We start from the raw sequence: 114328 nt of genomic DNA, 5'->3' as shown, positions 1-114328 counted from the left end.
ATCGGCGAGTTGGTCATCACCTGGTAGCGCCGGTCATGATGGATCACCTGGCGACCGCCGATGTATTCGACGATCGCGCTGTCGCCGCTGGCATCGGACAGCGACAGGTGCAGCGTCGCTTGGCGGTCTTCGCCGGGCACCTTGTCGGTGACGATCGAGTACGGCTCGCGCTCCAACGCCGTGACCGCCTCTTCGACGGTAGCGAAATTGTCCAGCACGTACTGCGCCCACAGCGAAATCGCCAGGCCCGGCTTGCCGCCGCGCTGCTGCGGATACTCCGATTCAACCAGCCACAGCAGGTTGGCTACGAGCCCCTTCTCGTTCATGCCGTCGGTGGTCGACACGTCGTAGCCGGTGGCCACCACGCTGCCGTAGTGCGCGGTCCACGCCAGCGACTTCGGGCCGGCCTGGCCGGTGCGCGCAATGCCGCGCGGCAGTATGTAGAGGTTGGTCGCCACATCGACCTTCCAGTCCATCGAGCGCGCGGTGATCACATCGCCGTTGTCACCCAGGTACACCGCACGCGTGCAGGCCAGTGCCGGCGTGGTCGCGGACGCCAACGCCACGGCCAGCATCACCTTTCCTTTCCAGTTCATCCGTGCCATGCACTACGCTCCTTTCCCCGTGATGCATGATCTGATCCGATCCAGGGTGACACCGGAGTGAAGCCTCAGCGCACGAACCGATCGTGCGCCCAGAAGCCCAGGACCATGGCAGGCACGAACCACAGCGCCTCGCGCGATGCCGCCGCCAGCCCCGCGATGGCCGGGCCCGGGCAGTAGCCGGCCCATCCCCAGCCGATACCGAACAGTGCGGCACCCAGCAGTAGACGCGTATCGACATCGCGCGCGGTGGGCAACTGGAAGCGCATCGCGAACCACGGCCGCGCGCGCCGCAGCGCCCAGCGCTGGCCGGCCGCACTGACCAGCAGCGCCGACCCCAGCACCCATAGCAGGGTGGGATCGAAATCCCCGGTGACATCAAGGAAGCCGAGCACGCGACGCGCATCGGTCATGCCGGAAAGAGCCAGGCCTGCGCCGAACAGCGCACCCGCTACAGCGGCAGCAGCCCTCGGACGACTCATGCCATGGCTCCACCGTGCCGGGCCAGGAAGGTCGTCAGCATCGCGAACGCCATGAATAACAGCACCGCCAGCGACGATCGCTTCGAACCGCGCGCCAGGCCACACACGCCGTGGCCACTGGTACAGCCGCTGCCCAAGCGGGTGCCGAAGCCGACCAGCAGGCCGGCGCCGACCAACTGCCAGGCCGGCAATGCATCACGCAGCAGTGCGCGTGGCGATGCCGCGGGCACCGACTGCCACCACAGCACCAGCCCCGCCGATGCCAGCAGGCCGGCCAGGAATGCCCAGCGCCAGCCACGCTCGCCTTCGGCTGCCCGCAGGCTGCCCGCGGCGATGCCGCTGATGCCCGCCACGCGCCCGATGCTGGCCAGCAACAGCACCGCAGCGGCACCGATCAAGGCGCCGCCGGTGACCGCACCCCAGGGGAGGTTCATGCCCCACCCTCTTCGCCACCGCACATGGAATTGCTCCTTAATTTAGACTACTCTAAATTAGATCATCCTAAACAAAGGAGTCAACATGGTCCGGTCCCTGCCCGACGGCGCAGCCATGGCCGAACACGCTTCAGAGGCAGCCACGCTGCTCAAAGGCCTGGCCCACCCCGCCCGGCTGCGGGTGTTGTGCCGCCTGGTCGAAGGCGAGGCGGCAGTAGCGGAGCTGCAGGCGCTTACCGGGCTGAGCGCGTCGGCGCTGTCCCAGCACCTGGCGGTACTGCGCGCGATGAAGATCGTGGCAACCCGGCGCGAGGCACAGGCGATCCACTATCGGGTGGTCGAAGGGCCTGCGCTGGGTGTGCTGCAGGCCCTGCACGCTGCCTACTGCGGCCGGGCGTGAGGTTGAATGTCAGCCGGCATGCAGCGCCGGCTGCACCACCGTGTCCAGCAGGTCGACCGGTGTCGGCGCCGCGCGATCCCCCTCCAGCGCCCGGCTGAAACCGGCCCAGTCGCTGGATGACAACTGGCGCAGCAGCGCTGCCTCCACCGGCAACGCGCGCATCGACCAGTAGGGAAACTGGCGCTGGCCGAGGCGGCCTCGCGCCAGCTCGATGATGTCGATGTGACTGCCGGCCTGGAGAATGCGCTCATACACCGAGTCGATGCCATCCGGCGGCCCCTCGATGTACTGCAGGAAACGATTGCCATCGTGCAGCAGCACTCCGGTCACCCCCGCCATCTTGTTGAAACGCGCAGCGTCTTCGACCAGCGCCTGCAGGCGTTGGCTGGAGAGCTCCGGCAGCGCCCGGCTGATGTAGGCGATGGCGCGCAATGGCATGGTGCTTCCTTGGCTGGGTGTGAACGCACGGTAGCAGTTGCGGACGAGTCCGTCTCAATACGCCCGCCCGTTCCCTGAAGAATTCAGGTTGCGATGGCGCCCGCCCCGTCCCACCGCCGCGGCAGCACGGCCTCGAACACGACCTGGCCTGCCTCGTTGCGCGCCCCGATCCGGCCGCCGTGCGCGCGCACGAACTGATCCACGATGTACAGGCCCAGCCCCAGTCCCTTGCTCTGGTGGAAACTGGCCTTGAACGGCTCGAACAAGCGCGGCAACAGCGCGTCATCGATATGGCCGGCATTGCTCACCCGCAGCACCACCGCGCGGGCATCGTTGCCATCCAGCTGCACGTGTGCCTCGCTGCCATGCGTCAACGCATTGCCCACCAGGTTTGCTGCGATCTGGCCCAGGCGGTCCATGTCGCCCTGCAGGCGCGTGTCGCCGACGGCGTCGAAATGAATGCGCTCCTGACCGTGGGCACTGCCCGCTTCGGCGATCACCGCACGGGTGACCTCACGCAGGTCGCAGGCGGTAGCCTGCAGCCGCAGGCCACCACTGCGGATCCGCGAAAAGTCCAGCAACTGCTCGACCATCCGCGCCATGCGCAGGGTACTGGCCTCCAGATGCGCCAGTGTCTGCTGCGCGCTGCTGTTGTTCGCCGGAAGCTCCAGCGCCAGCTTGTCGGCACACAACAGGATCGCCGACAGCGGCGTGCGCAGGTCGTGGGTCAACACGGCGGCCATCGTCTCGTTGAGCTTCAGCGCCCGCTCGAGCGCCTCGTTGCGGGCCTTCAGCAGCTGGCGCTGCTGGTACAGCTCGATGAAGACGTTGACCTTGCTCAGGATCACCTGTGGTGCCACCGGCTTGTGCAGGAAATCCACCGCACCGGTTTCGTAGCCCTTGAACGCACGCAGCGGATCGTCCGGCGAGGCGGTCAGGAAGATGATCGGCACCGTGCGGCTGCGATGCGAGCCGCGCATCAGTTCGGCCAGGGTGAAGCCATCGATCTCGGGCATGTGCACATCGAGCAACGCCAGCGCCACCTCGTGCTCCAGCAGCAGCTCCAGCGCCTCCGCGCCCGAACCGGCCAGCAGCAGGTTCACGCCCTCGCGCTGCAACAGCGCCTGCATGGCCACCAGATTCTGCGGCACGTCGTCGACGATCAGCAGGTTGACCGGGGACTGCGACTGCGCAGGGTCCGGCGGCAACAGGTTCATGCAAACAGCTCCTTCAGGCGACGACACATCAGTTCAAGGGGCAGCACGGCATCGGCACCAGCGTGCTGCAGGGCGGAGGCCGGCATCATCGATGCCTCGGCCTCCTCGGGACATTGCAGCCAGGCTCGACCACCGGCGCCGCGCACTGCGGCCACCCCTTCACTGCCATCGCTGCTGGCGCCGGTCAGCAGCAGGGCCAGCACTTGGTCGCCGAATACGGCCGCTGCCGATTCGAACAGCGGATCGATGGCCGGGCGCGAGAACAGCACCGGCGCGTCCACCGACAGCGCCAGCGAGCCGGCGTCTTCCACCAGCAGGTGGTAATCCGGCGGCGCGAAGGTCACCGTGCCACGCAGCAACGGCTGCTTGTCTTCGGCCTCGCGCACCGGCAGCGCGCAGTACGGTGCCAGCACTTCGGCGATGCGGCTGCTGCGATCGCGTGGCAGGTGCAGCACCGCCAGCACCGGCACCGGCAGCGTCGCGGGCAGCGCGCCGAGCACCGCCTGCAGGGCCGCGACGCCACCGGCCGAAGCCCCGATCACCAGTACGGCCGGGGGTGTCGGCGTGGCCATCAGGCCACCTTCCGGTACAGGCGATGCTCGCGCGAACAGACCTCGAACGCATCGTGGTGGCACCCGAACTGCAGCGACTCCTTGCTGCCCAGGCCCAGGAAGCCGCGGTGCACCAGCGCTTCACGGAACAGGCCCACCGCGCGGTCCTGCAGGTCGCGGTTGAAATAGATCAGCACGTTGCGGCACGACACCAGGTGTACTTCGGAGAACACCGTGTCGGTGGCCAGGCTGTGGTCGGCAAACACCACGTTGCGGCGCAGCTGCCGGTCGAACACCGCGCCATCGTAAGCCGTGGCGTAGTAATCGGACAGCGACGCGGCGCCACCGGCCGCCAGATAGTTGCGGCTGAACTGCGCCATCCGGTCGATGCCATAGGCCCCGGCTTCCGCGGTGGCCAGCGCCGCTGGATTGATGTCGGTGGCGTAGACGATGCTGCGCTCGAGCAGGCCTTCCTCGTGCAACAGGATCGCCAGCGACCAGACTTCTTCGCCCGTGCTGCAACCGGCCACCCACAGCTTCACCGACGGATAGGTGCGCAGTACCGGCACTACCTGCTCGCGCAGCTCACGGAAATAGGCCGGGTCACGGAACATCTCCGAGACCTGCACGGTGAAGAACTGCATCGCCTGCGCGAACAGGTCCGGCTCGTGCAGCAGGCGGTGCTGCAGATCGGCCAGCCGCCCGCACTCATAACGCTGCATGGCCTGGCGGATCCGTCGGCGCAGCGACGACACCGCGTAACTGCGGAAATCGTAGTGGTAGCGCTGGTACAACGCTTCCAGCAGCACCTTCAGCTCCAGGTCGAACAGGGCCTGCTCGTTCATTGCCGCGAGCACCAGACCCGGCACAGCGATACCAGCTTGTCGACGTCGATGGGCTTGGCGATGTAGTCGTTGGCACCGGCCTGCAGGCAGCGCTCACGATCGTCCGGCATGGCCTTGGCGGTCAGCGCGATGATCGGCAGGTCCTGCAGGTGGCGTTGCGCGCGGATCTCGCGCATTGCGGCCAGCCCATCCTTCTCCGGCATCATGATGTCCATCAGCACCAGGTCGACCTCGCGCTCGGCCAGGCGATCCACCGCTTCCTGGCCATTGCGCGCGATCTCCAGGGTCACGCCCAGCGGTTCAAGCACACTGGACAGTGCGAAGATGTTGCGCACGTCGTCCTCGGCCAGCAGCACCGTCCGACCGTCGAGCACAGTATCGCGACGGCGCGCCTCGCGCAGCAGGCGCTGCTGGTCGGTTGGCAGGCTGGCCTCCACGCTGTGCAGGAACAGGGTCACCTCGTCCAGCAGGCGCTCGGGCGAACGTGCGCCCTTGATGATGATGCTCTTGGAATAGCGACGCAGGCGCTGCTCTTCCTCGCGGCTGAGCGCGCGACCGGTGTAGACGATCACCGGCGGGAAACCGACATCGTCGTTGCCGGCCATGTGCTCGAGCAGGTCGTAGCCACTGCCGTCGGGCAGCGACAGGTCCATGACCATGCAGTCGAACGTGACCGTGCTGAGCTGTTCCAGTGCGCCGGCCAAGGTGCCCACCGCGACGATCTGCAGCTGGTCGCGGCCCAGCAACAGTTCCAGGTTGCGGCGCAGCTCGCTGTCGTCCTCGACGATCAGCAGCCGCCGCATGTCGCGTTGGCTGGTCTGTTCCAGCTGCTCGATGGCCGTCACCAGCCGCTCGCGCGTGGTCGGCTTGATCGCAAACCCGATCGCGCCCAGCTCGCGCGCCACCTGGCTGCGATCCGTGGCCGAGACCACATGCACCGGGATATGGCGGGTATCCGGGTTGCGCTTCAGGCGCTCCAGCACGCTCAGCCCCGACACGTCCGGCAGGCCGATATCGAGCAGGATGCCATTCGGGCGCAGTTCGCTGGCCAGGGCCAGCGCCTCTTCCGCCGTGCCCGCCACCACACAGTCGAAGTCCAGTTCATGGGCCAGCGCCACCAGCGCTTCGGCGAACGTGGCATCGTCCTCCACCGCCAGGATCAGGCGACCGGCGCGCTGCCGGCGACCACGGTCGTCGGCCACGCCGGCCGTCGCAGTGACCGGCGCTGCCGCGCCCGCAACGCGCACGGGCGCGGCTGGCAGCACGGCCGGTGCCGCCGGCGGCGCTGCCAAGGGACCCTCGGCAGCGTCAGCCGCGCTCGCGGCGGGCGCACCCTGCAACGGCAGCTCCAGGATGAAGCAGCTGCCGCGTCCGGGCTCACTGTCGACCTGGATGCCACCGCCCATGCGCTCGGCCAGATCGCGCGAGATCGACAGGCCCAGCCCGGTACCGCCGTAGCGACGGCGGGTGCTGCCGTCGGCCTGGCGGAAGGCTTCAAAGATGACGTCCAGCTGCTCGCGGGCAATGCCGATGCCGGTGTCGCAGACCTCGAACCGGATGCGGCCGTTGCCGCCGGCACGCACGTGCAGGCTGACCTTTCCATGCTCGGTGAACTTCACTGCGTTGGCCAGCAGGTTCTTCAGGATCTGCTGCAGCCGCTGGCTGTCGACCACCAGCTGGGTCGGTGCCAGCGCGTCGGCTTCGATCTGCAACGCCAGGCCCTTCTGCCGCGCCATCGGTTCGAAGGTCTCGCGCAGGCGCTGCAGCGCGCTCTCGACCACCACCACTTCATCGGACAGTTCGACGTGGCCGGCCTCGATGCGCGACAGGTCCAGGATGTCGTTGATCAGCGCCAGCAGGTCGTTGTTGGACGAGAGGATCGCACGCGCGTACTTCACCTGCTCCTCGGTGAGCGTGCCATCCTTGTTGTCGGCCAGCAGCTTGGCCAGGATCAGCGAGCTGTTCAGCGGCGTGCGCAGCTCATGCGACATGTTGGCCAGGAACTCGGACTTGTAGCGCGAGGTCGCGGCCAGCTCGTTGCTGTTGCGCACCAGCTGGCTCTGCGCCACCAGCAGCGCCTGCTTCTGCGCCTCCAGCTCGTGGGTGCGCTCTTCCAGCTGCACGTTGCTCTGTTCCAGCTCGGCCTGCTGTTCTTCCAGGTGGCTCTGCGACTGCAGCAGGCTGCGGCTCTGCTCTTCCAGTTCTTCGTTGGCCACGCGCAGCTCTTCCTGCTGGGCCTGCAGCTCTTCACCCTGGCGCTGCGACTCTTCCAGCAGCACCACCAGCTGCGCACGCAGCAGCGATGCGCGCAGCGCCATGCCGACGGTCTCCGCACAGCGCTCCAGAAGTTCGCGATCCAGATCACGCAGTTCGCCCACCTTGGCGCGACCCAGCTCGATGACCCCGACCACCGCGCCATCGCTGCTGATCGGCGCCAGGATGCGCTCGCGCACCGGCAACCGGCCGAGGCTGGTCTGCAGTTCAAGCACGGCGGCATCATCGCCGTGCAGGTGGCGGATGCGTTCATCACGGGCGACCTGCCCGGCCAGCCCTTCGTGAAGGGCCAGCGACGCTGGCGTTCCCGCAGGCAAGGCGATGCCACCGGTCAGCTGCAACCGCCCGCCTTCCAGTCGGTAGACCGCACCTACCTCCGCGCCGAGCTGCGCGGCCAGGCTTGTCGCTGCAGCCTCGGCGATCTGTTCCGGCCCCAGGTCACCGCGAAGGCTCATCGCCACCGCGTTCTCGGCTTCCTGCAGCCAGAGCGAGCGCATTGCCTGGCGCCGGGCCTGGATCGCGCGCGAGACGATCAGTGCGATCATCAGGAAGGCACAGCCGCCAATGGTCCGGTTGACGAAGGAGAACGCCGAGTTGGAACTGGCGGGCGCGACGTTGAAGCCGATGACCAGCAGGAGGCAGGACAGCAGGGCCACCACGAACGGCGCCCGCGCGCTGCGCTGGAACACCGTGACGCCAACAGCCAGGAAGTAGGCCAGCCATACGGCATAGCCGAGCGGGACGACCAGTTCCAACGCGATGGTCGCGGCCAGCAGCACAGCGGACGTCATCCAGATCCAGCGGTCACGCGTAGTCGCACCAGGACGCATGCAGGTCGGTTCCAGAAGGCAAAGGGTGGAAGATGGTACTCCGTGTCGCATTCAGCCGCACAGGACAAATGGCACGTGTCAGGTGTGCACGCATCCTTCACACTTGAATGCCTAGCTTCACGTCCCTCACAGGGGTAACACTTATTTACACGTGGACGCAGCTGCCTCTACGACGTCCGTGCTGACGGACCCTTCCCGACAACTGCGACTGCTGATCGACAGCGTGCGCGATCATGCGCTGTACCTGCTTGATCCTGAAGGCATCGTCTGCAGCTGGAACCCCGGCGCCGAACGCATCAAAGGCTATTCAGCCGACGAAGTGGTGGGAACCCACTTCAGCCGCTTCTATCTGGCCGCCGACCGCGAGGCCGGCGAACCGCAGCGCCTGCTCCGCGTCGCAGCGCAACAAGGGCATGTCGCCAGCGAGGGCTGGCGGGTACGCCGTGATGGCTCGTCGTTCCGCGCCAGCGTGGTCATCGAGCCGGTCGTCGAAGCGGGCGAACTGCTCGGCTTCGTCAAGATCACCCGTGACATCACCGAGCAGTGGCAGGCGCAACGGCTGCTGCGTGATGCCCAGCGTGCGCTGCGCAATACCCAGCAGTTCGAAACGGTCGGCCGGCTCAGCCGCGGCCTGTCGCACGAGTTCAACAACCTGCTGACCACCATCGGCAACGCGCTGGACCTGCTGTCGCTGCGCGTCAGCGGTGACGATGCACGCGCCGCCGAGCTGCTGGATGCCGCGCAGGCGGCCACTGACCGTGGCGCGCTGCTGACCCGCCAGCTGCTGGCCTTCAGCACCGGCCAGACCCTGATCCGCGAACCGGTGGACATCAATACGCTGGTGCGGCAGTGGCTGCCGGACCTGCAACGCGCCTGCCCGCCCACGGTGACGCTGGATGCCCATCTCACCCCCGGCCTACCGCAGGTGAGCACCGATGCGATGCAATTGCAGACCGCCCTGGCAAACCTGGTGGCCAATGCCGTGGAGGCCACCGCCGATGGCGGCCGCATCCTGATCGGCACCGCACTGGAACATCGCCTCGACCCGGATGCGGACACCACGCTGCAACGCGGCTATGTCACCCTCAGCGTCTGCGACGAAGGCCACGGCATGGCCGCCGACATCGCCGAGCGGGCCAGCGAGCCCTTCTTCACCACCAAGGACATCGGCAAGGGCAGCGGCCTGGGCCTGAGCCAGGTGTTCGGATTCACTACCCAGAGCGGCGGCTTCGTCGATGTGTCCACCACCCCCGGTGTCGGCACCACGGTCAGCCTGCTACTCCCCGCAACAGAGGATGCAACCGATGACCGATGAACCGATCCGCGTACTGATGGTGGAGGACCAGAACGATCTGCGCGAGATGATCGGCATGGCCCTGCGCGATTTCGGCATCGAGGTATCCACCACCGCCGACGGCCATGAAGCCGCCGCGTTGCTGAAAGGCGACGCACGCTTCGACGTGGTGTTCAGCGATGTCAGCATGCCCAACGGCATGTCCGGTATCGAGCTGAGCGAGCATGTGGCGCGCGAACAGCCGCAGGCGCGGATGATCCTCTCATCCGGATATGCGCGCTCGCAGCTGCCGCCACTGCCCGATCAGGTGGAATTCCTGCCCAAGCCATATCGTTTGCGCCAGCTGGTGGAGCTGCTGAAGCAGGCGTAAGCCACGGCGCCCCGGCCGGGCGCCCCTACGGTCAACCTTTCATCGCCCCCCGCTGGAACGACGCCAGCAGCGTAGAGGCTGCCGCCGCCGGCGCCAGCCGACCGCGTGCCAGTGACCAGGTAATGCCGTAGAAGCAGGTCCAGTAGAAATCGGCCAGCCACACCGCACTGAACTCGACGTTGAACACGCCGGCCTTCTGGCCGCGCAGGAAAAAGGCCTCGAAACGCTCGCCGATCGGCGCCCAGCGCTCGGGCAGCAGGTGCAGGTCCCCCTGTCGCTGCTGCTCTTCCATCATCCGCGCGAACAGCAGCGTCACCAGTTCCCAGTCCGCCAACAGCGTGGCGGTGACCTGCTCCAGAACGTGACGTGCATCACCGCGCTCATCGAACCAGACCGCCGCCGCTTCCAGACGCTCGAAACCGGCTGCGAACAGGGCCACGTCGATCGCCTCCCGGGTCGGCGCAAACCGGTACAGGGTCGCGCGGCTGATGCCCGCCCCGCGCGCGAGTTCGCTGAGGGTGCAGCGCGGATGGCTGACCAGAGTGGCTGCCAAGGCGTGGTGCAGGTCGCGGCGGGTGCGTGCTGCGGCAGGTCGCATGAAAGCACTGAGGCGTGGGCTCGCCCTCACGTTAGCATGAATCATAAATTAATAAACTGAGTCAAATATGATTCACCCGAATCAAGGATGCGCTACAACGGTGATGTGTGCACCCGGGTCGGTGCACGGCAGGGAACGCGTCACAGGCATCGAAGGAGCCAACGCCATGCTGCATCCACTACGTGATATCGCCGTGCTGTTCGACGCCGGCGACACCGGGCACCGCGTTCTCAACATCGCCGCCCTTCTGGCGCAGGCGCAGCAGGCGCATCTGGTCGCAGTCTCCACGGCCCTGCATCCCACCGACATCGCCAACCGCTTCGAGCGCGGCGCCGGCATCGCCGCCGCGCTCGACCATGAGGCGCGCGCGGATGCCGCCTGCACCGCACAGCTGATGCAGAACCTGCGAGCCGTGTCCGAGCCGCTGCAGATCAGCACCGAACTGCGCATCGTCTCGGACTATCTGGGCGGCGCCGACCTGGCCCTGCAGTCGCTGTACTGCGACCTGATCATCGCCGGCTATCCGCGTACTCCCGGCGCCCCTTCTGGCTGGCACCCGCTGGGCACCCTGCGCCAGACCGGCGTGCCGATGCTGCTGGTGCCGCCGCACTGGCAAGGCGATCAGATCGGCCATCGCATTGTGGTGGCCTGGAATGCCAGCAAGCAGGCACGTCGCGCGGTGGCCGATGCGCTGCCCCTGCTCGCACGTGCACACGCGGTGCACCTACTGATGGTGGACACGCCCTAGGCCGAGGCCACACCCGGCGCAAAGATGGCCCAGCATCTATCGCGGCATGGCGTTGAAGTGGAGATCCAGACGATCAGTTCGAGCCAGGGCGGCGTTGCCGCAACCATCCGCCAGCACGTACTCGATGCCGACGCAGACCTGCTGGTGCTGGGCCCTTACAGCCGCAGCCGGGTGGTCGAGCGCGTGCTCGGCGGAGTCACCGAGGATCTGCTCGCCGAAGTACCGGCGCCGCTGTTCGTATCACATTAGTGCCGCCCTGCCCCGACCGGCGGTAGCCGGTCAGCGATTGACCGGTATGCCGCCGGAAGTAGCGACACAGGTAGGACGCATCCTCGAAACACAGGCGCTCGGCGATGCGACCGATCGGCAATTCGCTGTAGGTGAGCAGTGCCTTGATCTCCAGCACCACCTGACGGTCGATCAATGCCTTCGGCGTCTCGTCGAAGCACTCGCGGGTCAGCTGCGAAAGATAGAACGGGGTGATGCACAGCGCCTCGGCGTAGGACTGCACGTCACGCTGGCGCGTGCTGCGCTGCCCGACCAGCTCCCAGAAGCTCCAGGCCAGGCGCTCGCGCTGGCTGACCTGCGCGGGCGCCCGCTTCTGCTTCGGCAGCAACGTGGCCATCTTCAGGAAGAAACTCTGCAGTAGATTGCGCAGCATCACGTGGCGATGCCGTCCACCGTTGTGCTGCGCGTCCATCATCAGCTGCAACCATCCCTGCAGCAACGGCACATCCAACGGTGACGGCCGGCAGTGCGGCTGTTCGTGCAGGAACTGGAACAGCGCATTGGGCAACACATAGGCCACCTCCGATGCCAGCGCTTTGGGCATCAGGCAGACCATCGCCAGGAAGCCGCGCGAGCGATGCCGCAGCAGCGCCAGCGTGTCCTCTGCCAGCACCAGCACATCATGACGCTGCACCGCCACTTCGCGGAAATTCAGTGCAAAGCGCGCGCACCCCGAGACGCATACCAGTACAACCAGATAGGCGGGACCGAACGACAAGGGGACGCCCTGTCCTTCGGCCAGCGTACTGACCTCCAGCCGCATGGATTCGTCCTGGTCCAGAAGCTGGGGTACGCGGTCCATGGGCCGATCCGGCGGTATTCCGGACCCCAGCATACCCGGGCTCGACCATCAGTTGTGAAAAGTACCGAAACCATCAAGGTCCCGCTCTGGGCCGGTCGCGCTTGGCGACTTAGCCTGTGCACTCTCTTTGTCTCCTTGGAATCGACATGCAGCTGCACACCGAACGCTTGATCCTTCGCCCCTGGCGAGACACCGACGCCGCCGATCTGTACGAGTACGCCCGCGACCCGCGCGTGGGTCCGATCGCCGGTTGGCCGGTGCACACCAGCGTCGAGGAAAGTACCGAAATCATCCGCACCGTCTTCAACCAGCCGGAGGTCTACGCTCTGCAGAACCGCGGAGACGGCCGCGCCATCGGCTGTGTCGGCATCCTGATCGGCGCTGACAGCAACTTCGAGATCAGCGACCGCGAAGGCGAGATCGCCTACTGGATCGGCGTTCCGTACTGGGGCCGCGGACTGGTGCCCGAAGCGGTGCGCGAAGTGATGCGGCACGCGTTCATGGACCTGGAGCTGGACGCACTGTGGTGCGGCTACTTCGCCGATAACCTGCAGTCACTGGCCGCGCAGAGCAAATGCGGTTTCCAGCATCACCATACCGAAGTGAACAAGTTCAACAGCTTCCTCGGTGACTACCGCACCGAGCACATCAGCCGCATCACCCGCGAGCAATGGTGTGCCCTGCAGGCCGCCTCGCCGGCCTGAGCAGAGTTCAGGCCAACGTGCGCCGCATGAACAGAAGTTCTGGCGTCGACGACGCTTCGACCTGCTGGAAACCGAGATCGCGGTACAGCGCCACGGCGGCCGTGTTGTCACGATAGACACGCAGGGTGAGGCGTTGGATACCGTCTTCGCGCAGCACTTGCGCACTCAAGGACTGCATGAGCAGCCGGCCAAGGCCGCGCCCGCGTGCCAGTGGCGAAACAATGATACGGCCCAGGTGCGCGGTGCCGGCGTCGGTCATCCAGTACTGGCCAAAGCCAAGGCACTGGCCCTGCTCGTCCAGCAGCGCCCAGCCCGGCCGCGACCCGAGTTCGAGCACCTGCGCGAATCGTTCCGGCGGCAAGGGAAACGGCACGCCTGGGCCCGCCCAGCGCTGGGTGGCCGCGACGGAATCAAGCCAGCCGACGATGGTGGCGTAGTGCGAAGGCTGGACAGCCCAAAGGTTCGGTTCCATGACGCTCATGGTGCGCCATTTGCACTGGGCAGACACGCTGCACGACGGCACTTGAGTTTTGTCATAGGACAACAAACAATGCCAGGCGTCCAACCCATTCCCCTCTCGGGAGGTCCAATGTTCAAAGGCCTCAGCGCGTTTCCACTTACCCCGCTCTCTGAAGCCGGCATCGACTATCGTGCGTTTACCGGCCTGGTCGAGCGCCTGGCCGATTCCGGTGTTGATTCGATGGGCGTCCTTGGCTCCACCGGCAGCTATGCCTATCTGCAGACACATGAACGCAAGCGCGTGTTGCACGAAGCCCTGGCACACGCTGGCCGCGTACCGGTCATCGCCGGTATCGGTGCATTACGCACCCGGGATGTGCTGGAGCTGGCCCTGGATGCCGAAGATGCCGGTGTAGCGGGTCTGCTACTCGCGCCCTTGTCCTACCAGCCCCTGAAGGACCATGAGGTGTATGGTCTGTTTGAAACCGTCTGTGCGGCGGTGCGTACACCCATCTGCGTCTACGACAATCCGGGCACCACGCACTTCCGCTTCTCCGATGCCTTGCATGGCCGGATCGCCGCGCTGCCCAACATCGCTTCAATCAAGATTCCGCGCCTCGCTGATGATCCGCTTGAGGCTGCCACACGTGTCGCGGCACTGCGCGCCAGTGTCCCTTCGCATGTGACGCTGGGCGTCAGTGGCGACGCCTCTGCGGTGCGTGGTCTGCTGGCGGGATGTGATGGCTGGTACTCGGTGACAGCAGGGCTGTTCCCGGATGTTGCGCTGCAGATCGTGCGGGCCGCGGGAAACGGCGATGAGGAGGGTGCGATTGCCCTGTCCGCACGACTGGCGCCGCTTTGGGCGCTGTATGACCGCTTTGGCGGGATTCGCGTCATGGCCTGCGCGGCGGCCCTGCTGGGGTTGTGCGGCGAGGACTGCCTGCCGCTGCCGTTGCAGGGGCTGCGGGGTGGTGAGCGCGAGGAGGTGGCGGCGGTGCTGGGTGGGTTGGGGTTGTTGTCCAACAGCTAGTCAAATCCCCCCCCCGGTGGCAGACGTCCCAAACTGACCCAAGCACTGACGAAATCGCCGCTGCCAGCCCCGGAATAACCTTCAGTCCACTCGTTCAGTCCACTCGTTCAGGCCTAAGCAAATTGCGCCATCTGGCACAAAGGAATTCGCTCACTACCTGTATTTTTTCGAGGACACTTCTACGCGACAGCATCGCAGGAAGTTCAATACATCGATAACTGACAACGCAAGCGATGAGCAGTGGAAGCAACAAAGCTGCAGTCAAAGCCCAGTGCGAGGCGGGCGAGAGATCTGCAAAGGCAGCTGCACCTAAGCTCTTGTAGGCAAGAAAGAGTACAAATCCGTGCAGGAGATAGATGCCATAGGACAGCTCGCCCAAAATGGCTGAAACCCGAAGTGTAAGCAATCCGAACAAGGTGTTACCGCACGCAATCGCCGCAAAGAAAACCGACCACAAGACGACCGCCACTGGATGCCGGGCTGAATCGAAGCAGGCAACCGACAGGATCATGCACGAAACCGCCAGAATCGAGCCCCACTTCCCACGAAGAAAGCTCACAACGGCCATTCGAGTTGTTGCGTAGTAAGCGGCGACACCACCGACAAAGGGCAACATCAGCACCCAGCTCAAGCGGACAGCCGCATACGCCAGACCAAGTGCCGACAGCAGCAGCAATCCGCGCTGGACACGCTGACGCATGAAATACGCCAACAGTGGCAATACTGAATACCAAACCCACTCATACGGAAGCGACCAAACGACTCCGGCCATGATGTAGCGGGTCCCAATAACACCATTGATATCCGGCGCCCCGAGAACAGTGAACGAGAACCACTGGATCACCCCCATCCCAAACCGGAACAATGGGTCGACGAGGTGGAAGTCACTCTCGATCAAGACCAGAAGCAGCAGCAGCACAACGCAGATCGCGTAGAGCGGCAACATACGCAGGACCCTGCCGACGTAGAGCCTCGTCCAATCAGTGGCTCCACCGGCAATTTGCCGATAGAAGAGAAAGGCGGAAATCATGAAAAAGAGAGCAACTGCGGCCTCGCCAAGTTGCGCGTACAAGGCGGAGGCGGGAGCCTTCCACTCCCCACTCCTCGCATAGACATACCAGATGGATGAGTGGTGGACGAACACACTTAGGGCGAGCAACCCCCTGAGACCATCGATCGAAGCAGCGCGCCCCTTGGAGTCCGGTAACGGTACGAACCTCCCCAATGGCAAAGCACACAGCAGTGCGAGCAGGGCAATTCCAGCCGGCACGAAAGGCGAATAAAGATCGATCGACACCAAGCCACCTGGAAGTAAACAAAACAGCAGCGCGGGCCAGAACAAGTGCCCTCGAAGATTCAGACCCCACGACAAACGCATGGAAGCACTGGCGCCCAATGCACTGCCATCCTATCCCACCTTCTGGAGGACAAACTCACCCCAGACCCCCAGCCTGGATGGTGACCCCGGCCCGATTCGAACGGGCGACCTTCCCCTTAGGAGGGGGACGCTCTATCCAGCTGAGCTACGGGGCCATTGGCAGTGGACTAGGATACCGCGTCTGGCTGAATGGACCAACCCGCCCAGCGCCGCCAATGCAGTCGGTCCCGTTATCCTTTGCGACTTCCCCCCGCTCCAGCAGCACTGTCGCCACATGATGATTGTCTGGGAGGGCCTGTCCGCAATCGGCGACAGCCGTGCCCTTCTACCTTTGGTTGCCGTACTGGTGGTGTTCCTGCCAGCCATGCATCGCCCCCTGCTGAGGCGTTGGACATTGGCCATCGCTGCCGTGGCCGGGGCGACCCTGGCCAGCAAGATCGCATTCATGGGCTGGGGCCTGGGCGTGGAGCCGCTGGACTTCACCGGCATTTCCGGTCATGCCGCCATGTCCAGCGCGGTATACCCGGTCGCGCTGTGGCTGCTGGCATCCGGCCGCAGCCAGCGGGCCTGGAACTGGGCCCTGGCGGGCATGATGCTTGCAGTGGCGATCGCCGTCTCGCGTCTCCCACTGAAGGCTCATTCCCTGTCCGAGATTCTCAGCGGACTTGGCCTCGGCATCGTCGCGTCCATTTGGGTTCTGCGCCGATCGCAGGCACTGGGGCGGACCTTGGCCGTGCGTATCCGCACCGTGGTCCTGGCCATCGTGGCCGCGATTGGCCTGCCGTTTCTACTGGCAGACCTGCACACGCATGATCTTGTGAAAGCCGCTGCAAAGGCTCTGTCAGGTCGTGAGCGCGCATTGGATCGTCACGACCTGCGCAACCATGCATCGCCGACCGGTCAGCATTACTGACATGAAATGTAACAAGCCTTGACAGTCAACGTTCAGCAACCGAACATGGTGCAGGAATTTTCCCTGACGGAGCAGGCCTCCCATGTTCAAGAAGACGATCGCAGTTGTGGCCCTGGCGGCCTTTTCCGCCTCCCCGATGATGAGTTTCGCGCAGGAAGCGCAGGCCGTTGCTGGCGCGCAGTCTTCCGCGGAAGCAGGTGCGGCTGAAGTTGCCGGTGCTGAAGCGGCGGGCGTATCGGCCGCTTCCGTGGTGGGCACCACCGTGATTGCAGTGGCAGCGGCGGCCGTGGCCTACAGCGTCGGCGGCGACAGCACCAGCGGCAGCAATGATGGCGGCGGCGGCACCGATCCCGGCGGCCCGGGCCCGGGCGGCCCCGGCACCGGCGGTACGGGCGGTACGGGCGGCACCGGCGGTACGGGTGGCACCGGCGGCTAATCGAAGCTCCGTGTAGCACACAAGCCCTCGCCGGGCGCGACCCGGCGGGGGTTTTTTATGCCCGCCAGAATCTCATTATATGAAAAAGACAAACCTTCACCTTCTTGCCGCTGCACTTGCCGCGCTGACACTGTCCAGCTGCGCGCTTGCACCGGGCCAGCATCTGCGCCGCAGCGACGTGGCCATTGATCGCCACAGCGGCGACGGCCAGCTCGATATCGTCACCATCACTCCGAAGCTGATCGCTCAGGAAAATGCCGCCCGTGCGCAGAAGTCGCTGCCGGCTGCGCTGTTCGACTACCAGCCCGGACCCTACAAGGTTGGTGCTGGCGACATCCTGTATGTCACAGTCTGGGACCATCCGGAACTGACCGTTCCGGCGGGCCCTCAGCAGCAGGGCTCGCTGGCAGGACGACTTGTGCAGAGTGATGGCACAATGTTCTACCCGTACATCGGCAAGGTCGTTGCGACTGGCAAAACACCGATGGAGCTCCGCGAGGAGATCAGCAATCGCTTGGCCAAGTACGTGGAATCGCCACAGGTAGACGTGTCAGTGCTCACCTACGGCAGTCAGCGCGTATGGGTAACGGGCGCTGCGCAGCGATCCTCGCCGATCGCGCTCAGCACTTCGCCCCTGACCCTGGCGGACGCCATCAGCCAGGCCGGCCTGGACAACCTGCAGGCCGACCTGTCGGGCATACAGCTCAGTCGCGAAGGCACGACCTACACCATCAACCTGGAAACCCTGGCCCGCGCGTTTGGCGGCCGCCAGCTGCTCCTGAAGGATGGTGACTCGATCTTCGTGCCCTATCTTGATCGCAAGGAAATCTTCGTGGTCGGCGAGGTAAATCAGCCGGGCGCGTACAGCTTCCGCACAGGCGACGTGTCGCTGAACCAAGCGCTGGGCCGGGCACGAGGCATCCTGCAGCAGACCGCAAACGGCAACGCTGTCTACGTCATCCGCGGCAGCTCTGACCTGCAGCAGGAGCCCTCCATGGTCTACCAGTTGGAAGCACGTTCGCCGACCGCGTTCGCTGCCGGCAGCCAGTTCCACCTGGAGCCAGGCGACGTTGTGTTCGTCGGTGCCGCCGGCGTGAGCCGCTGGAACCGCTTCGTGAATCAGCTGTTGCCCTTCACCAATATCCTGTACAACGCGGCACGTACCGGAACCGAAGTCAGGGACAACTGATATGGCCCGCAAGGATGCGGCCAGCCACCGTTCGGCGCAGCGTGCGCCCGGCGCGCTGCTGTCGGCCACTGTCGGCGCCCTACTGTTGGCAGGCTGCACCACTGGTAGCCGCTCCACGGTTGATACCTTCCGCCTGATAACTCATCGCCCGGCACAGGCGACCGTCGAAAGCGTGGCCAGCAACCGCTTCCCGCAGATGCAGGTGGAGACACCTGACATCGAGGCTGTCGCGGTGCTGGGCTACATCGATGGAGGCCGCCAGCAGTGGTATGCCGGCACGTACGCGGTGTTCGAGATGGACCGCAATGGCTTGCTGCTGGGCGGTAGCGGCCTGGGTCAGGACTGGCATGCGCGCATCGAAGGCCCCTCCCCCTTCGACAACCTTCTTGCCGTGACCACACCCGTGACGTTGCAGCGCCGCTATGACTGGGTGCCTGCTTACCAGGTCAACGTGGCCGTGACCGGCACCCTGAGCAAGGGAGCACTGGAGCAGGTAGAGATCCTGGGAACGCGGCGCACCCTGCAACGATTCGAGGAGCAACTCCAGGGCGGCGGCATGCACGGCCGCAACATCTACTGGGCCGATCCGACCACGGGCTTCATCTGGAAGAGCCGCCAGCACCTGGACCCGGGCCGCGTTGCAGAGCTGATCCAGCTCAAACCCTATCGCCCGGCCAAGGATTGAGCCATGAAATTTCGACTTTCCAACGCGGCGATCATCGCTGCACTGCTTGCCACGAGCTCCGCACAGGCAACGCCGGTGCGCTTCGAGGGAGCCAGCGAGGCAAGCGGCATGCGGGACTTGCCTGCCAACGCCCGTCTCGCCGACGCCCTGCTGCAGGCGCGCCCTCGGCCTGACGCCTACCTGTTGGGCACCAGCTTCGAGCGCCCGCAGGCGATGGAAGCGCAGGTGCGCCTTCGTGCCGGCCTACAGTACGGCGCAAGGCAGCTTGCAGACTCCAGCGACGCAGAGACCTCAGCCCTGGCACAGACGCTGCTGGATTGGCTGGCCGCACATCCTGCGACCGGACGGATACCCATAGCCAGCGTAGCGCGACTGATCCAGGTGCAACCGGCCAACAACCCGGTACTCGCCGCCGGCGATACGCTGCGACTCCCGCTTCAGCCACGCACGATCACTGTCATGGGCGCAGTTGGCCAAGCCTGCGTGCTGCGACACGCCCCGCAGCGCGATGCACGTGACTACCTGCGTGACTGTAGTCCCAGCAGACTTGCCGACCGCAACGATATCTATGTGATCCAGCCAGACGGCCGCGTCCAGCAGCTCGGCATTGCACTGTGGAACCGCGCCGACCCGCAGGCCATCGCCGCCGGGGGCACGCTGTTCGTGCCCCTGCGCGCCCAGCTCATCAAGCGCATCGATCCGCTGTTCAACAGAGATTTCGCCGCGTTCATCGCCACCCAGCCTGTCAGCCCGTGATGACCCAGCCCCGCCTGCCCCCGCACCTGCTGCACCCCGCCAAGCTCACACTGAGCGCACTCGCCCTGTCTCTTCCCCTCGCCCTGCATGCCCAGGAAGCTCCGCCCGCCACGGCCAATGAGTGGGGCGCCGTAGGCCTGCTGCAGACACCGACCGCGCGGATGGCCCACGATGGCGATCTGAATTTCACTGCGTCCTACAACGCACCTTACGCGCGCTACAACCTCACACTACAGCCGCTGCCGTGGCTGGAAACGTCTTTCAGGTACATCAACGTCAACAACCTCCTGTATGGCAGGAGCGTGGCAGGTGATCAGCACTACAAAGATAAATCGATCGACTTCAAGCTGCGGCTGTGGAAGGAATCGCGCCTTCTGCCCGAAGTCGCCTTTGGTGTGCGAGATCTCGGCGGCACGGGCTTCTTCTCGAGCGAGTACGTCGTTGCCAACAAGAATTTCGGACCAATTGACGCATCTCTCGGCTTTGCGACGGGCTATCTCGGTAATCGCGGTGACTTTTCCAACCCGCTCGGAGCGATCGACGATCGCTTCAAGGACCGGCGGCCAATTGCAAACAGCGACATCACCCAGGCCGGCAAGTTTGGCCTGAGCAACATGTTCAAGGGGCCGGTCGGCATCTTTGGTGGCATCACCTACCAGACGCCGATGGACGAGTTGCTGCTGAAGGTCGAGTACGACGGCAATGACTATCGTCGCGAGCCACGCGGCAACAACCTTCGCCAACGCGCGCCGATCAACGTTGGCGTGGTCTACCTTCCCAGCCCCAACGTCGAGTTGACCGCAGCATGGGAGCGGGGCGACGCCGCCATGTTCTCGCTTACGCTGCGCGGCAACCCAGGAAACGCCCCGGCGGCGCCCAAGCCGTTCGACCCCCCACCTCAGCGCCTACTGCCCGAGGCCACCACTCCCGCCCAAGGCACGATCATCGCGCCGGCGGCGGAAGCACCGGACTGGGCTGCGATCACCAGCGAACTGCAGCGCAACGCCGGCTTCCGCGTTGAACGAATCTCCCGCCGGGGCGACGAGCTGTTCATCGATGGCTATCAAACCCGTTACCTGCATGCTTCCAAAGGCCTGGGCCGAGCCACCCGCATCCTCTCCAACGCAACCGGCGACAACTACGACTGGTACACCCTGCGTACCACCCGCGTAGGCATGCCCATCGCCGACCTGTCGATCAATCGCAAAGCTTTTGCGGGCTACCTTGATGGGACTGTCAGCGAAGACGTCCTGCGCCGCAGCACCGAACTGCAGCCACCGGACAAGCGTGCGCGCGAGATACTGTACACGCCCAAGCGCTCCCCGTTTGGCGGAGGCTTCAACATCGGCTATCGGCAGAATCTCGGCGGGCCCGACGGCTTCATCCTGTACCAGGTGGCCGCGAACTATTCTGGCAGCCTGTTCCTGCTTGACAACATCTGGCTTACCGGCACCGTCAGTGCCGACATCACCAACAATTACCACAAGTTCAAGTACAACGCCCCGAGCCGGTTGCCACGCGTCCGCACGGATATCCGCCAGTACCTCACCACGTCCGACGTGATGTTGCCGAACCTGCAGGCAAACATTGCCGGACGCCTGGCACCAGACCTGTATGGCATCGCCTATGCGGGCTATCTGGAGTGGATGTACGCCGGTGTCGGCGGCGAACTGCTGTACAGGCCCAACGGCGAACGCTGGGCGTTGGGCGCCAACCTCAATCGCGTGCAACAACGCGACTATGATCAGCACTGGGGCCTGCGCGACTACCTGATCACCACTGGCCACGCCACGCTTTACTATGCTTTCGACGCCCGCGAGCGCATCATAGGCTCACTCTCGGTCGGCCAATACCTGGCCGGCGACAAGGGCGCCACCTTGGATATCGCCCGCGTATTCGACAACGGCGTGACGATGGGCGCCTACGCGACCAAGACCAACGTCTCGGCCCGCGACTTCGGCGAAGGGAGCTTCGACAAGGGCATCTACTTCAGCATTCCGCTCGACGGCTTCCTGCCACGCTCCACGCGCGGCCGTGCTGCCTTCAACTGGAACCCGCTGATCCGAGACGGCGGCGCTATGCTCGGGCGCAAGTACAGCCTGTACGGCATGACAGGTGACCGCGACGAGCGCTTCTTCTACGACAACCTGCGCGCGATAGGAGATTGATGGCATCACGTGAGCCGTCCGGCGCCTCGGCTGTCCGCGGGTATATGGTCGAAAAAGGGTGGCTGACATCATATTGATCGAGCCGCCGTTCCTCGATTCTGTCCACGCTACGCCCTAGGCTGCCCCTACGCTGTAGAACGGGCAACAGCCCGTTACAGCCATCAATGGACGTAAAGGAATCTGATGTCACGATACTTGATCGCAAGCTTGGCGAGCACATAGCGCGCATACATCCACGAGAGCATCCGCGCCAGTGGCCTCCGCTCGAACACGACGGGCCAAGACCTTATCAAGGACCGGATCCGCCAGAGCATTCCGTCTGCGTCCATGTCCGACCAGAGCGCGGTGTCATGGCGAATTACCGAGGGCATGACTACGAGCTGCCACTCATTGTCCGCAAAGTCAATCATGAAGCGCGTGTCTATCCCATACAGGGTCAAGCGCTCGTCAAATCGCGGCTGCTGCAGGTAGCCATAGCGAATCACCATTCCGCTGGAGATCGCAAGAACATCCTTTGGCGACCGGACACCTTGCTGTGGGACGCTTACATGCTTTCCCTTGAAAACACGGAGACGCCCCGGACTGACGCATCTGCCATTGGACTCCACAACAGGCAGGAACAGGCTGCAGTCTGGGTTGCTTGAAACTTCCCGATCGAGAATCTCAAGGAAGCCATCCGGCAGCATCGAGTCCTGATCAAGAATCAGAAGCAAGTCACCCGGTACCTGTCCGCTGACCGTGTTGTAGACCTTTGCTAGGCCGAAATTCTCCGGGCATGCAATGTAGCTGCGATCGAATCCGGAAAGATCCAGGCCTGAGATTGAATCGGCGCCAAACGAATCGGGGCTGTTATCCCAGACCACGACACGCCCACTGAACCCCCCCGGCCGACGCAGCACGTCACCAAGAGACTGCAATGTCGGTGAATCCTCTGGCGCCATCCGATAGAGCACGACGAGGATGACAAGGTTGGTAGATGATCTCAACACAGATCTTGATCCATCGCGCGAGCCGCATCAGCGCCACGCTGAGACCCATGCGAGAACGCCGAAAGCAACTCTTCGTACCTAGCCAGAATCCGCGACCAGGTGAATGCCTCCTGATGACGGGATTCCGAAGCCACCGACATGGCGCCCAGCTGCGTCGTGTCTGCTTCAATTTCGTCCAGCAACGCAGCGAATCCAGGTGCGCCATCAAAGTAGCGCGCCCCCCCCCCCGCAACCCAGCGATTGAAGGGATTGTCGTGTGCAATGACCGGATTCGACGCGCCAAGCGCCTCGACCAAAGACGGATTTGTGCCGCCCACCTGGTGGCCGTGGATGTACGCACCGCTGAAGAACCGAAGCGCTTGAACGACATTTTTGTCGTAAATTGCCCCGAGAAATACCACACCCTCTCCAGCCGCCTCGAGGACCTTTCGGTGGTATTCGTTTTCCCGGTCGTACTTACCCAGGATCACGAGCTTCCGTTCACGAGGAGCACGCGAAAACCCCTCAACGATCTCTAGGAGCGAATTCTCAGGCTCGGGACGCGCAATAACGGTGTAGTAGCTGCCCGGAACGAGCCCAAGCGAAGCCACAACCGACGGATCAGCTGATTCAATCTTTTCCCCGCCATAGGCAATCGTGGTGATCTTGCTGCGCCTTACACGCGTGGAAAGGTGGTCCTTGATCCGGGGATGATCAGCAATGAGGTGGTTTCCGAGCCAGCAGCCGAAGCGCTCATTAATCCAGAACCACGCCTTTGCCACCGCCCCCCACTTCGCACGTGCCCACTCGATGCCATCCATGTTGATGACATTGACGATCCCACGCAATCGCAGGAAGACGGAGAACACTGCTGTGTTGTAACCAAGTGTCAGGCACAGCCCCTTTGTCCGGACCGCATGCAGCGTCGACTTGAGATCAAACAGTATCGTTCCCGCTGGACCGGAAACCGAGACCGGGATCCGAACTCGGCGGATCCCATGCCACTCATCCTCAAAAACAGGGCCCGCCCCCTCTTCCTGGCAGTACACGACAACGCGCCAGCCACGATCTGCCAGATGGATGGCCAACTGCTCGGCAAAGGTTTCAAATCCACCATGGGCGGCAGGAATACCTCTGATTCCGAGAATCTTCAGCACTGGTCCAGTCATGCAGTTGCCCCAAGTTCCTTGAACAGTTCACGAACTTCACGCGCATAGGATTCCATCGAGAAGTGCGAGATGAAAGCTTCACGCGCAGCAGAACTCATCGCGCCATACCCTTCGCTCCCATGCTCTGGAAGATTGCGAAGTGCGGCGACCAGGCTTTGCACGCTTCCTGGATCGAAGAGGCAGCCACTCGCACCATCCGAGATGATCTCCAACAGACCTCCGTGGGCAGCAGCTACTACAGGCTTTCCGAATGACATTCCCTCAATCGCCACCCGCCCGAATGGCTCGGGCCGCGTCGACGGAACCACTACGTAATCAGCCCATCGATAGTGCACGCCCGGATCGTCACAGAATTCGAAAAATTCGACATTTACATTGTCCGGCAGATCACGCGCCTGCGCCCTTAGCTCGTCGACGATGTGCGACTGAGACGGAATCGATGAACCCACTATGCGAATGGATACCGCGCCCTCCATTACCGCCGCCGCGGTCAGCAGAAGCCCTTGCCCTTTCCAGGCATTTATCCTGCCGATGACAAGGATCCGCAGCTCGCCCGCACTCCGTCGCTCGCACCCTGCATCGGAGGCGTAGTCCTGCGGCGAATCCACTCCGTTGTAGACCACTCGCCCATCCAGCCCAAGTGCCTTCTTGGTTGCTTTTGAGTTGAAAACCAGATCGGCCCGACAGATCCTGAGCAGCACACGGAAGAAAATTGCCTCAAGCGGGCGTGGGATCTCCCTGACGTGCACGATCAGACGCTTGCTGAACATACCGCCGCAAAGGATTGCCGACACGCAGACCAGAGTATTTACGTAGATCACATCGCCGTCGCCGAGCTTACGCTTGAGAGCGGTGACACCGCGCCAGAGCGCAGCCAGGAACCTCAGGGGCGAGCGGAGCTCTGAACGTCGCAGGTATCCATCTGGAACCAGGTCAACGCTTGCTCCGATCGACCGCAGATGTTCAGCCAGCGGCCCTTCATCAGGCAGTACCACGCAAACCTGGAGCGGACTTCCTGCATTTTCGATGATGGCTTCTATTGCCGAAAGGAAACTCCGATCAGATCCATACATCTCCGAACTCTGATGCACCGCGAGCAACTTCATTCAAGCACCACTCCGAGCCGAGGCAACATCAGTCATCGCGTGAGGCAGGCAATCCGATTCTGGCATTGACGCTCTGCCGATCCGCATCGACATCCTTGACCCCGCAAACAGCAACATCCATATCACCTGATAGTAAAGAGAACCTGAAACGTGCTGGAAGCTACAGATAACCAGCATCGGAATCACCGATGAAAACATGAACCCACGCAACATCGTGTCCCCTGGCGACTTCCATTCCGCCAACCTGCCGCCGAAAGAGCGCCAGTACACACGAAGCGCGTAGACAAGCCACCCGGCAAAAACTATGCCGAAGGTGAGGAATCCATAGATATAGTAAGAGTCGAACTTGCTTCTGAACGACCCTACACCATGCCCCGCTGTAATGAAATTCTGGACCAGGAACGCATACTGCGGGATTCTGCCCTGCACAGAAGCATCGAACGCGGAAGCGTGGAACATCAGCGCCCAGGCAAATACAACTACGGCGCCAACACCAACTGCGATTGCAATGCCCGCCTTGAACCGACCACCATCGCGGGCAGAGAAGCAGGTTGCATGCAGAGCGATCGATACAAGGACTATGATCAGGGACGCCCGGACTTGGCTGACATGCACACCCCAGGCACAGAGAATCATCAAAGCGCCCCAACCGACCGAGGAGAGCAGTCGCCCCCGGCGAATCAGGTCCGACGATCGGCAATAGAAGTAGAAACAGGCCAGAGCAGCCGAATAGGAAAACTGTAAGGCACTGGCAAAAACGCCGGAAGACCGTAGGTTTCCATCTCGGACGATCTGGTACTCCATCAACCTCGATTCGAAATCGCTATCAGCACGAAGCGCCTCCTGCAGCAGGAAATCATAACGCCACGTGGATTCGTAATCGCCGGAGAACGTGTAGTACTGAAGCACTGCGAAGGCGGAGTTGGCAGCGATGACGATGGCGAGGAAGGACATCAGTCTACCGACGCGCCTCTCGTCAAGAAGTCCGGCGTTCACCAATAGAATCGCCAGAATAATTGGAAGGATGGAGCCTCTCCAATCGAGTGAGGCCAGCAGGAACCCATTCATGATGCTTCCATAGAGCAGAAGCAGCAAAGTGGCACCGATCATGACGACGACCCTTCCGTCGACTGAGCGACGCGATGCAGCAGATGCACCAATTGCAAGCACGAGCGTTACCAACAGCATTTCCTTGAACGACTTCGCCAATGTCCCTGTAGCCGTGTCGCCCAACCTGAACAGATAGTTGGAATAGTCGATGATCATGTAGAACGCGAGGAGACCATAAGCTGCGACACCACGCATGTTCCGCGTGAATACGGTCAGTGCAGCCACTATGGACAGGAAAATTACAATCGCGTACACATCAGGCTCCTGTCTTGGCAACTAGCAGCTTTCGCGCACGACCAACCAGCAGCGCCCGAGCCGAAGGTACAAGGGCCAGGCACAGCACACAGTAGACAATCGAACCAGAGAGAATCACTGAAGCAAGCCAAAGCAAGCTGGACCCCGAGCTAGACAGGCCCGCGTCAAATACAAAGACCAGCGCAAGCACCATGAGAAGTGCACAGACCGCTGATCGCCCCATCACGAATAGCGTCCTGGAGAAACCTGCGCCGACGGTGCGTGTGCAGACAGCCATCACAAGGACAAAGTTGATCACGTTTGCATACAGGTAGAATTCCGCCATCCGCTCAACCCCATAGGGAGCTGCCAGAACGAAGGCTCCTACCTGAAGAAGCGCACCAATGCATCCAAGACGGAGCAGCAGTCCTGGCCTGTTCGTGGCCATGAACACGACTCCGGAGATGCTCATCACCGACTGCAGAAACCCGGTTGGGGCGAACCATTTCAACAGCTCCGATGTCAGTGCCCACTCCTCACCAAAGACCATGTCTATCACCTGCTCCCTGACCAGGTAGAGGCCCGCCATCATCGGTGCGACGACCAGAGAAATCGTCTCCACTACGGCAAGGTATGGTGCCTGCAGGGACTCGCCTCTTCTCAGCCGATCAGCGAGTACAGGAAAGAGCGACCTAGTTGCAACAAATGTAAGGCTCTGCAGTGGGAACAACATGATGCGATACGCCAACGAATAGGCGCCTAGGACGGATGCTGAAAACAGTCGCCCGATGATGAGCCCATCGGCATTTCGCGAGAAATAGTTCACGATGTTGAAACCAACAACGCTCGCACTGAACGAGAGTACCTCTCGATATCTACCGGGCTCTGCCCGTGTCATTGGGCCCGGCCTCCAGGGGGATGCGAACATCATCTGCACCAAGCTCAGGATTCCGGTAACGAGAACCAGTACAACGAGGCTGAATACACCGGCACCGGCAAGGGCTGCCACAACAGATGCGATCGCGCCTGTCAGATTGGCCATCACTTCGATGCGTGCAAGCTTTTTGAACGCTGATTCGCGCTCGAGGAGAGCCTGATTTACCGCAACCAGGCCCGATAGCGGAAATGAGAGACCCAGCAGAATAAGAACAGGCATAAGCGCCGACTCGCGAAAATAGGCGCTAACCAAGGGCGAGCTTGCGGCGATGATGGTGCCGACCGCCAGCGAGCTCACCAAGGAAAGCCTGAACGCCGCGTTCATGAGGTCTGAGGTCAGTTCAGCCCTCTGGATGATGACCGCAGTCACACCCATGTCCCGGAAAAGCATGGCAAACGCGGTAACGATCCCCGCCATGGCGATGACGCCGTACTCGGCAGGGGGCAGAAGCTTGGCAAGAACGAATGCAACGACCACTTGCGCAACGATCTTGGATAGCTGGGACAGCGCGACCCAGCGCGCATTACCAAACGCGTTCATCCGGCACGCCCGCAGAGAGAGCGACCGGAAGACTGGCTGCGATTGCTGGCGCATAGCAAAGCCATGCGCTGCGGGGCCGGGCGCAGCGGGTGTCGATTCCACAGTTCGCAGCAGGCGTCAGTCACCACCGCGCGCGCGGGGCAAGCATCGTACTTCCTGCAGCGCTTCACCTTGCACGGAACAGCTGCACTTGCCATAGCCTTGGCCTCAGTCCGCGGACTTGTACTCGTAGTAGCCGTAGCTGTAGTAGCCCGTCGCACGCCGCTGGACAGCATTGAAGATGGCGCCCTTGATTCGAACGTTGTTCTGCTCGAACCGGCGCTTTGCCAACGCCAGCTCCTTGGCCTGATTCAGACCGAATCGCGCAACCATCAGACAGGTGCCTGCATGGTGGGCAATGATCGCCGCATCGGTCACCGCCAGAATGGGCGGCGTATCGACGATCACCAGATCGTATCGACCCGCCACCGACTCCAGCATGCGCGTGAAGTTCGAATGCATCAACAGCTCAGACGGGTTCGGAGGCACATCTCCGCGCGCGATGAAGCTGAGATTCTCGACACCCGGCAGCGCACGGAGGACTTCGGACATCTGCGCCTTTCCGACAAGAAGGTCAGAAAGCCCCGGCGTTTGGGGTACGCCCAATGCCTTGTGCAAGGTGCCTTTGCGCATGTCCGCATCGATGATCAGCACCTTCTGGCCTGCCTGCGCAATTACAGCGGCAAGGTTTGACGATACGAAGGTCTTGCCCGCGTTCGGGCTAGCACCAGAAATCAGGACAATATTGTTCTTCGCTTCCAGGCGCGCGAAATGAAGACTGGTGCGCAGACTGCGGACCGCCTCCACTGCCAAGTCCGCAGGATCCTTTACTGCAAGCAGATGAAGATTGCCGTCCGCGCGGAACCTACCCCGGACCGAATCACTCTGCTGCTGCGCACTGACCGGAATCGACGCATAGACAGGCAGGCCGAGCTCTTCAATCTGCGACGGATCTTCGACGCCTCGGTTCAGAAGCTGCCTCAGCAGCACCAAGCCAACGGACAGGGCGAGCCCCAGAAGCGTTCCAACAAGCACAACGATGGCCTTGCGGGGCTTCACCGGCGTAGTCGCGTCGACTTCCGCCTCGTCAACAATTCGAACATTGCCGACTGTGCCAGCGCGGGCAACGTCAAGTTGCTGCGCCTGGTTCAGCATGCCGGTGTAGATCTCGTTGCTGACCTGCAGATCGCGGGTCAGCCGTAGCAGTTCCTGCTGTGCCTCCGGCAACTGCTTCACCTGGCCCTGGAATCCGTTCTTGCGTCCCTCCAGCTCACCGATCTGGCGCATAAGTGCCTGGTAGGCCGGGTGATCCCGGGTGAACTTGCGATCCATTTCAGCCTGCTGCAGCCGCAACTGCTGGATGCTGGTCTCGACTGCTACAGCCTGATCGAGCAACCCCTTGGTCTGAAGCGTGAGATCGACCGAGTTAGCCTTGGTCTGGTACGCACTGAGGGACTTCTGCGCCACGTCGACCTGGTTACGGACATTGGGCAGCTGCTCTTTCAGGAACGCAAGCTGGGCAGATGCCTCCGCCGAGTTTCGCTCGACGTTCTGGCGGACATACGCCTGCGCCACCTGCTGCAGGAACCCGCGGGCGATATCGGGATCTGAATTCTCGTAGGCCAGCGTCAGGATTCCCGAATCCTTACCCGACTCACTGACCATGATCTTCGTCTGCAGGTCATTCACGATCGTCAAGTGCCGCTGGCGGGTAATCTCGAAACGCATTCCCGGATGCGCCCGCAACTCTGCGATCTGCGCTGTAACTCCCCTGGCAGCCGCGATCTTGCCAACACTCCCCTTGAGAAGCAGATTATCATCTTCGTCAAAGAGCTCATAGGAGCCACCCTCTTTTGCGACCAGCGTCAAGGGGCGAGCAAGAAGAGCACGCGGCACATCAAGCTGGAAGATGTCCAGCTTCTCTCCGCCCCAACCATACCGGCTCATTCCGAGCCAGACGTCTGCGAGCGCATCCGGCTCGGAACGTTCTGCCCGCCGAGCCAGGTAACCGCCAATTAGAGGAAATCGATTGGGCTCGACCTCAACATCCAGCTTCAGCGCGTCAACAGCACTGCCGACGACTGCTCGCGAGCCGATCAACGCGATTTCGGTGGTCGCCTCCGCTGATCCCATCCCCATGCCCAGTGACTGACTGATATCCGTCAAGCCAGGAAGACTCGGAACCTTAGACTCAACTTGTACGATCGCATCGGCTCGATACACCGGGGTTGCCAGGAATGCGTAACCGACCGAAACAATGAGAAACAGGCCTGTTAAGCCGCCAATCCACCATTTGTGGTCAATCAGCGTGCCCAGGAACTGCCGCAGATCAATCTCGCCAGTATCGTCCTGCGCGGTGGAACGGGTTTCAGTGGTCATTATTCAGAGCTCTTGAATTCAGGCTTTTACGGGCCGGGTGATCGCAGCAGGCAGCAATCAAAGATGACGCGCCCAGCTCTCCACACCCTCGGCCATCAACTTGTAGACATGCTCGAACGCCGGGCGTTGCTGGCGGTATGGATCGGGAATCTCCCGATCCTGCTGCCATTTGCCCAGCAGGAAGGTTTTCCCGGACGCCTGCGGCGCGATCTCGGCGATGCGGCGCACGTGCTTGCGCTCCATGGTCAGCACCAGATCAGCGGCTCCCAGGATGGCGTCATCAATCTGGCGCGCGCGATGGGCCAGGCCATCCATGCCCCGCTCGACCAGCAACTCCTGCGCCGTGGCATCAATGCCATGCCCAACCAGCGCACCGAGACCCGCGGAGGACACCTGGATCCCCTTGCCCTCGATCGCTTGGCGCAGCATCACTTCTGCGGAGGGACTGCGACAGATGTTGCCGACACATACAAATAGAACGTTCTTGAACACTGATCTGGATCCTGTGGCATTCCTTGCGGCGCACGCGACCAGAACATCCGGAGTCGGCGGCAGCCGCACAGCATACCTTACAAACGCATTACAGGCGATGAAATCACCAACAGATTCATGGGATTACGTCGCAGTTTCAGAAATCGACCATCCTAGTACGCCGACTTCTGCCCCAGCACCTTCAACGCCGTCAGCACGATGATCCGCACGTCCAGCGTCGGGCTCCAGCGTCGGATGTAGTCGATGTCGTACTGGACGCGCTTCTTCATCGAGCGCAGCTCCGGCGTCTCACCGCGCAACCCGTGCACCTGCGCCCAGCCAGTAATCCCCGGCTTGACGTAGTGGCGGTGCATGTAGCGTTCGATCACCCGCTCGTAGTGATTGTTGTGCTGGATCGCGTGCGGCCGCGGCCCCACCACCGACATGTTCCCACCCAACACATTGAAGAACTGCGGCAGTTCATCCAGGCTGCTGCGACGCAGGAAGGCGCCAAACCGGGTGACGCGTGGATCATCGCGCGTCGCCTGGGTGATCTGCCCCTCCCCCTCCGCGTGCACACGCATGGAGCGGAACTTGAGCATCCAAAACTCTTTACCGCCAAGGCCATGACGCTTCTGGCGGAACAACACCGGCCCCGGCGAACTCAGCTTCACGCCGATGGCCAGCACGGCAAACAACGGCGCCAGCAGGATCACCGCCGCACCCGCGACGACAATGTCCTCGACCCGCTTGAACACGCGGAACCGATGATCCACCAAGCCTTGACGTACGCCGATCATCGGCACATCACCCACCTGGTGCACGCCCGGATTAAGCGCCCCCAAACCCGTGGTATCGGGAATCAGGCGCACCGGCACCGGAAATCGCTCGATCTGCTTGAGCATGTCCTTGATCGCGGCCGCGTGCCCCATCGGCATCGACACCCAGACCTGGTCGAATTCTCCGCGGTGCTGATCCATGTACTGCGGAACGTCTTCCAGTCGCCCCAGCCTGCACGGCGCATCCCCACCGCGACGGGTAGCGATATCACCCGCACTGGCGAAGTAGCCGATGACGTCTTTGCCAAGCTCTGGTTTCCCACGCAGCAGGCGGTGCAGCCTCAAGGCAGGCGCCCGCAGCCCGACCAGCAGGATCCGTTCATGGTCCATCCCACGTGAACGCAAGCGATGCAACTGCACCCTCAGCAATACGCGTAATGCAGCCATGGAACCCAGGCCAAAGGCATACCAGCCAACCAGCCAGGTAGAGGGGACCGCATCGGCAAGTCCGACCAGGACGACGTAGAGCGAGAACAACGCGAAGGTGGCAGACCACGCCAACAGCAGCAGCCAGAGATCGGCAAGCAACCCGCGCATCCGCCAGTTCCGATACAGCGGCGCGACGGAGAAACAGACGATGGCACTGAGAATCACCGCGCCAAACACGATGCGCTGGGAGGAATCCGGCGCAGCCGCGCCATACAACACGATGTGGGAGAGCACCGCCATGCCCGGCAGCAGCAACAGATCGCCCAGGCGCAACCCCAACTCAAGGGCCGCCCGGGCTTCGACGCGGCGGCGGCCCGCCCGGGCCCGCGCTGCGGGGAGGTCTTCTACTGATCCATGTAGCAAAGCACTTCTCCATTCACGACTCGACCGAACGCTGAATTGTTCGTCTTCACGTGCATGGACTCCCCAGCCAGCACGCGATTGTCAGAGGTTTGTCAATCAGGCGTGACTGAATTGTGAATGATGTCTGCGGCAAAAGATAGGAATTTTCAGTGGGGGACTGACTGAAGCTATCGCCAGGAGATCACGTAAGTCTTTAGAACTATTACGAATTTAATATGTGTCGCAATGCATCAATATGCGTCACTTTGCGTCGCCATCATCCATCCACGCCCGGATCGCAAGCCGGCAAATTGACAGTCTTGAGCTCGCCCACCCCGCACCGCACCAAAGCCCAGCAACCTCCCTCTGCTACCATCGGCGGTTCTGTTCATCGCGTCCCCCACCTGCCCGCGATGGCGCCAAAACAACGTAACGAAACACAGGAGTCTGCATGTCTTCCGAGCTGCTCAAGTCCCTTGGCCTGGACGCGATCAACGCTGGCACGTACCTGGGCAACGGGGAGTGGTCGAGCGCGACCAGCGGGGAGCTGATCACCCCGGTCAACCCGACCACCGGCGAGCCGATCGCACAGGTCCGCGCGACCACCGAGGCCGAGTACGAGACCGTCGTCGCCCGCGCGCAGGAAGCCTTCAAGGTCTGGCGCACCACGCCTGCCCCGCGCCGCGGTGAGGCCGTGCGCCTGTGCGGCGAAGCGCTGCGCAGGCACAAGGATGCGCTGGGTTCGCTGGTCGCCCTGGAAATGGGCAAGAGCAAGCCGGAAGGCGACGGCGAAGTGCAGGAGATGATCGACATCGCCGATTTCGCCGTGGGCCAGAGCCGCATGCTGTACGGCTACACCATGCATTCCGAGCGCCCCGGCCACCGCATGTACGAGCAGTACCACCCGCTGGGCCTGGTCGGCATCATCTCGGCCTTCAACTTCCCGGTCGCGGTGTGGAGCTGGAACTCGTTCCTGGCCGCCATCTGTGGCGACGTGTGCATCTGGAAGCCGTCCAACAAGACCCCGCTGACCGCCATCGCCTCGCTGAAGATCTGCAACGAGGCCCTGCGCGAGGCCGGCTTCCCGGACATCTTCTTCCTGATCAATGATGCCGGCACCGCGCTGTCGGAAAAGATGGTCGATGACCGCCGCGTGCCGCTGATCAGCTTCACCGGCTCGACCCAGGTCGGCCGCACCGTCAACGAGAAGGTCGCGCGCCGCCTGGGCCGCTGCCTGCTGGAGCTGGGCGGCAACAACGCCATCATCCTGGACGAAACCGCCGACCTGAAGCTGGCCGTGCCGGGCATCGTGTTCGGTGCGGTCGGCACCGCCGGCCAGCGCTGCACCACCACCCGCCGCCTGATCGTGCACCGCTCGATCTACGCCGACGTACTGGCCACCCTGGTCAAGGCCTACAAGCAGGTGGAAGGCAAGATCGGCGACCCGACCGATGCCGCCAACCTGATGGGCCCGCTGAACAGCGAAGGCGCCGTACAGCAGTTCCTCGATGCCATCGCCCAGGCCAAGGCCGCCGGCGGCACCATCGAAACCGGTGGCACCCGCATCGATCGACCGGGTAACTTCGTACTGCCCGCCATCGTCTCCGGTCTGAAGAACAGCGACGCCGTGGTCCAGCACGAGACCTTCGCGCCGATCCTCTACGTGATGCCGTACGACACCCTCGACGAAGCCATCGAGATGCAGAACGGCGTGCCGCAGGGCCTGTCGTCCTCGATCTTCACCCAGAACCTGAAGACCGCCGAGAAGTTCCTGTCGGCGGCCGGCAGCGACTGCGGCATCGCCAACATCAACATCGGCACGTCCGGTGCGGAGATCGGTGGCGCCTTCGGTGGCGAAAAGGACACCGGCGGTGGCCGCGAGTCCGGTTCGGATGCGTGGAAGGTCTACATGCGCCGCCAGACCAACACCATCAACTATTCGGACTCGCTGCCGCTGGCCCAGGGCATCAAGTTCGACCTGTAACGCAATCTGTAGTGCCGGGCCATGCCCGGCAGGATGCGCCATGAACACCGCAGGAAATGCAGCCGAGCATGGCTCGGCTCTACAGGGTGGCAAGCCGGTGATTGATTTCACCGGCCGCCGCGTGCTGATCGCCGGCGGCAGCAAGGGTATTGGCCGTGAAATGGCACTGGCCTTTGCCGGTGCCGGTGCGCAGGTCTCGGCCTGCGCCCGCGGCCAGGCCGGCCTGGATGCCCTGCGTGCCGATGCACGGGCGCAGGGCTTCGAACTGCACGCGTTCTCTACCGATCTGGCCGATCCCGGCCAGATCCTGGCCTGGCTGCAGGCTGCCGCCGATACACTCGGCGGCATCGACGTGCTGGTCAACAACGCCACCGGCTATGGCATGGCCGATGACGAGGACGGCTGGGCCGCCAGTCTGCAGATCGACCTGATGGCGGCGGTACGGGCCTCGCGCCTGGCACTGCCGTGGCTGCGCGCATCCAGCGATGCCTGCATCCTCAACCTGTCCTCGATCGCCGCCCAGCAGCCGCGTCCCGGTGGCGCGCCGTACGCCGCGGCCAAAGCCGCGCTTTCGCACTACACCACGTCACAGGCGCTGGCGCTGGCCAAGGACCGGATCCGGGTCAATGCCATCGCACCGGGCTCGATCGAGTTCGATGACGGCCTGTGGGACCGCCGCCGCACCGAAGACCCCGCCCTGTACCACGGCACCTTGGCGAAGATCCCGTTCGGCCGCTTCGGCCACCCGCGTGAGATCGCCGACGCCGCCCTGTTCCTGTGCTCGCCGCTGGCGCGCTGGGTCACCGGCCATGTGCTCAACGTGGATGGCGGCCAAGTGTTGATGGGCTGAATCTGTAGAGACGAGCCCATGCTCGGCTTGCACGCAAGACGCGGTCGATCCCGCATCAGCCCAAGGGGCAGCCGAGCATGGGCTCGGCTCTACAGGGCACTGCCCATGGGATTGCCCGGGCAGACGCACTATCATGTGCACACTGCCAAGGAGGACCCCGATGAGCGTGGCACCCCGACAGACAAGCGCCCTGGCCGTGGTCAGCCTGGTCATGGGCATCGCCAGTTGGACCGTCCTGCCCTTCGTGGCCAGCATCGTGGCCATCATCACCGGCCACATGGCCCGCGCCGAGATCCGCCGCCGCCCGCATGAACTGGAAGGCGATGGCCTCGCCGTCACCGGCCTGGTGCTGGGCTGGGTGATGGTCGGCGCCGTGATCGCCGCCATCCTGGTCTTCATCCTGTTCTTCGGCGGCCTGGCGTGGCTGGCGGCAGTGTCGAAGTGACGCCATGACTGCCTCCGACAGCACTGAACGCTTCAGTAGCCGCGTCGCCGACTACGTCCGCTACCGGCCCGATTACCCGCCCGCCCTGTTGGAGTGGCTGCATGGCCCGATGGGCATCAGCCACGAGGCCGTGGTCGCCGACATCGGCGCCGGCACCGGTATTTCCAGTCGCCTGTTCCTGGCCAGCGGCCATCCAGTAGTCGCGGTTGAACCCAACGCCGCCATGCGGGGCGCGGCCGAGGAATGGCTGGCACCGCAGTACCCGCAGTTCCGTGCGGTGGACGGCCGCGCCGAGGCCACCACACTGGACGATGCCAGCATCGATCTGGTCAGCGTCGCGCAGGCCTTCCACTGGTTCGACACCGTGGCGGTGCGCGCCGAGTGGCAGCGCATCCTGCGCCCGGGTGGCCTGGCACTGATCTACTGGAACTCGCGCCTGCTCGATGCCAGCCCGTTCCTGATCGGCTACGAGCAGCTGCTGCTGGACTACGGCACCGACTACACCGCCGTTGCCGAGCGCTACCAGGACGACGCCACCATGCAGGCGTGGTTCGGCCCCGGCCTGCGCGGCATGGTGGAGCTGCCGAACGTGCAACATCTGGATTTCGACGCCCTGCGCGGGCGCCTGCTGTCCTCCTCCTACGCACCCCAAGCCGGTCATCCGCGCCATGCGCCGATGATCGCCGCCCTGCAGGACCTGTTCGCCGCCCACGCGGTCGACGGCCAGGTTGCTTTTGAATATCGAACCCGAGCCTTCCTCGGCACGCTGGACTGAACCGACGCATGTATTCGCTTGCCCGCCCCTTCCTGTTCTCGCTCGACGCCGAGCGCGCCCACGGCCTCGGCCTGTCCGCACTGGACCTGGCCTATCGCACCGGCACCACGCCGCTGCTGGCCGCACGCATCGCGCCGATGCCGAGCACCGTGTTCGGGCTGACCTTCCCCAATCCGGTCGGCCTGGCCGCCGGCCTGGACAAGAATGGCGAGCACATCGATGCATTGTTCGCGCTGGGTTTCGGCTTCGTCGAGATCGGCACCATCACCCCGCGCCCGCAGGCCGGCAACCCGCAGCCGCGCCTGTTCCGCCTGCCGGAACACAACGCGATCATCAACCACATGGGCTTCAACAATGCGGGCGTGGACGCGCTGGTGCGCAATGTCGAGCGCGCGCGCAACCGCCGCGGCCTGCTCGGCATCAACATCGGCAAGAACAAGGACACGCCCAACGAACAGGCCGTGGACGATTACATCGCCTGCCTGGACAAGGTCTATCCGCTGGCCGACTACATCACCGTCAACATCTCCTCGCCCAACACTGCCGGCCTGCGTGAACTGCAGGAGGAAACCGCGCTGCGCCAGCTGGTCAGCCAGTTGCGCGACCGCCAGGAAGCACTGGCCGCGCAGCATGGCCGCCGCGTCCCGATGCTGGTGAAGGTGGCACCGGACCTGAGCGAGCGCGACATCGATGCCGCCGCCCGCGTACTGGGCGAACTGCAGGTGGACGGCGTGATCGCCACCAACACCACCATCGACCACAGCAAGGTGGCAGGCGATCCACTGGCCAACGAGGCCGGCGGCCTGTCCGGTGCGCCGGTGCTGGAGCAGTCCACGCTGGTACTGCGCCGCCTGCGTTCGCGCCTGCCCGAATCGGTCCCGCTGGTCGGCGTCGGCGGCATCCTGTCCGGTGCCGATGCGGTGGCCAAGATGGCCGCAGGCGCGGCGCTGGTGCAGTGCTACAGCGGCTTGATCTTCCGTGGCCCGGCGTTGGTCTCTGAATGCGTGGAGGCGATCCGTCGCCGCCGCGAAGCGCCGAGCCGCGGCGCGGTGGCCCCACTGTGAGCGCGCCCATGGATACCGTCGACGGCAACGCCCCGCTGCGCTGGACGCTCACCCGCAATGCGCCGCTGCAGGCGCTGAACACCTTCCACGTGCAGGCCAGCGCCGCGCAGCTGCTGGAACTGCACGATGCCGCACTGCTGCCGGACGTGCTGGCGCTGCCCGAGGTGGCCAGCGGCCCGCTGCTGGTGCTGGGCAGCGGCAGCAACGTACTGATCGCCGAAGACCTGCCTGGCACCGTGCTGGTGTTCGGCAACCGGGACATCAGCTTCCTGGAGCACCGCGCCGACCATGCGGTGATCCGCGCCGGCGCTGGCGTGTCCTGGCATGGCCTGGTGATGTGGTCGCTGCAGGAAGGCCTGTCCGGCCTGGAGAACCTGGCGTTGATTCCCGGCACGGCCGGTGCCGCGCCGATCCAGAACATCGGTGCCTATGGCGCGCAGGTCGGCGAGTTCATCCAGGCCGTTGAAGCCTGGGACTGCCAGGAGCAGGCCTGGGTGCGGCTGGACAACGAACAGTGTGGCTTCGCCTACCGCGACAGCGTGTTCAAGCAGCAACCCGATCGCTACCTGATCACCGCCATCGAGCTCAGGCTGCCGCTGCTGCACGACCTGCGCATGGACTACGCCGGCATCCGTGAGGAACTGCAGGCACAGGGCGTGGAGCTGCCCAGTGCCGTGGACGTGGCCAATGCGGTGATCGCGATCCGCCGCCGCAAGCTGCCCGATCCGGATGTGCTGGGCAACGCCGGCAGCTTCTTCAAGAACCCGGTACTGCCACTGGAACAGGTGGACGTACTGCTGCAGCACTTCCCCGAGCTGCCGGTGTTCCCGGCCGAACAGGACGACAAGCGCAAGGTCTCTGCGGCCTGGATGATCGAGTCCTGCGGCTGGAAGGGCTTCCGCGAAGGCGATGCCGGCGTCGCGCCGAGCCACGCGCTGGTGCTGGTCAATTACGGCAACGCCACCGGTGCTGAGCTGCTGGCGCTGGCGCGACGCATCTCGGCCTCGGTGCTGGAAAAGTACGGCGTGCCGATCGAACCGGAGCCCCGCCTGCTCGGCGCACAGTGGTGAACACCCCCGCCCTCTCCCCCAGCGCCACCCCGATGCGGGCGGCGCTGCTGATGATCGGCAGCACGATGGCATTCGGCCTGATGGCCGTCGCCATCCGCTACGCCACCCGGTACGTACCAACCCAGGAAGTGGCGTTCTTTCGCAATGCCTTTGGCCTGCTCGCGTTGCTGCCGATGCTGCTGCGCCCCGGCCATGCACCACTGAAAACGCAGCAGCTGCCGCGTTATTTCGTGCGCAGTGCGATTGGCCTGGGTTCGATGCTGTGCGCATTCTGGGCACTGGGCCATCTGCCACTGGCGCAGGCGGTTTCCCTCTCGTACTCCACGCCGTTGTTCGTCACCATCGCCGCCGTGCTGTGGCTGGGCGAGACCGTGCGTGTACGCCGCTGGGCTGCGGTGGTGGTTGGATTCATCGGTGTGCTGGTGATCGTGCGCCCCGGTACCGCCGGCTTCACCGCGGGCAGCCTGGTAGCGGTGGCAGCCGCCGTGCTCAGCTCATTGGTGGCGATCCAGATCAAGCAGCTGACCCGTGTCGACAGCGCTGACACCGTGGTGCTCTACACCTACGTGTTCTGGGTGCCGCTGTCGCTGGTCCCGGCACTGTTCGTCTGGGTCTGGCCCTCCGGCATGGCGTGGCTGTGGCTGCTGGCCACCGGCGTGCTCGGCACCGTCGGCCAGCTGTTGTGGACCCGCGCGCTACGGCTGGGCGAAGTCTCCGCCCTGACCCCGATCAGCTTCCTGCAGCTGCCACTGGTAACGCTGTTCGGCTGGCTGCTGTTCAACGAAACGGTGGACCGCTGGACGATCATCGGTGCCGGCATCATCCTCGCCGCCAACGCCTACATCGCCCACCGCGAAGCCGTACTGTCGCGGCGAGCCGCAAGTGCAGCAGCCTCGGCAGCGGCCAAGCCCGCCGAGTAGATCCACGCCACACGTGGATGACGCTGCACTCCTCTGTAGAGCCGAGCCTACGCTCGGCTGCTCTTCGCGCCTCACCGTTGACAGAGCGCGCAGGGTTCATCCACGCATGGCGTGGATCTACAGCGCGCGATACACCCGCTCCGCCGCATCGAACACATTGCCCGGCGCGAACTGCTCGCCCAGATAGTGCAACGACTGCCGGCGCAACTGCGGCGAACGCTCCTCGCCATCGCTGCCCAACAGCACCTGCTGGAACTCGATCAGGTCCTGCAGGATGCGCCAGTGCCGGTACCAGGCGATCCAGCGCGGATCGCCGCGGTCGCTGCCGTAGCCCTCCTCGAAGCCCAGCGGATTCTCGCGCCCCCAGCGCCCACCAACCGCCGCACCAATGAACATCAGGTCGCGCTCGCGCGGGGCCAGCGAAAGGCCGTCCCAATCGATCAGGTGCAGGCCCCCGTCATTGCCCATCAGCAGGTTGCCGGCATGCAGGTCGGTGTGACACAGATGCAGATCTACCGGTACGTCCTGCAATGCCACGAGCAGCTCCCGTGCCTGCGCATGCAGCGCCGCGATGCGCGCATGCTGCTGGTCCCATACCGAAACAAATGCGCGGCCCAGCCCGTCCTTCGCGGCCGCCAGGCCTTCGCCGGCCAGCCATTGACCGACCGTCTCCAGCGCCGCGGTTTCCAGCCGTACGATCGGCAGCGCCTGCTGCAGTTGCGCTGGCAGTTGCGCGCCGTGCAGGCGCCGCAGTACCTCGCCCAACCGCTTCCACTGCGTGCGGCTCAACGCCGCCTCGAATCCGGACTGTCCTTCCACATAAGGGAACAGGGTGAACTGCAGCCCCCACCGCTGTACCGATGCGCCGCCGGTCAATGCTGGCCACGGCGCAACGATCTCATCGATGCCCAGCGTGCCGCGCAGCCAATGCAGGCTGTCCCACACCGCTGGGGCGACCTGGTAGGTGCGGCATTTCAACCACCACTGCCCGTGCCGCGCATCGACGCGATACACGCTGGCATTGGCGTCGGCACCCACCGGGCGTGGCACCACGGCGGTGGCAGTGATGCCATAGGATTGTTGCAGGACTTCGCCGAGATGCTGCGCCGAAGCGAATGACATGGATGCAAGCGGAAAGTATTGCCTGCTGCCACTATCGCAGATGCATTCGCCGCGACACAGACATGTCCGTCACAACATCAGCTCGCCGCGACCAGAGAACTAGCCTGCGATGCGTCGCATCACCATCTCCAGCGGGCCGCGTGCGAACTGCCACGACCACAGCCAGGCCGCGCCCGTCGCCAGCATCAGGAACAGCATCGCCCACAGCAGCACCGATGCGAGCGACGCGCTGCCATCGAGCAGGCCCAGGCTTTCCAGCGTGCCCATGCCCAGCAGGATGTGGCCCACGTACAGGGTCAGGGTCATGCGCCCGGCCGCGGTGAACGGCTCCAGCCAGTCCCCGGGTTGCACACGCGTCAGCCACAGGCAGGCGGCAATGACACTGAACGCTGCGCCCGCACCCGTGAGTACGTAGGCCGGTCCCGGCGGCATCGGTTGCGTTCCCAGCCACACCTGCCAGGGCGTTCCCTGCGCAAGCTGCTGAACGCCATGGCCGGCCGCGATCAGCAGCAGCCCCAGCACCAGCAATGCTCGCTGCACCCGCGGTTGCGACAACTGAAGGCGTGCCAGCAGCATCCCCAGCAGGAAGAAGCACAGCCACGGCAGCAGCGGATGGAAGCCGTTGAACAACAGGTTGCGGGCCGCGCCCGGCCATTGCCACAGGTCTGCGTATTCCAGCGTCTGCCAGTTCCATCCCTGGCTGTAGTCCCAGTGCAGCAACGCCCAGAACGAACACGCCGCCAGGCCCACGATGCTGGCCAGCAACACCCGCGGCGACGCACGCAGCCACACCACCGCCAACGCGAAATACACCGCGTAGTAGTGCAGGATATCGGCCGGGAACAGAGTCAGGTTGAGCAGGCCCAGCACCATCAGGAACAGCGCGCGCCTCCAGGTCTGCACGCTGGCCGGCCACCACCCCTGCCGCTGCGTGGCCAGCACCAGGCCAAGACCGGCCAGAGTGACGAACGTCGCCGAGGCTTTGCCTTCCAGCAGATGGAAGAACCCTGCCAACCAACCCTCACCCTCTGCCGGCACGGCCATCGCCAGGCGGAAGTTGACCAGCACCATGCCGGCCAAGGCCAGGTAGCGCGCCAGATCAAGGCCGTGCAATCGCCGGTCAACGGCACTCATGCGCGTGCCCCGAGCAGCAGCGCGAGCAGGCCAAGATCCAGCGAGGCCTCATCGATGCCATCGGCTTCGCCCAGCCCCCGACGCAGCGCATCGCTTTCAATGGCATCCAGCAGCACCTGCGCCTGCAATGCCGGGGCCAGCACGGGACGCCGACGTTCGCGCCGTGCCACCTGCTGCAGGGCTTCGGCCAGGGTCGCCTGCAATTGCCTGCGATTGGCCGCAAATGCCTCGGCCACGGCCGGATTGCGTGCGCTCTCGGCCAGCACTTCGACGGCAAGCGTCGCCCATTCCGGCTGGCGGCACAGTGCGTGGAAGTCCTGAAGGAAATCCAGTACCTGTGCGCGCTCGCCTTCGGACGCGGCCAGTCGACGCAGCAACGGTGCCAGTTCTTCGCTCTCGGCCACTGCCACTGCAAGGATGATCGCTTCCTTGCCCGGGAAGTGGTTGTAGAGGTTGCCCAGGCTGACGCCAGCCGCCTGCGCGATGTCACGCATGCTGGTCTGGTGGAATCCCTTGGCGAGGAAGCACCGCAGGGCCGCCTGCAGGATCAGGGTCACGCGCTGCTCATTGCGGTCGATTCGGCTCATGCCACGAGCATGAACGAACGTTCGTTTATTTTGTAGATGTCGACCTGGCCACCATCGGGCTCCGTTCAGCCAGCCTTGACCTCAACTGCGGTTGAGGCCCGATGCTGCGCGACCTGTTCCATGCCCAACCCGGAGTTCCTGCATGCCACTGATGATCACCACCCTGCTCGACAGCCGCGTGCTGTGGTTCCTCGCCCGGCTGCTGCTGGCCGTGGTGTTCCTGTCCTCGGGCCTGGCCAAGCTGCTGGCGTGGGACAACAGCGTGGCCGAAATGCAGGCCGCCGGGCTGCAACCGCCTGTGCTGTTCAACCTCGCCAGCGCCGTGGTGCTGCTGGGTGGCTCACTGTGCCTGCTGCTCGACCGCCTGCTATGGCTGGGCAGCGGCGCGCTGGCGGTGTTCATGCTGCTGACCATCGTCATCGTGCATACCTTCTGGACCAAGCACGGCGCGGAACAGCAGCTGGCGATGTTCTTCGCGCTGGAACACCTGAGCGTGGTCGGCGGCCTGATCTGCGCGGCCATCGCCAGCCATGCGCGGGCTCAGAAGAACTCGTCGAGCAACCGGTAGAACGCCAGCCGACGCTCGTCGACCAACGCGCCGTAGCGCTGGAACAACGGCGCCACCCAACGCGTGTCGCCGAAGTTGTGAACCAGGCTGCGCGCGGCCAGCGCCAGGTCCTGGTAGCGGTCGGCCACGCCCAGCCGCCCACAGTCGATGAAACCACTGAAACGCCCCTCGACCGCCATCAGGTTCGGCAGGCACGCATCGCCATGGCTGACCACCAGATCTTCATGGTCGGGCCGGGTGCTGCACAGTTCGGCGAAGACCTGCTGTGGACTCTGGCCCAGGCGCTCATCATCGAAATCATCGGCATCCACCAGGCTCGCTTCGACGCGGGCCTGCGCGGCCTCCAGGCGCGAGGCCAGTCGCTGGTCGAACGGGCAGGCTGCCACCGGCAACGCATGCAGCCCGCGCAGCGCGTCGGCCAGCAGTTCCACCAACTGCTGCGGCGCGAGTTCCGGCGACGAAGCCAGGTCGCGGCCGGGCAGCGCGCTCATCAGCAACCAGCGCCGGCCCGCTTCTTCGGCGGTGGCAATTACCGTTGGCGCCGGTTGTCCCTGTTCCTGCAGCCAGCGCAGGCGCGCGATCTCATCGCCCAGCTCACTGAAGGCGTCGATCACTTCCGACTTCAGGAAGGCATCGGGCTGGCCTGGCTGCTGCACACGAGCAACATCCGCACGCGACACGCCGATCGACTGCCGCTCGATGCGCGCATCGCCCAACGCTTCCTGCCACGCCCGCGGCAGCGGCAGGCCATCAGTGAAGGGATCGGGTGCTCCCATGTCGGGATGCTCCTGTTGCTGGGGACGCTACGGATTCTCGCCGATCCCGAAGCACACCGCCCAGCAGAGCGCGCAATGGAAGGAAGCAACATGAAATTGATGGTCATCGGCGCCAGCAGGGGCCTCGGTCGGGCATTCGTGGAAGGCCTGTGCAGTGCGGGCGACACCGTCATCGGCGTTTCGCGCAGCCGTCCGCGCGACCTTGAATGCCCCGAAGGTGTCACCCTGCAGTGGATCGAGGCCGATCTGTCCCAACCCACCCTGGCTGCCAATCACATCGCAGCGCAGGCACCGGCCGATCTGGATGTGCTGATCCACAACCTGGGCATCTGGGAAGAGACCGCCTTCAGCGACGAGTACGCCTTCCTCGACGAGAGCGATGCCGCGCTCACCCAACTGGTCGACGTCAACATCACCGCGACCCTGGTGCTGCTGCAGCGCCTGCTGCCGCGGGTACTGGGCGCACCACGCCCGCAGCTGGTGCTGACCGGCTCGACCTCGGCGCTGCCACGCAGCGGCCGCCCGGAAGTGGCGTTCGGCGCATCCAAGTTCGCGCTCAACGGCATCGCCGATGCACTGCGCGAGGGTTTCCGCGATCGCCGCCTGGCGGTGACCAGCCTGCAGCTGGGCTGCCTCAACACCGACGATGCACTGTCGGTGCCGGTGGCAGAGGCCGCAGCACGCGGGGATGGCGAACTTGTCCCGGTACACGATGTGGTGACCATGGTGCGTGCGCTGCTGCAGCTGTCGCCGTCCGGCTTCGTACGTGAACTGGTACTGCCAGCCATCGCCGACCCACGCTACTGACCTTGCCGGCCGCCGCAGGGCACCATCAGTGGCCGCGCGCGCGGTCGTGGTTTACCCTGCTCCTCACCGGCCGTCGGTCACAGGCGGGAATGCTATGGATGCGCTGTCACGGGTCTCGGCCCAGGTCCTGGACGGTTCCCTGCCCAGCCTGCCGCTGTACCTGCTGCAGGCCACCGCAGTGATCGGCATGATCGGGGTGCTGCTGATCGCCACCCGCCGTGCCGGCCATGCCATTGAAGGCCGCCGCCTGTATGTGGGCGTGGCACTGGGCCTGATCTACCTGTTCAATTCCTGGTTCGTGGCCCGTTACACCCAGGGCGTGGTCAAGCTGCACCTCGGCTTCGACATTCTGCTGGTCAGCGGCCTGCTCGGCGGCTGGCGCGGTGGCCTGGTGTGCCTGGGCGCCAGCCTGCTGGCCCGCTACCAGTTCGCCGGCACCCAGTACTTCCTGCCTGCCAGCCTCGAGGCCACGCTGCAGATGCTGGCCGGCGTCTGGCTGCGCAGGCGCCTGCACCCGCACATGCTCAATGAACTCTCGCTGCGCATGATCCTGCAGGCCTGGGGCGTTCGTGTCGTCGTCACTGCGTTGGGCTTGGCACTGGGCGTAGCAATCATTGGTGCCAACCAGCTACCCGTGGAGGAGCTGGCAATCCAGCGGCTGCTGGCGCTACCACTATCGCTGCTGATGCTCGGCGCGGTGTTCGCACTGGTCTACAACGATGCGCAGATCGATGCCCAACGCCAGCGCGAACAGGCCTGGCTGCGCATCGATCCAATCAGTGGCCTGCCCAACATGCGTGCGCTCGGCGAACGCCTGCAGCATTACTGGCGCGACAACGACGGCATCGGCAAGGCCTGCCTGATCGTGGCCGAGATGGGCAACCTGCGCGACCTGCGCCTGCGCTACGGTCCGCTGCAGGACAACGGCCTGTGGCAGCGCGACAGCACCGAAGAGGTGCATCGGCTGCTGCCCTCGCTGCCGGCCGGGCAACTGGAGATCTACCAGTTCGGCGATGCCGCGCTGGCGATCCTGGTGCGCGACCTGACCTTGTCCGAACTGCGCACGCAACCGCAGATCACCGAGCTGGCCAGCAACCTGGCCGATCAGGTCGGCCGCGATTGGCCCGGCTTCCGGCCGCTGTTCCGCTGCGCGGTAGTCGAACTGAAGCCCCCCACCGATACAGACGACGGTCACCTGCCGTTCCGGGCGATCACCCTGACGATGAGTGCGATCGAATCGGGCGTCGTGTTCTTCGACGACCCGATCCAGCGCGACAGCGAGATCGACGCCCTGATCGAAGTCGCTCTCGAACGCTGGCTGCAGCAGGGCGATGCACCGCTGTGCTACCAGCCCAAGCATCGCCTGCAGGACCGCCAGTTGGTCGGCGCCGAAGCGCTGCTGCGCATGCGCGATGGCGAAGGCCGGCCGATTGCACCGATGCGGGTGATCTCGCTGCTGCGCCGGCAGGGCCGGCTGGCAGACCTGGAATGGGCCACGCTGCAGTCGGCGGTGCACTTCCTGCAGCACTGCCGGCAGGACGGCGCGGCGCTGACCATCGCAGTCAATGTGTCAGCCGAATCCCTGCGCCTGCCCGACTTCGGCCTGCGCCTGCAGGAGCTGCTACAACTGCATGACATCCCCGGTGCGATGCTGCGCCTGGAGATCGTCGAATGGACCGAAATCGTCGAGCGCGACGTGGTCGATGCCAACATCACACAGCTGCTGGCAGCCGGGGTCACCCTGTCGCTGGATGATTTCGGCGCCGGCTATTCAACCCTGATCCTGCTTTCGCAGCTGGCCATCGCCGAGGTCAAGATCGAGCAGGCACTGATCGCCACGCTGTCCGACGCCAAGTCACAGTCGATCGTGCGCTTCATCGTCGAGGTCGCGCACCGCTGCGGCGCGATCGTGGTGGCCGAAGGTACCGAAACCCTGGCGCAGGAGCAGAAGCTGCGAGCCCTGGGCGTGGATGTCGGCCAGGGCTATCTGTACTCGGCGGCGCTGCCGGCCGACGAGTTCCGTCGCTTCGCCGCCAGCTAGACCGCGTAGAAGCCCAGGAACATCGCAACCGCCGATTCGGCCACGCGCGCACGTTCCTGCGCGGTCAGCGGTGGCTGCCCCATCGTGACCTGCGGCCAGAACGCAAAGCTCTTCACCAGGCCGTGCAACTGGTGGCCGGCAAAGTCCGGATCCACCTCGCGCAGTCGGCCATCGGCGATGGCCGCGCGGATCCAGGCACTCTCGCCGCTTTCCTTTTCGCCCATGCGGCAGACGATGGCCTGCGCGCGCTCCGGTGAGTGGATGACCTCGGCCATCGCCACCCGTGCCAGGTCGATGAAGTTGGCATCGCTGAGCAGTTCCAGCTTCTGGCCCAGCAACTGCAGCAGCTGCGCCTGCAACGGCTGGTCCGCGCGATACGGCAGTGCGTCGCTGGCCACGCTGCGTTCCCACAGCTCCTCCAGGATCATCGAGAACAGCGCTTCCTTGCTCGGGAAATGGTTGTAGACGGTGCGCTTGGAGACCCCCGCCGCCTCTGCAATGCGGTCCATGCTGGTCGCCTCGTAGCCCGATGCACGGAACTCCTCCACCGCCGCGCGCACGATGGCATCGCGTTTACGGTCGGTCAGGCGTTGCGGGGCACGGGGCATGGCGGGAACCGAATAACTGAACGGACGCCACCATTTTACACCCATCAGTGTACTTTTGAAAAAGACGAAACTACACTGTGCAGTGTACCCAGCGGACGTCACCCATGAAGCGCCTGCTCCTTGTCCTCCTGCTTGGAATCCTCGCTGTGACCGCCTACACCTTCTGCAAGTCCTGGTCCCTCCCCGACTTCCCCGATTCGCCGCAGTACCGTGATGGCAAGTTCCGCAATGCCCTGCCCCGTCCGGCGATGGGCCTGCGCGACGGTGCGGAGATCTGGTGGACGTTCCTGTTCAACAAGCCCAAGGGCACCGTCCCGGCCCACCCCATTCCGGTGCAGCCGCTGGACCGCGCCACGCTGGACGCCGCGCCGGACCGCAGCCTGTTCCGGCTGGGGCACTCCACGATCCTGCTGAAGCTGCGTGGCCAGTACTGGCTGACCGATCCGGTGTTCTCCGAGCGCGCCTCGCCGGTGCAGTGGATGGGCCCGGCGCGCTTCCACGCACCGCCGATCAGCATTGACAAACTGCCGCCCATCGCCGGCGTGATCCTCTCGCACAACCACTATGACCATCTCGACCATGCCGCGGTAATGCAGCTGGCTGGCAAGACCGCGCGCTTCATTGCACCGCTCGGCGTCGGCGACCAGCTGATTGCCTGGGGTGTGGACGCCAGCAAGGTCGAACAGCTGGACTGGTGGCAATCGACCGAGGCCAGCGGCCTGCGCCTGACCGCCACGCCGGGCCAGCACTTCTCCGGCCGCGGCCTGGGCGACAGCGACCGCAGCCTGTGGGCGTCGTGGGTGATCCAGGACGACGACTTCCGCATCTTCTTCAGCGGCGACACCGGCTACTTCGACGGCTTCAAGGCCATCGGCGAGAAGTACGGCCCGTTCGACCTGACCATGATCGAGACCGGCGCCTACGATCCGCGCTGGGCGTTCGTGCACATGCAGCCGGAACAGACGCTGCAGGCGCACCTGGACCTGCGCGGCAAGTGGCTGCTGCCGATCCACAACGGCACCTTCGACCTGGCCCTGCACGCATGGCAGCAGCCGTTCGAGCGCATCACCGCATTGGCGGCCGCGAAGAACGTGCCGGTGGCCACGCCGATGATGGGCGAAGCGCTGGACATGCAGGCGCCGCAGGCGGGTACGCGCTGGTGGGAGACGGTGGAGCTGTAGCGTGCGGTGCGCTTGACCTGCCGGAAACCATGTAGAGCCGAGCCATGCTCGGCTGCGTCAACCACAGAAGCGGCCTGCGACGCTGCAGTGCGTCATGTAACCGATTACATCCCTTGCTAGCGTAGCGCTCGGCCGACACCGGCCGAACCTGCGAGGCTGTACGTAATGACATTGCGCGCCGAACGCTCCAAGGTCTCCCGCTCAGCCATTCCGTGGCGAGCTGCCGCCACCCTGCTGTTGGCCGCCCTCGCCGCTGCCGCACAGGCACAGCCCCTTCCCCCGCGCAGCCAATGGCAGGCCAGCAGTTCCTCGCAGCAGGTGCCGGCGATGGCGATCAGCCACCTGATCGACGGCGACCCGAAGACCGTCACCGGCGGCGCCTTCAGCCCCGGCCACTGGTTCCAGATCGATCTGGGCACGCCAACCCTGCTGGCTGGTGCACGACTCACCTGGGATGTCTCCAACCCGGAAGGCTATTCATTGCAGACCTCACTGGATGGTACGCAGTGGCAGACCGCGTACACGATGGCCGATTCACTGGGCGATGTGGAAACGCTGTACTTCGCGCCGCGGCAGGCGCGCTATCTACGACTGGCCAGTCCGCAGCGCACCTCCGACTGGGGTGTGTCGATCTTCGAGATGGAGCCGCTGGACAGCACGCTCAGCGCACGCATCGCCGATGTCGATGCAACACAGGCAGCCGCGCTCTGGCAAGGCGGCGGCACCGTTGCGGTTCCGACCGGAAAAGGTGGATCCCATGCGCTCGAGATCACGCTGCCGCAGGCTCAATCCACGGCTGGCCTGGTGGTCGACTGGGCCGATGGCGCGCGCGGCGCTGCGCGACTGCAGGCGCAGGATGAACAGGGCCGTTGGCAGGACCTCGCACACGATGCACAGGCGGCCAATCATCGGCAAAGCTGGCTGGCTGCTGACACGGCACAACCCCTGCGTGCGTTCCGGCTGAGCGTGGACGGCCCCGCACCGCAGGTCGCGCGACTGCGCCTGCTCGGGCCAAAGGCGGTAATGACGCCGATGAAGCGATACCAGATCACCGCCAGCGGCGCTCAGCGCGCGTTGTTCCCGGCATCGCTGCAGATGCAGCAGACCTACTGGACCGCCGTCGGTGTGCACGCAGGACGACAGAAATCGATCTTCGACGAATACGGCAATCTGGAAGCCTTCAAGGGCGCGCCGCTGGTGCAGCCGATCTGGCGTGGCGCTGACGGGCGTGCCGCTGGCGCGGCAGGACAGCCGATACAGCACGCGTTGCGGGATGGCTGGAAACCGATGCCCTCCGCTACGTGGTCACCGCAGCCCGGCCTGGAGCTGCGCAGCGAGGTATTCGCCATCGAGCGCGACGGCCAGCCGGTAACGTTCTTGCGGCATCGCCTGCACAACACGGGCAGCGCCAGGATCGAAGGCACGCTCAGCCTGGTCGTGCGCCCGATGCAGATGAATCCGCCGTGGCAGAACGGCGGGCTGTCACCGATCCGCGATGTGACCATCGATGGGCAGGCGGTGCGCATCAATGGACGCACGCTGCTGCAGTCGCTCTCGCCAGTGGCTGCGTCGGGCGCGGCGCCGTTCGGCAAGGATGGCGCAACGGAAATCACCGCGACCCTCGCTGCCGGCCAGCTGCCCTCCACGCAACAGGCGCGCGACGACGAGGGTCTTGCCTCGGCTGCGTTGAACTACCGCGTATCACTGGCAGCGGGCGCCAGCGATGCCATCGTGGTCGCGTTCCCGCTGGGTACTGCCGCCGCCGATAGCAAGGGCGCACTGCCCGAGGCGCCTGCGCTCGATCTGGCCACGCTGCCCCGCGATGCCAATATGGCGTTCGATTCCCTGGCCACGCAGGCCTCCGCGGACTGGCAGGCACGGCTGGGCCAGGTCGGGCTGCGCCTGCCCGATCCTTCGCTGGTCGACATGCTGCGCGCGCAGGCCGCCTACATGCTGATCAACCAGACCGGCCCGGCCATGCAGCCCGGGCCCCGCAACTACAACCGCTCTTTCATCCGCGACGGCATGGCCACCTCGGCGGTGCTGCTGCGCATGGGCGAAGCACGCGTCGCGCGCGACTACCTAGCCTGGTACAGCGAACACGGGGTGCATGCCAACGGCCTGGTCTCGCCGATCCTCAACGACGATGGCAGCGTCAATACCGGCTTCGGTTCGGATATCGAGTACGACAGCCAGGGCCAGTACGTAGCGCTGGTGGCCGATGTCGCGCGCCTCGATGGCGGACCCGAATCGGTACGTGCCTATCTGCCGAAAGTGAAGGCAGCGCTGCGCTTCCTGCAGGAACTACGCGAACGCACGCTGGTGCCCGGCTACAAGGCCGACCAGCCAGCGCCGGAACGCTTCGCGGGCATTCTTGCGCCGTCGATCAGCCATGAGGGTTATCCGTCTCCCACCCACAGCTACTGGGACGACTATTGGGGCCTGAAGGGCTGGCACGACGGCGCGTGGCTGGCCGAATCGCTGGGCGACCACGAGACCGCAGCGTGGGCACGCGAACAGTACAAACTGCTTTACGACGCGCTGCATGCCTCGATCCGGGCGACGATGGCGTGGAAGGGCATCGACTTCATTCCCTCCTCGGCCGACCTGGGCGATGGCGATCCCACCGGCGTATCGATCGCACTGGACCCGACCGGCGCACAGAGCGTGCTGCCCGCCGAGGCGCTGCGGACCACCTTCGCGCGCTACCTGGAGGACGTCCGCAAGCGCAGCCAGCCCGGTGCGCTGTACGCGTACACCCCGTACGAGATCCGCAATGTGCTGAGCTATGTGCACCTGGGCCAGCCGCAGGTGGCCGATGAGCTGCTGCAGGGACTGCTGCATGATCGGCGCCCGCTTGAGTGGCAGGTGCTGGCCGAGGTCGTGCACTCACGCCTGCGCTTCCCGCGCTACCTGGGCGACATGCCGCATACCTGGATTGGTGCCGAGTACGGCCGCACGCTGTTCGGCATGCTGATGCGCGAAGACGATGATGCCCTCTCACTGCTGCCGGGTACGCCGCCCTCGTGGGTGGCAGGCGATGGATTGGCGGTGGAGCGGTTGCCGACAGCGTATGGCACGTTGCAGATGCAGGCGCGGCAACGCGACGGGGTGCTGACGGTGGCGCTTGGTGAGGGGCTGCGCAGCGGGACGGCGGTGAAGGTCTGGTGGCCGGCGCGCACCATGCCGAAGACGGTGCGTGTGGATGGACGTAGCGTTTCCGACTTCGATGCCGAGGGTGTGCGGCTGGTGAAACCGTTCCGGGCACTGGAGGCGCGTTGGTAGAGCAGCCGAGCATCGCTCGGCTCTACAAAGACGGAGGTAGCGCCGGGCCACGCCCGGCGTCATTGCAGCGTCGGCAACCCCGGCGGATTGGTCTGCGACTGCGGCACGGCTTCCTCGGCCACATTCCATCGCTTCAGCGCCTGCGCATAGGTGCCGCTGCCGATCTGGGTGTTCAGCGCCTGCGTCACCGCGTCGGCCAGGCCGCTGCCCTTGCGCGTGGTCACCGAGATCGCTGCGGCATTCGGCCAGCCGCCAGGGAACAGGCCCACGCGCCGCACCTTGCCGTCGCGCGCCGAATAGGCGCCGGTAGCATTGGGCTCGAACGATACATCGGCGCGGCCGGTGATCACCGCCAATCGGCCGACCACCGCGTCATCGAAGTACTGGTATTCCACGGGCTTCAATCCCGCCGCGATGTTCTGCTGGTCCCACTGCCGCAGGATCTGATCCTGGTTGGTACTGGCACCGACCACCACCTTCAGCCCGGCAACGTCGGCCGGCTTTTCGATCTTCTGGATCGGCCCATCAGTACGCGTGTAGATGCCCAGCAGGTCGTAACGGTAGCTGGAGAAATCGAACTTCTTCTTGCGTTCTTCAGTGACCGTCACGTTCGACAGCACCGCATCGTACTTGCCTGACTCCAGCCCCAGCGGCCAGTCGGCCCAGGCCACCGGCACGATCACCAGCTTCAGGCCCAAAGCATCCGCGATCAGCCGCGCGATGTCCGGTTCGATGCCGACCACGTCCTTGCTGTCGGCGCCGTAGTCGGCCAGCGGTAGCTGCCCCGGGTGGGTCGCCACGGTGAATGCGCCCGGCGTGACGAAGCGGTAGCCCGCAGGAATCAAGGCCTGCGCCTTCGGGTCGAGCGTGCCCTTCAGCACGGCGGTGTTGGTGCCGGCCAGGCTGGCCGCGGCCACAGCGGCAGCCTCCGGGGCCTGGCGCACGCGCGAGTAGACGATGCCGGCGATGCCGATGATCAGCACGCCCACGATCAGCAGGGTGCTGCGCGAGGGACGACGCGGTGCTGCAGGGCTCATGATGTTCCTTCCGGGGTTACAGGGTCTTGGCCAGGAAATCGGCGGTGCGTTGCTGGCGCGGGCGCTCGAACAGGGCCTCGGGCGTGCCCTGCTCGATCACCCGGCCCTGGTCCATCATCACCACGTGGTCGGCCACGCGGCGGGCGAAGCTCAGCTCATGGGTGACGATCACCAGCGTGGTGCCGGAACGGGCCAGCTCCTCGATCACGCTCAGCACCTCCGCCACCAGTTCCGGGTCCAGCGCCGACGTGGGTTCGTCAAACAGCAGCACCTTCGGCTGCAGCGCCAGCGCGCGGGCAATCGCGATGCGCTGCTGCTGGCCACCGGACAGCTGGCGCGGGAACGCATCGGCCTTGTCGGCCAGGCCGACCCGCTCCAGCAGCGTGCGCGCCTGCCGCTCGGCCTGCGCACGCGGCACGCCGCGCACCGCGATTGGCGCCTCGATGATGTTCTCCAATGCGGTCAGGTGCGGGAACAGATTGAAGCCCTGGAACACCATGCCCACCTCGGCACGCCGACGGCGGATCTCGCGCTCGGGAAGTTCGTACAACGTGTCACCCTCGCGGCGGTAACCGATCAGCTGGCCGCCAACAGTCACGTAACCACTGTCCGCGCGTTCCAGGTGGTTGATCAACCGCAGCAGCGTGGATTTCCCGGCACCGGACGGGCCGACCAGCACCGTCACGCTGCCGGCGCGCAGCTCCAGGTTCACGTCTTCCAGCACCGGCTGATCGCCGAACACCTTGCCCACGCCATGCAGCGATACCGCCGCACCCTCGTCCGCCTCCACCTGGGTGGCGATGCGCGGGCGGTTGGCCACGCGCGGCGCAGCATCACTGGATGTCCGCACCGGTGACGACACCCGCGACACCGAGCGCTCGCGCTGCAGCTGGCCGCGCGCGAAGCGCTGTTCCACGCGCCGCTGCAGCAGCGACAACACGGTCAGGATCACCAGGTACCAGACCGTGGCCACCATCAGCAGCGGCACCACTTCCAGGTTGCGCCGATAGATCACCTGCACGGTGTAGAACAGCTCCGGCAGCGCCAGCACGTAGACCACCGAGGTGCTCTTGGCGAGGCCGATCACATCGTTGAACGCCGCCGGCAGGATCGAACGCATCGCCTGCGGCAGGATGATGCGGCGCACCTGGCGGCCACGCGGCAGGCCGAGCGCGGCCGCCGCCTCGTACTGGCCGTGGTCAACCGAGAGGATGCCACCGCGGATCACCTCGGCCGAGAACGCTGCCTGGTTCAGGGTCAGGCCCAGCACCGCGGCGGTGAACACACCGATCAGCTGCGTGGTCGGGTACGAGAACAGGCTGATGCCGGTGAACGGCACGCCCAGTTCGATGGTGCTGTACAGGTAGCCCAGGTTGTTCAGCAGCAACAACAGCACCAGCAACGGGATCGAACGGAACAGCCACACATAGCCCCACGACACCGCTGACAGCAGCGGCGAACCGGAGACGCGGGCCAAAGCAAGCAAGGTGCCCAGTGCGAAGCCGAGGCCGGTACCGAGCGCGGTCAGCAGCAGCGTGCGACCCAGGCCTTCCAGTACCGGGCGTGCGAAGAACCATTCGGCGAAGGTGCCCCAGCCCCAGCGCGGATTGCCCAGCACGGACTGCAGCCCGATCAGGATCAGCGCCAGTGCCAGTACCGTGCCGAAGACCTGCAGCGGATGCCGGGCCGGCACGATCTTCAGTGCCGGTCCGGGCGCCGGACGAGCGGCGATGCCCTCCAGCGCGGTCGACGGTGTGCTCATGCGTGGGCTCCGTGCAGCAGTGCCTGTGCAGCGGTAACGACAGGCGTCGTCGCCCGCAGGTGCTTTTCGAACGGCAGATGCGCAACGGTTTCCGGGTCGGCCTCCAGATCGAACAGCGCGGTGTAGCCGTGGCTCAGGTACAGGCCAACAGCTTCAGGCTGGCGGAAGCCGGTCGTCAGGAACACCCTCCGGTACCCTTGCCGCGCCGCCTGCTCTTCCAGCTCCTGCAGCACGCGCCGCGCAATGCCCTGGCGACGCAGACCGGGCAGCGTCCAGATGCGCTTGAATTCGGCGGTATCCGGATCGCGGTGCGGCATGAACGCACCGCCGGAAATCGCCACCCCGTCGCGCAGCAGCAGCACGAAGGCGCCCACCGGGGCCGCAAAGGCCTGCGCCGGGTAGCGCTGCAGCTCCTCGCGAGCGCTGCCGCCGATGCGTCGACGCACATCAGCGTAGCGACTGTCGTATTCCTGCTCCAGGCCATCGAACAGCGGCCGCGCCAGTGGGTGATCCACCGAGGTATAGAGAAAGCGTTCGTTGCTGCTCATGCTGCGTCCTTCACCAGGTAATCTTCGGCCAGCCGCGCCCACAGGCTGGCGGCGGGGGCAATGGCCGCGTCGTTGAACACATAGCGCGGGCTGTGCAGCGGTGCGCTCTCGCCGTTCCCGACGAACACGAAGCTGCCCGGTCGTGCCTGCAGCAGGAAAGCGAAATCCTCGCTGGCCGTGCGCGGCGCGAATTCGGGCACTACCTGTGCGGCGCCGAAGCCCTGCACCGCCACCTCGCGGATGTAGGCGGTCTGCTGCGGATGGTTGATGACACTGGGGAAGCCGCGCGGGAATTCGATCTCGGCGCGCGCACCGAACGCGGCGGCGGTCTGTTCGGCAATCTCGGTGACTCGGCGCCGCAGGGTGTCGCGCACTTCCGGCAGGTAGGCGCGCACGGTCAGCTTCAGCTCGACCACGTCCGGAATCACGTTGGCGGCCTGCCCGCCGTGGATCGAACCGACGGTGACCACGCCCATCTGCCGCGGATCGACATTGCGCGACACCACGCTCTGCAGCGCGGTGATGATGTGCGCCGCCACCAGGATCGGATCGACGCTGCCCTGTGGCTCGGCGCCATGGCCACCCTTGCCGATCACCTTCAGCCGTGCCCAATCCACCGACGCCATCGCCGGGCCATCGACGAAACCGAAGTGGCCCACCGGTACGCCGGGCCAGTTGTGCAGCCCATAGATCGCATCCACCGGGAAGCGCTCGAACAGGCCATCGGCAATCATCTTCGACGCGCCCGAACCGGTTTCCTCGGCTGGCTGGAACACCAGCTGCAAGGTCCCGTCGATATTGCCGTGATGGGCCAGGTAATGCGCCGCAGACAGCAGGATGGCGGTGTGACCATCATGACCGCAGGCATGCATCAGGCCGTCGGTCTGGCTGGCGTAGGCCAGGCCGGAGTCCTCATGCATCGGCAGTGCGTCGATGTCGGCGCGCAGGCCGAGACGACGGCTGCCCTGCCCGCGCTGCAGCGTGCCGACCACACCGGTGCCGCCGAGCCCGGTGGTCACCTCATAACCCCACTGCTGCAGCAGCTCGGCCACACGGGCGCTGGTGCGGTGCTCCTCGAAGGCGAGCTCCGGGTGCTGGTGCAGGTCATGGCGGATCGCGATGGCGGCCTCGGCGCGTGCTGCAATTTCCGGCAGCACGCCGATGGACGCGGAATCCCGCCGGGCATGGCCCGGTGCTGCCGCAGTTTCTCCGCTCATCGCCCTACCCCACCTTCCGCGCCGGTTCGGCGTCGGTCGAATAGCGGCTGGCCTTGTACGGCAGACCCAGATGCCCGCGCAGGGTCTGTCCTTCCAGCTCGCGCTGGTGGTAGCCGCGCGCCTGCAGGATCGGCAGCACCTGGGTCACGAAATCGTCCAGGCCCTCGCGCTGCGCGGCGAATCCAAGAATGAAACCGTCGCTGGCACCGGCGTCGAACCAGCGGATCAGCTCATCGGCCACGTGCTCCGGCGTGCCGATGAAGTTTGGTCGCGGGCTCACCGCTTCCAACGCCACTTGGCGCAGGCTCAGGCCCTTCTCACGCGCATCCTGCTTGATGCGGTCGGTGGTGGAACGGAACGAATTGCTGCCGATGTCACCCAGCTCCGGGAACGGTGCATCCGGGTCGTACTGGCTGAAATCGTGGTGATCGAAGAAGCGCCCCAGGTACGCCAGTGCATCCTCCAGCGTGGCCAGTGCGGCGATCGCCTGGTACTTGGCTTCGGCCTCCTCGGCGGTGCGGCCGACGATGGGGCCGATGCCCGGGAAGATCTTCACATCGTTGCCGCTGCGGCCGTGCGCGATCGCCGAGTTCTTCACCTTCTGGGTGAATGCACGGGTTTCTTCCAGCGAAGGCGAATGGGTGAACACCGCATCGGCGTACTTGCCGGCCAGCGCGATGCCATCGTCAGACGAACCGGCCTGGAAGATTACCGGCTGTCCCTGCGGCGAACGCTGGATGTTGAGCGGGCCTTCCACCTGGAAGAAGCGGCCTTTGTGGTCGAGCCGGCGGAACTTCTCCGGCGCAAAGAACGTGCCGCTGTCGCGCTCGCGCACGAAGGCGTCGTCATCCCACGAATCCCACAGCCCCTGCACGACATCCAGGTACTCATCGGCGATCTGGTAGCGCAGCGCGTGCTCCGGGTGCGGCCGGCCGTAGTTGCGGCCCGAACCCTCCAGTGGCGAGGTCACCACGTTCCAGCCGGCGCGGCCGCCACTGAGCAGATCCAGTGAAGCGAACTGCCGTGCCACCGTGAACGGATCGCTGTAGGACGTCGACAGCGTGCCCGCCAGGCCGATCTTGTTCGTTGCCGTGGCCAGCGCCGACAGCAGCGAGATCGGCTCGAAGCGGTTGAGGAAGTGCGGGATCGACTTCTCGTTGATGTACAGGCCGTCGGCCACGAAACCGAAGGCAATGCCGTTGTCCTCGGCGGTGCGCGCGATGTCGATGTAGAACTGCAGGTTGACGCTGGCATCGGCCGGATTGGACGGATGCTTCCAGGCATGCATGTGGCTGCCGGGGCCCTGCAGCATGATGCCGAACGGAATGTGGCGCGGGGTGGTGCTCATGGGAATCGCTCCTGCAGGTCAGGCCACCGCCGCGCGCGGCGCGGGCGACAGCAGTTCGAGGGATGTCAGGCGTGCGTCGAAGTCGGCCACCGGCGCGTCGAGGATGAATTCACCCACGCCGAAGCGTCGGTGCAGCGCATCCAGTTCGCCGCGTACCTGTTGCGCATCGCCGGACAGCACGCTTGGCCGTGTTTCCTCGATGCGGAAGTCCGCCACACCTACCTGGCGTGCATACTCGGCAGCCGCCTCGGGGCTGGGCAGGTTCACCGTCTGCCCCGGGCCAAGATGCAGCTTGTAGACGCGCAGCGCGCCGATATGGCGTGCGGCTGCTTCGGCAGTCGGTGCGGCGAAGGCCACCGTGGCCAGCAACGGCGGCTGCGAGGCGACGCTGCGGTAAGCGTCGAACGCAGCCTCGATATGTTTCGGGTCGCCATCGAAGTGCGCGGCGTACACGAAGCGCCAGCCGAGCTCGGCCGCCTGCCGTGCACTCTGCGGGCTGGCACCGAGCAGGAAGCGCTCCGGCGCCTGCTGTGGAATCGGGCGCGCCAGCGCCTCGGTCGCGGCACCGGACAGATAGCCCTCCAGGTCGCGTAGCTGCTGGTCGAAATCGGCGAATGCCGGGCGCCCGGCCGCCAGCGCGGCGGTCGATGCTGGCAGGCCACCGGGCGCCTTGCCCACCCCCAGATCCACGCGCCCTGGCGCCAACGCTGCCAGCAGGTTGAAGTTCTCCGCCACCTTGTACGGCGCGTAGTGGCGCAGCATCACCCCGCCGCTGCCGATACGGATGCGCCGGGTCTGCGCCAGCACCCACGCCGCCAGCACCTCCGGTGCGGGGCTGGCCAAGGTCGGCGCGGCGTGGTGCTCGGCAAACCAGTAACGGTGATAGCCCAGCTGTTCGGCGCGCTGCGCCAGCTGCAGGCTGTTGCGCAGCGCCTGCTCCGGCGAGGCGCCTTCGGCCACCGGGCTCTTGTCCAACACGCTGATCTGATAGCTCATGGTCGCGTCCTCGCTCAGGGATGGGCCACGGGGATGCCGAGCAACCCGTTCAGCGCGGCCAGGATCGGCTCGGCACCGGAGATGTACTGGCGGTCCTGGTGCACGCCACTCGCGAGGTCACTGCGCACGCCCTGCGGCAGCACCAGCTTCGGCAGCGACTGGTCCTGCTCGCCGATCTCGGCGATCACCTCCCGGCGCGGCCGTGCGAAACCGATGCGGCGCACGTCCAGCTGCGCGTCCAGGCCGTCGATGCTCGACAGCGCACCTTCCAGCAACAGGCTGTGCCGGCAGAAGAAGCGCTGGCCGGGAATCTGTCCGTCCTCGAACTCACGGTCGAGCAGGAACAGGATGGGCTTGTCGGTTGCGTCCAGACTCACGGGGTCGTCCTCATCGGGGGGCGGCAATGCGATGCCGCTTCGATATCGATGCTAGAGATGACGGCGGTCGGCACGGCGATGCCAGGCGACAATCGGCGGTCAGATCCGGCCATGCAGATGCGCCTTGGCCATAAGCAAAGCGCCGCCGGTTATGCCGTCAGGCGATCCTTCGCAGCGGCGCCGGTACCGCCAGCGCCTGCGAAGCCAGATGCCCTGCCGCGCGCTCGGCCGCTAGTGCGATGCGCGCCTGCAAGGCTGCACTGTTGATCTGCTCGCCATCGAAGTCGGCAGGCGTGGCATACACCCCGATCGGCAGCGTGTGCGCCTGCAGGAAACTGAACAACGGCCGCAACTGGTGGTCGATCACCAACGCGTGGCGCTCGCTGCCGCCGGTCGCCGCCAGCAACACCGGCGTATCCACCAGCGCTTCCAGCCCGATGAAATCGACCAGGTGCTTGAACAACCCGGGATAGGAACCGCGATACACCGGCGCCGCCACCACCAGCAGCCCGGCCGCCTCGATTGCCTGCAGTGCCTGCTCTACGGCTGGCTCCGCTTCATCGCGCGACAGCGACTGCCCCAGCGAACGCGCGATCGGCGCCAGCTCCACCAGCTCCGCGCTGGCATGCACCCGCTGCTGCAACGACGCCAACAAGTGCCGCACCAGCAGCAACGTGCGCGACGTCGCCGAGCTGGTCGGTGACCCCACCACTGCCACCACCTTCAATGCAGAAGACATGAACTGCTCCTCGATGATGCCGAACTACGTCCGGCCGCCTTTCGCCTTGTGTAGAGCCGAGCCATGCTCGGCTGCTTTCGCCTTTGTGGAGTCGAGCCATGCTCGACTGCTCCAGATCAGAACCGGTAATTGATCCGCCCGTACCAGAACGCCCCGATGCGGCTCAGCACGTCGCCCGAATCCCAGGTCGTGTCGATGCTCGCCACATCGGTGGCACTGCGCGCGTACTCCGGCACCTTGCGGGTGCGCTTGTCGAACACGTTGTTGATGCCCAGCGCCGCACTCCAGCCCGCACCCAGTTCCACGCCACCGGAGAGATTGGTCACCAGCACCGGCGGCTGTTTGTACTCCACGCCGTTGTTCAGGCGCTTGATCGGGCCGTAGTAGGTGAAGTCGACGTTCGAGCGCCAGCGCCCGTTCTGCCAGCCCAACCCCGCCACCTGCGTGTAGTTGGGCGTACGGAAGCGCAGCGCGTACTCGCTGCTCTTGGTCAACAGGTTGATGTTCGGCAGCCCCTGCAGCGCCGCCGGAATGTCGCTGACCTTCTGGATGGTGGTGCGCCCCACGTTGGCCGCATAGCTCCAGCGCAGCTTGCCCCACGCGGTTTCCTGGTTGGCCTCCAGGGTCAGCTCGACACCGCGTGTGCGGGTATTGCCCACGTTGGTGAAGTAGCTGGCATAGAACGCATCACCCGGCAGGATGCTGATGCCGGCCGAACCCAGCAGCGCATCGATGGTGTTCTTCTGCGCCGCAGTCAGCACCGTGCCGCTGTTGTCGGTGATGCGCGCTGGATCCTGCGCGTTGTAGCCGATCTGGCTGGACTGGCCGAGCTGGCCACGGATGTCGATCTGGTAGGCATCCACGGCCAGGTGGAACGCCGGGCTCGGGTCCCAGGTCACGCCCAGGCTGTAGTTGGTGGCTTTCTCGGGCTTCAGCGGCGTCGCACCCAGCGCAACCGCCGCCGGCGAAGACACCTGCGCCACCAGCGTGGTGCCGCACGGGCAGCTGCCGGTGGCCTGGTAGTACTGCGCGCCCAGGCTGGGCGCGTGGAAACCGTTGCTGACCGTGGCACGCACGCCCAGCGCGTCGGTGAAGTCGAAGCGCGTGGTCAGGCGGCCGGTGGAGACACTGCCGAAGTCGGAGTGATCTTCCCAGCGCGCGGCCGCATCCAGATACCAGCGCGAGGTGATGTTGGTGGCCGCGCCCACATAGACCGCCTTGCTGTTGCGGGTAGCCTTCACCGCGTCCGCAGTGGAATAGCCGACGAAGGCCGCAGCACCAAAGCCGGTATACGACTCCCACTGCCCGGCCCCGCGTTCGTACTGTTCGTGCTGGTACTCGGCACCTGCGCTCACTTCCAGCGGCGAGGCGAACGCAGCCACCTCGAAGCCACGGCGCAGGTCGAGGTTGGCGATACCCTGCTGGTAGTCCAGCTTGCCGTCGTAGAAGTCGGTAGGCGAACCGGGGTATGGCAGCGAGTAGTTCACCGAGTTGCGCGTATAGGTGCGCACCGTGCTGCGGTTGCCGGTAAGGCTGGCGTCGTAGTCCCAGCCTGCGATCTGGCCTTTCACGCCTGCGGTGCCGGTGTACTGTTTCTCCTTGGTTTCCAGTACCGGCAGGAAGCCATCCGGGAACACACTCAGCACGCCGGGTGCCTTGTAGGTGGTGAAGATGGTCGCCGGCAGACGGAAGTTCTGGATCGCCTGCGCGGTGCGGTCACTGGCCGTAGCGTTAGCGTAGAACTGCGCGCTTTCGCCCAGGCCATGGCCCGCATTCACTGCGAAGGCCTTCAGCGCATACGATGGCGAACTGAGGATGGTGTTGGCCTCGGCATCGCGGTCGGCCTCGGCCGGGTTCGGCGATGCACCGGCCGGCAGCCGGTTGTTCGGACGCAGTGCGACCAGGTTGCCGTTGGCATCCACCGCCGGATAGCTCAGGTAGCCATCGATGTAACGGCGGGTACGGATTGCGTGGTGCTGCCGCGTGGTCTCGCCAGACAGGTTGACGAAGCCATCGGCGCCCCACGGCAGGCCCACGTTGGCACGCACGCTTGTGCGCGAGCCATCGCCATCAACGCTCTGCCCGCTTTCCACGGCGAGCTCGCCACCGTGTGCCTGCGATTTCAGGATCACGTTGACCACGCCGGTGATCGCGTCCGAGCCATAGATGGCCGACGCACCATCGCGCAGCACTTCCACATGGTCGATGGCCGACACCGGAATCAGCGCCAGGTCGGCCCAGGCGTGGCCTGGGAAGCCGCCGCCGTTGGCACCGCTCACATAGGCACTGGCATTGCGGCGCTTTCCGTTCACCAGCACCAGCGTGTAGCCGGGCGACAGGTTGCGCAGCTGGTAGCCACGGATCAGGCTCTCCTGGTCGCTCTGGTAGCCACCGATCTGGCTGAGCGACGGCAGTGCGCGCTGCAGTGCTTCCAGCAGGTTGGCCTGGCCGGTGGCGGTGAGGTCTTCGGCGGAGATCACGTCGATCGGCGTGGAACTGTTCTTCACCGTACGCGTACTGGTGCGCGAGCCGGTCACCACCACGGCATCCAGCGTGGACGCGGCCACGTTGGCCGTCGCGGCGGCGGCAGCAGGATCCGCATCGGCTTCAGCCGCAAGGCTGGGCGAAGCGGCGAGGATGGCTGTGATCAGGACAGCGAGAGTGCTCAGGACAGGGGCGTGGGCGACAGGCATGGGGGCTCGTGGGGGTGGGCCGGAAACACGCTTCCATTCAAGGGCCTGTTCACCCACCGCGACAGGCGCGATCGCGTCACCCAGCCGTAACATCCGGCCACCCACATGACCGCTGGTAATGACGTTAGGCGGCATTGCCGGTGCACTGCTGTCTGTAGAGCCGAGCCCACGCTCGGCTGCTCTACGCGACGGCGTCAGATGCATCCCCCTGCCGGTATTGAGCCGAGCGTGGGCTCGGCTCTACAAGAGGGGAGCGACCGCTCCATATGCCTGGCCGGCATCACCTCATGCCCGCGCACCACTCCGCGCCATGCATCTGCACCCGTAGCATCAAGCCATGCCCAGCCCACCCGCCGACCCCGCTGCGCCGCTCGTTGCCATCGTCGCCTGCCACGGCCAGGGGCTGTTCGAATTCGGCTGTGCGGTGGGCCTGTTCGCGCCGATAAGACCCGAGCTCGGCGTGGCCTGGTATCGCACCCAGCTGTGCGCGGGTGAACCCGGTGCGCTGCGCATGCTTGGCGGAACGCAGGTGCAGCTTCCCTACGACCTCAGCACAGTTGATGATGCCGACATCATCGTCATTCCCGGTTGGCGCGAGCCCAGCGAGCGCCCGCCACAGGCGCTGCTTGATGCACTCATCCGTGCCCACGGCCGTGGCGCGCGCATCGCTTCGATCTGCTCCGGTGCCTTCGTGCTGGCGTGGGCCGGGCTGCTCGATGGCCGCCAGGCCACAACCCACTGGCGCCTCACCGAAGCGCTGGCGCGCGACTTCCCACGCATCGATGTGCGCGAGGACGTGCTGTACGTCGATACCGGCAGCATCATCACCTCGGCCGGCTCGGCCACCGGCATGGACATGATGCTGCACATGGTGCGCAAGGACTACGGCGCGCGCGTGGCCAACCTGGTGGCCGAGCGGCTGGTACTGGCGCCATGGCGTGATGCCGGGCGCAGCCAGCGCGTCAGCCGCGCCATTCCCCATGGCGAGCCCTCGCGTCTGGCAAAACTGATGGAATGGATGCGCCGCAACCTGCGCGAGCCGCACTCGCTGGGCAGTCTTGCCGAGCAGGCCGCGCTCAGCCAGCGCACCCTGCAGCGGCAGTTCCTGGAAGCCACCGGCCTGTCACCCATCGACTGGCTGATCCGCGAGCGCGTGGCATTCGCCCGCGAGCTGCTGGAAACCACTGACCGGCCGCTGCAGTGGATTGCCGAGCAGGCCGGCTTTGGTTCGCAGGAGTCGTTCCGCCGGCACTTCCGCGGCCAGGTGGACGCCAGTCCTACCGAATACCGCAGCCAGCATCGCGGCGGAATTGGCGCGGATCGGCTGGTGGGCTGCTGATCCAACGCATCACTCCCAGGTGATGCGTGAGGAAAGGCTCACGGCAGGCTACGGCGCCCCACGTATAGTGACGGGCGTCACAAGAAGCCCCTTCCATGCTCCACGCATTTGCTTACGCCAGCCACATGTCGGCTGGGCTTTCCGATGAAATCCTCCGGCAGATCGTCTCCTGCTCTGCCACGTTCAACCGTCGCGTGGACGTCACCGGAGCGCTGCTCGTCGACGGTCAGCGGTTTTTCCAGTACGTCGAAGGTCCTCCCGACGGCCTGGAGGCGGTCAAGCGCCGCATCCATGACAGTCGCTCGCATGCTGCCGTCGTTCCGGTACTGGACATGGCCATCAGCGCGCGTGCTGTTCCCTATTGGGCCATGACCCGCATCGAGACCGGGCAGGTCGTGGTGTCCGGCCTGGTCAATGCACGATGGGACGAATTCGGCCATTCCGTTCCGGGCATGGATCAGCTCGTCGGCCTGCTGCGTCCGCACTTTCCGCGCATCGGCCCGCTCAGTGCGCACCATGCGCCCGTCGGATCCAGCTGAACCGCCGCCTTGCGCGCGTAGTCCCACGCGGCCGCGTGCTCCCTGCAGACGTCATCATTCAAGCCGCGTTACCCATCGTTCCTGCCAGATCCACAGCATGCCTGTACCCGCTCAACGTTCAACGCAAACACGTGCCTCGCCCGCCGAGTTGTTCGAGGTCGTCGTCCTTCGTGCAGGCACGGCCCTGTTCGCGATCGACGTCCAGGCTGCCGTGGAAATACGCGGCCCCGAGACCTTCGGCCCCGCAGATCATCAGGGCCGGCGGACCCTGGAGGTACGGGGGCAGCCATTGCCGGTAGCCGACCTGCGCAGGCTCAGCGGTCAACCGGCATTCGGTGGCGGCAGCCCTGCCGTGCTCTTGATCAACGCCGGTAGCGCAACCCTGGCGCTGGCGGTGGATGAAGTGCTGGAGATCGAGACGCCGGACGCAACGCCAGACGTATCCGCGCCTGCCGAGGGTCGGGTGTTCAACTTCTGCAGCCGGCATGTTCGGGTGGATGCCACACGTTCGGCTGCGCTGATCGAACCGCAGTCGTTGCTGGCTGAAATGGCCATGCGGGACTGAGGTGCCTCTGCTCAAGGGCGCCTGCGAACCGGTTGAGACCGCATGTGCCAGCACTGCGCGGCAAAGCCCAGCACAAACACCGCAGCCAATCCCAGCAGCGTGTGCAGCACCACCGGGGCCATCGGCGCGGCAGCAATCGGATGCGCTGCCGGCACGCGGGTCAGCGTTTCGTTGACGCCGGGCACCAGCGACAACAGGAAACTGAACGACAGCGCGAAGGTCGACAGGTAACGCGCTGCGCGCCCCAGCCAGCGCAGCCGGGCGGCCAGCACGCCGCCGAAGGCGACCAGCAGCACGATCAACCCGAATGCGTGGCCCGGGTTGATCCCGCCCGTACTGGAGACGGTGAACGACGTTGCCACCGACAGCACCAGCCCAAGCAGGTACAGCTTGCCGAAGCGTGTCGCGGGGTCGATCGCGCGATGGCGAATGAAGGCATACAGGCCGGCGAACACCGGTACAAGGCTGACGGCCGTGTGGATCACGCCCAGCGTGGACAGAGAGTGCGACATGGAACATCTCCAAGGGTTGATTGAACCTACTAGTAGGTAGACTTCTGAATCAAAGAAAAGGCCTACGTTGCCGCAGGCCCAGCACACATCAATCAGGCAGCCGCGCTCACCCGCGCGATGGCCAGCCGTGCCAGCGCAGCAAACGTCGCCGCATCGCCGAAACCGCGCGCGGCCAGCATCGCGCCATGCACCGATGACATGAACGCCCTGGCCTCATCGGCCACCGAACCCTGCAGGCGCAGTTGACCCAGCGCCGCGCCCTTTTCCAACGTGAGCGCCAACCAGCCACTCAAATCATCGAAATGCCCGCGTACTTCTTCGGCAATCTCCGCAGGGATCATCGGCGCCTCTGCCGCCAGCATCGCGCAGATGCAGAACGAAGACGTGCCACCGGCAATACAGCTCGACCAGTAGTCCACATAGGCGTTGAGCTCCCGCAGCGGGTCGTCCAGCTGCCGGTCCAGCAGCGCCAGGCCTTCGCGCGCCTCGGCCCGGTACAGTTCAACCACCGTGCGCACCAGGTCCGCCTTGCTGGGGAAGTGGTGATGGATGCTGGCCTTGCTGATGTTCACCCGCGCGGACACGTCGGCGTAGCTGAAGCCGTTGTAGCCACCGGCCTCCAGCAGCGAGCGGGCATGGGCCAGGATCTCCTGGGCCTTGGGCGAGAGCGACTCTTTCATGTCACAAACCTACTAGTAGGTTGACACACTGTCAACTACCCGCTGCCGGGTGAGCAGCACCTGGTAGTGCCGGCCGCGGGCCGGCAACTGCACGCCCCTGACTCCACCGGGATGCCGGCCAGCGGCCGGCACTACCAAACCCGGGCATTCGTGGCGGGATTTGCCATGCAGGCATTTACCTGCATATAGTCCATCCCAAAGGCGGCACCTGCCTGCCCATGCGAGGAACCTGCAATGGTGGATATCGCACACAGGGTCGGCATCAAGGCCCCCGCAAGCCAGTTGTATCAGGCGCTTGCCACCCCGGAAGGCGTGGCCGCCTGGTGGGCCGAAGACACCCATGGCGACCGCGAGGTCGGCGGCACGGTCAAGGCGCGTTTCACGAACAACGGCCAGGAGATCGGCGCCATGGAAATGAAGCTGGAACAGCTCATCCCCAGCGAGCTCGTGCTGTGGCGATTCCTCGCCGGCCCCGCCGAATGGATCGGCACCCACGCGCGCTTCGCACTGAAACAGGAAGGCGACTACTGCATCGTGCTGTTCACCCACGAAGGCTGGAAGGAACGCGTCGAGTTCACCTCCCACTGCAGCACCAAGTGGGCGGTGTTCCTGATGAGCCTGAAAGCCCTGCTGGAAACCGGCAAGGGCCAGCCCCACCCCCGCGACGTCAGGATCGACAACTGGAACTGAAGACGCTCCGCATGAATGCAGACAAGGTGTTCAAGGCCTTGGCCGATCCCACGCGCCGCACGCTGCTGGATCTGCTCTGCGAAGACAACGGCCAGACCCTGGGCCAGCTGTGCGAGCACCTGGACATGGCCCGGCAATCGGTCACCCAGCACCTGGGCCTGCTGGAAGACGCCAACCTCATCAGCACGGTGCGTCGGGGCCGCGAGAAGCTGCACTTCATCAACCCGGTGCCGCTGCATGAAGTCTACGAGCGCTGGGTACGCAAGTTCGAGCAGCAGCGCCTGAGCCTGCTGCATGACCTGAAACGAGAACTGGAAGGAGAATGACGATGTCCGCAGAGTCCACCCGCTTCATCCACGCGATCTACATCGCCTCCACGCCACAGAAGGTGTTCGAGGCCATCACCCGCCCCGAGATCGCCCGCCGTTACTGGGGCCACGAGAACATCTCGGACTGGAAGCCCGGCTCGCGCTGGCAGCATGTGCGCGCCAACGAAACGCGCTCGGTCGAGCTGGTCGGCGAGGTGGTGGAAAGTACCCCGCCCTCGCGGCTGGTCATCACCTGGGCCGCCACCTCGCAGGCCGACAACCCGGACGCCTACAGCCGGGTGACCTTCGACATCGTGCCCTACCAGGACATGGTGCGGCTGACGGTTACCCATGAGGAGCTGGAACCGGGCAGCGGCATGGATACCGGCATCCGCCAGGGCTGGCCGATCGTGCTGTCGAGCCTGAAGTCGCTGCTGGAGACGGGCAAGGGGCTGGATGTGTTTGCCAAGCCAGCGTAGCCGTCGGGAGGGTTGGGCCGCGCGAGCGGCACCGGGCAGATGGCCCCCTGTCGCCGCCGCCGCGCAATTCCCAATCGCTCCCGCACATTGCATTTCATGGAACAATAGGGAGCACATGGTTCTCGAGTTCCGTTATGTCCCCCGCGTTGCTAACCGTCGATCAGGCTGCCCAGCAGCTCAGCCTGCACCCCAAAACCGTCCTGCGGCATATCCGTAGCGGCCAACTGCGCGCGACCCGCATCGGCAAGTCCTATCGCATCACCGCCGAAGACCTCGACGTGTTCACCGGCACCGTGCGTGAGCCCTCCGCTGCGCGCCCACAGCTGACCACAGTGGTGGACATTCCCGGATGCGGTGCGGCACGTGCCGCCGACCTGGTCCGTGCCCTGCATGCGCGCGTCACCGGCCGCGAGGCCGACGATGAGCCGCTGCGCATGGAGACGATCTATTCGCCTGAGCACGATGTGCTCAAGCTGATCGTGATCGGTGGCCTGGCAGGTTCCACGGCGCTGCTGGTCAGCCTGCAGCGTCTGCTGCAGGACCGCAGCGCATGAAGCGGCAGCGCCCCGGCATTCCCACGCAGCACGTACTTGCCGCCTATCGCCAGGTGCTTTCGGTCTGGCCGGTACCACACGAATCGCACCATCTCGCCACCCGCGCCGGTTCGACATTTGTGGTCAGCTGCGGCCCGGAACACGGCCCTGCCCTGGTGCTGCTGCATGGCACCCTCAGCAATGCCGCCAGCTGGATGTTCGATGCCGAACGTTGGAGCGAGTACTACCGCGTGCATGCCGTCGACATCATTGGCGAACCGGGCCTCAGCGAAGGCACGCAACCTGCGCTGGACAGCGACGCGCATGCGCAATGGCTGGATGATGTCCTCGACGCACTTGGCGTGGAAAGCGCAGCATTCGTGGGCCTGTCGTTCGGCGGCTTCCTGGCACTGGACTACGCGCTGCGAAGGCCTGCCCGGGTCAACGCACTGGTCCTGGTCAGCCCCTCGGGTATCGGGCGCCAGCGTGCATTCCTGCTCAAGGCGCTGCCACTGTTGCTGCTTGGCCGATGGGGACGCGAGCGCCTGCGCCGCGCGGTCATGGGTCCCGCGCCACTGCATGCACCTGCACGTGCGCAGCCGCTGCTCGACCTGCTGGCATTGATCCGTGCCGAGGTTCGGCCACGTCCGCTACGCATTCCCCGCATCAGCGACGAGCGCCTGGCTACGTTGCATCCGCCGGCAGCCCTTGTCATGGGCGCGCGTGATGCCCTCATCGACGCCCCTGCCGCCGCCGAACGCATGAAACGGCTCGTCCCGACGGCGGACGTCACCCTGCTCGCAGACGCCTATCACTACATCCCCGGCCTGCGCGAAGACATCCTCGCCCGGCTGCGTCAACTGCAGAACCTCCAGCATGAATGATTCCATTGAACACTTCGGCACCACCCGCCTCCTGCGCATCGCGCCGCAGGGCCCCGCACTCGATGCCAACGGCCTGCGCGATCTGGTCGGCGATGCCCTCGGGTACCAGGCCGAGTGGATTGCCGTGCCGGTGCAGCGCCTTTCGGCAGACTTCTTCGAGCTGCGCTCCGGCATGGCCGGGCAATGGCTGCAGATGCTGGTGAACTACCGCCTGCGTTTCGCCGTGCTGGGCGATGTCAGCGCTTGCCGCGCACAAAGCGAATCACTGGACGCGTGGATCACCGAATGCAACCGCGGCCACAACGGCTGCTTCGTGTCCGACTGGGATGCCCTGCTGGCACGTCTTCCCGTGTCGGCCAGCTAGCGCGCCGTCCAGCCCCCATCCATGGGCAGTGCCGTGCCGGTGATCTGCGCTGCGGCGTCCGAGGCCAGGAACAACACCATCTCGCCCAGCTGCTCGGGCGTCACGAACTGCAACGACGGCTGCTTCTCGGCCAGCAGCGCGCGCGCGGCGGACTCCTGATCCGTGCCCTCGCGCTCGGCCAACGCGGTGATCTGCTGCTCGACCAGCGCCGTTCGCACCCAGCCTGGGCAGATCGCGTTTGCGGTGATGCCGGTGCCTGCACTCTCAAGCGCGGTCACCTTGGTGAACCCCACCACGCCATGCTTGGCCGCCACATAGGCCGATTTGTTCACCGAGCCGACCAGCCCGTGCGCCGACGCAATGTTGATGATGCGGCCAGCGCCCTGCTGCTTCATGTGCGGCAAGGCCGCCGCCGTTGCATGGAACACCGCCGACAGGTTCAGCGCCAGGATCGCGTCCCACTTCTCGACGGGGAATTCCTCGATCGACGCGGTGTGCTGGATGCCCGCATTGTTCACCAGAATGTCGATGCGCCCCATCGTCGCCACGGCGTGGTCGATCAGTCCGCGCACTGCCTCGCCACGGGACAGGTCGGCGCCATCATGCGCCACCCGTACACCGAACTCAGTTTCGAGTTGGGTACGGATGCGCTCGATTTCCCCCGCGTCGCCGAAGCCATTCAGCACGATGTCGGCACCTTGCCGCGCCAGCGCGGTGGCGATGCCAAGACCGATACCGCTGGTGGAACCGGTGACCACCGCAACCTTTCCAGAGAACATGGGCGAGCTTCCATCGGGCGTAGGTGGTCAGTGTAGCTTCACCGGTGCCCCCTTTAAGCGACGCTACCTTGGTCAATCAACGGTTAGAACGCGTTGGGCATCCGCCGAGGGAAGTGTCCAGCGTTCATTCAAAACGGACGGTACACCTCAGAGGGGGCGCAGCCGTGGCCTGCTGGCGATACTGTCCGACTCCCACAAGGGCAATGCATCCATGCTTTGCCCAGCGGATCGAACACGTCCGAAAATAGCTTCTGCGGCCGTTCTACTCCCCCCACCTCCAACCGGGCGGAGCGCCTTTCATCCAGCAGATAAGGACAAGGACCAACACTACGGCCCACGTGTAGAGCTGAAACGCGATGGGCTCGCGAAATGGAGAGAACAGAAACGGACCTGCCAGCAGCAGGCCGAATGCGACTGCGTACACAAGCCAGCCCTGCCACGCGCACGGCATCCCCCAACCCCATCCGTACATTTTCCTGGTAAACCAGTACTTCCTGCTGATCATTGCAATCTTCCTCGATGGCCGCCGGTCTTACGTACCTGATCCATGCATGCTTTGAGCTGTTCGTGAAGACGTCGGTCCAGAATCAAGTCAGTATCCCCTCTGGCTTTAACGAGAACAGAGCTACGCTCCGTGCGCAGCACGAAGACGTTGCGACCGCTGTGCATGCGGAACTTGCCAAGCTCAACGCCACCGGTGCTCGTTCAAGTTGCCGGTGAGGCAGCGTGATCCTTGAAGCATCGGAAGCGTCCTGCCACGAGACACTGGAAAGCGGGAGCTGCAGTCGGACAAACACTGCTGACCCAATCAGCTGGCCATCTGTAACGGCGATGTACGCTGTCCGCGCTTGATATACGAGGCCAAAGGCAACTACGGCAACAACGGCCAGCGCCGAGCCGAGCGCAATATTCCTGGCTGGCACCCTGCCAGAGCGGGGTGCCAGCCATACTGCGATCAGAACCACGGCTGCTGCCACGCATATGCCGAGAGGAAGCGCATAGGCATGAATCAGGGAGACGTCCAGCGTGGATCGGCACATCATCATGAACTACTCCGCAGAGATTGACCGCATGCCGTAAACGTAAGTCGCTTCGACAATCGTCTCAAATGCATCTTCTTCATAGGTGACAAGGCCGACGTTTCGCATCGCGCGCAGGAACGAGCGAACCTCGTTCTTTATTACGAGTTTTGCGTGTTCGTCGTAAAGGCCGGGGGCTCCCAGGATGGAAGCTGCACGATGTGCAACGTCGCAACTGTCGCAGATGTCACCGTCCAGCCGACTCAGCTGGCCGTTGAACACATGATTGTATGACGGTATCTGGGTCTCGTTTCCGGCAACCACTACCTGGTTCACAACGGCAACCATGGTGAATGCAGCCACGGCTACGGTCACACCAACAATGGCGTCAACAGCCGCAACCACAATCACAGCCGCGCCAACAACCGCTTGACCAGGGGCTGTCCGCAGAAGCTCCGCCACACTGGCGAGGGCCGCGAGGTCTGCCGTTGTAGGAGGCTTGTCAGTAGCTTTGATGAAAGCGAGTACCGATTCGGCATCGGGAGACTCGTCCCCAGAAAGCTCCATCACGCCGCGGATCATGTCTATATTGCTCTGGAGTGCGTGCTGCATCTTCATGGTGAGCACGTCTTCCTTTGGACGCGCTAACGCACCAGATGCCTGGAGATAGTTCAACATTTGCGTATAGTCACGACGTTTGGCCGCGTCTTGTACATCCCTATCCGACAGAGCAACCAGCAGAGCCAGAGATGGTGCGTTCAGTGTCTCTTTGCTGGTGTCGAACCCAAGCGTGGAAAGATATCGACCAGGATTGGTGTTGAAGAGCGAACGCTTCTTCTCGTCAGAAAACATATCGACAGCAGCGGCACTCAACTTTGACCAGTGATCCCAGCCGGCTGCAGGCATGCCGCTACGTGAGAGTGGAAGAAGCATTCGTGTTGCGTTGACATCCGTGCCGCCGGTAAGGCTCGCAGGTGTGCCGAACACCCTCTTGTCGCCCGCGGCAGCCGCCGCCCCGGAAATTGATGCAGCAGCACTGGCCGCGAGTGTGGACTGGATGAACTTCCGCCGCTTCATTTGAACGCTCCTTGTTGCCGGGAAAGGGTGTCTACTGCCTTACCGAGTGCGTGGCGACTCATTACCTCTGGAATGAACTTCTGGTAATCCGATTCAAGTCTTGCGCGCACTTCACTGTTCTTGTGAAGCACTGCGCAGTCGTGGCACATGTGCACCGATCCATTCAGTAGTTCATCGGCTTTCTCTTCGCCCATCACGCGCCTGATGATCTCCGCAGGGCCGTCCACTCTGATCCAGAACTTGAGGAAATCGTCCGTTTGAGAGAGATAGGCGTTGCTGACGCCATCCTCGAGACGCCCAACTTTCATCTCTGGGATGTGCTCAAGTGTCAGTCCGCAACAGGCAGCGACTTCCTTGTAGGGCGTGACAACGATGTTGTCATGAATCTGGTGGCACGGGGCTATTCGCAGGTGCTGTGGAACCGTATTCTCGCGCTTGACCTGATCGCTTTTGAACTCCATCCAGCTGTTTGACTGCAGTTGCAAGCCCTTCTTCAGAAGCATCCGTATTGTCGAATCCTCGGCGAAGGTCGCCATTGTTCGACCGTCTTCCGTGTCTGCCTCCACCGTCACGAGAACGTGCAGCCCCGCAGTGAGGCCGGCCTCGGCAGCATTGACCACGGAAGAATGAGGTACCCACTCCTGATGATCTTTGCCGGAGCTGATATTGAGCTCTTTCAATCCTGCGGTTGAAAGCTTTTCAGCCCAACGCTTCGCGGTGGATCGGGTCTTCGCCCAGGAGCCATTCGATACCATCCGCGTGCCGAGCCCTAGCGATGTCGCTTCGGCTATCACACTGATCAAATCGTCTTTGAGAAGTGTCGCCTCGCCGCCGGTGAAGACGATGACAGACAGCGAGGGGAAGGAGCCTTTGGCATCATGAAGCGCTGTGATCATCTCATCGCGACTGAGCCTTCCTTTGACCGTCGGGCTCGACTCGAAACAGCACTGAACGCATGCCGCAGTGCAGCGATAGGTTGTGATAAACGTCAGCGTCCTGGGCGATAGCACCTGGGTAGCGCATAAATCCATTTTTGCTTCTCCATGTTACTGGCAAGGGCCAATCCGGGCCGCCTGTGGACACTACGGCGGGTCCAAACAGCAGATCCACCATAAGGGATATTTCGGACGATTGAAACCCCGCAGATCTTCGATTGCATATTTGACGTGAGAACGCCTACGGGCGCTCATGGCCCGACAGCCTCATTACTTCTGGGCTTTAAGCCAACGTGCGAGATCGCTGATCATTACCGGGTCCACGTTTCCGGGCTGCATGTATTCATGGGGGGAAGCCGGGCCATCACCTGCAATGCCGAGGTGGTTGAGTGCGGAATACTCTCTCAGTTGCACTTCCTGCTGCCCCTCCAGCGATTCGTTCCACATGCGCCAGTCAATCGCTGTTACCTGAAAATCGCGGCCACCATGCAATAGAAGCAATGGTTTCCGGAGTGACCTGGCGTCGCCGCGCGCGTCAACTGCTTCGATGCTCTTCCAGAAAGATTGGGGTGCACCCAGCGGGAGCTTGCTGGCCTCAACTTCCTGATCACCCAAAGCAGCCGCGATTTGTGTATCCAGCATGGCCAGCTGCTCTTCCGCTTTTGGCCCAAGCTGCCCGTCTACCGAAAGGAGGCGGCGGGTCTGCTCTGGAATAATCTGCAACAGGCTTCGCGCGGGTGCGGCCCATAGGACTACCCCTCTCACTTCAGGTGATCGCTGGGCGATGCGCGGCGCCAGCATCGCGCCTTGGCTATGGCCCAGCACAAATAGACGCTTGCCATCTATGCTTCGATCAGCGCCCAACGCCGTGAGCGCGGCAACCGCATCGTCGGTTGTTTCATCATCAATGCTGAAGTCGCCATTAAGATCCTGGGGGCGCGCACGGCTTCGCTTGTCGTATCGAAGTACTGCGATACCCTGCGCGGCGAGACCGCGCGCGACGTCCAGGAAGGGCCGATTGGGTCCAACGGTTTCGTCACGATCCTGCGGTCCTGAGCCATGCACCAGCACAACGGCGGGAAATGGGCCTTCTCCTTTGGGAAGCGATAGCGTGCCTGGAAGCGCACCGCGTGCCTGTGGAACGACGAAATCGATCTCATGGTAGCTGGCATTGGCCGGGGCCGGCGCCGCTTGTTCGGGCGCGGCGGGCCGCAACATTAACCCGGCGACTTTCTCCTGTTTGTCGACCACCACTTGTGCAACAAATCGACCGTTGCTGAACTGCAATGGCACCAACACCAGCTGCATGCCTTCATGAGTGCTGATCGCTGCCAGGCCACGACTCTTCAAAGTCCCCAATGAGTTCCACAGGGTGCTGAGAGATTCCGCCGGTACCGCTTCGGCCATTTGTGGAGTGAACATTGCTTCGGCTTCAGCGATGCGCCCAGCCTCCAGGTGATCGAGCAAGCGGGCTACGACTTGCTCAGGCTCTGCTGCGACCGCTGAATGAACAAGCATCGTTAGCGACAAGATCAACATCCCAATGCGCTTCTTCAATGTTATAGCTCCATCTTGACGCTGCCCAACAGAGGTAGTCAGCGTCGACGTGATAGCGCTCACCAACCCAGTGCTGGCGGATTCGTTGAGTCGAGGCAGCGCATACGCAGTTCATCCTGAATGACGCCATCATGGATGCATGCGGGTACGGAGGTCAACGTGTGCTAGAGGTGGCTGCGATTCTTGGTTGGAGATGGGTCGCAAGCAAGCGGGGATATTCGTCTAGAGCGCGCTACGAACTTTGAAGCAGATATACCCCTCGCTGACACAGGCCGGCTTCACAGCCTGACCGGCCACATGCTGGACCTTCCGAGCCAGAGTGCCAACCTGCGCGCGCTCCTGCTCATTCGCCAGCACGGGCAATATATGGCCGAGCGTGTCCACGGCAATGTGAAACTTGCTTCCATTCTTGCGTTTATTGTCGTCATAGCCTGCGCGCGGGCCACCCCCGCACGTCGATTGCGCAACAAACGCCCATTTCTCATCGATCACATCGGTCGAACAGGGGCTGCGCGCTGTGATGCCATTGCAGTGACACTGTTCATACCGAACTTCAAACACGCTCTAGAAGATGACGCTTGCCCGCTCAACGGTCGCGAGCGGATTGACCTTCCGCACCGCCTCCAGGAACAGCAGGAAATCGCGGTTGAACAGCGTCAGGTTGTTGGTGAACGTCACGCACTTTCTGCCCGATGCTTTGCTGAAGCACACCCGCCAGACATAGCGCCCGTAGATCTTGTCGGACGTTCGTGTGACTGAGGTGATCTGCGAAAGCGGAACCACCGTGGGCACCGGCCCGCGCCGCAGGTAAAAGGACTCCGCATCAAAGAAATAGTGCTCGCGATTCTCTTTGCCATCCACCATCACCAAGGTCATGGATGTTCCGGAGATCCGGCGAGGAGGATCCAAACGCAGCCCCGATTTCACGGACGAGCGAGCAGTTGCCGACATTCGCCGAAGGGTAAACCAGAGGATCACCAACGGAAGCGCCGCAAGGACAATGAAACCTACGGTCTTCAAAGCAGTTGCCAGCGTGCTGGGCACACAGATCTCCAGGATGAATTTTCAGGCGATGCCCAAGTAGATCCACGCCATGCGTGGATGCTCTCCCTCAGCGCCCCATCACTTCCAATGATCCGGCCCCAAAAACGGCAGGCTCAACACAAACACCGGAACCGCCACAGGGATCAACGCCGCGCCCAGCACCTTGCCAGCTGCCGAACCCACACCCGGCTTATCCTCCCTCTCCGGCAGGATCCGCTGCGCTCGCGCACTGATCGGTTGTGCCAGCTTCCCCTTCTCCGCCAGCGCCGCAGCATCCGGCAACTTCACCCGCTCGCCGTCGCCCTCGAACAGCGCGCTGTAGTAGCTGCCGCCCTTCCTTGAAAGATTGCAGGCCCGGTCAAACGCCAGCGCGTAACGGGTCCGGTCCATCGGCAGGTAGTAGCGCGCACGCTCCTCCACGGCCTTGGCCTCACGCGAGGGGACCTCAATCCGCTCCAGCTTGAACTGCGCGGCCTGCTCCGCCGTCACCTGCTCCGGCCGCAGCAGCAACGCATAGCTGCCATGCACCTTGGCCTTGTTGGCCGGGTCGCGCCAGTCTTCATGGAAGTACATCTGCGCGCAGGCCACCGCCTCGCGCAGCGGGCTGTCCATCAGCGCCCGGTACTCGCGGAACGGCGCGGCATTGAAGCGCATCGGCTCGTCATAGCGCGGCAGCAGGTACAGCTGGCCGTCGTCGGCCACGAACGCACTGGTGATCTCGCGGCTTGAGGCGTGCTCCTCAGGGGCACTGGCACAACCGGACAGCAAGCCAAGGCACAGGGCGGAGAGAATGAAAAAAGACGTTCGCATGTCGTGTTCGAGGGCTTCCCTGGGAAAACGGCCCCTCCCGAAGGGACGAGGCAAGCCCGTCATGGTGCCATGTCGGCCTTGCAATGCCCAATCAATGCGACTCCACCACACCCACGACGCGGTCAAACCTGCCGTTGCGCAGATCCTCACGACTCAACCAGAACGTGGCCTGGCCACAGTCACCAAAGACCAGATCAATCGCCGGGTCACACGCCATCTGCAGCAGGCAGACCGCGTCGCCCTCGCCTTCCACGTCGGGCACGATGCCGTGCAAGCGCGGCACGTGCCCCAGCATCTGGTGCACGCGCGCCTCGGCGCAGCGCTTGCGGCCATCAGGCAACATGCCCAGGCTTTCATCAAACGGTAGATGTTCGTCCTGCAAGTGGCGGTACATCAGTGCAGGAATGCGTGCGGCCGCAACGGGTGACCCTGCCGCGTAGGCAACCGCCGCCAGCAGTCCCTTGGTGAACGCCCGGCCCATGCCCAGGTCGGTCAGCGTCATACGCTCGAAGTCGTCGCTGATCTGTCCGATAATCCATTCACGGAATGCCTCCCGCGTTGCATCATCCGGGGCTTCATCCAGACCAATGGCGGCGGCGCGCTTCACCCACGCGCGTACGTCGGCGTAATCGATTTTCCCGCGCTTGCCTGCACGCCGTTCATTGCCGATCACCCGTGAAAGGCGGTCAATGATGATGCCTACCTGGGGAAAATCGGTCTGGTAACGCAACCATTGCACCGGAAAGGTCCACGCAGGTGACTGCGGGCGCTCCCATTCCGTGGCGGCGTCCGCGCGCGGAAACAGGCCTGTCGCTGCCACCACCGCGCCCAGCCGCATTTCGTGCAGTCGCGAGGGGTAGATCTCGTAGTACGGCCGATCCTCCTCACCCGGCGGCAGCTCCAGCTCATCCGGCCAGGTATCCATGTGCCGCGCCACCAAGGGCCATTGAACATGCACGCATGGGCCATCTTCGTCAGGCAGCAGCCATGCAGGATTGCGGTGCGCATTGTCCGAAGGACCTTCATCCAGAATCGGGCGCACGCCGTCCGGCAGCGCACGCACGTGCTGATCGACCGCGACCTCGGGCGCGTACAGCACTCGCACGCGTTGCTGTGGTTCGTCCGTGTCCCATATCTGCTCTTCGTCGTTCATGGCGAAGAAGAACAGCATGCCTTGCGAGGGCATATCGGGATCCACGCGTGGCAGCTCGGCGCAATCGATCTGCGCCAGGAAGTGCATCGGCGCCGCTTCGCCGTAACTCTCGCCAACCGGCCAATCCATCCCATCGGGCAATTGCGGCAGACCGCCTAGACGGCTGCGGACCCTGGGGAATGCCGCCGGCGGGTAGAAACGCTGCAGCACCAGGGCCGGGGTTCGGTGCTTGGCGAAGAAGGCCTCAAGCACGGCTTCGGCATGGTGGTCGCGCTGGTCGGCGTGGTACATTGAATCTGCCTGAGCATCCATTTCGGTGACGTCCTTTTGAGTCTGGATCGAGCGCCACAGGTATATCACCACCCGGCCTGCCTGTAGCGCCCGGCGATGATCCACTCACCAGCGCGCCAGATTGCTCCTTGGTTAGCGAAATGAGCCAGCGGCTGCGGGCCGTGCGTCCTGGCCAAGGGCCAGGTCAGCCACCCGGCAGGCCTTTGAAGAAGCGCCGCAACATAAACCGCATTTCCAGCATGCCGATTACGGCATCCGTGGGTCGCCGCCCCCTTCAGCCGTGCCGGCGTAGTCGGCATCGCGATTGCCGCCACGTCTGTCGCAATTGCCAAACACCTTGCCTCGCTACTGGGGAACCGATGAAGCAGAAAGCCCACTCTTGAGAGGAGAACGCGCAAATGAACGCTGATGATGTGAAGACAATGCCGGTGATGGACCCGCTCGCGAACCAGCACACCGGTGGATCGAGTGCATCCAGACGCACCATCTACGTAGATCTTGATGGCGTAATGGCCGACTTCGACGCGGCATTTCCCGCCCTGTTTGGCCTGGACCACCGCGTGCTTGCCGACGATGAAATGTGGGGGCACATCAACAACCACCCGTCGTTCTTCCGCGACCTACCGCCGATGCACGGTGCAGTGGAATTCTTCCACAGCATCCACCACTTGAACCCGGTGATTCTCACTGCCTGCCCGAAATCGAACTATCCACTCGCTGCCATCCAGAAGCGGCAGTGGGTGCGCGAACACCTGTCAGCGACCTGCCTGGTGTTGCCTGTGCTCGGCGGCAGGCACAAGCCTCTTTTCATGCACCAGCCGGGCGATGTTCTGATCGACGATTTCGAAGCGAACTGTGATGCCTGGACAGCGGCCGGAGGTGTGGCGATCAGGCACGCCGGCGATTGGACCGCGACGCGTCACGCGCTTTCCCGGATTGAAGATCTGTCAGGAGCAGCGCTCGCGAAGGGCTGATGCCCTCTCTGCCGACCACGTTGAGACGTCCATAGTCAGGCCGAGGCGCTGGCCCCTCGGCCCGCAAGGCTGGCAGCCTGCTGTGCAGCCCCCCCTACTTCAACCGCTCCACCAACCGCTGCCCCACCTCCAGCGCCGAAGCCGGGTTCTGCCCGGTAATCAGCTCGCGGTCCACCACCACATGCCCCATCCACGGCGTGGTGTTGCTGCTGAACTTCGCACCCGCCCGCTGCAACGCGGTCTGCGGGTAGAACTTCATCTCACCGCCGCCCAGCAGCGGCTTGGCCTGCTCTTCTTCCTGGTTGCTGATCACCGTCATCTGGTAGCCGCTGTAGATCCACTTCGGCGTGGCCGGCGTCGCACCCGCCTCCAGCTGTGCCACGAAACCACCCGCATCCGGCAGCGTGGACAGCAGCGCGATCGGCCCGTGGCAGACCAGCGCGGTGGTCTTGTTGCGCTGGTGGAAGTCGGCCAGCAGCCGGCCCAGCGCCGGGCTCTTCAGCAGGTCCTGCATCGGCGCGTGGCCACCGGGAATGTAGACCGCATCGAAACGCACGTAGCCCTGCTGCTCGATGCGCGCCAGGCTGACCACCGGCGAGGCCGTCGGCGAGGTCAGCGCCAGTTTCTCCAGCAGGTCCTTGTGCAGCGTCAGCTGCGCCGCATCGTTGCCGAAGTACGCCGGCGTCACCGAGGACGCATCCACCGTCGGCGCCCGCCCCTGCGGCGTGGCGAAGGTCACCTCGTGGCCCGCGTCCAACAGCAGCTTGACCGGCTGCATCAGCTCGTTGAGATAGAAGCCGGTGGACAGCACCTTGCCGTCCTTCAGGTCCAGGTGGTTTTCGTCGGACAGCACCACCAGCACATTGGCGGCCTGCGCGCCGGTTGCGGCCAGGGTCAGGGCCAGCGCTGCGGCCAACCGGGTCATCAGGTTCATGGGGAGCTCCTTTCGGGGAATGGCCGCCACTTTATTCATCGCCCCAGCGGCGATAAATTGGCCCCATCGCAAAACATCTGTTCCCCGGAGAGCCAAATGAGCCGCAAGTTCGACTACCTGGGCGATGTGGAAGTGTTCCTGGCGGTGGTCGAGCACGGCTCGTTCACCGCCGGAGCGGTGGCGCTGTCCACCACGCCCTCGGTGCTGAGCCGCGCGGTCACCCGCCTGGAAGCGCGGCTGGGCCGGCAGCTGCTGCAGCGGACCACCCGCCGCGTGGGCCTGACCGACGCCGGGCGGCTCTATCGGGAACAGGTGCGCACCGCCTTCGGCCTGCTGGACGACGCCGAGCGCGACGTTCTGGCCCAGGACGGTGCGTTGGCCGGCCGCGTGCGCCTGAGCGTGCCCACCACCTATGGCCACTACCGGCTGCCACCCGTGCTGGCGCGCTTTGCGCAGCAGTACCCGCAGGTGCAGGTGGAACTGAACATCACCAACCGCAACGTGGACCTTGTGGCCGAAGGCTTCGACCTGGCCATCCGCCTGGGCCAGCTGCCGGACAGCGGGCTGGTGGGGCGAAAGCTGGAAGACGCGCCGCTGTTGCTGGTGGCCGCGCCGGACTACCTGCAACGCCGCGGCACGCCGCAGACGCTGGACGATCTGCAGCAGCACCTGTGCCTACCCTTCGTGATGCCGCGCACCGGCCGGCTGGCGCCGTGGATCTTCCGCGACGACGGGCGCGATGTGGACTGGCTGCCGCGTTCGTCCATCGAGACTTCCGACGATGTGCTGGGCGTGGTGTCGCTGGCCGAACAGGGCATCGGCATCTGCCAGAGCTATGCGTTCATCGTGCGCGAGCGGTTGCAGCGCGGGCAGCTGGTGGAGGTGCTGCCGCAGCTGCGCGGGCGGTCGCGGCCTTTCTCGGTGATCTATGCGCCGCACCGGCGGCAATCGGCTGCGGCGCGGGCGATGATTGAGTTGTTGGTGGGGAATGCGGCTGAGGATGGCGTTGGTTGAAGCTGCAAGGTTTGCTGGAGGTGTCGGGTTTGAACCGCTTTTCGGGGTGTGCAGCTGATCGCGCGCCGTTGCTTGGCGAGGCGGACTAAGAACTGTTGCAAAGAAGGCCGTCGCGCTATTCGCTTGGGGCATGGGCGATTGCGCCACGTTGATTCGCTATTAGCAGCGCAGCTGCGCGAATGCGTCTGCTGGCGTCGCGTGCTGCACGAATGGTGCGTGCAACAATAGTCCTCTGCTCTCGGATTCAGCGTTTCCTTCGCGAATTTCTATTGGCATTCGAGGCGGCTGCGTAAACACCATGGCGCGCCACCGACAACGGGTTGCAGCGGGCGTCCAAACCCGAGACAGATAGTTGTTTACGCTTGCCCGTCGGCACCGTCCTTAACCGGTGCCGGCGGGCAATTCGTCGGCCTTTATGGCGGGCGGTGCGTGGGGGTCTTCGGACCCGCCGGTTATTGACAACTGTCTGTCCCGGTTTGGAACCCGCACCGTCCGCCACCTCTTCGCGGTGGCGCTGTTAAGCACAGCCACGGAAGCCGACGCCATGAACGAATCCGACACCTTTTCTTCGTACACCGTTGTTGAGCCCATCAACGACGACACTCCCCTGCCCGATCTGAACTCCCTGCTCGGCATCCTCAAGCGCATGCGTGGCTGTGAGGGTGCTGACGGGCATCCTTGGCCAGAAACCGATGTGTCACCTGGCCGTCGCGTGAGCCTGGCTAGAAGTGAGCGCGCGATGGTGGGGGCGTTGACCGTACTAGAGTTGCTACACGCGGCAGACCGCTGCCGGGTGGCAGCGGAGCCGGAGCGACATTTGGATGAGGGGGTTGTGGATGGGTTGTTTCTGGCTTGCCGGGGGTTGGTTGAGTGGGCTTGTCAGGAGGTTAGGCCGGAGTGATATCCAATTCCCAATCCGCCCACAGAAGTAGCGACGCTCCCGCAAGATCAGAGTCCGCTTTCGCCTAGAAGCAGGCACTCCAGGTCAATGAGCAATCGGGAGGCTCCCCCCCTTGGATCCTCGCTAGAAATCGAACAGTAAATGCAACTCCAGCAACCGGATTGCCACCATCTGTCGATGCTGGAACAGATGCTGCCTTTGAACGAACGCTCCTGCTAGCATTGGTGCGACATTGAATAGGCGGGGGGATGGATGCAGTCGCGGATGTCAAAATGGCGGATTTCACTCCGAAAATCGCGAGGTGCGAACTTTTGGAACTACGGGCTGTCGACTTTAATGTCTGGGATAGCGTTAGCTTCTCTCTTTGCCTTGGGACCACTTGTTCAAGCAATTGTTGTGGCGCTCCTGTCGGGAGAAACGTCGTCACTGTACGACAGCGAGAACGTCGGCCAATTAGTAGATGTCCAAACCTACCTGACGTCGACTTTGTGGATTCCGTATCTCGCAGCCGGATTATTCTCGGCAATTGCAATGCGTCTTGCATCGACAAAGCGAACGGTATTTGCTTCTGGAACGGCTGCGATTGGGGTCTCTCTAACCGTCATAGACCTGTCATCGGGCGCCTTGGACGGACTAGTAATATCGATTCTTTGCAACTTTGCAGCAGGTGCATTCCTCGCACTTTTGACGCTAGTTCTAGTGCTGGACGAGAAAATATTTAGGCACATCGCTAACGGCAACGCCAAGGTAGAGCGAATCGCTTGGCTGCTCGCTCCGGCGACGGGCTATTTCGCCCTCACGACGATGCTCTTCATCGCCCTTGGATTCTTAACCAAAGTACCTACGACTCCAACCAGCTTTCGACTCGAGCCCTCTCTGAGCGGCTACTACGTCACAGCGAAAGAGGAGGAATGTCTGACTGGCAACCAAGGCGAGTTGAAGAAATGCGGGTCGACAGACGAAAAGAACAGCGAAAAGTTCTCATTTCTAGGGAAATTTAGCGAAGCAGAGGGTACCAGGACTGAATTCCTAGGCGGCGGATCTGGCCTTGAAATTAAATGGACCAAGACCATCAAAGGCCCAATAAATGGCTCTTTATGGGCGACGCAGGGCTGCACAGGAAAAGATTCAAACTTTGAAGATGCAATCAAGTCGCCCCCTCTATATACAGGCGAAATTCGCAACCTAGTTATTTCGGCAGATGACGGATTAACTGAATTTCGAGTCATCGATCCAAAACTCAACCAAATCACAGTCTCCGACGACAACTTCGCTCAGTTCTGGGTTAATCCATCGCGCGATGATCCTGAAAAGATTGACGTGAGCAGATTTCTTGGGAATGGAACCATCCAGGTTGCTGACAAGTTCGCCAGAACTGTATTCGTACTTGGCATCATCCCCCTGACTGGAACTGAGGGAGGAGCCGTATTCAAGGCAAGAAGCGCGAGGTACTCGATCAATGGTGATCGCGAGCGAGTGATCAATTTCAGAATGGCCTCAGAGATGATTGAGGCGGGGCGTGCAATGGCCTGCGAAGGCTTACAGGTAGTGGCAAATGACCAGCAAATGTCGGCTACCTCGAAAGTTCCGTACGTCAGCCTTGTAGTGTCCTTGGAGGCTCCAAGGCATCTCAGCCTGGAGGAAGTTGGCAAGCCCACTCATGTCACCGTTTCAGGCGCAAATGGCTGGATAAGTAGCACAGGTTACCGCAAGGACCGGTTCCATGAGGCGATTACTGCGGGCATCGTCTCGCAGCTGTCACTAGTTGGGGCCGTGAGAGACCTAGTCGTCGATGGACAGGTCATTTCCACGGGTACGACGAGTACGCTCCAGTTGAGCGGTAGAATGTTCGCCCGCACCGATGGCCCCGCCATACTTATTGAAGGCCGCGCCGACTATATAATTCTTAATGGGAAACGACTTAGTAGCACTAGATGGGAGCGCTTGGACACAGGCATAAGAGTTCCAATAATTCTTGGAGTGCCGACTGCAGCGTATTTTCTACTAAGTTTCGCAGGTGCTACATTGCGAAGGCCAGCTCGTCTAGTGTGGAGACTCCCGGGGAAGCGGCGAGTTATCCCTTAAAGAACCACACGAGCATCCCACCAATGCCTTCGCACCAAACTCTAGAGCCAGATCAAGGATATATCCCCCTCGCAACACCTTAACTTTATACGTCAAAGTTCCCCTGGACAGAAGATTGAAATTCTCTTGAGAAGGACAATTTCGCCTATCGGAAGGTTCGTTATTTCAGCACCCCCATTTCAACCGCTAATAGGATGCTAGAGCTACATCAAATAGATGTATTGCATGCGCGCAAACTACTGATTCCGTACAAGATCATCAACGTGACCGGCGAGAGGCGGCGGCTTCAAGATAATTGAGGAGATGGATTGCCTCGCGCTCATATAGCATCAAACACATCGACCGGATATAGGCAAAGCAGTACATCTCATTATCCTGATATGGAGTTGAAATAGTGAAGTTAAGTGAACTATGTGGTCACGTCGCACGCCTCACCGGCTTGAACAACATAAATATAATTGTCGGCCGCAATGGCGCGGGAAAGAGTCGCTTCCTTCGTGACATTGAGGCATCAATTAACCAGAGCAAGAATCAATTTTATGTCCGGTATGTCAGCCCAGAGCGAGCAGGCTCATTCAAGCGCAGTGGAAGTGTCCTCACCAACATGAGCGACAACCCTGAGTGGCTGAGACAGACGCGAGCAGTCAATCAGGCGAGCGACTTCAAAGCTGCGTCGGCGATGCTCTTTCGCGAGGCTGAAACGCTCTATCTGCGCCGACTCGCTCGCACACCTGAAATTCGCCTAGATCCAACACGAAGCTTCGAAACAGACCGGCTGAGAAAGATAAATAACCTACTTACTAACATTTCACTGGAGGTGGGAAACACAGATTTCGAATTTCGCTCACTCCTCAATGGCGAAACTATACCTCCGCAAAACATCAGCAGTGGCGAATCAGAAGCCGTAGCTTTGGCAGCCGAAATTCTGTACTTTTTCGATACGATTGATCCCGCGAAGTTTAACGTACTACTTCTCGATGAGCCGGACGTACACCTTCACCCAGATCTTCAGGCACGGCTCGGACATTTAATCATCTCCATGCTTGATGAATTCAAAGATCACGCAGATAGCATCGCCGTATGCATCTCCACCCATAGCTCCCCACTAGTCTGCTCTCTTGCGGCTTCGAAGTATGTTTCGATCGGTACAAAGATCTTCGCGGTCGATATGGTTGAACTGAAACCAGCCAGCGTCGAGCTTCGCAAGATCGCTCCGTTCTTCGGACACCCTCTTTCCCTTTCACTTAGCGATGATGTAGCCCTGATCCTCGAAGGAGAAGACGACGAGCGCGTCTGGCAGCAAGCCGCACGAACTTCGCAAGGCAGGATCAAGGTCTTTCCCGTGCTTTCTACCAGCGTGGATCAGCAGGGCGCCCTTGAAACCTTCTGCATCCAATTGCTAGACACACTCTACGACAATCCAGTCGCATTCTCGATTCGCGACGGCGATGGCGTGGCGGACCAGCCGCTTGAGCACCGCCCGCCTCTCAAGCGCTACCGTCTCCAGTGCTATGCGATCGAGAATGCTCTACTGACTGACTCATGTCTTACAGTAATGGGCACTAACTGGCAGGACCTCGTCGCCAAATCAAGGAAATGGGTTGAGGACAATCCAAATCATCGTGACACCGCTCTCATTAAGGAGATCGCCGAATCGAGCGACCGCCTACGGCACAAGAAGATAAAGACAGTCCGTAACCTTATCTGCGACATCGCCAGTTGCAAGAAGCCCTGGGAAATCGTCGTTGGTCAAGCGATCGCAGCATTGACAAGAGAAGATCTTTCACATTCAAACATGCTAATTGACTTCCTCGGCGCAGAATTGGTCAAGGGCATCATCTTCAAAGATTCAGCAAATCCGTGAGAGATGCCCGATACCACGAGTCCACTAGATTGCCCTCATGGTATCGGGATCCTCTTTATAACCTACTTATAAATATTGACTTAAGAATAATATTCATAATTCACCGAAGATCACTAGTGTGAATGAAACTCCACCATAGCTCAACAGCCTATAAATCAACTCACTCCCACTCAATAGTCGCCGGTGGCTTCCCCGAAATGTCATAAACCACCCGCGACACCCCCCGCAACTCATTGATGATCCGGTTGCTCACCGTACCCAGGAACTCATACGGCAGATGCGCCCAATGCGCGGTCATGAAGTCGATCGTCTCCACCGCACGCAGCGCAATCACCCACTCATAAGCGCGCGCGTCGCCCACCACGCCCACCGACTTCACCGGCAGGAACACAGCAAACGCCTGGCTGGTCTTGTCGTACAGGTCGGCCTTGCGCAGCTCATCAATGAAGATGGCATCGGCCTTGGCCAGCAGTTCGGCGTATTCGCGCTTCACTTCACCCAGGATACGCACGCCCAGGCCCGGGCCCGGGAACGGATGGCGATAGACCATGGTGCGCGGCAGACCCAGCTCCACGCCCAGGCGGCGCACTTCGTCCTTGAACAGCTCGCGCAGCGGCTCCACCAGGCCCAGCTTCATGTGCTCCGGCAGGCCGCCCACGTTGTGGTGGCTCTTGATCACATGCGCCTTGCCGGTCTTGCTGCCGGCCGACTCGATCACATCCGGGTAGATCGTGCCCTGCGCCAGCCACTTGGCGTTGCTCAGCTTGCTCGACTCTTCGTCGAAGATCTCAACGAACAGGTTGCCGATGATCTTGCGCTTGGCTTCCGGGTCGCTCACGCCTTCCAGCGCGGCGAAGTATCGGTCGGCGGCGTTCACGCGCACCACCTTCACGCCCATGTGCTCGGCGAACATCGCCATCACCTGGTCGCCTTCCTGCCAGCGCAGCAGGCCGGTATCCACGAACACGCAGGTCAGCTTCTCGCCGATGGCCTTGTGCAGCAGTGCGGCCACCACGGACGAATCGACGCCGCCGGACAGGCCCAGGATCACTTCGTCATCGCCCACCTGTTCGCGCACGCGGGCGATCTGGTCGTCGATGATGTTGGCGGCCGTCCACAGGGTCTGGCAGCCGCACACATCCACCACGAAGCGGCGCAGCAGCGCCTGGCCCTGCAGGGTGTGGGTCACTTCCGGGTGGAACTGCACGCCGTACCAGCGCTTTTCTTCGTTGGCCATGGCGGCCACCGGAATGCGGTCGGTGGTGGCGGTGATGGTGAAGCCCGGCGGCGCAACGGAGACGTGGTCGCCGTGGCTCATCCAGACATTCAGCTTCGGCTCGCCGCCGTGGTCACTCAGGCCCTTGAACAGTGCATCGGGGTTGATCACGTTCACTTCGGCGTGGCCGAACTCGCGCTGGTCAGCGGCTTCGGTTGCGCCGCCCAGCTGCGCGGCCAGGGTCTGCATGCCGTAGCAGATGCCGAAGATCGGCAGGCCGCTGTCGAACACTTCCTGCGGCGCGGCCGGCGCACCCGGCAGCGTGGTCGATTCCGGGCCACCGGACAGGATGATGCCCTTGGCGCCAAACGCCGCGATCTCGGCCGGGTTGTGGTCCCACGCCCAGATTTCGCAGTAGACGCCCAGCTCGCGGATGCGGCGGGCGATCAGCTGCGTGTACTGCGCGCCGAAATCGAGGATGAGGATCTTGTCGTTATGGATGTTGGTCATGGCGCCCCGGCAATGCAGTAGGGAAAACGAAATCAGATTTACGGCGGCAGATGGAGAAAGAGGAACGGGAAGTGCTTCCCCGTTCCTCTTTGCTCGGCCCGCGTCAGGCGCGGTAGTTCGGCGGCTCTTTGGTGATCGTCACGTCGTGGACGTGGCTCTCACGCTGGCCGGCGCCGCTGATCTTCACGAACTTGGGCTTGCTGCGCATGTCTTCGATGGTGGCGCAGCCCACGTAGCCCATGGTGGCGCGCAGGCCGCCCATCAGCTGGTGGATGATGCCGCCCACCGGGCCGCGGTACGGCACGCGGCCTTCGATGCCTTCCGGCACCAGCTTGTCTGCGGTGGCGGCGTCCTGGAAGTAGCGGTCCTTCGACCCCTTCTCCATGGCAGCCAGCGAACCCATGCCGCGGTAGCTCTTGTACGAACGACCCTGGTACAGCTCGGTCTCGCCCGGCGATTCCTCGGTACCGGCCAGCAGGCCACCGACCATGATGGTCGAGGCACCGGCGGCCAGCGCCTTGCCGATGTCGCCCGAGTAGCGGATGCCACCGTCGGCGATCAGCGGGATGCGGTCCTGCAGGGCTTCGGCCACCAGGTCGATCGCGGTGACCTGCGGCACGCCGACGCCGGCGACGACGCGGGTGGTGCAGATCGAGCCCGGGCCGATGCCGACCTTCACTGCGTCCGCGCCGCTGTCCAGCAGCGCCAGTGCGGCTTCGCCGGTGCAGATGTTGCCACCGATGACCTGCACGTTCGGGAAGTTCTTCTTGACCCAGCTGACGCGGTCCAGCACGCCCTGCGAGTGGCCGTGCGCGGTATCGACCACGATCACGTCCACGCCGGCGGCGACCAGCGCTTCCACGCGGCGATCGGTATCGCCACCCACGCCGACGGCAGCGCCGACCAGCAGGCGGGTCGACAGATCCTTGGCAGCGTTCGGGAAGTCGGTGTTCTTCTGGATGTCCTTGACGGTGATCAGGCCACGCAGTTCGAACGAATCATTGACCACCAGCACCTTTTCGATGCGGTTGCGGTGCAGCAGCTGCAGCACTTCATCAGACGCGGCGCCTTCCTTGACCGTGATCAGGCGATCCTTCTTGGTCATGATGTGGCGGACCGGATCGTCCAGCTCGGTCTCGAAGCGCATGTCGCGGTGGGTCACGATGCCGGCCAGCTGGCCGTCGCTGCCCACCACCGGCACGCCGGAGATGTTGTGCGCCTGGGTCAGGGCCAGCACGTCGCGGATGGTGGTTTCCGGGCCGACGGTGATCGGGTCGCGGATGACACCGGCCTCGAACTTCTTGACCTTGGCCACTTCCGCGGCCTGCTGTTCCAGGCTGAGATTCTTGTGGATGATGCCCATGCCGCCGAGCTGGGCCATGGCAATGGCCAGGCGGGCTTCGGTGACGGTATCCATCGCGGCGGACAGGATCGGAAGCTTCAGCTTCAGATCTCGGGTCAACCGCGTTTCGAGGTTGACGTCCTTGGGCAGGATGGTCGAGTGGGCGGGGACGAGCGAGACGTCGTCGTAAGTGAGTGCTTCAGCCTGGATGCGCAGCATCGGCATACCCGAGATGTGGGGAAGCGCGACATTTTACCCTGTTTTCGCGTCGCGTGGCAGGGGGTAGATGCGACGCAGTGTCGCGCGGGCGGCGATCGGTTCAGGAGGGCTTGGAACCGGCTCTCAGGGCCTGGAACCTGCCCTTGGTGGATGCGGACCGTTGGTCCGCATTACCTTGATACACCTGTGCACCGGCATTGTGCCGACCAACGGTCCGCACCCACCTTGACCTTGAGAGGATCACCTGGGCCAGCCCTGGGGCATCTTTGATAGGTGCGGACCGTTGGTCCGCACTGCCTTCATACACCTGTGCACCGGCATTGTGCCGACCAACGGTCGGCACCCACCTTGAGAGGATCACCCGAGCCAGCCCTGAAGCGCCTTTGGTGGGTGCGGACCGTTGGTCCGCACTATCCCTCAGGCACCTGAGAACAGCCCCAAGTGAGGTCAGCTCAGCGCTTCCGCCGCTTCCAGGGTGTTCTGCATCAACGTGGCCACGGTCATCGGTCCCACGCCGCCCGGCACCGGGGTGATCCAGCTGGCCCGCTGGGCAGCCGCTTCAAACCCGACGTCGCCCACCAACCGGCCGTCATCCAACCGGTTGATGCCCACGTCGATCACCACCGCGCCCGGCTTCACCCACTCTCCCGGCACGATGCCCGGGCGACCGACCGCCACCACCAGGATGTCGGCGTTGCGCACGGCCTGTTCCAGCACGTCCTTGGGGGTGAACTTGTGGCAGCTGGTCACGGTGCAGCCGGCGATCAGCAGCTCCAGGCCCATCGGGCGGCCGACGTGGTTGCTCACGCCCACGATGGTGGCGTTGCGGCCGCGCACCGGCTGGTCGGTGTGGCCCAGCAACGTGGTGATGCCACGCGGGGTGCAGGGGCGCAGGCCGAACTCGCGCAGGGCCAGGTGGCCGACGTTTTCCGGGTGGAAGCCGTCCACGTCCTTGCGCGGGTCGATGCGCTGGATCAGCCGGCGCGCGTCGGGGATGCCCGGCAGCGGCAGCTGGATCAGGATGCCATTGATCTTCGGATCGGCGTTGAGCTGGTCGATCAGGTCGAGCAGCTCGGCCTCGGTGGTACCGGCCGGCAGGTCGTAGTCATGCGCCTCGATGCCGACCTTCTCGGCGGCACGGCGCTTGTTGCGCACGTACACGGTCGAGGCCGGGTCGCCACCGACCAGCACCACGGCCAGGCCCGGACGGCTGCCACCGGCGGCCACGCGGGCGTCGACGCGCACCTTCAGGCTGTCGAGCAGGTCCTCGGCGATACGGCGGCCATCAAGGATGCGGGCAGGATGCTGGGGGGCGGAATCGGTCATCGGAGGCAGGCGTGGGGCGGCGGGGACGCTATTGTCCCTGATTCAGGCCCCCTCGCCCACCGCCACGGCTCCGATCCGCCCGCCCTTGTAGAGCCGAGCCTGCGCTCGGCTCACGCGCGCAGCGCGGCTTTATCGCAACCTGACCGAAGAGCAGCCGAGCATGGGCTCGGCTCTACAGCCGTCCGACCCGCCCTTGTAGAGCCGAGCCTACGCTCGGCTCACGCGCGCAGCGCGGCTTTATCGCAACCCGGCCGAAGAGCAAGCCGAGCATGGGCTCGGCTCTACTCTTCCTCTTCCGGCACATCCTGCGGGTTCAACGTCTTGCTTGCCCGCTTCGGCGCGGTGAACGGCGTCGGCGTCGGCACGCCCTGGCCGGAGTTGCCGAACACCATCTTGGCGCCGGCATTCAAGCCACCACCGGCAATCTCCAGCTCAAAACGCTCGGCATCGCGGCGACGGATCTGCTCGGCAATCTCCACCGCATCGTCTTCATCCGCACCCAGTTCCACCAGCGCGGCCTGGCCGAACAGCACCGCCGATTCAAACGTCTCGCGGATCTGGAAATCGACACCGGCATGGATCAGCCGCAGCGAATGCTCGCGGTCGAACGAGCGCACCATCAGCTTGGCCTGCGGGAACTCGTGCGCCACCAGTTCAACAATGCGGTCGGCGGCCTCGGCCTTGTCCACGCACACCGCAATCGCACGTGCGGTGGCCGCGCCTGAGGCATGCAGCACGTCCAGTCGCGTGCCGTCGCCGTAGTAGATCTTGAAACCGAACCGCGCCGCGCTCTGGATCATCTCCACATCGTTGTCGATGATGGTCACGTCCACATCGCGCGCCAACAGCGACTGGCTGGCAACCTGGCCGAAGCGGCCGAAGCCGATCAGCAGCACGCTGCCGGACAGGCCCTCGGCCTCGTCCACGCCGTCCATGTTTACCGTCGGCTTCGGCGCGATGCGCTTGTAGAGCAGCACCACCAGCGGGGTCAGCGCCATCGACAACACCACCACCGCGGTGAAATTGGCATTGATCTCCAGGTTGATCACGCCGGCCGATGCCGCGGCGGAGAACAACACGAAGGCGAACTCGCCGCCCTGCGCCATCAGCACGCCACGGTCCAGCGCCTGCGCGTGGTCGCTGCCCATGATGCGCGCGACCACGTAGATGCACAGCGCCTTGGCCGCCATCAACGCCAGCACCAGGCCGAGGATCAGCTGCCAGTTGCCGGCCACCACGCCCAGGTCCAGCGCCATGCCGACGCTGAGGAAGAACAGGCCGAGCAGGATGCCGCGGAACGGTTCGATGTCCGCTTCGATCTGGTGCCGGAAGCTCGACTCGCTCAGCAGCACGCCCGCGAGGAACGCGCCCATCGCCATCGACAGGCCGGACAGCTGCATCAGCAGCGCAGCACCCAGCACCACCAGCAACGCGGCGGCGGTCATCACCTCGCGCGCCTTCGACTCGGCCAGCACGCGGAACAGTGGGTTGAGCAGGAAGCGGCCGACCAGCACCAGGCCAACGATGGCGCCGACGCCGATCGCCACCGACAGCCAACGCGAACCCTCGCCATCGGCGCTGCCCGCGCTCGGGCCCATCCAGGCCACCAGCGCCAGCAACGGCACGATCAGCAGGTCTTCGAACAGCAGGATGGAGACGATCTTCTGCCCCGACGGCAGCGCGATGTCACCACGCTCGGCCAGCAACTGCATCACCACTGCGGTGGAGGTGAGCACGAAGCCGGTGGCGCCGATGAAGGCCACCTGCCACGGCAGGCCGAACAGCTTGGCGATGCTGGTCAGCACCACCGCACAGGTAACGATCTGCAGCGTGCCCAGCCCAAAGATCTCCTTGCGCAGGCTCCACAGGTGCGAGGGCCGCATTTCCAGGCCGATCACGAACAGGAACATCACCACGCCGAGTTCGGCGGTATGCAGGATGGCCTGCGGGTCGGAGAACCAGCCCAGCCCGAACGGTCCGATCGCCAGGCCGGCGGCGAAGTAGCCCAGCACCGAGCCCAGGCCGGCCCGGCGGAACAAAGGCACCATCACCACCGCCGCGCCCAACAGGGCGACGACCTTGACCAGTTCGCTGGTCGCTGCTTCTACCGCCATGCGGTGTTTTCCCCAAGATCCAGAATCGGGTTCAACAATAGAGCAATGCCGATGACGGCAATAGCACGCATGTTGCGCCGGATTGTCTTGGAGGTGGAACGATGCAGGGAGTGCCCCCCGACATCATCCCGAAACCATGCACATGCTTCAGTGGGTGCCATGACCTGTAGAGCCGAGCCCACGCTCGGCTGCTCTTCGTGCCGAGGCCTGAAGCAGCCGAGCATGGGCTCGGCTCTACAGTAGATCCACGCCATGCGTGGATGACGCACAGCCGTAATGCCCCAGTAGATCCACGCCATGCGTGGATGACGCACAGCCGCCGCGCCCCGGTAGATCCACGCCATGCGTGGATGAATCCCCGGCCAGCCTCACCCACCCCGGCAGAACGCGGCGTAATCGATATACCCCGGGAACGGCACGCCCGGCGCACACACCGGGCAATGCGGGTCCGGCCGGATGCCGGTCTCGCGGAAGCGCATGCCCAGCGCATCGAAGCGCAGCAGCCGCCCCACCAGCGGCTCACCGATGCCCAGCAGCAGCTTCAGCACTTCGGTGGCCTGCAGCACACCAGCCAACCCGGGCAGCACGCCCAGCACCCCGGCCTCGGAACAGTTCGGCGCGAACTCCGGCGGCGGCGGCTCGGGGAACAGGCAGCGGTAGCACGGCGCCACGCCGCGCTGGCGGCCGGCGTCAAACACGCTTACCTGGCCGTCGAAGCGCTCGATGGCGGCATAGACCAGCGGCATGGCGTGCTTGATGCAGGCGTCGTTGAGCAGGTAGCGCAGCGGGAAGTTATCCGAGCCATCCAGCACCACATCCACGCCGTCCAGCAGCGCATCCACGTTGTCGGAGGTGACCCGCTCGGGCACGGCCTCGACCTCGATCGACGGGTTCAGCGCCAGCAGCCGCTCGCGTGCGGAATCGACCTTGAGCTGGCCGACGCTGGCCTCGGTGTGCACGATCTGCCGGTGAAGGTTGCTGCGCTCCACGCGGTCGTGGTCGGCGAGGCGCAGGTGCCCTACCCCAGCCGCTGCCAAGTAGAAACCAGCCGGTGCGCCCAGCCCGCCCGCGCCCAGTACCAGCACGCGCGCTTGCTGCAGCCGGCGCTGGCCGGCTTCGCCCACCTGCGGCAGCAGCAGGTGCCGCGAATAGCGATCAAAGAAATCGCGGTCGGCGGCGCTGGCGAGCGGCTGCACCAAGGGCAGCGACTGCTCGCGCCAGGCCACGGTACCACCCGTCACGGAAGCGACGTTTGTGTAGCCGGCCTCCAGCAGGAACTGCACGGCATCGGCCGAGCGCTTGCCGCTCTGGCAGATCAGCAGGATCTCCTGGTCGCGCCGCGGCAGATGCGCGGCCGGGTCGGCCTGCAGCTCGCCCTTGGCCACGCCGCGCGCGCCCTCGGCCATCCCGCCGGCCCGCTCGTGCGCCTCGCGCACATCGATCAGCACCGCGCCATGGGCCAGGCGCTCGCGTGCCTGCGCGGGGGAAAGCTCTTGGATGCTCATGGCCGCATTATCGCGCACGTGGCGGCAGGCCGCGTTGACCAGAATCTGTAGAGGCGAGCCCATGCTCGGCTGGCGCGCGTAGCGCGCCTGCGGCAATGCGCGAAAAGCAGCCGAGCGCAGGCTCGGCTCTACAGGTCCACCGCAAGCCTACGGTAGCGCCAGCCCCGCGCCCGGGATCAGATCCCATTTCCCAACAACGAAAAAGGCGGCCCTGCGGCCGCCTTCCCGTGAATCACTTGCCCTTGACGTGCTTCATCAAGCGCCGCTTGGACTTGATCTGCCGCTCGGTGAGGACGTTCTTCTTGCCCTCGTACGGGTTGGTACCCTCGCGGAAGATGAAGCTCACTGGCGTGCCGATCAGCTTGAAGCGCTTGCGGAAGAAGTTCTCCAGGTAGCGCTTGTACGACTCCTGCAGTTCCTTCAGGCGGGTGCCGTGCACGATGAAGGTCGGCGGGTTGGAACCGGCCGGGTGCACGTAGCGCAGCTTGGAGACATGGCCGCGGATGGTCGGCGGCGGATTGGTCTCGTACGCCACTTCCAGCGCCTTGTTCACTTCGCTGGTGGTGAAGGTCTTGTTGGCCGATTCGTGCGCGCGGTGCACCGCACGGAACAGCTCGCGCAGGCCCGAGCCGTGCTTGGCCGAAATGCGCACCGATTCGGCCCAGGGCACGAAGCCCAGCTTGAGCGACAGCATGGTTTCAGCCTGTTCGCGCTGGTACTCGGTCAGGCCATCCCACTTGTTGATGGCGATCACCAGCGCGCGGCCGGCGTCGAGCACGGCACCGAGCACGGTGGCGTCCTGGTCGGTCACGCCTTCGGTGGCGTCGAGCATCAGCACGGCCACCTGGCACTGCTCGATCGACTGCATGGTCTTGACCACCGAGAACTTCTCGACGACCTCGTCCACGCGCGAGCGACGGCGCAGGCCGGCGGTATCGATCAGGCGGTATTCGCGACCGTCGCGCTCCAGGTCCACCGCGATCGAGTCGCGGGTGGTGCCCGGCACGTCGGAGGCGATCATGCGCTCCTCGCCGAGGATGCGGTTGACCAGGGTCGACTTGCCCACGTTCGGGCGGCCGACGAAGGCAATGCGGATGCGGTTCGGATCGTTGTCCAGTTCTTCGCCGCTACCTTCTTCCGGCAGGCGCTGGATCACTTCGTCCAGCAGGTCGTCCAGGCCCTGGCGATGCGCGGCCGAGACGGTCAGCATTTCGCCGAAACCGTAGCGGGCGAACTCGGAGCGGACGCTGTCCTCGTCGGTACCGTCGATCTTGTTGATCAGCAGCAACGTCGGGCGCGACAGCTTGCGCAGCCACGCCAGGATCTCGTCGTCCAGCGCCGAGGTGCCCTCGCGGGCATCGACGACGAACAGGATCAGGTCCGCTTCGGCAGCCGCCGCACGCGCCTGGCGGGTGGTGGCACCGGCCAGGCCTTCGTCCTCACCGGCAATACCGCCGGTATCCACGACGAGGAAATGATTGTCCTCGTCGAGGCGGCAGACGCCGTAGTTGCGATCACGGGTGACGCCGGGCTGGTCATGGACCAGGGCGTCACGGGTGCGGGTCAACGCATTGAAAATGGTCGACTTGCCGACATTCGGCCGTCCAACCAGGGCGACCAAAGGCAGCATCGCGAGTACTCCGTATTAATTTGCCAACCGGAAGGCGGTCAGCTTGCCATCCACGTTCTGCACCAGCAGCACCCCGTCTGCGACGACCGGCTGGGCCAGCAGGGCGTCACCGCCACTCTTTGCCCGTGCCGCCATCGCACCATCGGAGGCCTGCAACCAGTGCACGTATCCCTTGTAGTCGCCGACCACGACGTAGTCGCCATGCAGCGCCGGGCCGGTCAGCGAGCGACGGGCCAGTGCCGTCTGCGACCACATGGCTGCGCCGCTGGCCTTGTCCAGGCCGAACACGCCGCCCTTGTTGTCGGTCACGAACACATTGCCCGACGACACCGCCACGCCACCCGCACCGCCGTGGTCGCGCGCCCACAGCGGGCGACCGGTCGGGCCTTCAATGGCCATCGTCTGGTTCTTGAAGCTGCTCACGAACAGGGTGTTGCCATCCAGCACCGGCGCGCCGTCCACATCGGCCATGCGCTCCAGCTCGGTACGGCCTTCACCGTTGCCCACGTTCTGTTCCCACAGGGTGCGGCCATCCTGCTGGGCCAGGGCGGCAACCGCGCCCTCGTCCTTGCCGATGAACAGCACGCCCGGGCCGGTCACCACCGGTGCGTTGCCACGCACGGTCAGCGCCGGCAGCTCGCTCGGGTTGAACCACTTCTGGGTGCCGTTGCCGGCATCGAACGCAGTGATACGGCCGTCGTTGCTGCGCACGTAGACCGCGCCCTGGGCGATGGCCGGCGCGGCGATGACTTCACCCGGAACACGGGCGCGCCACTTTTCGCTGCCGTCGTTGATGTCCAGCGCGATGACCTGGCCATCGAGCGTGCCGATCACGACCAGGTTCTCACCGACACCCGGGCCACCGGACAGGCGCAGCTTGGCCTTCTTCTTTTCCTTCTGCGGCTCCCAGGTCCAGACCTTCTTGCCGGTCTGCAGGTCGATGGCGTGCACGCCACCGGTGATCGCCGCAGCGAACACGTGGCCGTTGGCCACGGCCGGGCCCTGGCGCACGCCGATGCGGCGCTCACCCTTGCCGAGGTTGACCGACCAGGCCTTGTTGACCTTCAGGGTCGGCTCGAACTTGACCAGCTCAGCCGGTTCCTGTGCCTTCTTCGCGGCCGCGTCCTTGCCGGCGAACCAGCCCTTCATGGTGCTGCAGCCGGTCAGGGCCATGCCCATCAGGAGCACGGTGGCGACGCGGGTGATCATGACCTTCTGACTCATCAAACCGACTCCGCAGGGGCGGCGACGGTGCCGCCGGCGTCCATAACCTTGGTTTCCAGCAGGCGCCGCTGCGGCGCTGCCACGTCCAGCGTCTTCAGCGCCTTCTCGTACTGTGCGCGGGCCTCATCGCGCTTGCCCTGCGCCATCAGCGCATCGCCATGGATTTCCAGGCTGCTGCTGTCGGTGGCGCTGCCCAGCAGCTTGATCGCCTCGTCGCTCTTGCCGGTGGCCACCAGCAGGCGTGCCACGCGCTGGTCGACCACGCGCTGCAGGTCACCTTCAACCTTCACGCCGCGCAGGGTAGCCAGGGCTTCTTCGTTCTTGCCCGCGTCGACCTGGGCCTTGGCCAGCTGCAGCGCCGCCAGGTCACCGTAAATGCTGGACGGGCCGGCTTCGAGCGCCTTGACCGCCTTGGCGGCGTCGTCGAGCTTGTTCTGCTGCAGGCCAACGAGCGCCTTCTGGTACTCGACATTGGCCGAGGCCAGCTTGCCGCCCTGATCCTTCTGGTACCACTGCCAGCCGGCAATGGCACCGATGGCGATGACCACGCCACCGAGGATGCTGGCGCCATTCTTCCGCAGCCAGCTGCGGACGCGTTCACTTTGTTCGTGCTCGTCGAGCAGATCGTCGATCGCCATGCGTACTCTCGCCCCGCCCATCGGGAGGGACCATTGGAATTAATCGAAGGTGGTGAAACCGCGCCTCAGTGCGAAACCGGGACTACGGAGCCTTCAGAGGATACCTGAAAGCGTGCCACGTTGGCTCGCTGGTAGGGGGTCAGATCGACGATAGCGCCGTTCTGCTGAACCTGGACCGCCGAGGCGTTGCCCAGGGTCACCCGGGTCACCTGGCCCGGCGTGAAGCTGCGGCTCTCGCCGGATTTGATCAGCGCCTTCTCGACTGTGCTGCCGTCCGGGCCGCCGATATCGACCCAGCTGTCGCCACTGAACTGCATGTCCAGCGTATTGGCGGCAGCGGCCGGTGCCGGGGCTGGACGCGGCACCGGGGCCAGCGAGGCCACGTACGGAGTGGCGGCCGGCTTGCTGGCCGGAGCGCTCGCCACGTCCGCCACCGCGGCCGGCTCGACGCCGGCGGCAGAGGGGGTCACCGGCACGGCGGCCGGAATCGCGTCCAGCGAGGCGGTGTTCGGCGACGGCGTCGCACTGCCATCGAAATGACCACGGGTGGCGAACCACACCGGCACTGCCAGCACCGCGGTGATGCCGACGTACAGCACGCGACGGCCGAGATTCTCGGCAATGCGGCGCGCACGCGGGGTATGGGTATGGCTGACCAGGGTAGGCGGCACCACCGGGCCGACCTGGGCCTGCTCCAGCAGCTCTCCCACGTCCACGTCCAGAAGCCGCGCGTAGCTGCGCAGCTGGCCGCGCACGAACACCGGCGCGCCAAGCTTCTGCCATTGTTCTTCTTCCAGCGACCTGACCACCTGGACCGGCATTCGCAGGCGCGAGCCGACATCTTCGAGGGTCAGTCCGGCCGCCTCGCGGGCCTGGCGCAGGCGGGTGCCGCAGCCGGCCGCAGTCTCGAGAGCGCTCACAGTCTGGTCATCAATCACAATGCATCAACCCTGGAGTTAGGAGCCCGCTTCCTGCGGAAATTCCTGTCGAATCCGCTGAAGATAGCGATCAGATGCCGCCCGATCACCCAGCCGCGCTTCGATTTGAGACGCAAGTTGTAACACGGAACGCGTTGCGGGTGCAGCCGCAATCCTACGTTCGGCGAAGGCCCGCGCCTCCATGAAGCGGCCCTGGCGGAAGCTGAGCTGGGCCATCGCCTCGAGCGCGACCGGGTTTCCCGGCAGCACCGACAGCGCCGCGCGCAGGTCGCCTTCGGCACGTTCAAGTTGGCCAGCGTCCAGTGCACAGCTGCCCGCATTGGCCTGGGATTCGGCCGGTGTGGCGTAGCCCGGCGCCTGCAGCGCTCGATCGAACCACGCCAGCGACTCGGCCGGCCGCCCCTGCTGGCACAGCCACGCCCCGTAATTGTTGAGGATGTCACCGCGCTGTGGCGCCTGTTCGGCCGCCCTGCGGAAGCTCTCGCCCGCTTGCTGGCTCCGGCCACGGCGCTCATCGATGCCGGCCAGCAGCACCAGCGCATCCGGCGAGTCGGGCGCCAGCTTCAGCGCCTCGCGCGCCTTGCGTTCGGCCGCATCCAGGTTGCCGACCTGCATGTCACGGGCAGCCAGCGCCAACAGATCCTGCAGGCGCACCTGGCGCCGCACGCTGTCCGGATCGCGCACCGAATAGACCGGCGCTTCGCTGGGGCCCAGCCTGGCCTTGGGTTGGGATTTGCAGCCGCCGACCGCAACGGCCAGCACGCCTGCGAGAAGCGCCAGCCAGAGGCGGTCAGGCCGCGGCATCGCTCCCCTTCCCCGCCTGCAGCGTCTTGTTGAACTCCGCCTGGCGGCGGGTGCGGTCCATCACCTGGCCCTTGAGCTGGCCACAGGCGGCGTCAATGTCGTCGCCACGGGTGCGGCGGACCATCGTCAGCACGTTGCTGTCGAGCAGGATCTTCTGGAAGGCGCGGATGTTGGCCTCCTCGGAACGCTCGTAGCGGGTGCCCGGGAACGGATTGAACGGGATCAGGTTGACCTTGCCCGAATCCTTGGCCTGCACCGCGTTGTCGAACTGGCGCATCAGGCGGGCCAGCTCGCGGGCATGCTCGGGCTTGTCGTTGATGCCCTTCATCAGGGTGTATTCAAAGGTGACCGATTCGCGGCGCTTGTTGGCGCGCAGGTAGCGTGCGCACGAGGCCATCAGCTCGGCGATCGGGTACTTCTTGTTGAGCGGCACCAGCGTCTCGCGCAGTGCGTCGTTCGGCGCATGCAGCGACACCGCCAGCGACACGTCGCTTTCGGCAGACAGGCGGTCGATCTGCGGCACCAGGCCGGAGGTCGACAGGGTCACGCGCTTGTTGGCCAGGCCGTAGCCCAGGTCGTCGCGCATCACGCTCATGGCGCGCACGACGTTGTCGAAATTCATCAGCGGCTCGCCCATGCCCATCATCACCACGTTGGTGAGGCGGCGCATCTGGTGCGGCACGTTGCCCAGGTGGCGTGCGGCAACCCACACCTGGCCGATGATCTCGGCGGTGGTCAGGTTACGGTTGAAGCCCTGGGTGGCGGTGGAGCAGAACGTGCAGTTCAGGCCGCAACCGACCTGCGAGGACACGCACAACGTGCCGCGGGTCTTGTCCGGGATGTACACGGTCTCGATGGCGTTCTTGCCATCCACGCCCATCGCCAGCAGCCACTTGTGTGTGCCGTCGGCGGAGGGCTTGTCGAACACGATGTTCGGAACCAGCACCTCGGCATGGGCCTGCAGCTTGGCGCGCAGGACCTTGCCGAGGTCGGTCATTTCATCGAAATCGGTGACGTAGCGATGGTGGATCCACTTCATCACCTGATGGGCACGGAACTTCTTCTCGCCGAGAACCTCGACGAAAAACTTCTCCAGGCCCGCGCGATCGAGGTCGAGCAGGTTCTGCTTGCCAGCCGTGGGTGCCGACTTCGGCAGCGGCTGGATGGCGGGGGACTGTACGACCTCGTTCACGGCATAACTCTCAGCGCGAGACGACTTCGGTGGCGGCGAAGAAGTAGGCGATCTCAATCGCAGCATTCTCGACCGAGTCCGAGCCGTGTGCGGCGTTGGCATCGATGGATTCGGCGAAGTCGGCGCGGATGGTGCCTGGCGCGGCTTCCTTCGGGTTGGTGGCGCCCAGCAGGTCGCGGTGGGCCAGGACGGCGTTCTCGCCTTCCAGGGCCTGGATCATCACCGGGCCGGAGATCATGAACTCGACCAGCGCGTTGAAGAACGGACGCTCGCGGTGCACGGCATAGAAGCCTTCGGCTTCACGGCGCGACAGCTGCTTGTACTTGGCGGCCACGACCTTCAGGCCGGCCTTCTCGAAGCGGGCGTAGATTTCGCCGATGACGTTCTTGGCAACGGCGTCCGGCTTGATGATCGAAAGGGTGCGCTCCAGCGCCATGGGATGTCTCCAATGGAATCGGGCCGCTGATGGCCCGAAGGGTAACATGAAAAAAACCCGCGTCGGGACGCGGGCTTAGCCTGATAAACGTAGGCGAATTGTAAAAGATAACGTGGCCGGGTGGTAGAGGGCCATGTGGCCCTGTTGTAGCGCCGAGCCCATGCTCGGCTGGCGTTTGGGCCGAAGAGCAGCCGAGCGCGGGCTCGGCTCTACAGGTTCAGGTCCACCCATTCACCCACCTGAGTGAAATCTGACCGAGCCCGCCGATTTTGCTGCACTGCAAAATGCCATACGGTACCGTCTGGTCCTAGTATCAAACAATCGTTTGATTAAGGTCTGCCCGCCGATGGCCAAACCCGCCCACTTCTCGACCAAGGACCGGATCCTCGGCGCGGCCGAGGAGCTGTTCGCCCAGCACGGCTTCGCCGGAACCTCGCTGCGCCAGGTGACCAGCCAGGCCGACGTCAACATCGCCGCGGTCAACTACCACTTCGGTTCCAAGGAAAATCTGGTCAATGAGGTCTTCCGCCGCCGCATGGACGAGATGACCGGCGCGCGCCTGGCGCAGCTGGAGCGGGCCCGCAGCGAACACCCCGGCGAACTGCGCCCGGTGCTGGCCGCCTTCGTCGAGCCGGCCCTGGCGCTGGCCCAGGACCGCCAGAACGGCGGCGCCTTCGTGCGCGTGATTGCCCGCGCCTACGCCGAGAAGAACGACAACCTGCGCAAGTTCCTGTCCGACCACTACGGCCACGTGCTGCGTGCGTTCGGCAAGGCCATCGGCGAATGCGTACCGGACCTGAGCAAGGAGGAGCTGTACTGGCGCCTCGACTTCCTGGCTGGCTCGCTGACCTATGCGATGGCCGACTTCGGGCTGATCAAGCGTCCCGCCGGTGTCACCGAAGCGGCGCATCGTGCCCATGCCGCCCACGAACTGATCCATTTCGCCGAAGCCGGGTTCCGCGCCGCCGCACGCGCCAGCGCCCTGCCCGCTTCCCGTTGATTCCACCCAGTAACTGCTGACCAACAAAGGCCCTACACCATGTCCAATTCCCTGCTAGTCCGCCGCGCCGCCGTGCTGGGTGCCGGCGTCATGGGTGCCCAGATCGCCGCCCACCTCACCAACGCCGGCGTCGACACCGTGCTGTTCGACCTGCCTGCGAAGGAAGGTCCGGCCGATGGCATCGTGCTGAAGGCGATCGCCAACCTGGGCAAGCTGAGCCCGGCGCCGCTGGCCAGCAAGTCGCTGGCCGAAGCCATCACCCCGGCCAATTACGACTCCGGCCTGGAGCAGCTGAAGGACTGCGACCTGATCATCGAGGCCATCGCCGAGCGCATGGACTGGAAGCAGGACCTGTACAAGAAGATTGCGCCGTTCGTGGCCGACCACGCGGTGCTGGCCTCCAACACCTCGGGCCTGGGCATCAACAAGCTGGCCGACGTGCTGCCCGAACAGCTGCGCCACCGCTTCTGCGGCGTGCACTTCTTCAACCCGCCGCGCTACATGCACCTGGCCGAGCTGATCCCGGCCACCACCACCGACGCCGCCGTGCTGGAAGGCCTGGAAGAGTTCCTGGTCACCACCCTGGGCAAGGGCGTGGTGTACGCCAAGGACACCCCGAACTTCATCGGCAACCGCATCGGCGTGTTCTCGATCCTGTCCACCATCCACCACACCCAGCAGTTCGGCCTGGGCTTCGATGAAGTGGACGGCCTGACCGGTCCGCTGGTCGGCCGCCCGAAGTCGGCCACCTACCGCACCTCCGACGTGGTCGGCCTGGACACCATGGCCCACGTCATCAAGACCATGGGCGACACCCTGCCGAATGACCCGTGGCATGAATTCTTCAAGTCGCCGAAGTGGCTGGACGCGCTGATTTCCAAGGGCGCGCTGGGCCAGAAGACCGGCGCCGGCATCTTCCGCAAGGTCGGCAAGGACATCGTGGTACTGGATCTGGAGAAGCAGGACTACCGTCCGGCCGACCGCACCGCCGCACCGGAAGTGGTCGAGATCCTGAAGATCAAGAACCCGGCCGAGAAGTTCGCCAAGCTGCGCGAGAGCCAGCACCCGCAGGCGCAGTTCCTGTGGGCGACCTTCCGCGACCTGTTCCACTACAGCGCCTACCACCTGGCCGACATCGCCGAGACCGCGCGCGACGTCGATCTGGCCATCCGCTGGGGTTACGGCTGGTCGCTGGGCCCGTTCGAGACCTGGCAGGCTGCCGGCTGGAAGCAGGTGGCACAGTGGATCGCCGATGACATCGTGGCCGGCAAGAGCATGAGCAACGCCCCGCTGCCGGACTGGGTGTTCGATGGCCGCGACGGCGTGCACGCCGCCGAAGGCAGCTACAGCCCGTCGCGCAATGCCAAGCTGCCGCGCTCGTCGCTGCCGGTGTACCAGCGCCAGCGCTTCCCGGATCCGCTGCTGGGCGAGCAGTTCGCGCCGGGCGAGACCGTGTTCGAGAACGACGGCCTGCGCATGTGGCACGACGGCGATGGCATCGCGGTGGTCAGTTTCAAGACCAAGATGAACACCGTCTCCGACCAGGTGCTGGACGGCCTGCAGGAATGCGTCAGCCGCGCCGAGAAGAACTTCCAGGGCCTGGTGATCTGGCAGCAGAAGGAACCCTTCTCCGCCGGTGCCGACCTGGCCGGTGCGCTCGGCCTGCTGCAGGCCGGCAAGGTCGACCAGTTCGAGGAAATGGTCGCCAACTTCCAGCGCACCAGCCAGCGCATCAAGTACTCCCTGGTGCCGGTGGTGGCCGCCGTGCGTGGCCTGGCCCTGGGCGGCGGCTGCGAGTTCCAGATGCACAGCGCCAAGACCGTTGCCTTCCTGGAAAGCTACATCGGCCTGGTTGAAGCCGGCGTCGGCCTGCTGCCGGCCGGTGGTGGCCTGAAGGAACTGGCCGTGCGTGCCTCGCAGGCCGCAGGCCCGGGCGGCGACGTGTTCGCCGAACTGAAGAAGACCTTCGAGACCGTGGCGATGGCCAAGGTGTCCAACTCGGCGGTCAACGCCAAGGAGCTGGGCCTGCTGCGCAGCACCGACAAGGTGGTGTTCAACAGCTACGAGGCCCTGCATATCGCCAAGGCCGAAGCACGCGCCCTGGCAGAAGCGGGCTACCGCCCGCCGCTGCCGGCACGCCGCATCCAGGTCGCCGGTGACGTGGGTATCGCCACCTTCAAGATGATGCTGGTCAACATGCTGGAAGGCCGCTTCATCAGCCCGTACGACTACGAGATCGCCGAGCGCATCGCCACCGTGCTGTGCGGCGGCAAGGTCGACCGCGGCACCCTGGTCGACGAAGAGTGGCTGCTGACCCTGGAGCGCAAGCACTTCGTCGAACTGGCCCAGCAGGAAAAGACCCAAGCCCGCATCGCGCACATGCTGAAGACCGGCAAGCCGCTGCGTAACTGATCGCCCATCCCTGCTTCCGGTGGGTGCCGACCGTTGGTCGGCACTCCGGCTAAAAAATTCAAGAGATCACTGCAATGACCAAGCAAATCCAGGACGCCTACATCGTCGCCGCCACCCGTACCCCGGTGGGCAAGGCGCCCAAGGGCATGTTCCGCAACACCCGCCCCGACGACATGCTTGCGCACGTGCTGCGCAGCGTCGTCGCCCAGGCCCCGGGCGTGGACGTCAACCGCATCGATGACGCGATCATCGGCTGCGCCATGCCCGAAGCCGAGCAGGGCATGAACGTGGCGCGCATCGGCGTGCTGCTGGCTGGCCTGCCAAACACCATCGCCGCGCAGACCGTGAACCGCTTCTGCTCCTCCGGCCTGCAGGCCGTGGCGCAGGCCGCCGACGCGATCCGCCTGGGCAACGCCGACCTGATGCTGGCCGGTGGCACCGAGTCGATGTCGATGGTGCCGATGATGGGCAACAAGATCGCCATGGCGCCGAGCGTGTTCGACAACGACCACGTGGCCATCGCCTACGGCATGGGCATCACTGCCGAGAAGGTCGCCGAAGAGTGGAAGGTCTCGCGTGAAGACCAGGACGCCTTCGCCCTCGCCTCGCACCAGAAGGCCATGGCCGCGATCCAGAACGGCGAGTTCAAGGACGAGATCAGCCCGTACGAGATCGTCTCGCACCTGCCGGACCTGGCCGACGGCCAGCGCATCATCACCCGCAACAAGATCGCCGACACCGACGAAGGCCCCCGCCCGGACTCCTCGGCCGAAGGCCTGGCCAAGCTGCGCCCGGTGTTCCGCAACGGCCAGTTCGGCGGCACCGTCACCGCCGGTAACTCGTCGCAGATGAGCGATGGCGCCGGTGCCGTGCTGCTGGCCTCGGAACAGGCGATCAAGGACTACGGCCTGACCCCGCTGGCCCGTTTCGTCAGCTTCTCGGTGGCCGGGGTGCGCCCGGAAGTGATGGGCATCGGCCCGATCGCCGCGATCCCGAAGGCACTGAAGCAGGCGGGCCTGACCCAGGACCAGCTGGACTGGATTGAACTGAATGAAGCGTTCGCCGCGCAGTCGCTGGCGGTGATCCGCGATTGCGGCCTGGACCCGAGCAAGGTCAACCCGCTGGGCGGCGCGATTGCCTTGGGCCACCCGCTGGGTGCAACCGGCGCGATCCGTACCGCAACCCTGCTGCACGGCCTGCGTCGTCGCCAGCAGAAGTACGGCATGGTGACCATGTGCATCGGCACCGGCATGGGCGCGGCGGGTATTTTCGAGGCGCTGTAAGGTTCAAAGCGTTGCCGGCTGATTGTTGGTTGGCTGTGGGGCCCGGGTGGGTGAGGCTGCCCGGGACACGCCGTAAACCCGTCCCTGGGGGCTTGGCAGCGGCTTGCTAGCGTGCGCAATCCTGCGCACGCAGCAAGGCCGGGGTTGGGCGTCCTGCCCAACCCGCCATGCGCATGCGCCTGGCCCATGCCGCTGACAGTCCCGGTCAGCCTCACCCACCCGCGCCACCCAACATTCCGCGCGGCGGAGGGGTGAGCAAAGGCAGGGTCAAAGTCTGGGGTCAGAGCCCTTTGCTGCGCAAAGGGATCCGACCCCGACTCGACGCTCGCGGAAACAAAAAAGGCAGCCATCGGCTGCCTTTTTGCTTTTGCTCTTGCCCTTGATTCCGCCCTTCCCGTCCGCGCCAGCAGGAAACCTGACAGGCGGGGCGGGCGGGCCTTTGCAGGACCGTTCGCCGCATGGATGCGGCGACCGAGCCCCCATGGACGGGTTTACGGCGTGTCCTGCAAAGGCCCACCCGTCCCGCCCATCACGTATCAATCAAGGCGCTGACGGAGCGCTTGATAAACCTTATTCCGCCAACATCGCCGTCAGCTTCTCCCGCGCCGGGCCGGCCAGCTTCGGGTTGTCCAGCGCGAAACGGATCGTCGCTTCGACCAGCCCCAGGTGCGTGCCGCAGTCGAAGCGCGTGCCCTCGAAACGATAGGCATCGACCTCTTCGGTCTTCAGCAGCTGCGCGATCGCGTCGGTCAGCTGGATCTCACCGCCGGCGCCGCTGCCGGTATTTTCCAGCAGCTCGAAGATCTTCGGGCTCAGCACGTAGCGGCCGACCACGGCCAGGTCGCTCGGCGCGTCCTCCGGCTTCGGCTTCTCCACGATCTGCGAAATGCGCCCCTTGCGGCCATCGAAGGCCTCGGTTGCGACGATGCCATAGCTGGCGGTCTTGTCGTGCGGCACATCTTCAACGGCGATGACGCTGGCGCCACTGGCTTCGTTCAGATCGGCCATCTGCTTCAGCGCGCCGTCGCCGCGGTTCCAGATCAGGTCGTCCGGCAGCAGCACTGCAAACGGCTCGTCACCGATCACGGCCTTTGCACACAGCACCGCATGGCCCAGGCCCAGGGCCTCGGCCTGGGTCACAAAGATCGCACGCACGCCGTTGGGAAGCACGTGGCGGATCATCTCCAGCTGTTCCTGCTTGCCGGCGCGCTCGAGCTTCTGCTCCAGCTCGTAAGCCTTGTCGAAGTAGTCGGCCACGGCATGCTTGTAGCGGTTGGTGATGAACACCAGCGTGTCGCAACCAGCTTCGATTGCCTCATCGACCGCGTACTGGATCAGCGGACGATCAATGATCGGCAACATTTCCTTCGGAACCGTCTTGGTTGCCGGCAAGAAGCGCGTCCCGAGCCCTGCCACTGGAAAAACTGCCTTGCGAATTCGCTTGCTCATTGGTGCCTGTTGGCCTCACGTGCCGGAAAGGGCACGACTTTAGCGGATGAAATGTAAGCATCCTGTTCGATTGGCGAGAACTCCGGCATTGTCGCGAACAGGATCTCCTGGATGCTGGTGGTGTCGTAACCAGCCACGGCATCGCGCAGGCGCGGAACATTGCCCAGCACCAGGTCACGTGAGAACGCGCGCACACCGGCCTCGAGAATCTTCGGGTGCGCGGTGGAACGATAGTCCTCGTCCGAATAGAACAGCGTCTCGTGCAGCTTCTCGCCCGGACGCAGCCCGGTGTAGATGATCGGAATGTCCTTGTACGGCTGCTTGCCGGCCAGGCGGATCATCTGCTCGGCCAGTACGCGGATCGGCACCGGCTCGCCCATGTCGAGGGTATAGATCGCACCGTGCGACGCCGAGGCGGCGGCCTGCAGGATCAGCTGGCAGGCCTCCGGGATGGTCATGAAGTAGCGGCTGACTTCCGGGTCGGTGACGGTCACCGGCCCACCCCGCAGGATCTGTTCGCGGAACAGTGGCACCACGCTGCCGGCCGAGGCCAGCACGTTGCCGAAGCGCACCGTGACGAAACGGGTATGCGTGGACTTCTGGTCCAGGCTCTGGCAGATCATTTCCGCATAGCGCTTGCTGGCGCCCAGCGCATTGACCGGGTCGACGGCCTTGTCGGTGGAAATGAACACGAAGTGCTCGACGCGCGCTTCCAGGCAGGCGCGGGCCACGTTCTCTGTGGCCAGGATGTTGTTGCGCACCGCCTCGCGCAGCTGCCGCTCCAGCACCGGTACATGCTTGTAGGCGGCGGCATGGAAGGCGGTGTCGACGGGATGCAGCGACAGCGCATGGCGGATCACCGCCGGGTCGCCGCAATCGCCCAGCACTGCTTCAACCTCGACGTCCGGGAAGCTGCGTCGCAGCTCACCCTCGATGGTCAGCAACAGCAGCTCGCTGATCTCGAGCAGGATGATGCGACCGGCACCGTGACGCGCGCACTGGCGGCACAGCTCGGAGCCGATCGAGCCGCCAGCGCCGGTGACCATCACCGTACGCCCGCCCAACCAGCCACGGATCAGGTTCCAGTCCGGCATGATCGGCTTGCGGCCGAGCAGATCCTCGATCGCCACTTCCTTCAACTGCCCCGGCAGCGACTGGCCCTGCAGGATGTCGCTGAGCTTGGGCACGGTGCGGAACGGCACGCCGGTGCTTTCGCAGATGGCCACGATCCGCTGCATGCCTGCGGCGTCCAGCGAGGGGATGGCGATCACCAGCAGCTTGGCCGCCGTCTCACGGACCACGGTCGGCGCATCGTCCAGGGTGCCGAGGATCGGCAGGCCCTGCAGCTTGGCACCGCGCAGGTGCGGCGCATCGTCCAGCAGGCCGACCGGCTCGAAATTGCCTGAACGGCGCAGGTCACGGACCAGGGTCTCGGCGGCCTGGCCGGCACCCAGGATCAGCACGCGACGCGCGGATGAGTCCGACTGCAGCGCCTGGTAGTCCTTCCAGGCCCGGTACAGCAGGCGCGGCGCGCCCAGCAGCGCCGACAGCGCGAACGGATAGATCACCAGCACCGACATCGGCACGCCATCGAAGCGCTTCCACATCAGCACCAGCACGATGGCCACCATGCCGATGAAGCTGGCCTTGAAGATGTTCAGCAGGTCGCTGACGCTGGCGAAGCGCCACAGCCCCCGATAGAGGCCCACGCGCCAGAACACCAGGCCCTGCAGCAGCAGCACTAGCGTGGTGTCGACGTTCCAGAGAGGGAGCTCGGGGGCGTTGGCCAGGATCGAGTACCGCCCTGCATGCAGCAGCTGCCAGCATGCCCAGACCATGAACAGGTCGTGGCAGACGATGGCCGAACGCGGCATCAGGCCGAGGATTCTGTCCCGCCAGGGTGAAGCCATAAGTCAGGTATTTCCTTTTCGGTGGCGCAATCCATTGCGCAGGAGGAGCCAGAGGACGCTCAGCGCAATGAACCACGCGATCGCCACGGCAGCCTCCCACCTCGGCTGCAAGTTGGAGCAGACATTAAGCACTGTAATACTGAACAGGCCCAAAGCAAAGTACATCCCTGTTACCCGGGCGTGACTGGCTCCTGCCTGCACCGCGCGCTGGTAGACATGCTGGGTATGGGGTTCCATCCAGCGTTGTCCTGAAATGATGCGCGCCAGCAGTGTGAAGCCCGCGTCCACAAGAAACGGCGATGCCGACACAAGCAGCAGTATCCAGTTGATGTCGGTCTTGACACTGGCCAGTGCCAGCACCGCCGCAACCGCATAACCCAGCGCGCCACTTCCGACATCGCCCATGAAGATCCGGGCCCGTGGGAAGTTGAACGGCAGGAAGCCCAGGCACGCCAGGCCCAACGCGATGGCCGCCAGCGAGTACGGCCAGGGCAGCAACGGCGCCAGCCCCAGGGCCACCACAACGGCCTGGCTGGCCGCGATGCCGTTGATCCCATCCATGAAATTCCAGATGTTGATCAGAGAGGCAGTGAACAGCAGGACCAACACGGCCAGCAGCCAGCTGCCACCATGCACCCTGACCAGCGCGGCCAGCAGCGCGGCGGCGATGAAATGCACCATCAGGCGGCGCATGGCCGGAAGCGGCCGATGGTCATCCCACCAGCCGATACCCGCCACCAGCGCCAGGCCAAGGGCGGCCACGAGCAGGCTCGGAAGCGCTGCGGGCCAGGCCCACATGGCAACACCGGCGGTCACCAGCAGGCTGATGACGATGGCGATGCCGCCACCTCGAGGGGTCGCTACGCTGTGACTGCGGCGCTCGCCCGGCTGGTCAAACAGTTGCCGGCGCAGCGCATAGCCCCGCGCTGCCCAGGTCAGTGCCGCACTCAGCAGGGCCAGGCCCAGCAGCGCGCCCATCACGAGCCACGGCATGGATCAGAGCACCGCGTAATTCAACAGCGGCTTGACCGTACCCCACTCCTTGCAGCTCGGGCACTGCCAGTGATGGGTGCGCGCCCCGAAACCACAGCGGGTGCAGCGATAGGCCGGGTTGCGTACCAGCAACTGGTCGGTGATGTGCTTGAGGTCGTGCAGGGTCGCCGTGGAATCAGCGCCTTCAGCAAGGGTCAGGTCGATCAGCGCGGACTCGCCACGCACCGACGGGCGGTCCTTGAGCTGGCGGCCCAGGTAGGCACGGGCCGGGGCCACGCCCTCCTGCTCTTCCATCAGGCGGGTCAGCGCCAGCACCGGGGCAATGCCACGGTAATGCTCGGTCATCTCCGACAGGAAAGCGCGCGCGCCTGCCAGATCACCCACCTTGCGGTAGTTCTGCATCAGCGCCGGCAGCAGCTCCGGCAGGTACTCCGGATCATTGCGCGCAGCACGCTCGAACGCGCGTACGGCCGCTTCCGGATTGCCCGCGTCAGTTTCCAGGCGCCCTTCGATGATGCCGGCACGCACCGACATCGCATCGGCCTGGTAGGCCCGGGCGATCGCCGCCCTCGCCTCTTCCAGCTTGCCGGCACCGCGGAAGCGTTCGGCCAGTTCGCACTCGAACTGCCCGATCAGCTTGCCCATCGGCTCGCCGGTGACGTCCTCGAAACGGGTCGCGTTGTCGATCGCCTTTTCCCAGTCACGCTCGGCCTGGTAGATGCCGATCAGGTGCTTGAGTGCCTGCGGGGCACGCTGGTCCAGCTGCGCCAGTTCGGTGAACACGGTCTCGGCACGGTCCAGCAGGCCGGACTTCATGTAGTCCTCGCCCAGCGCCAGCAGCGCCTGCACGCGTTGCGCATCGCTGAGGTCGTGCCTGTTGACCAGGCCCTGGTGCAGGCGGATGGCGCGATCGACTTCGCCGCGGCGGCGGAACAGGTGGCCCAGCGCGACCTGGGTCTCGAAGGTTTCCTTGTCCAGCTCGGCGATGTGCAGGAACAGCTCGATGGCCTTGTCCGGCTGCTCGTTGAGCAGGTAGTTCAGGCCACGGAAGTAGGTGCTGGACAGGCGGCTGACCTGGTTGTCACCGTGGCGTTGACCACCACGCCGTCCGATCACCCACCCGGCCAGTGCGGCCAGCGGAACGAACAGGAAGAACCAGAACCACTCGGTGACGAAATCCATCTTCGATCAGCGTCCATCAAAAGATTGAGGGGAGGCAACCGGTGCCGGCGTGGCGGCAGCGGACTTGTTGGCGCGGCGCAGCTGGCTGTAGAGCGGAATGACCACGCTCACCAGCACCAGGCCAGCACCAACGATGACGCCGATCAGCAACGCGGCAATGATGGCCACGCCGACCGAGGTCTTGAGCTGGGTGAACAGCAGGTTGATGGTCATCTCGTCCATGTTCATGGCACCGATGATCAACCCAACAATGAGTACCGCCAGCAGGACCAGCAGACGAAAAACCTTCATGCGACAGCTCCAGTGGCAGGAGTCCGTAGCTTATCCGACTCGCGGCTGGATTCGCACGCGGTGGCGCGACGGGAGGCTCAGGCCGGATCGGCGTCCAGCGGCAGCACACTGCTGACACGCTCGCGCAGTTCCTTGCCCGGCTTGAAATGTGGGACGTGCTTGCCCGGCAGGGCAACCGACTCGCCGGTCTTCGGGTTGCGACCCAGGCGCGGCGGCCGATAGTGCAGCGAGAAGCTGCCAAAACCACGAATTTCGATGCGATCCCCGGCGGACAGCGATCCGCCCATCATTTCCAGCAACGACTTCACCGCCAGATCGACATCATCGGCCTTCAGGTGCGCCTGGCGGCGCGCAAGGATTTCGATCAGTTCGGATTTGGTCATTACCGGCTCACATCAGGGGTATCTCAGCCTGAAACGGCCCGGGCAAGGCCCGGGCCGTCCAGGAAACAACGAACAGCCTAAGGCCGATTACTCGGACTTGTTGCCGTTCAGCTGTGCACGCAGCAGTGCGCCCAGCTGGGTGGTGCCGCTGGAAGCCGAAGAGGACTGGTATTCCTCCAGCACTTCGCGCATTTCCGCGTCGTCCTTGGCCTTGATCGACAGCTGCAGGGTACGGCCCTTGCGGTCCATGCCCACGAACTTGGCTTCGACCTTGTCGCCGACCTTCAGGTGCTGGGTGGCGTCGTCAACGCGCTCGTTGGCGATGTCGCGGGCCGAGACGTAACCTTCGATGCCGTCAGCCAGCTCGATGATCGCGCCCTTGGCGTCGACTTCCTTCACCACGCCTTCGACCTTGGAGCCCTTCGGATTGGCAGCCATGTACTGGCCGAACGGATCCTGCTCCAGCTGCTTCACGCCCAGGGAGATGCGCTCGCGCTCCGGATCGACAGCCAGGACGACGGCGTCCAGGGTATCGCCCTTCTTGAAGTTGCGAACGACGTCTTCGCCGGTGGTGTTCCAGCTGATGTCGGACAGGTGGACCAGGCCGTCGATGCCGCCGTCCAGGCCGATGAAGATGCCGAAGTCGGTGATCGACTTGATCTGGCCCGACACCTTGTCACCCTTCTTGTGGGTGGCAGCGAAGGTTTCCCACGGGTTGGCGGCAACCTGCTTCATGCCCAGCGAGATGCGGCGACGCTCTTCATCGACGTCCAGCACCATCACTTCGACTTCATCACCAACCTGCACAACCTTGGACGGGTTGACGTTCTTGTTGGTCCAATCCATCTCCGAGACGTGCACCAGGCCTTCGACGCCCGGCTCGATCTCAACGAACGCACCGTAATCGGTGACGTTGGAGACCTTGCCGAAGACGCGGCTGTTGGCCGGGTAACGACGGCCGATGTTGTCCCACGGATCCTCGCCCAGCTGCTTCAGGCCCAGCGAAACGCGGTTGCGCTCGCGGTCGAACTTCAGCACGCGAACGTCCAGCTCGTCGCCGACGTTCACGACTTCCGACGGGTGACGCACGCGCTTCCACGCCATGTCGGTGATGTGCAGCAGGCCGTCGATACCGCCCAGGTCCACGAACGCGCCGTAATCGGTCAGGTTCTTGACGACACCCTTCAGGATCGCGCCTTCCTGCAGCTTGTCCATCAGCTGCTCGCGCTCTTCCGAGTGCTCGCTTTCGACGACAGCGCGGCGCGAGACCACGACGTTGTTACGCTTGCGGTCCAGCTTGATGAGCTTGAACTCGAGCTCCTTGCCTTCCAGGTAGGCCGGATCGCGCACCGGGCGCACATCGACCAGGGAACCCGGCAGGAAGGCGCGGACATCCTTGATGTCCACGGTGAAACCACCCTTGACCTTGCCGCTGATGCGGCCGGTGATGGTTTCGTTCTTTTCCAACGCTTCTTCCAGCTCGTCCCACACCATCGCGCGCTTGGCCTTCTCGCGCGACAGGACGGTTTCGCCGAAGCCGTTCTCGATCGAGTCGAGGGCGACCTTGACGATGTCGCCTTCGGCGACGTCGATTTCGCCAGCGTCGTTACGGAACTGTTCGATCGGCACGATGCCTTCGGACTTCAGGCCAGCGTTGATCACCACGACGTCGCCGCGGACTTCAACAACGGTACCGCTGACGATGGCGCCCGGCTTCAGCTTGGCCAGGTTGGCCTGGCTGGCTTCAAACAGTTCGGCAAATGATTCGGTCATTAGATTTACTCTGTTGGACACATGGGTCGGTGGCGTCCCCTTCAGGGGAATGGCGACCGCCCGCCTGTTGGTCGACCCCGGAAACGCAGGTCGTGTGTAGTAGGAAAACCGCCACGCATCAGTGCGCGACGGAGCGGGTACAGCACTGCTTTGCGCGACCACTGCCGATGCGGCTGGCAGTGCTCCCGCGCGAACGGATCAGGCAGCCGGAACCGGAAGCAGATCCATCACTCGGGCAACGACATCATCGATGCCGATGCCTGTGGTGTCGATGAGGACAGCATCGTCTGCCGGCTTCAGGGGCGCCACGGTACGCTGGGCATCACGGGCGTCGCGGGCCATGATCTCGCGCAGGAGGTCATCAAAGTTAACAGAAACCCCCTTGTCTTTCAACTGCTTATGCCGGCGCTCGGCGCGCTCCTCGGCGCTGGCGGTCAGGAAGACCTTGTGGGGGGCATCCGGGAAGATCACCGTGCCCATGTCGCGGCCGTCGGCGACCAGGCCCGGCAGCTCCCTGAATGCGCGCTGCCGCTCCTTCAGGGCGGCCCGGACCTCGGGGATGGCGGCGATGGCAGAGGCCAGGGCGCCGGTGGTCTCCAGGCGCAGCTCGTCGGTGGCATCGGTGCCGTTGACCATGACCCGCATGGCATCGCCCTGCTCGACAAACTGAACATGGGTATCGAAGGTGCAGCGCACCAGCGCCGAGGCGTCGGAGGTGTCGATGTCGGCCCAGCTTGCGGCCACGCCCACCGCCCGGTACAGCGCACCCGAATCCAGGTAATGCCAGCCCATGCGGCGCGCGATGATGCGGCTGATGGTACCCTTGCCGGCCCCGGATGG

106 protein-coding genes, 1 tRNA gene and 1 pseudogene (2 of these 108 cut by a window edge) are annotated in these 114328 nt (G+C 64.3%); 42 read left to right on the top strand and 66 right to left on the bottom strand.

What is annotated here, in order from left to right:
• The 3 genes from ROV95_RS18750 to ROV95_RS18740 form a co-directional block, all read right to left on the bottom strand.
• On the bottom strand, positions 1-605 hold the 5' portion of the coding sequence (locus ROV95_RS18750; protein ID WP_312545778.1) for a linear amide C-N hydrolase. It extends 448 nt beyond the left edge of the window; only the first 605 of its 1053 coding nucleotides appear in the window; the start codon lies at positions 603-605; its stop codon lies beyond the left edge, outside the window.
• A 65-nt stretch (positions 606-670) separates the two neighbouring features.
• On the bottom strand, positions 671-1084 hold the full coding sequence (locus ROV95_RS18745) for a DUF6691 family protein (protein WP_019661402.1): 414 nt from the start codon (positions 1082-1084) through the stop codon (positions 671-673).
• Complete coding sequence (locus ROV95_RS18740) at positions 1081-1518, bottom strand: YeeE/YedE family protein (RefSeq protein WP_312545776.1); 438 nt, start codon at positions 1516-1518, stop codon at positions 1081-1083. Before ROV95_RS18740 ends, ROV95_RS18745 begins: the two co-directional genes overlap by 4 nt.
• A gap of 85 nt (positions 1519-1603) precedes the next feature.
• Between ROV95_RS18740 and ROV95_RS18735 the strand changes: the two genes are divergently transcribed.
• The gene (locus tag ROV95_RS18735; RefSeq protein ID WP_019661400.1) at positions 1604-1918 is read left to right on the top strand and encodes a metalloregulator ArsR/SmtB family transcription factor; all 315 of its coding nucleotides are present in this window, start codon (positions 1604-1606) and stop codon (positions 1916-1918) included.
• Positions 1919-1927: 9 nt separating this feature from the next.
• Here ROV95_RS18735 and ROV95_RS18730 read toward each other — a convergent pair whose 3' ends face one another.
• From ROV95_RS18730 to ROV95_RS18710, 5 genes are all read right to left on the bottom strand, one after another.
• A complete protein-coding gene (locus ROV95_RS18730) occupies positions 1928-2356 on the bottom strand; it encodes a BLUF domain-containing protein (RefSeq protein WP_019661399.1) in 429 nt (142 codons plus the stop codon).
• An 83-nt stretch (positions 2357-2439) separates the two neighbouring features.
• The gene (locus ROV95_RS18725) at positions 2440-3573 is read right to left on the bottom strand and encodes a hybrid sensor histidine kinase/response regulator (protein WP_312545774.1); all 1134 of its coding nucleotides are present in this window, start codon (positions 3571-3573) and stop codon (positions 2440-2442) included.
• Complete coding sequence (locus ROV95_RS18720) at positions 3570-4145, bottom strand: chemotaxis protein CheB (protein WP_019661397.1); 576 nt, start codon at positions 4143-4145, stop codon at positions 3570-3572. Before ROV95_RS18720 ends, ROV95_RS18725 begins: the two co-directional genes overlap by 4 nt.
• Complete coding sequence (locus tag ROV95_RS18715; RefSeq protein WP_019661396.1) at positions 4145-4969, bottom strand: CheR family methyltransferase; 825 nt, start codon at positions 4967-4969, stop codon at positions 4145-4147. The genes ROV95_RS18720 and ROV95_RS18715 overlap by 1 nt, the downstream gene beginning before the upstream one ends.
• A complete protein-coding gene (locus ROV95_RS18710) occupies positions 4966-8073 on the bottom strand; it encodes a response regulator (RefSeq protein WP_312545771.1) in 3108 nt (1035 codons plus the stop codon). The genes ROV95_RS18715 and ROV95_RS18710 overlap by 4 nt, the downstream gene beginning before the upstream one ends.
• 178 nt (positions 8074-8251) lie before the next feature.
• Between ROV95_RS18710 and ROV95_RS18705 the strand changes: the two genes are divergently transcribed.
• Together ROV95_RS18705 and ROV95_RS18700 are read left to right on the top strand one after the other, a co-directional pair.
• Positions 8252-9388 carry a PAS domain-containing sensor histidine kinase gene (locus ROV95_RS18705; protein WP_019661394.1) on the top strand — a complete coding sequence of 379 codons (1137 nt, stop codon included), beginning with the start codon at positions 8252-8254 and terminating at the stop codon, positions 9386-9388.
• Positions 9378-9737, top strand: coding sequence for a response regulator (locus ROV95_RS18700; RefSeq protein ID WP_019661393.1), 360 nt, complete (start codon positions 9378-9380; stop codon positions 9735-9737). Before ROV95_RS18705 ends, ROV95_RS18700 begins: the two co-directional genes overlap by 11 nt.
• Positions 9738-9768: 31 nt before the next feature.
• On the opposite strand, the gene ROV95_RS18695 is transcribed toward ROV95_RS18700, so the two are convergent.
• Complete coding sequence (locus tag ROV95_RS18695; RefSeq protein WP_312545769.1) at positions 9769-10335, bottom strand: TetR/AcrR family transcriptional regulator; 567 nt, start codon at positions 10333-10335, stop codon at positions 9769-9771.
• Positions 10336-10501: 166 nt separating this feature from the next.
• Between ROV95_RS18695 and ROV95_RS18690 the strand changes: the two genes are divergently transcribed.
• Both ROV95_RS18690 and ROV95_RS18685 read left to right on the top strand, forming a co-directional pair.
• Positions 10502-11083, top strand: coding sequence for a universal stress protein (locus ROV95_RS18690; RefSeq protein WP_312545767.1), 582 nt, complete (start codon positions 10502-10504; stop codon positions 11081-11083).
• Between the two features lie 24 nt (positions 11084-11107).
• A complete protein-coding gene (locus ROV95_RS18685; protein WP_312545765.1) occupies positions 11108-11332 on the top strand; it encodes a universal stress protein in 225 nt (74 codons plus the stop codon).
• On the opposite strand, the gene ROV95_RS18680 is transcribed toward ROV95_RS18685, so the two are convergent.
• Positions 11280-12173, bottom strand: a complete 894-nt coding sequence (locus ROV95_RS18680) for a helix-turn-helix domain-containing protein (RefSeq protein WP_312545763.1) — start codon at positions 12171-12173, stop codon at positions 11280-11282. The two genes, ROV95_RS18685 and ROV95_RS18680, sit on opposite strands and share 53 nt — an antisense overlap.
• Positions 12174-12319: 146 nt before the next feature.
• Here ROV95_RS18680 and ROV95_RS18675 point away from each other — a divergent pair, with 146 nt between their 5' ends.
• Positions 12320-12877, top strand: coding sequence for a GNAT family N-acetyltransferase (locus ROV95_RS18675; protein WP_312545762.1), 558 nt, complete (start codon positions 12320-12322; stop codon positions 12875-12877).
• 7 nt (positions 12878-12884) lie between these two features.
• On the opposite strand, the gene ROV95_RS18670 is transcribed toward ROV95_RS18675, so the two are convergent.
• A complete protein-coding gene (locus tag ROV95_RS18670; protein ID WP_312545760.1) occupies positions 12885-13349 on the bottom strand; it encodes a GNAT family N-acetyltransferase in 465 nt (154 codons plus the stop codon).
• Between the two features lie 117 nt (positions 13350-13466).
• Here ROV95_RS18670 and ROV95_RS18665 point away from each other — a divergent pair, with 117 nt between their 5' ends.
• Positions 13467-14366 (top strand): dihydrodipicolinate synthase family protein, encoded by a 900-nt coding sequence (locus ROV95_RS18665; protein ID WP_312545827.1) that lies wholly within the window; start codon positions 13467-13469, stop codon positions 14364-14366.
• A 94-nt stretch (positions 14367-14460) separates the two neighbouring features.
• Here ROV95_RS18665 and ROV95_RS18660 read toward each other — a convergent pair whose 3' ends face one another.
• Together ROV95_RS18660 and ROV95_RS18655 are read right to left on the bottom strand one after the other, a co-directional pair.
• Positions 14461-15663: an acyltransferase gene (locus tag ROV95_RS18660; protein WP_312545758.1), complete on the bottom strand. Its 1203-nt coding sequence runs from the start codon at positions 15661-15663 to the stop codon at positions 14461-14463.
• A gap of 159 nt (positions 15664-15822) precedes the next feature.
• Positions 15823-15899, bottom strand: a tRNA-Arg gene (locus ROV95_RS18655).
• A 119-nt stretch (positions 15900-16018) separates the two neighbouring features.
• On the opposite strand from ROV95_RS18655, the gene ROV95_RS18650 reads away from it, so the two are divergent.
• The 6 genes from ROV95_RS18650 (at position 16019) to ROV95_RS18625 (ending at position 21891) form a co-directional block, all read left to right on the top strand.
• Positions 16019-16657: a phosphatase PAP2 family protein gene (locus ROV95_RS18650; protein WP_312545756.1), complete on the top strand. Its 639-nt coding sequence runs from the start codon at positions 16019-16021 to the stop codon at positions 16655-16657.
• An 82-nt stretch (positions 16658-16739) separates the two neighbouring features.
• Complete coding sequence (locus tag ROV95_RS18645; RefSeq protein WP_049483242.1) at positions 16740-17093, top strand: hypothetical protein; 354 nt, start codon at positions 16740-16742, stop codon at positions 17091-17093.
• Positions 17094-17172: 79 nt separating this feature from the next.
• Complete coding sequence (locus ROV95_RS18640; protein ID WP_049483241.1) at positions 17173-18282, top strand: polysaccharide biosynthesis/export family protein; 1110 nt, start codon at positions 17173-17175, stop codon at positions 18280-18282.
• A 1-nt stretch (position 18283) separates the two neighbouring features.
• Positions 18284-18967 (top strand): YjbF family lipoprotein, encoded by a 684-nt coding sequence (locus tag ROV95_RS18635; protein ID WP_312545751.1) that lies wholly within the window; start codon positions 18284-18286, stop codon positions 18965-18967.
• Between the two features lie 3 nt (positions 18968-18970).
• On the top strand, positions 18971-19723 hold the full coding sequence (locus tag ROV95_RS18630) for a capsule biosynthesis GfcC family protein (protein WP_312545749.1): 753 nt from the start codon (positions 18971-18973) through the stop codon (positions 19721-19723).
• Positions 19723-21891, top strand: coding sequence for a YjbH domain-containing protein (locus ROV95_RS18625; RefSeq protein ID WP_312545747.1), 2169 nt, complete (start codon positions 19723-19725; stop codon positions 21889-21891). Before ROV95_RS18630 ends, ROV95_RS18625 begins: the two co-directional genes overlap by 1 nt.
• A gap of 161 nt (positions 21892-22052) precedes the next feature.
• On the opposite strand, the gene ROV95_RS18620 is transcribed toward ROV95_RS18625, so the two are convergent.
• The 8 genes from ROV95_RS18620 to ROV95_RS18585 all read right to left on the bottom strand — a co-directional run bounded on the left by ROV95_RS18620 (position 22053) and on the right by ROV95_RS18585 (position 32475).
• Positions 22053-22880, bottom strand: coding sequence for a glycosyltransferase (locus tag ROV95_RS18620; protein WP_312545746.1), 828 nt, complete (start codon positions 22878-22880; stop codon positions 22053-22055).
• Positions 22874-24016 (bottom strand): DUF1972 domain-containing protein, encoded by a 1143-nt coding sequence (locus ROV95_RS18615; RefSeq protein ID WP_312545744.1) that lies wholly within the window; start codon positions 24014-24016, stop codon positions 22874-22876. Before ROV95_RS18615 ends, ROV95_RS18620 begins: the two co-directional genes overlap by 7 nt.
• A gap of 8 nt (positions 24017-24024) precedes the next feature.
• Complete coding sequence (locus ROV95_RS18610; RefSeq protein WP_312545742.1) at positions 24025-25134, bottom strand: glycosyltransferase family 4 protein; 1110 nt, start codon at positions 25132-25134, stop codon at positions 24025-24027.
• On the bottom strand, positions 25135-26499 hold the full coding sequence (locus ROV95_RS18605) for a hypothetical protein (RefSeq protein ID WP_312545740.1): 1365 nt from the start codon (positions 26497-26499) through the stop codon (positions 25135-25137).
• Position 26500: 1 nt separating this feature from the next.
• Positions 26501-27955, bottom strand: a complete 1455-nt coding sequence (locus ROV95_RS18600; protein WP_312545739.1) for a lipopolysaccharide biosynthesis protein — start codon at positions 27953-27955, stop codon at positions 26501-26503.
• Positions 27956-28162: 207 nt separating this feature from the next.
• Positions 28163-30373 (bottom strand): polysaccharide biosynthesis tyrosine autokinase, encoded by a 2211-nt coding sequence (locus ROV95_RS18595; RefSeq protein ID WP_312545737.1) that lies wholly within the window; start codon positions 30371-30373, stop codon positions 28163-28165.
• A 57-nt stretch (positions 30374-30430) separates the two neighbouring features.
• On the bottom strand, positions 30431-30865 hold the full coding sequence (locus ROV95_RS18590) for a low molecular weight protein-tyrosine-phosphatase (RefSeq protein ID WP_312545736.1): 435 nt from the start codon (positions 30863-30865) through the stop codon (positions 30431-30433).
• Positions 30866-31017: 152 nt separating this feature from the next.
• Positions 31018-32475 (bottom strand): undecaprenyl-phosphate glucose phosphotransferase, encoded by a 1458-nt coding sequence (locus ROV95_RS18585; protein ID WP_312545734.1) that lies wholly within the window; start codon positions 32473-32475, stop codon positions 31018-31020.
• 430 nt (positions 32476-32905) lie between these two features.
• On the opposite strand from ROV95_RS18585, the gene ROV95_RS18580 reads away from it, so the two are divergent.
• From ROV95_RS18580 to ROV95_RS18550, 7 genes are all read left to right on the top strand, one after another.
• A complete protein-coding gene (locus ROV95_RS18580) occupies positions 32906-34438 on the top strand; it encodes an aldehyde dehydrogenase family protein (protein ID WP_019661365.1) in 1533 nt (510 codons plus the stop codon).
• Positions 34439-34478: 40 nt separating this feature from the next.
• Positions 34479-35288, top strand: a complete 810-nt coding sequence (locus tag ROV95_RS18575) for an SDR family oxidoreductase (protein ID WP_312545731.1) — start codon at positions 34479-34481, stop codon at positions 35286-35288.
• A gap of 160 nt (positions 35289-35448) precedes the next feature.
• A complete protein-coding gene (locus tag ROV95_RS18570; protein WP_279936430.1) occupies positions 35449-35733 on the top strand; it encodes a DUF4190 domain-containing protein in 285 nt (94 codons plus the stop codon).
• Between the two features lie 4 nt (positions 35734-35737).
• Positions 35738-36508: a class I SAM-dependent methyltransferase gene (locus ROV95_RS18565; RefSeq protein ID WP_312545727.1), complete on the top strand. Its 771-nt coding sequence runs from the start codon at positions 35738-35740 to the stop codon at positions 36506-36508.
• An 8-nt stretch (positions 36509-36516) separates the two neighbouring features.
• Positions 36517-37572, top strand: coding sequence for a quinone-dependent dihydroorotate dehydrogenase (locus tag ROV95_RS18560; protein ID WP_312545725.1), 1056 nt, complete (start codon positions 36517-36519; stop codon positions 37570-37572).
• 8 nt (positions 37573-37580) lie between these two features.
• Positions 37581-38642: a UDP-N-acetylmuramate dehydrogenase gene (gene murB / locus ROV95_RS18555; protein WP_312545723.1), complete on the top strand. Its 1062-nt coding sequence runs from the start codon at positions 37581-37583 to the stop codon at positions 38640-38642.
• 32 nt (positions 38643-38674) lie between these two features.
• Positions 38675-39562 (top strand): DMT family transporter, encoded by an 888-nt coding sequence (locus tag ROV95_RS18550; protein ID WP_312545825.1) that lies wholly within the window; start codon positions 38675-38677, stop codon positions 39560-39562.
• A gap of 117 nt (positions 39563-39679) precedes the next feature.
• Here ROV95_RS18550 and ROV95_RS18545 read toward each other — a convergent pair whose 3' ends face one another.
• The 3 genes from ROV95_RS18545 to ROV95_RS18535 form a co-directional block, all read right to left on the bottom strand.
• On the bottom strand, positions 39680-40684 hold the full coding sequence (locus tag ROV95_RS18545) for an aminoglycoside phosphotransferase family protein (protein ID WP_019661358.1): 1005 nt from the start codon (positions 40682-40684) through the stop codon (positions 39680-39682).
• Positions 40685-40783: 99 nt separating this feature from the next.
• Positions 40784-41818: a heparan-alpha-glucosaminide N-acetyltransferase domain-containing protein gene (locus ROV95_RS18540; protein WP_164144307.1), complete on the bottom strand. Its 1035-nt coding sequence runs from the start codon at positions 41816-41818 to the stop codon at positions 40784-40786.
• Positions 41815-42405 (bottom strand): TetR/AcrR family transcriptional regulator, encoded by a 591-nt coding sequence (locus ROV95_RS18535; RefSeq protein ID WP_164144308.1) that lies wholly within the window; start codon positions 42403-42405, stop codon positions 41815-41817. The genes ROV95_RS18540 and ROV95_RS18535 overlap by 4 nt, the downstream gene beginning before the upstream one ends.
• A 142-nt stretch (positions 42406-42547) precedes the next feature.
• On the opposite strand from ROV95_RS18535, the gene ROV95_RS18530 reads away from it, so the two are divergent.
• Positions 42548-42973, top strand: a complete 426-nt coding sequence (locus ROV95_RS18530) for a DoxX family protein (protein ID WP_134735668.1) — start codon at positions 42548-42550, stop codon at positions 42971-42973.
• Here the strand turns inward: ROV95_RS18530 and ROV95_RS18525 are convergent.
• The gene (locus ROV95_RS18525) at positions 42946-43749 is read right to left on the bottom strand and encodes an APH(3')-II family aminoglycoside O-phosphotransferase (RefSeq protein WP_312545716.1); all 804 of its coding nucleotides are present in this window, start codon (positions 43747-43749) and stop codon (positions 42946-42948) included. The genes ROV95_RS18530 and ROV95_RS18525 overlap by 28 nt on opposite strands.
• Before the next feature lie 90 nt (positions 43750-43839).
• Between ROV95_RS18525 and ROV95_RS18520 the strand changes: the two genes are divergently transcribed.
• Positions 43840-44556: an SDR family oxidoreductase gene (locus ROV95_RS18520; protein WP_164144311.1), complete on the top strand. Its 717-nt coding sequence runs from the start codon at positions 43840-43842 to the stop codon at positions 44554-44556.
• Positions 44557-44650: 94 nt separating this feature from the next.
• The gene (locus tag ROV95_RS18515) at positions 44651-46597 is read left to right on the top strand and encodes an EAL domain-containing protein (protein WP_312545711.1); all 1947 of its coding nucleotides are present in this window, start codon (positions 44651-44653) and stop codon (positions 46595-46597) included.
• Here ROV95_RS18515 and ROV95_RS18510 read toward each other — a convergent pair.
• The gene (locus ROV95_RS18510) at positions 46594-47205 is read right to left on the bottom strand and encodes a TetR/AcrR family transcriptional regulator (RefSeq protein ID WP_134731411.1); all 612 of its coding nucleotides are present in this window, start codon (positions 47203-47205) and stop codon (positions 46594-46596) included. The two genes, ROV95_RS18515 and ROV95_RS18510, sit on opposite strands and share 4 nt — an antisense overlap.
• 104 nt (positions 47206-47309) lie before the next feature.
• On the opposite strand from ROV95_RS18510, the gene ROV95_RS18505 reads away from it, so the two are divergent.
• Both ROV95_RS18505 and ROV95_RS18500 read left to right on the top strand, forming a co-directional pair.
• Positions 47310-48386: an MBL fold metallo-hydrolase gene (locus ROV95_RS18505; RefSeq protein ID WP_134731409.1), complete on the top strand. Its 1077-nt coding sequence runs from the start codon at positions 47310-47312 to the stop codon at positions 48384-48386.
• A 165-nt stretch (positions 48387-48551) separates the two neighbouring features.
• Positions 48552-51671, top strand: a complete 3120-nt coding sequence (locus ROV95_RS18500; RefSeq protein WP_312545710.1) for a discoidin domain-containing protein — start codon at positions 48552-48554, stop codon at positions 51669-51671.
• A 59-nt stretch (positions 51672-51730) separates the two neighbouring features.
• On the opposite strand, the gene ROV95_RS18495 is transcribed toward ROV95_RS18500, so the two are convergent.
• From ROV95_RS18495 to ROV95_RS18455, 9 genes are all read right to left on the bottom strand, one after another.
• Positions 51731-52708: an ABC transporter substrate-binding protein gene (locus ROV95_RS18495; RefSeq protein ID WP_227852198.1), complete on the bottom strand. Its 978-nt coding sequence runs from the start codon at positions 52706-52708 to the stop codon at positions 51731-51733.
• Between the two features lie 16 nt (positions 52709-52724).
• Positions 52725-54470 carry an amino acid ABC transporter permease/ATP-binding protein gene (locus ROV95_RS18490; protein ID WP_312545708.1) on the bottom strand — a complete coding sequence of 582 codons (1746 nt, stop codon included), beginning with the start codon at positions 54468-54470 and terminating at the stop codon, positions 52725-52727.
• On the bottom strand, positions 54467-55018 hold the full coding sequence (locus ROV95_RS18485; protein WP_312545707.1) for a GNAT family N-acetyltransferase: 552 nt from the start codon (positions 55016-55018) through the stop codon (positions 54467-54469). Before ROV95_RS18485 ends, ROV95_RS18490 begins: the two co-directional genes overlap by 4 nt.
• Positions 55015-56235, bottom strand: coding sequence for a M20 aminoacylase family protein (locus tag ROV95_RS18480; RefSeq protein ID WP_312545705.1), 1221 nt, complete (start codon positions 56233-56235; stop codon positions 55015-55017). The genes ROV95_RS18485 and ROV95_RS18480 overlap by 4 nt, the downstream gene beginning before the upstream one ends.
• Before the next feature lie 4 nt (positions 56236-56239).
• Positions 56240-57583, bottom strand: a complete 1344-nt coding sequence (locus ROV95_RS18475) for an LLM class flavin-dependent oxidoreductase (protein ID WP_312545703.1) — start codon at positions 57581-57583, stop codon at positions 56240-56242.
• 18 nt (positions 57584-57601) lie between these two features.
• Positions 57602-58579, bottom strand: a complete 978-nt coding sequence (locus ROV95_RS18470) for an MsnO8 family LLM class oxidoreductase (protein WP_312545701.1) — start codon at positions 58577-58579, stop codon at positions 57602-57604.
• A gap of 14 nt (positions 58580-58593) precedes the next feature.
• Entirely contained in the window at positions 58594-58956 is a 363-nt protein-coding gene (locus ROV95_RS18465) for a DUF3088 family protein (protein ID WP_005409341.1), read from the bottom strand.
• Between the two features lie 157 nt (positions 58957-59113).
• Positions 59114-59695: an FMN reductase gene (msuE, locus tag ROV95_RS18460; RefSeq protein ID WP_312545700.1), complete on the bottom strand. Its 582-nt coding sequence runs from the start codon at positions 59693-59695 to the stop codon at positions 59114-59116.
• A gap of 116 nt (positions 59696-59811) precedes the next feature.
• Positions 59812-62388 (bottom strand): TonB-dependent receptor, encoded by a 2577-nt coding sequence (locus ROV95_RS18455; RefSeq protein WP_312545698.1) that lies wholly within the window; start codon positions 62386-62388, stop codon positions 59812-59814.
• A 337-nt stretch (positions 62389-62725) separates the two neighbouring features.
• On the opposite strand from ROV95_RS18455, the gene ftrA reads away from it, so the two are divergent.
• The 3 genes from ftrA (at position 62726) to ROV95_RS18440 (ending at position 64831) form a co-directional block, all read left to right on the top strand.
• Positions 62726-63727, top strand: a complete 1002-nt coding sequence (gene ftrA / locus ROV95_RS18450) for a transcriptional regulator FtrA (protein WP_058982599.1) — start codon at positions 62726-62728, stop codon at positions 63725-63727.
• Between the two features lie 95 nt (positions 63728-63822).
• Entirely contained in the window at positions 63823-64266 is a 444-nt protein-coding gene (locus tag ROV95_RS18445; RefSeq protein WP_312545696.1) for a BLUF domain-containing protein, read from the top strand.
• A gap of 97 nt (positions 64267-64363) precedes the next feature.
• A complete protein-coding gene (locus tag ROV95_RS18440; RefSeq protein ID WP_312545694.1) occupies positions 64364-64831 on the top strand; it encodes a chemotaxis protein CheW in 468 nt (155 codons plus the stop codon).
• Positions 64832-64842: 11 nt separating this feature from the next.
• On the opposite strand, the gene ROV95_RS18435 is transcribed toward ROV95_RS18440, so the two are convergent.
• Positions 64843-65343 (bottom strand): hypothetical protein, encoded by a 501-nt coding sequence (locus ROV95_RS18435; protein WP_312545693.1) that lies wholly within the window; start codon positions 65341-65343, stop codon positions 64843-64845.
• Positions 65344-65435: 92 nt separating this feature from the next.
• Complete coding sequence (locus tag ROV95_RS18430) at positions 65436-66023, bottom strand: TetR/AcrR family transcriptional regulator (RefSeq protein ID WP_312545691.1); 588 nt, start codon at positions 66021-66023, stop codon at positions 65436-65438.
• Between the two features lie 234 nt (positions 66024-66257).
• On the opposite strand from ROV95_RS18430, the gene ROV95_RS18425 reads away from it, so the two are divergent.
• The 6 genes from ROV95_RS18425 (at position 66258) to ROV95_RS18400 (ending at position 69281) form a co-directional block, all read left to right on the top strand.
• A complete protein-coding gene (locus ROV95_RS18425; RefSeq protein WP_312545690.1) occupies positions 66258-66713 on the top strand; it encodes an SRPBCC domain-containing protein in 456 nt (151 codons plus the stop codon).
• Between the two features lie 11 nt (positions 66714-66724).
• The gene (locus ROV95_RS18420) at positions 66725-67039 is read left to right on the top strand and encodes a metalloregulator ArsR/SmtB family transcription factor (protein WP_005416268.1); all 315 of its coding nucleotides are present in this window, start codon (positions 66725-66727) and stop codon (positions 67037-67039) included.
• A 2-nt stretch (positions 67040-67041) separates the two neighbouring features.
• Positions 67042-67500, top strand: a complete 459-nt coding sequence (locus ROV95_RS18415; protein ID WP_312545689.1) for an SRPBCC family protein — start codon at positions 67042-67044, stop codon at positions 67498-67500.
• 134 nt (positions 67501-67634) lie between these two features.
• Positions 67635-68054 carry a helix-turn-helix domain-containing protein gene (locus tag ROV95_RS18410; RefSeq protein WP_058982586.1) on the top strand — a complete coding sequence of 140 codons (420 nt, stop codon included), beginning with the start codon at positions 67635-67637 and terminating at the stop codon, positions 68052-68054.
• Positions 68051-68917 carry an alpha/beta fold hydrolase gene (locus ROV95_RS18405; RefSeq protein ID WP_312545687.1) on the top strand — a complete coding sequence of 289 codons (867 nt, stop codon included), beginning with the start codon at positions 68051-68053 and terminating at the stop codon, positions 68915-68917. Before ROV95_RS18410 ends, ROV95_RS18405 begins: the two co-directional genes overlap by 4 nt.
• Positions 68910-69281 carry a DUF4180 domain-containing protein gene (locus tag ROV95_RS18400; RefSeq protein ID WP_312545684.1) on the top strand — a complete coding sequence of 124 codons (372 nt, stop codon included), beginning with the start codon at positions 68910-68912 and terminating at the stop codon, positions 69279-69281. The genes ROV95_RS18405 and ROV95_RS18400 overlap by 8 nt, the downstream gene beginning before the upstream one ends.
• Here ROV95_RS18400 and ROV95_RS18395 read toward each other — a convergent pair.
• The 8 genes and pseudogenes from ROV95_RS18395 to ROV95_RS18360 all read right to left on the bottom strand — a co-directional run bounded on the left by ROV95_RS18395 (position 69278) and on the right by ROV95_RS18360 (position 77946).
• Positions 69278-70060: a 3-hydroxybutyrate dehydrogenase gene (locus ROV95_RS18395; RefSeq protein ID WP_312545683.1), complete on the bottom strand. Its 783-nt coding sequence runs from the start codon at positions 70058-70060 to the stop codon at positions 69278-69280. The two genes, ROV95_RS18400 and ROV95_RS18395, sit on opposite strands and share 4 nt — an antisense overlap.
• A 1049-nt stretch (positions 70061-71109) precedes the next feature.
• A complete protein-coding gene (locus tag ROV95_RS18390; RefSeq protein ID WP_053498411.1) occupies positions 71110-72156 on the bottom strand; it encodes a hypothetical protein in 1047 nt (348 codons plus the stop codon).
• Positions 72153-73187, bottom strand: a complete 1035-nt coding sequence (locus ROV95_RS18385) for a radical SAM protein (RefSeq protein WP_032129299.1) — start codon at positions 73185-73187, stop codon at positions 72153-72155. Before ROV95_RS18385 ends, ROV95_RS18390 begins: the two co-directional genes overlap by 4 nt.
• 174 nt (positions 73188-73361) lie before the next feature.
• Positions 73362-74648 carry an alpha/beta fold hydrolase gene (locus tag ROV95_RS18380; RefSeq protein WP_312545678.1) on the bottom strand — a complete coding sequence of 429 codons (1287 nt, stop codon included), beginning with the start codon at positions 74646-74648 and terminating at the stop codon, positions 73362-73364.
• Positions 74649-74972: 324 nt separating this feature from the next.
• Positions 74973-75110 (bottom strand): annotated as a pseudogene (locus ROV95_RS18375) (IS5/IS1182 family transposase); the annotation flags it as partial.
• 102 nt (positions 75111-75212) lie between these two features.
• Positions 75213-75692, bottom strand: coding sequence for a hypothetical protein (locus ROV95_RS18370; protein WP_312545677.1), 480 nt, complete (start codon positions 75690-75692; stop codon positions 75213-75215).
• Positions 75693-75770: 78 nt separating this feature from the next.
• Positions 75771-76502, bottom strand: a complete 732-nt coding sequence (locus ROV95_RS18365) for a hypothetical protein (RefSeq protein WP_312545675.1) — start codon at positions 76500-76502, stop codon at positions 75771-75773.
• A 91-nt stretch (positions 76503-76593) separates the two neighbouring features.
• A complete protein-coding gene (locus ROV95_RS18360; protein WP_312545674.1) occupies positions 76594-77946 on the bottom strand; it encodes a DUF1963 domain-containing protein in 1353 nt (450 codons plus the stop codon).
• Positions 77947-78344: 398 nt separating this feature from the next.
• Here ROV95_RS18360 and ROV95_RS18355 point away from each other — a divergent pair, with 398 nt between their 5' ends.
• Positions 78345-78920 carry a hypothetical protein gene (locus ROV95_RS18355; RefSeq protein ID WP_312545673.1) on the top strand — a complete coding sequence of 192 codons (576 nt, stop codon included), beginning with the start codon at positions 78345-78347 and terminating at the stop codon, positions 78918-78920.
• Positions 78921-79014: 94 nt separating this feature from the next.
• Here the strand turns inward: ROV95_RS18355 and ROV95_RS18350 are convergent, their stop codons facing one another.
• Positions 79015-79854, bottom strand: a complete 840-nt coding sequence (locus tag ROV95_RS18350; RefSeq protein WP_312545672.1) for a type 1 glutamine amidotransferase domain-containing protein — start codon at positions 79852-79854, stop codon at positions 79015-79017.
• Positions 79855-79950: 96 nt separating this feature from the next.
• Between ROV95_RS18350 and ROV95_RS18345 the strand changes: the two genes are divergently transcribed.
• The 4 genes from ROV95_RS18345 (at position 79951) to ROV95_RS18330 (ending at position 85718) form a co-directional block, all read left to right on the top strand.
• The gene (locus ROV95_RS18345) at positions 79951-80868 is read left to right on the top strand and encodes a LysR family transcriptional regulator (RefSeq protein WP_021202906.1); all 918 of its coding nucleotides are present in this window, start codon (positions 79951-79953) and stop codon (positions 80866-80868) included.
• A 544-nt stretch (positions 80869-81412) separates the two neighbouring features.
• Positions 81413-81769 carry a hypothetical protein gene (locus tag ROV95_RS18340; protein ID WP_164194225.1) on the top strand — a complete coding sequence of 119 codons (357 nt, stop codon included), beginning with the start codon at positions 81413-81415 and terminating at the stop codon, positions 81767-81769.
• 396 nt (positions 81770-82165) lie between these two features.
• Positions 82166-83854, top strand: coding sequence for a hypothetical protein (locus ROV95_RS18335; RefSeq protein ID WP_312545668.1), 1689 nt, complete (start codon positions 82166-82168; stop codon positions 83852-83854).
• Between the two features lie 394 nt (positions 83855-84248).
• Positions 84249-85718: an AAA family ATPase gene (locus tag ROV95_RS18330; protein ID WP_312545666.1), complete on the top strand. Its 1470-nt coding sequence runs from the start codon at positions 84249-84251 to the stop codon at positions 85716-85718.
• Positions 85719-85878: 160 nt separating this feature from the next.
• Here the strand turns inward: ROV95_RS18330 and guaA are convergent, their stop codons facing one another.
• From guaA to ndk, 12 genes are all read right to left on the bottom strand, one after another.
• A complete protein-coding gene (gene guaA / locus ROV95_RS18325) occupies positions 85879-87444 on the bottom strand; it encodes a glutamine-hydrolyzing GMP synthase (RefSeq protein ID WP_312545664.1) in 1566 nt (521 codons plus the stop codon).
• A gap of 103 nt (positions 87445-87547) precedes the next feature.
• Entirely contained in the window at positions 87548-89005 is a 1458-nt protein-coding gene (guaB, locus tag ROV95_RS18320; protein ID WP_005416248.1) for an IMP dehydrogenase, read from the bottom strand.
• A 447-nt stretch (positions 89006-89452) separates the two neighbouring features.
• Positions 89453-90331 carry a bifunctional methylenetetrahydrofolate dehydrogenase/methenyltetrahydrofolate cyclohydrolase FolD gene (gene folD, locus ROV95_RS18315; RefSeq protein ID WP_049402332.1) on the bottom strand — a complete coding sequence of 293 codons (879 nt, stop codon included), beginning with the start codon at positions 90329-90331 and terminating at the stop codon, positions 89453-89455.
• Between the two features lie 281 nt (positions 90332-90612).
• Positions 90613-92445: a monovalent cation:proton antiporter-2 (CPA2) family protein gene (locus tag ROV95_RS18310; RefSeq protein ID WP_312545662.1), complete on the bottom strand. Its 1833-nt coding sequence runs from the start codon at positions 92443-92445 to the stop codon at positions 90613-90615.
• Positions 92446-92813: 368 nt separating this feature from the next.
• Entirely contained in the window at positions 92814-93950 is a 1137-nt protein-coding gene (gene moeB, locus ROV95_RS18305) for a molybdopterin-synthase adenylyltransferase MoeB (protein ID WP_312545660.1), read from the bottom strand.
• A 232-nt stretch (positions 93951-94182) separates the two neighbouring features.
• The gene (der, locus tag ROV95_RS18300; protein ID WP_019661312.1) at positions 94183-95580 is read right to left on the bottom strand and encodes a ribosome biogenesis GTPase Der; all 1398 of its coding nucleotides are present in this window, start codon (positions 95578-95580) and stop codon (positions 94183-94185) included.
• A gap of 15 nt (positions 95581-95595) precedes the next feature.
• On the bottom strand, positions 95596-96804 hold the full coding sequence (bamB, locus tag ROV95_RS18295; protein WP_019661311.1) for an outer membrane protein assembly factor BamB: 1209 nt from the start codon (positions 96802-96804) through the stop codon (positions 95596-95598).
• Entirely contained in the window at positions 96804-97442 is a 639-nt protein-coding gene (locus tag ROV95_RS18290) for a tetratricopeptide repeat protein (protein WP_019661310.1), read from the bottom strand. Before ROV95_RS18290 ends, bamB begins: the two co-directional genes overlap by 1 nt.
• A 65-nt stretch (positions 97443-97507) precedes the next feature.
• Entirely contained in the window at positions 97508-98380 is an 873-nt protein-coding gene (locus tag ROV95_RS18285) for a RodZ domain-containing protein (RefSeq protein WP_021202918.1), read from the bottom strand.
• An 18-nt stretch (positions 98381-98398) separates the two neighbouring features.
• The gene (gene pilW, locus ROV95_RS18280; RefSeq protein ID WP_312545656.1) at positions 98399-99184 is read right to left on the bottom strand and encodes a type IV pilus biogenesis/stability protein PilW; all 786 of its coding nucleotides are present in this window, start codon (positions 99182-99184) and stop codon (positions 98399-98401) included.
• Entirely contained in the window at positions 99171-100376 is a 1206-nt protein-coding gene (rlmN, locus tag ROV95_RS18275) for a 23S rRNA (adenine(2503)-C(2))-methyltransferase RlmN (RefSeq protein WP_019661307.1), read from the bottom strand. The genes pilW and rlmN overlap by 14 nt, the downstream gene beginning before the upstream one ends.
• A gap of 10 nt (positions 100377-100386) precedes the next feature.
• Positions 100387-100812, bottom strand: coding sequence for a nucleoside-diphosphate kinase (ndk, locus tag ROV95_RS18270; protein ID WP_005409295.1), 426 nt, complete (start codon positions 100810-100812; stop codon positions 100387-100389).
• Between the two features lie 346 nt (positions 100813-101158).
• Here ndk and ROV95_RS18265 point away from each other — a divergent pair, with 346 nt between their 5' ends.
• The 3 genes from ROV95_RS18265 to ROV95_RS18255 all read left to right on the top strand — a co-directional run bounded on the left by ROV95_RS18265 (position 101159) and on the right by ROV95_RS18255 (position 105507).
• Positions 101159-101812, top strand: coding sequence for a TetR family transcriptional regulator (locus ROV95_RS18265; RefSeq protein ID WP_134732327.1), 654 nt, complete (start codon positions 101159-101161; stop codon positions 101810-101812).
• Between the two features lie 39 nt (positions 101813-101851).
• Positions 101852-104224: a 3-hydroxyacyl-CoA dehydrogenase/enoyl-CoA hydratase family protein gene (locus tag ROV95_RS18260; RefSeq protein WP_312545653.1), complete on the top strand. Its 2373-nt coding sequence runs from the start codon at positions 101852-101854 to the stop codon at positions 104222-104224.
• Between the two features lie 74 nt (positions 104225-104298).
• Positions 104299-105507 (top strand): acetyl-CoA C-acyltransferase, encoded by a 1209-nt coding sequence (locus ROV95_RS18255; protein WP_005409292.1) that lies wholly within the window; start codon positions 104299-104301, stop codon positions 105505-105507.
• A gap of 570 nt (positions 105508-106077) precedes the next feature.
• Here the strand turns inward: ROV95_RS18255 and galU are convergent.
• The 8 genes from galU to cmk all read right to left on the bottom strand — a co-directional run.
• Entirely contained in the window at positions 106078-106956 is an 879-nt protein-coding gene (galU, locus tag ROV95_RS18250; RefSeq protein ID WP_134735392.1) for a UTP--glucose-1-phosphate uridylyltransferase GalU, read from the bottom strand.
• Entirely contained in the window at positions 106953-108866 is a 1914-nt protein-coding gene (locus ROV95_RS18245; RefSeq protein ID WP_019661302.1) for a nucleoside-diphosphate sugar epimerase/dehydratase, read from the bottom strand. Before ROV95_RS18245 ends, galU begins: the two co-directional genes overlap by 4 nt.
• Positions 108867-108869: 3 nt before the next feature.
• On the bottom strand, positions 108870-109859 hold the full coding sequence (locus tag ROV95_RS18240) for a glycosyltransferase family 4 protein (protein ID WP_021204149.1): 990 nt from the start codon (positions 109857-109859) through the stop codon (positions 108870-108872).
• A 3-nt stretch (positions 109860-109862) separates the two neighbouring features.
• Positions 109863-111041, bottom strand: a complete 1179-nt coding sequence (gene lapB, locus ROV95_RS18235; protein ID WP_019661300.1) for a lipopolysaccharide assembly protein LapB — start codon at positions 111039-111041, stop codon at positions 109863-109865.
• A gap of 6 nt (positions 111042-111047) precedes the next feature.
• Complete coding sequence (locus ROV95_RS18230; RefSeq protein ID WP_019661299.1) at positions 111048-111332, bottom strand: LapA family protein; 285 nt, start codon at positions 111330-111332, stop codon at positions 111048-111050.
• Between the two features lie 77 nt (positions 111333-111409).
• The gene (locus ROV95_RS18225) at positions 111410-111715 is read right to left on the bottom strand and encodes an integration host factor subunit beta (protein ID WP_005409286.1); all 306 of its coding nucleotides are present in this window, start codon (positions 111713-111715) and stop codon (positions 111410-111412) included.
• Between the two features lie 87 nt (positions 111716-111802).
• On the bottom strand, positions 111803-113488 hold the full coding sequence (gene rpsA / locus ROV95_RS18220; protein ID WP_005416230.1) for a 30S ribosomal protein S1: 1686 nt from the start codon (positions 113486-113488) through the stop codon (positions 111803-111805).
• Positions 113489-113686: 198 nt separating this feature from the next.
• On the bottom strand, positions 113687-114328 hold the 3' portion of the coding sequence (gene cmk / locus ROV95_RS18215; protein WP_019661298.1) for a (d)CMP kinase. Its footprint extends 36 nt past the window's final position; the window shows 642 of its 678 coding nt (coding positions 37-678); its start codon lies beyond the right edge, outside the window; the stop codon is at positions 113687-113689.

The organism is Stenotrophomonas maltophilia group sp. msm1 (genome assembly GCF_032025805.1).
GTDB lineage: Bacteria > Pseudomonadota > Gammaproteobacteria > Xanthomonadales > Xanthomonadaceae > Stenotrophomonas > Stenotrophomonas hibiscicola.
Note: the sequence above shows the minus strand (reverse complement) of the source record. Positions and strands in the feature narration are given on the sequence as shown.

Coding starts and splice junctions, on each gene's coding strand:
- ROV95_RS18550 (WP_312545825.1), top strand. CDS start 38,675: ATGCGGGCGGCGCTGCTGATGATCGGCAGCACGATGGCATTCGGCCTG.
- pilW (WP_312545656.1), bottom strand. CDS start 99,184: ATGCCGCGGCCTGACCGCCTCTGGCTGGCGCTTCTCGCAGGCGTGCTG.
- ROV95_RS18650 (WP_312545756.1), top strand. CDS start 16,019: ATGATGATTGTCTGGGAGGGCCTGTCCGCAATCGGCGACAGCCGTGCC.
- ROV95_RS18240 (WP_021204149.1), bottom strand. CDS start 109,859: ATGCCGTGGCTCGTGATGGGCGCGCTGCTGGGCCTGGCCCTGCTGAGT.
- ROV95_RS18245 (WP_019661302.1), bottom strand. CDS start 108,866: ATGGCTTCACCCTGGCGGGACAGAATCCTCGGCCTGATGCCGCGTTCG.
- ROV95_RS18420 (WP_005416268.1), top strand. CDS start 66,725: ATGAATGCAGACAAGGTGTTCAAGGCCTTGGCCGATCCCACGCGCCGC.
- ROV95_RS18580 (WP_019661365.1), top strand. CDS start 32,906: ATGTCTTCCGAGCTGCTCAAGTCCCTTGGCCTGGACGCGATCAACGCT.
- ROV95_RS18700 (WP_019661393.1), top strand. CDS start 9,378: ATGACCGATGAACCGATCCGCGTACTGATGGTGGAGGACCAGAACGAT.
- ROV95_RS18630 (WP_312545749.1), top strand. CDS start 18,971: ATGAAATTTCGACTTTCCAACGCGGCGATCATCGCTGCACTGCTTGCC.
- ROV95_RS18725 (WP_312545774.1), bottom strand. CDS start 3,573: ATGAACCTGTTGCCGCCGGACCCTGCGCAGTCGCAGTCCCCGGTCAAC.
- ROV95_RS18435 (WP_312545693.1), bottom strand. CDS start 65,343: ATGTCGCACTCTCTGTCCACGCTGGGCGTGATCCACACGGCCGTCAGC.
- ROV95_RS18720 (WP_019661397.1), bottom strand. CDS start 4,145: ATGGCCACGCCGACACCCCCGGCCGTACTGGTGATCGGGGCTTCGGCC.
- ROV95_RS18455 (WP_312545698.1), bottom strand. CDS start 62,388: ATGCCTGTCGCCCACGCCCCTGTCCTGAGCACTCTCGCTGTCCTGATC.
- ROV95_RS18425 (WP_312545690.1), top strand. CDS start 66,258: ATGGTGGATATCGCACACAGGGTCGGCATCAAGGCCCCCGCAAGCCAG.
- ROV95_RS18685 (WP_312545765.1), top strand. CDS start 11,108: ATGGCCCAGCATCTATCGCGGCATGGCGTTGAAGTGGAGATCCAGACG.
- ROV95_RS18680 (WP_312545763.1), bottom strand. CDS start 12,173: ATGGACCGCGTACCCCAGCTTCTGGACCAGGACGAATCCATGCGGCTG.
- ROV95_RS18665 (WP_312545827.1), top strand. CDS start 13,467: ATGTTCAAAGGCCTCAGCGCGTTTCCACTTACCCCGCTCTCTGAAGCC.
- ROV95_RS18625 (WP_312545747.1), top strand. CDS start 19,723: ATGACCCAGCCCCGCCTGCCCCCGCACCTGCTGCACCCCGCCAAGCTC.
- ROV95_RS18740 (WP_312545776.1), bottom strand. CDS start 1,518: ATGAACCTCCCCTGGGGTGCGGTCACCGGCGGCGCCTTGATCGGTGCC.
- ROV95_RS18715 (WP_019661396.1), bottom strand. CDS start 4,969: ATGAACGAGCAGGCCCTGTTCGACCTGGAGCTGAAGGTGCTGCTGGAA.
- ROV95_RS18395 (WP_312545683.1), bottom strand. CDS start 70,060: ATGTTCTCTGGAAAGGTTGCGGTGGTCACCGGTTCCACCAGCGGTATC.
- ROV95_RS18255 (WP_005409292.1), top strand. CDS start 104,299: ATGACCAAGCAAATCCAGGACGCCTACATCGTCGCCGCCACCCGTACC.
- ROV95_RS18575 (WP_312545731.1), top strand. CDS start 34,479: ATGAACACCGCAGGAAATGCAGCCGAGCATGGCTCGGCTCTACAGGGT.
- moeB (WP_312545660.1), bottom strand. CDS start 93,950: ATGAGCATCCAAGAGCTTTCCCCCGCGCAGGCACGCGAGCGCCTGGCC.
- ROV95_RS18355 (WP_312545673.1), top strand. CDS start 78,345: ATGAACGCTGATGATGTGAAGACAATGCCGGTGATGGACCCGCTCGCG.
- ROV95_RS18535 (WP_164144308.1), bottom strand. CDS start 42,405: ATGAGCCGAATCGACCGCAATGAGCAGCGCGTGACCCTGATCCTGCAG.
- ROV95_RS18485 (WP_312545707.1), bottom strand. CDS start 55,018: ATGAGCAGCAACGAACGCTTTCTCTATACCTCGGTGGATCACCCACTG.
- ROV95_RS18480 (WP_312545705.1), bottom strand. CDS start 56,235: ATGAGCGGAGAAACTGCGGCAGCACCGGGCCATGCCCGGCGGGATTCC.
- ROV95_RS18525 (WP_312545716.1), bottom strand. CDS start 43,749: ATGGGAGCACCCGATCCCTTCACTGATGGCCTGCCGCTGCCGCGGGCG.
- ROV95_RS18400 (WP_312545684.1), top strand. CDS start 68,910: ATGAATGATTCCATTGAACACTTCGGCACCACCCGCCTCCTGCGCATC.
- murB (WP_312545723.1), top strand. CDS start 37,581: ATGGATACCGTCGACGGCAACGCCCCGCTGCGCTGGACGCTCACCCGC.
- ROV95_RS18530 (WP_134735668.1), top strand. CDS start 42,548: ATGCCACTGATGATCACCACCCTGCTCGACAGCCGCGTGCTGTGGTTC.
- ROV95_RS18515 (WP_312545711.1), top strand. CDS start 44,651: ATGGATGCGCTGTCACGGGTCTCGGCCCAGGTCCTGGACGGTTCCCTG.
- ROV95_RS18735 (WP_019661400.1), top strand. CDS start 1,604: ATGGTCCGGTCCCTGCCCGACGGCGCAGCCATGGCCGAACACGCTTCA.
- ROV95_RS18640 (WP_049483241.1), top strand. CDS start 17,173: ATGAAAAAGACAAACCTTCACCTTCTTGCCGCTGCACTTGCCGCGCTG.
- ROV95_RS18745 (WP_019661402.1), bottom strand. CDS start 1,084: ATGAGTCGTCCGAGGGCTGCTGCCGCTGTAGCGGGTGCGCTGTTCGGC.
- ROV95_RS18390 (WP_053498411.1), bottom strand. CDS start 72,156: ATGAAGCGGCGGAAGTTCATCCAGTCCACACTCGCGGCCAGTGCTGCT.
- ROV95_RS18365 (WP_312545675.1), bottom strand. CDS start 76,502: ATGCGAACGTCTTTTTTCATTCTCTCCGCCCTGTGCCTTGGCTTGCTG.
- ndk (WP_005409295.1), bottom strand. CDS start 100,812: ATGGCGCTGGAGCGCACCCTTTCGATCATCAAGCCGGACGCCGTTGCC.
- ROV95_RS18730 (WP_019661399.1), bottom strand. CDS start 2,356: ATGCCATTGCGCGCCATCGCCTACATCAGCCGGGCGCTGCCGGAGCTC.
- ROV95_RS18675 (WP_312545762.1), top strand. CDS start 12,320: ATGCAGCTGCACACCGAACGCTTGATCCTTCGCCCCTGGCGAGACACC.
- ROV95_RS18670 (WP_312545760.1), bottom strand. CDS start 13,349: ATGGAACCGAACCTTTGGGCTGTCCAGCCTTCGCACTACGCCACCATC.
- ROV95_RS18565 (WP_312545727.1), top strand. CDS start 35,738: ATGACTGCCTCCGACAGCACTGAACGCTTCAGTAGCCGCGTCGCCGAC.
- ROV95_RS18560 (WP_312545725.1), top strand. CDS start 36,517: ATGTATTCGCTTGCCCGCCCCTTCCTGTTCTCGCTCGACGCCGAGCGC.
- ROV95_RS18310 (WP_312545662.1), bottom strand. CDS start 92,445: ATGGCGGTAGAAGCAGCGACCAGCGAACTGGTCAAGGTCGTCGCCCTG.
- ROV95_RS18345 (WP_021202906.1), top strand. CDS start 79,951: ATGAGCCGCAAGTTCGACTACCTGGGCGATGTGGAAGTGTTCCTGGCG.
- ROV95_RS18415 (WP_312545689.1), top strand. CDS start 67,042: ATGTCCGCAGAGTCCACCCGCTTCATCCACGCGATCTACATCGCCTCC.
- ROV95_RS18385 (WP_032129299.1), bottom strand. CDS start 73,187: ATGGATTTATGCGCTACCCAGGTGCTATCGCCCAGGACGCTGACGTTT.
- ROV95_RS18695 (WP_312545769.1), bottom strand. CDS start 10,335: ATGCGACCTGCCGCAGCACGCACCCGCCGCGACCTGCACCACGCCTTG.
- ROV95_RS18500 (WP_312545710.1), top strand. CDS start 48,552: ATGACATTGCGCGCCGAACGCTCCAAGGTCTCCCGCTCAGCCATTCCG.
- ROV95_RS18510 (WP_134731411.1), bottom strand. CDS start 47,205: ATGCCCCGTGCCCCGCAACGCCTGACCGACCGTAAACGCGATGCCATC.
- ROV95_RS18635 (WP_312545751.1), top strand. CDS start 18,284: ATGGCCCGCAAGGATGCGGCCAGCCACCGTTCGGCGCAGCGTGCGCCC.
- ROV95_RS18260 (WP_312545653.1), top strand. CDS start 101,852: ATGTCCAATTCCCTGCTAGTCCGCCGCGCCGCCGTGCTGGGTGCCGGC.
- ROV95_RS18230 (WP_019661299.1), bottom strand. CDS start 111,332: ATGAAGGTTTTTCGTCTGCTGGTCCTGCTGGCGGTACTCATTGTTGGG.
- galU (WP_134735392.1), bottom strand. CDS start 106,956: ATGAGCAAGCGAATTCGCAAGGCAGTTTTTCCAGTGGCAGGGCTCGGG.
- msuE (WP_312545700.1), bottom strand. CDS start 59,695: ATGTCTTCTGCATTGAAGGTGGTGGCAGTGGTGGGGTCACCGACCAGC.
- ROV95_RS18340 (WP_164194225.1), top strand. CDS start 81,413: ATGAACGAATCCGACACCTTTTCTTCGTACACCGTTGTTGAGCCCATC.
- ROV95_RS18505 (WP_134731409.1), top strand. CDS start 47,310: ATGAAGCGCCTGCTCCTTGTCCTCCTGCTTGGAATCCTCGCTGTGACC.
- ROV95_RS18545 (WP_019661358.1), bottom strand. CDS start 40,684: ATGTCATTCGCTTCGGCGCAGCATCTCGGCGAAGTCCTGCAACAATCC.
- ROV95_RS18520 (WP_164144311.1), top strand. CDS start 43,840: ATGAAATTGATGGTCATCGGCGCCAGCAGGGGCCTCGGTCGGGCATTC.
- ROV95_RS18570 (WP_279936430.1), top strand. CDS start 35,449: ATGAGCGTGGCACCCCGACAGACAAGCGCCCTGGCCGTGGTCAGCCTG.
- ROV95_RS18490 (WP_312545708.1), bottom strand. CDS start 54,470: ATGAGCACACCGTCGACCGCGCTGGAGGGCATCGCCGCTCGTCCGGCG.
- ROV95_RS18475 (WP_312545703.1), bottom strand. CDS start 57,583: ATGAGCACCACCCCGCGCCACATTCCGTTCGGCATCATGCTGCAGGGC.
- ROV95_RS18495 (WP_227852198.1), bottom strand. CDS start 52,708: ATGAGCCCTGCAGCACCGCGTCGTCCCTCGCGCAGCACCCTGCTGATC.
- ROV95_RS18430 (WP_312545691.1), bottom strand. CDS start 66,023: ATGAAAGAGTCGCTCTCGCCCAAGGCCCAGGAGATCCTGGCCCATGCC.
- ROV95_RS18610 (WP_312545742.1), bottom strand. CDS start 25,134: ATGAAGTTGCTCGCGGTGCATCAGAGTTCGGAGATGTATGGATCTGAT.
- ROV95_RS18540 (WP_164144307.1), bottom strand. CDS start 41,818: ATGAGTGCCGTTGACCGGCGATTGCACGGCCTTGATCTGGCGCGCTAC.
- ROV95_RS18690 (WP_312545767.1), top strand. CDS start 10,502: ATGCTGCATCCACTACGTGATATCGCCGTGCTGTTCGACGCCGGCGAC.
- ROV95_RS18595 (WP_312545737.1), bottom strand. CDS start 30,373: ATGACCACTGAAACCCGTTCCACCGCGCAGGACGATACTGGCGAGATT.
- ROV95_RS18290 (WP_019661310.1), bottom strand. CDS start 97,442: ATGGCGATCGACGATCTGCTCGACGAGCACGAACAAAGTGAACGCGTC.
- bamB (WP_019661311.1), bottom strand. CDS start 96,804: ATGAGTCAGAAGGTCATGATCACCCGCGTCGCCACCGTGCTCCTGATG.
- ROV95_RS18405 (WP_312545687.1), top strand. CDS start 68,051: ATGAAGCGGCAGCGCCCCGGCATTCCCACGCAGCACGTACTTGCCGCC.
- rpsA (WP_005416230.1), bottom strand. CDS start 113,488: ATGACCGAATCATTTGCCGAACTGTTTGAAGCCAGCCAGGCCAACCTG.
- guaA (WP_312545664.1), bottom strand. CDS start 87,444: ATGACCAACATCCATAACGACAAGATCCTCATCCTCGATTTCGGCGCG.
- ROV95_RS18645 (WP_049483242.1), top strand. CDS start 16,740: ATGTTCAAGAAGACGATCGCAGTTGTGGCCCTGGCGGCCTTTTCCGCC.
- ROV95_RS18710 (WP_312545771.1), bottom strand. CDS start 8,073: ATGCGTCCTGGTGCGACTACGCGTGACCGCTGGATCTGGATGACGTCC.
- ROV95_RS18225 (WP_005409286.1), bottom strand. CDS start 111,715: ATGACCAAATCCGAACTGATCGAAATCCTTGCGCGCCGCCAGGCGCAC.
- lapB (WP_019661300.1), bottom strand. CDS start 111,041: ATGGATTTCGTCACCGAGTGGTTCTGGTTCTTCCTGTTCGTTCCGCTG.
- ftrA (WP_058982599.1), top strand. CDS start 62,726: ATGCCCAGCCCACCCGCCGACCCCGCTGCGCCGCTCGTTGCCATCGTC.
- ROV95_RS18350 (WP_312545672.1), bottom strand. CDS start 79,854: ATGAACCTGATGACCCGGTTGGCCGCAGCGCTGGCCCTGACCCTGGCC.
- ROV95_RS18360 (WP_312545674.1), bottom strand. CDS start 77,946: ATGTACCACGCCGACCAGCGCGACCACCATGCCGAAGCCGTGCTTGAG.
- guaB (WP_005416248.1), bottom strand. CDS start 89,005: ATGCTGCGCATCCAGGCTGAAGCACTCACTTACGACGACGTCTCGCTC.
- ROV95_RS18445 (WP_312545696.1), top strand. CDS start 63,823: ATGCTCCACGCATTTGCTTACGCCAGCCACATGTCGGCTGGGCTTTCC.
- ROV95_RS18265 (WP_134732327.1), top strand. CDS start 101,159: ATGGCCAAACCCGCCCACTTCTCGACCAAGGACCGGATCCTCGGCGCG.
- folD (WP_049402332.1), bottom strand. CDS start 90,331: ATGACCGATTCCGCCCCCCAGCATCCTGCCCGCATCCTTGATGGCCGC.
- ROV95_RS18410 (WP_058982586.1), top strand. CDS start 67,635: ATGTCCCCCGCGTTGCTAACCGTCGATCAGGCTGCCCAGCAGCTCAGC.
- ROV95_RS18440 (WP_312545694.1), top strand. CDS start 64,364: ATGCCTGTACCCGCTCAACGTTCAACGCAAACACGTGCCTCGCCCGCC.
- ROV95_RS18470 (WP_312545701.1), bottom strand. CDS start 58,579: ATGAGCTATCAGATCAGCGTGTTGGACAAGAGCCCGGTGGCCGAAGGC.
- der (WP_019661312.1), bottom strand. CDS start 95,580: ATGCTGCCTTTGGTCGCCCTGGTTGGACGGCCGAATGTCGGCAAGTCG.
- ROV95_RS18600 (WP_312545739.1), bottom strand. CDS start 27,955: ATGAACGCGTTTGGTAATGCGCGCTGGGTCGCGCTGTCCCAGCTATCC.